The 114,134-nt window shown below is 71.0% G+C and carries 99 protein-coding genes and 2 pseudogenes (2 of these 101 only partly in view); 51 read left to right on the top strand and 50 right to left on the bottom strand.

The window, feature by feature from the left end:
- The 4 genes in view from ACIQWG_RS01790 to ACIQWG_RS01775 are tightly spaced (at most 33 nt apart) and all read right to left on the bottom strand, a layout consistent with a single transcriptional unit that may run on beyond the window.
- Positions 1–716: the 5' portion of a hypothetical protein gene (locus ACIQWG_RS01790; protein WP_404089138.1), read on the bottom strand. The gene continues 28 nt to the left of window position 1, outside the view; the window shows 716 of its 744 coding nt (coding positions 1–716); it begins with the start codon at positions 714–716; its stop codon lies beyond the left edge, outside the window.
- A complete protein-coding gene (locus ACIQWG_RS01785; protein WP_404089136.1) occupies positions 709–1,437 on the bottom strand; it encodes a hypothetical protein in 729 nt (242 codons plus the stop codon). Before ACIQWG_RS01785 ends, ACIQWG_RS01790 begins: the two co-directional genes overlap by 8 nt.
- Before the next feature lie 26 nt (positions 1,438–1,463).
- A complete protein-coding gene (locus tag ACIQWG_RS01780) occupies positions 1,464–1,988 on the bottom strand; it encodes a phage tail protein (protein WP_004003113.1) in 525 nt (174 codons plus the stop codon).
- A 33-nt stretch (positions 1,989–2,021) separates the two neighbouring features.
- Positions 2,022–3,881 carry a phage tail sheath family protein gene (locus tag ACIQWG_RS01775; protein ID WP_404089135.1) on the bottom strand — a complete coding sequence of 620 codons (1,860 nt, stop codon included), beginning with the start codon at positions 3,879–3,881 and terminating at the stop codon, positions 2,022–2,024.
- Between the two features lie 583 nt (positions 3,882–4,464).
- Here ACIQWG_RS01775 and ACIQWG_RS01770 point away from each other — a divergent pair.
- The gene (locus ACIQWG_RS01770) at positions 4,465–5,523 is read left to right on the top strand and encodes an NAD-dependent epimerase/dehydratase family protein (protein WP_404089133.1); all 1,059 of its coding nucleotides are present in this window, start codon (positions 4,465–4,467) and stop codon (positions 5,521–5,523) included.
- 336 nt (positions 5,524–5,859) lie between these two features.
- Positions 5,860–7,287 (top strand): C40 family peptidase, encoded by a 1,428-nt coding sequence (locus ACIQWG_RS01765; RefSeq protein ID WP_404089131.1) that lies wholly within the window; start codon positions 5,860–5,862, stop codon positions 7,285–7,287.
- A gap of 78 nt (positions 7,288–7,365) precedes the next feature.
- On the opposite strand, the gene tgmB is transcribed toward ACIQWG_RS01765, so the two are convergent.
- The 10 genes from tgmB to ACIQWG_RS01715 form a co-directional block, all read right to left on the bottom strand.
- Positions 7,366–8,310, bottom strand: coding sequence for an ATP-grasp ribosomal peptide maturase (gene tgmB / locus ACIQWG_RS01760; protein ID WP_404089129.1), 945 nt, complete (start codon positions 8,308–8,310; stop codon positions 7,366–7,368).
- A gap of 15 nt (positions 8,311–8,325) precedes the next feature.
- Entirely contained in the window at positions 8,326–8,517 is a 192-nt protein-coding gene (gene tgmA, locus ACIQWG_RS01755) for a putative ATP-grasp-modified RiPP (RefSeq protein ID WP_369269489.1), read from the bottom strand.
- Positions 8,518–8,675: 158 nt separating this feature from the next.
- The gene (locus tag ACIQWG_RS01750) at positions 8,676–9,869 is read right to left on the bottom strand and encodes an esterase-like activity of phytase family protein (protein ID WP_404089127.1); all 1,194 of its coding nucleotides are present in this window, start codon (positions 9,867–9,869) and stop codon (positions 8,676–8,678) included.
- A 53-nt stretch (positions 9,870–9,922) separates the two neighbouring features.
- Positions 9,923–11,401: an MFS transporter gene (locus tag ACIQWG_RS01745; RefSeq protein ID WP_404090759.1), complete on the bottom strand. Its 1,479-nt coding sequence runs from the start codon at positions 11,399–11,401 to the stop codon at positions 9,923–9,925.
- A gap of 221 nt (positions 11,402–11,622) precedes the next feature.
- The gene (locus ACIQWG_RS01740; protein ID WP_404089125.1) at positions 11,623–13,056 is read right to left on the bottom strand and encodes a cytochrome P450; all 1,434 of its coding nucleotides are present in this window, start codon (positions 13,054–13,056) and stop codon (positions 11,623–11,625) included.
- 114 nt (positions 13,057–13,170) lie between these two features.
- Positions 13,171–14,568 carry an FAD-binding oxidoreductase gene (locus ACIQWG_RS01735; protein WP_404089123.1) on the bottom strand — a complete coding sequence of 466 codons (1,398 nt, stop codon included), beginning with the start codon at positions 14,566–14,568 and terminating at the stop codon, positions 13,171–13,173.
- A 264-nt stretch (positions 14,569–14,832) separates the two neighbouring features.
- Positions 14,833–15,558, bottom strand: a complete 726-nt coding sequence (locus tag ACIQWG_RS01730; RefSeq protein WP_404089121.1) for an ankyrin repeat domain-containing protein — start codon at positions 15,556–15,558, stop codon at positions 14,833–14,835.
- Positions 15,559–15,790: 232 nt separating this feature from the next.
- Positions 15,791–16,453 carry a sigma-70 family RNA polymerase sigma factor gene (locus ACIQWG_RS01725; protein ID WP_404089119.1) on the bottom strand — a complete coding sequence of 221 codons (663 nt, stop codon included), beginning with the start codon at positions 16,451–16,453 and terminating at the stop codon, positions 15,791–15,793.
- Between the two features lie 231 nt (positions 16,454–16,684).
- Positions 16,685–17,455: a hypothetical protein gene (locus ACIQWG_RS01720; RefSeq protein WP_404089117.1), complete on the bottom strand. Its 771-nt coding sequence runs from the start codon at positions 17,453–17,455 to the stop codon at positions 16,685–16,687.
- Positions 17,456–17,614: 159 nt separating this feature from the next.
- Positions 17,615–18,229, bottom strand: a complete 615-nt coding sequence (locus ACIQWG_RS01715; RefSeq protein WP_404089115.1) for a DUF998 domain-containing protein — start codon at positions 18,227–18,229, stop codon at positions 17,615–17,617.
- Positions 18,230–18,463: 234 nt separating this feature from the next.
- On the opposite strand from ACIQWG_RS01715, the gene ACIQWG_RS01710 reads away from it, so the two are divergent.
- Positions 18,464–18,934, top strand: coding sequence for a hypothetical protein (locus ACIQWG_RS01710; protein WP_404089113.1), 471 nt, complete (start codon positions 18,464–18,466; stop codon positions 18,932–18,934).
- Here ACIQWG_RS01710 and ACIQWG_RS01705 read toward each other — a convergent pair.
- Positions 18,921–19,325 (bottom strand): hypothetical protein, encoded by a 405-nt coding sequence (locus ACIQWG_RS01705; protein WP_404089111.1) that lies wholly within the window; start codon positions 19,323–19,325, stop codon positions 18,921–18,923. The two genes, ACIQWG_RS01710 and ACIQWG_RS01705, sit on opposite strands and share 14 nt — an antisense overlap.
- Positions 19,326–19,466: 141 nt before the next feature.
- Between ACIQWG_RS01705 and ACIQWG_RS01700 the strand changes: the two genes are divergently transcribed.
- Positions 19,467–19,655 (top strand): hypothetical protein, encoded by a 189-nt coding sequence (locus ACIQWG_RS01700; protein ID WP_404089110.1) that lies wholly within the window; start codon positions 19,467–19,469, stop codon positions 19,653–19,655.
- A gap of 12 nt (positions 19,656–19,667) precedes the next feature.
- Here the strand turns inward: ACIQWG_RS01700 and ACIQWG_RS01695 are convergent, their stop codons facing one another.
- Positions 19,668–20,891, bottom strand: coding sequence for a PP2C family protein-serine/threonine phosphatase (locus tag ACIQWG_RS01695; RefSeq protein WP_404089108.1), 1,224 nt, complete (start codon positions 20,889–20,891; stop codon positions 19,668–19,670).
- A 376-nt stretch (positions 20,892–21,267) separates the two neighbouring features.
- Between ACIQWG_RS01695 and ACIQWG_RS01690 the strand changes: the two genes are divergently transcribed.
- Positions 21,268–21,831 carry a hypothetical protein gene (locus ACIQWG_RS01690; RefSeq protein WP_404089106.1) on the top strand — a complete coding sequence of 188 codons (564 nt, stop codon included), beginning with the start codon at positions 21,268–21,270 and terminating at the stop codon, positions 21,829–21,831.
- 519 nt (positions 21,832–22,350) lie between these two features.
- Here the strand turns inward: ACIQWG_RS01690 and ACIQWG_RS01685 are convergent.
- The 3 genes and pseudogenes from ACIQWG_RS01685 to ACIQWG_RS01675 all read right to left on the bottom strand — a co-directional run.
- Positions 22,351–22,593 (bottom strand): DUF5302 domain-containing protein, encoded by a 243-nt coding sequence (locus ACIQWG_RS01685; RefSeq protein ID WP_404089104.1) that lies wholly within the window; start codon positions 22,591–22,593, stop codon positions 22,351–22,353.
- 539 nt (positions 22,594–23,132) lie between these two features.
- A pseudogene (locus ACIQWG_RS01680) lies at positions 23,133–23,264 on the bottom strand (GNAT family N-acetyltransferase); the annotation flags it as partial.
- Positions 23,265–23,332: 68 nt separating this feature from the next.
- Positions 23,333–23,416, bottom strand: a pseudogene (locus tag ACIQWG_RS01675) (transposase); the annotation flags it as partial.
- A 592-nt stretch (positions 23,417–24,008) separates the two neighbouring features.
- Between ACIQWG_RS01675 and ACIQWG_RS01670 the strand changes: the two are divergent.
- The 6 genes from ACIQWG_RS01670 to ACIQWG_RS01645 all read left to right on the top strand — a co-directional run bounded on the left by ACIQWG_RS01670 (position 24,009) and on the right by ACIQWG_RS01645 (position 30,618).
- Entirely contained in the window at positions 24,009–24,578 is a 570-nt protein-coding gene (locus ACIQWG_RS01670; RefSeq protein ID WP_404089102.1) for a dihydrofolate reductase family protein, read from the top strand.
- A gap of 62 nt (positions 24,579–24,640) precedes the next feature.
- Complete coding sequence (locus ACIQWG_RS01665) at positions 24,641–25,528, top strand: GNAT family N-acetyltransferase (protein ID WP_404089100.1); 888 nt, start codon at positions 24,641–24,643, stop codon at positions 25,526–25,528.
- A gap of 124 nt (positions 25,529–25,652) precedes the next feature.
- Positions 25,653–26,306: a CatB-related O-acetyltransferase gene (locus ACIQWG_RS01660; protein ID WP_404090757.1), complete on the top strand. Its 654-nt coding sequence runs from the start codon at positions 25,653–25,655 to the stop codon at positions 26,304–26,306.
- 72 nt (positions 26,307–26,378) lie between these two features.
- Complete coding sequence (locus tag ACIQWG_RS01655) at positions 26,379–27,305, top strand: virginiamycin B lyase (protein ID WP_404090754.1); 927 nt, start codon at positions 26,379–26,381, stop codon at positions 27,303–27,305.
- Between the two features lie 43 nt (positions 27,306–27,348).
- Positions 27,349–27,696, top strand: coding sequence for a YciI family protein (locus tag ACIQWG_RS01650; protein ID WP_404089099.1), 348 nt, complete (start codon positions 27,349–27,351; stop codon positions 27,694–27,696).
- Between the two features lie 192 nt (positions 27,697–27,888).
- Complete coding sequence (locus ACIQWG_RS01645; protein ID WP_404089097.1) at positions 27,889–30,618, top strand: AAA family ATPase; 2,730 nt, start codon at positions 27,889–27,891, stop codon at positions 30,616–30,618.
- Positions 30,619–31,254: 636 nt separating this feature from the next.
- On the opposite strand, the gene ACIQWG_RS01640 is transcribed toward ACIQWG_RS01645, so the two are convergent.
- On the bottom strand, positions 31,255–31,677 hold the full coding sequence (locus ACIQWG_RS01640) for a secondary thiamine-phosphate synthase enzyme YjbQ (RefSeq protein WP_404089095.1): 423 nt from the start codon (positions 31,675–31,677) through the stop codon (positions 31,255–31,257).
- Between the two features lie 123 nt (positions 31,678–31,800).
- Between ACIQWG_RS01640 and ACIQWG_RS01635 the strand changes: the two genes are divergently transcribed.
- The 6 genes from ACIQWG_RS01635 to ACIQWG_RS01610 all read left to right on the top strand — a co-directional run bounded on the left by ACIQWG_RS01635 (position 31,801) and on the right by ACIQWG_RS01610 (position 37,067).
- On the top strand, positions 31,801–31,884 hold the full coding sequence (locus ACIQWG_RS01635) for a putative leader peptide (protein ID WP_313884353.1): 84 nt from the start codon (positions 31,801–31,803) through the stop codon (positions 31,882–31,884).
- Between the two features lie 128 nt (positions 31,885–32,012).
- Positions 32,013–32,951, top strand: coding sequence for an ABC transporter permease (locus ACIQWG_RS01630; RefSeq protein ID WP_404089093.1), 939 nt, complete (start codon positions 32,013–32,015; stop codon positions 32,949–32,951).
- Complete coding sequence (locus ACIQWG_RS01625; RefSeq protein ID WP_404089091.1) at positions 32,924–33,715, top strand: ABC transporter ATP-binding protein; 792 nt, start codon at positions 32,924–32,926, stop codon at positions 33,713–33,715. Before ACIQWG_RS01630 ends, ACIQWG_RS01625 begins: the two co-directional genes overlap by 28 nt.
- A 24-nt stretch (positions 33,716–33,739) precedes the next feature.
- Positions 33,740–34,783, top strand: coding sequence for an ABC transporter substrate-binding protein (locus ACIQWG_RS01620; protein ID WP_404089089.1), 1,044 nt, complete (start codon positions 33,740–33,742; stop codon positions 34,781–34,783).
- A gap of 1 nt (position 34,784) precedes the next feature.
- Positions 34,785–35,930, top strand: a complete 1,146-nt coding sequence (locus tag ACIQWG_RS01615) for an LLM class flavin-dependent oxidoreductase (RefSeq protein WP_404089088.1) — start codon at positions 34,785–34,787, stop codon at positions 35,928–35,930.
- A gap of 51 nt (positions 35,931–35,981) precedes the next feature.
- On the top strand, positions 35,982–37,067 hold the full coding sequence (locus ACIQWG_RS01610) for an NAD(P)-binding domain-containing protein (RefSeq protein ID WP_404089087.1): 1,086 nt from the start codon (positions 35,982–35,984) through the stop codon (positions 37,065–37,067).
- Between the two features lie 45 nt (positions 37,068–37,112).
- Here ACIQWG_RS01610 and mltG read toward each other — a convergent pair whose 3' ends face one another.
- Both mltG and ACIQWG_RS01600 read right to left on the bottom strand, forming a co-directional pair.
- Positions 37,113–37,967, bottom strand: a complete 855-nt coding sequence (gene mltG, locus ACIQWG_RS01605) for an endolytic transglycosylase MltG (protein WP_404089085.1) — start codon at positions 37,965–37,967, stop codon at positions 37,113–37,115.
- Between the two features lie 43 nt (positions 37,968–38,010).
- Positions 38,011–39,813, bottom strand: a complete 1,803-nt coding sequence (locus ACIQWG_RS01600) for an ABC transporter ATP-binding protein (RefSeq protein WP_404089083.1) — start codon at positions 39,811–39,813, stop codon at positions 38,011–38,013.
- Positions 39,814–39,906: 93 nt separating this feature from the next.
- Between ACIQWG_RS01600 and ACIQWG_RS01595 the strand changes: the two genes are divergently transcribed.
- Positions 39,907–40,365: a MarR family winged helix-turn-helix transcriptional regulator gene (locus ACIQWG_RS01595; protein ID WP_404089081.1), complete on the top strand. Its 459-nt coding sequence runs from the start codon at positions 39,907–39,909 to the stop codon at positions 40,363–40,365.
- 117 nt (positions 40,366–40,482) lie between these two features.
- Here ACIQWG_RS01595 and ACIQWG_RS01590 read toward each other — a convergent pair whose 3' ends face one another.
- Both ACIQWG_RS01590 and ACIQWG_RS01585 read right to left on the bottom strand, forming a co-directional pair.
- Complete coding sequence (locus tag ACIQWG_RS01590; RefSeq protein ID WP_404089079.1) at positions 40,483–42,078, bottom strand: peptide-N4-asparagine amidase; 1,596 nt, start codon at positions 42,076–42,078, stop codon at positions 40,483–40,485.
- 50 nt (positions 42,079–42,128) lie between these two features.
- Positions 42,129–42,875, bottom strand: coding sequence for a hypothetical protein (locus ACIQWG_RS01585; RefSeq protein WP_404089077.1), 747 nt, complete (start codon positions 42,873–42,875; stop codon positions 42,129–42,131).
- 189 nt (positions 42,876–43,064) lie between these two features.
- Here ACIQWG_RS01585 and ACIQWG_RS01580 point away from each other — a divergent pair, with 189 nt between their 5' ends.
- The 4 genes from ACIQWG_RS01580 to ACIQWG_RS01565 all read left to right on the top strand — a co-directional run bounded on the left by ACIQWG_RS01580 (position 43,065) and on the right by ACIQWG_RS01565 (position 48,307).
- A complete protein-coding gene (locus ACIQWG_RS01580; protein WP_404089075.1) occupies positions 43,065–44,960 on the top strand; it encodes an ABC transporter transmembrane domain-containing protein in 1,896 nt (631 codons plus the stop codon).
- On the top strand, positions 44,957–46,744 hold the full coding sequence (locus ACIQWG_RS01575; protein ID WP_404089073.1) for an ABC transporter ATP-binding protein: 1,788 nt from the start codon (positions 44,957–44,959) through the stop codon (positions 46,742–46,744). Before ACIQWG_RS01580 ends, ACIQWG_RS01575 begins: the two co-directional genes overlap by 4 nt.
- A gap of 687 nt (positions 46,745–47,431) precedes the next feature.
- Positions 47,432–47,902, top strand: coding sequence for a DUF5709 domain-containing protein (locus ACIQWG_RS01570; protein WP_404089071.1), 471 nt, complete (start codon positions 47,432–47,434; stop codon positions 47,900–47,902).
- A 144-nt stretch (positions 47,903–48,046) separates the two neighbouring features.
- The gene (locus ACIQWG_RS01565; RefSeq protein ID WP_404089069.1) at positions 48,047–48,307 is read left to right on the top strand and encodes a type B 50S ribosomal protein L31; all 261 of its coding nucleotides are present in this window, start codon (positions 48,047–48,049) and stop codon (positions 48,305–48,307) included.
- Between the two features lie 104 nt (positions 48,308–48,411).
- Here the strand turns inward: ACIQWG_RS01565 and ACIQWG_RS01560 are convergent, their stop codons facing one another.
- Positions 48,412–49,206 carry a metal-dependent hydrolase gene (locus ACIQWG_RS01560; protein WP_404089067.1) on the bottom strand — a complete coding sequence of 265 codons (795 nt, stop codon included), beginning with the start codon at positions 49,204–49,206 and terminating at the stop codon, positions 48,412–48,414.
- A gap of 145 nt (positions 49,207–49,351) precedes the next feature.
- Here ACIQWG_RS01560 and ACIQWG_RS01555 point away from each other — a divergent pair, with 145 nt between their 5' ends.
- Together ACIQWG_RS01555 and ACIQWG_RS01550 are read left to right on the top strand one after the other, a co-directional pair.
- A complete protein-coding gene (locus ACIQWG_RS01555) occupies positions 49,352–51,865 on the top strand; it encodes a DEAD/DEAH box helicase (protein ID WP_404089065.1) in 2,514 nt (837 codons plus the stop codon).
- 19 nt (positions 51,866–51,884) lie between these two features.
- Positions 51,885–52,754 carry an acyl-CoA thioesterase gene (locus ACIQWG_RS01550; RefSeq protein WP_404089064.1) on the top strand — a complete coding sequence of 290 codons (870 nt, stop codon included), beginning with the start codon at positions 51,885–51,887 and terminating at the stop codon, positions 52,752–52,754.
- On the opposite strand, the gene ACIQWG_RS01545 is transcribed toward ACIQWG_RS01550, so the two are convergent.
- On the bottom strand, positions 52,741–53,652 hold the full coding sequence (locus ACIQWG_RS01545; RefSeq protein WP_404089062.1) for a DUF6397 family protein: 912 nt from the start codon (positions 53,650–53,652) through the stop codon (positions 52,741–52,743). The two genes, ACIQWG_RS01550 and ACIQWG_RS01545, sit on opposite strands and share 14 nt — an antisense overlap.
- A 126-nt stretch (positions 53,653–53,778) precedes the next feature.
- Positions 53,779–54,192, bottom strand: coding sequence for a roadblock/LC7 domain-containing protein (locus ACIQWG_RS01540; RefSeq protein ID WP_404089060.1), 414 nt, complete (start codon positions 54,190–54,192; stop codon positions 53,779–53,781).
- Positions 54,193–54,288: 96 nt separating this feature from the next.
- Here ACIQWG_RS01540 and ACIQWG_RS01535 point away from each other — a divergent pair, with 96 nt between their 5' ends.
- The gene (locus tag ACIQWG_RS01535) at positions 54,289–54,717 is read left to right on the top strand and encodes a PPOX class F420-dependent oxidoreductase (protein WP_404089058.1); all 429 of its coding nucleotides are present in this window, start codon (positions 54,289–54,291) and stop codon (positions 54,715–54,717) included.
- 50 nt (positions 54,718–54,767) lie between these two features.
- On the opposite strand, the gene ACIQWG_RS01530 is transcribed toward ACIQWG_RS01535, so the two are convergent.
- The 5 genes from ACIQWG_RS01530 to ACIQWG_RS01510 form a co-directional block, all read right to left on the bottom strand.
- Complete coding sequence (locus ACIQWG_RS01530) at positions 54,768–55,373, bottom strand: GTP-binding protein (protein ID WP_404089056.1); 606 nt, start codon at positions 55,371–55,373, stop codon at positions 54,768–54,770.
- 39 nt (positions 55,374–55,412) lie between these two features.
- Complete coding sequence (locus ACIQWG_RS01525) at positions 55,413–55,826, bottom strand: DUF742 domain-containing protein (RefSeq protein WP_404089054.1); 414 nt, start codon at positions 55,824–55,826, stop codon at positions 55,413–55,415.
- A 22-nt stretch (positions 55,827–55,848) separates the two neighbouring features.
- Positions 55,849–56,322, bottom strand: coding sequence for a roadblock/LC7 domain-containing protein (locus ACIQWG_RS01520; RefSeq protein WP_404089052.1), 474 nt, complete (start codon positions 56,320–56,322; stop codon positions 55,849–55,851).
- Entirely contained in the window at positions 56,319–58,832 is a 2,514-nt protein-coding gene (locus tag ACIQWG_RS01515; RefSeq protein WP_404089050.1) for a nitrate- and nitrite sensing domain-containing protein, read from the bottom strand. The genes ACIQWG_RS01520 and ACIQWG_RS01515 overlap by 4 nt, the downstream gene beginning before the upstream one ends.
- Positions 58,833–58,893: 61 nt before the next feature.
- Entirely contained in the window at positions 58,894–59,667 is a 774-nt protein-coding gene (locus tag ACIQWG_RS01510) for an MHYT domain-containing protein (RefSeq protein ID WP_404089048.1), read from the bottom strand.
- A 151-nt stretch (positions 59,668–59,818) separates the two neighbouring features.
- Here ACIQWG_RS01510 and ACIQWG_RS01505 point away from each other — a divergent pair, with 151 nt between their 5' ends.
- Complete coding sequence (locus ACIQWG_RS01505) at positions 59,819–60,418, top strand: class I SAM-dependent methyltransferase (protein WP_404089046.1); 600 nt, start codon at positions 59,819–59,821, stop codon at positions 60,416–60,418.
- Between the two features lie 13 nt (positions 60,419–60,431).
- On the opposite strand, the gene ACIQWG_RS01500 is transcribed toward ACIQWG_RS01505, so the two are convergent.
- On the bottom strand, positions 60,432–61,187 hold the full coding sequence (locus ACIQWG_RS01500; protein ID WP_404089044.1) for an alpha/beta fold hydrolase: 756 nt from the start codon (positions 61,185–61,187) through the stop codon (positions 60,432–60,434).
- Between the two features lie 192 nt (positions 61,188–61,379).
- Here ACIQWG_RS01500 and ACIQWG_RS01495 point away from each other — a divergent pair, with 192 nt between their 5' ends.
- The 4 genes from ACIQWG_RS01495 to ACIQWG_RS01480 all read left to right on the top strand — a co-directional run bounded on the left by ACIQWG_RS01495 (position 61,380) and on the right by ACIQWG_RS01480 (position 65,041).
- Positions 61,380–61,904, top strand: coding sequence for a PadR family transcriptional regulator (locus tag ACIQWG_RS01495; protein WP_404089042.1), 525 nt, complete (start codon positions 61,380–61,382; stop codon positions 61,902–61,904).
- 132 nt (positions 61,905–62,036) lie between these two features.
- Complete coding sequence (locus ACIQWG_RS01490) at positions 62,037–62,333, top strand: hypothetical protein (RefSeq protein WP_404089040.1); 297 nt, start codon at positions 62,037–62,039, stop codon at positions 62,331–62,333.
- A 136-nt stretch (positions 62,334–62,469) separates the two neighbouring features.
- Entirely contained in the window at positions 62,470–63,366 is an 897-nt protein-coding gene (locus tag ACIQWG_RS01485) for a hypothetical protein (RefSeq protein WP_404089038.1), read from the top strand.
- A 280-nt stretch (positions 63,367–63,646) separates the two neighbouring features.
- Entirely contained in the window at positions 63,647–65,041 is a 1,395-nt protein-coding gene (locus ACIQWG_RS01480) for a tannase/feruloyl esterase family alpha/beta hydrolase (RefSeq protein WP_404089036.1), read from the top strand.
- 3 nt (positions 65,042–65,044) lie between these two features.
- On the opposite strand, the gene ACIQWG_RS01475 is transcribed toward ACIQWG_RS01480, so the two are convergent.
- The gene (locus tag ACIQWG_RS01475) at positions 65,045–65,227 is read right to left on the bottom strand and encodes a hypothetical protein (RefSeq protein ID WP_062704261.1); all 183 of its coding nucleotides are present in this window, start codon (positions 65,225–65,227) and stop codon (positions 65,045–65,047) included.
- 299 nt (positions 65,228–65,526) lie between these two features.
- On the opposite strand from ACIQWG_RS01475, the gene ACIQWG_RS01470 reads away from it, so the two are divergent.
- From ACIQWG_RS01470 to ACIQWG_RS01460, 3 genes are all read left to right on the top strand, one after another.
- Positions 65,527–68,379 (top strand): DEAD/DEAH box helicase, encoded by a 2,853-nt coding sequence (locus ACIQWG_RS01470; protein WP_404089034.1) that lies wholly within the window; start codon positions 65,527–65,529, stop codon positions 68,377–68,379.
- Entirely contained in the window at positions 68,376–69,659 is a 1,284-nt protein-coding gene (locus tag ACIQWG_RS01465) for an SWF or SNF family helicase (RefSeq protein WP_404089032.1), read from the top strand. The genes ACIQWG_RS01470 and ACIQWG_RS01465 overlap by 4 nt, the downstream gene beginning before the upstream one ends.
- A 218-nt stretch (positions 69,660–69,877) precedes the next feature.
- A complete protein-coding gene (locus ACIQWG_RS01460; RefSeq protein ID WP_404089030.1) occupies positions 69,878–71,221 on the top strand; it encodes an esterase-like activity of phytase family protein in 1,344 nt (447 codons plus the stop codon).
- Between the two features lie 81 nt (positions 71,222–71,302).
- On the opposite strand, the gene ACIQWG_RS01455 is transcribed toward ACIQWG_RS01460, so the two are convergent.
- Complete coding sequence (locus ACIQWG_RS01455; RefSeq protein ID WP_404089028.1) at positions 71,303–71,539, bottom strand: hypothetical protein; 237 nt, start codon at positions 71,537–71,539, stop codon at positions 71,303–71,305.
- A 426-nt stretch (positions 71,540–71,965) separates the two neighbouring features.
- Entirely contained in the window at positions 71,966–73,132 is a 1,167-nt protein-coding gene (gene xylA / locus ACIQWG_RS01450) for a xylose isomerase (protein WP_404089026.1), read from the bottom strand.
- A 204-nt stretch (positions 73,133–73,336) separates the two neighbouring features.
- Here xylA and xylB point away from each other — a divergent pair, with 204 nt between their 5' ends.
- The 12 genes from xylB (at position 73,337) to ACIQWG_RS01390 (ending at position 89,275) form a co-directional block, all read left to right on the top strand.
- Positions 73,337–74,782 carry a xylulokinase gene (xylB, locus tag ACIQWG_RS01445; protein ID WP_404089024.1) on the top strand — a complete coding sequence of 482 codons (1,446 nt, stop codon included), beginning with the start codon at positions 73,337–73,339 and terminating at the stop codon, positions 74,780–74,782.
- 14 nt (positions 74,783–74,796) lie between these two features.
- A complete protein-coding gene (locus ACIQWG_RS01440; RefSeq protein WP_404089022.1) occupies positions 74,797–76,005 on the top strand; it encodes an ROK family protein in 1,209 nt (402 codons plus the stop codon).
- Between the two features lie 360 nt (positions 76,006–76,365).
- A complete protein-coding gene (locus ACIQWG_RS01435) occupies positions 76,366–77,376 on the top strand; it encodes an acetamidase/formamidase family protein (RefSeq protein ID WP_404089020.1) in 1,011 nt (336 codons plus the stop codon).
- Positions 77,377–77,418: 42 nt separating this feature from the next.
- Complete coding sequence (locus ACIQWG_RS01430; RefSeq protein WP_404089018.1) at positions 77,419–78,039, top strand: N-acetylmuramoyl-L-alanine amidase; 621 nt, start codon at positions 77,419–77,421, stop codon at positions 78,037–78,039.
- Between the two features lie 117 nt (positions 78,040–78,156).
- Entirely contained in the window at positions 78,157–79,434 is a 1,278-nt protein-coding gene (locus tag ACIQWG_RS01425; RefSeq protein ID WP_404089016.1) for a GAF domain-containing protein, read from the top strand.
- Between the two features lie 120 nt (positions 79,435–79,554).
- Positions 79,555–81,078, top strand: coding sequence for an aldehyde dehydrogenase family protein (locus ACIQWG_RS01420; RefSeq protein WP_404089014.1), 1,524 nt, complete (start codon positions 79,555–79,557; stop codon positions 81,076–81,078).
- A 183-nt stretch (positions 81,079–81,261) separates the two neighbouring features.
- Positions 81,262–82,176 carry a cyclase family protein gene (locus ACIQWG_RS01415; RefSeq protein WP_404090751.1) on the top strand — a complete coding sequence of 305 codons (915 nt, stop codon included), beginning with the start codon at positions 81,262–81,264 and terminating at the stop codon, positions 82,174–82,176.
- A gap of 132 nt (positions 82,177–82,308) precedes the next feature.
- Complete coding sequence (locus tag ACIQWG_RS01410) at positions 82,309–83,889, top strand: GMC oxidoreductase (protein WP_404089012.1); 1,581 nt, start codon at positions 82,309–82,311, stop codon at positions 83,887–83,889.
- 163 nt (positions 83,890–84,052) lie between these two features.
- Positions 84,053–84,892, top strand: a complete 840-nt coding sequence (locus tag ACIQWG_RS01405; protein WP_404089010.1) for an SDR family oxidoreductase — start codon at positions 84,053–84,055, stop codon at positions 84,890–84,892.
- A gap of 40 nt (positions 84,893–84,932) precedes the next feature.
- Positions 84,933–86,408, top strand: a complete 1,476-nt coding sequence (locus ACIQWG_RS01400) for a cytochrome ubiquinol oxidase subunit I (RefSeq protein ID WP_404089008.1) — start codon at positions 84,933–84,935, stop codon at positions 86,406–86,408.
- Positions 86,405–87,445, top strand: coding sequence for a cytochrome d ubiquinol oxidase subunit II (locus tag ACIQWG_RS01395; RefSeq protein WP_404089006.1), 1,041 nt, complete (start codon positions 86,405–86,407; stop codon positions 87,443–87,445). Before ACIQWG_RS01400 ends, ACIQWG_RS01395 begins: the two co-directional genes overlap by 4 nt.
- Before the next feature lie 42 nt (positions 87,446–87,487).
- On the top strand, positions 87,488–89,275 hold the full coding sequence (locus ACIQWG_RS01390) for a cation:proton antiporter (protein WP_404089004.1): 1,788 nt from the start codon (positions 87,488–87,490) through the stop codon (positions 89,273–89,275).
- Here the strand turns inward: ACIQWG_RS01390 and ACIQWG_RS01385 are convergent, their stop codons facing one another.
- The 4 genes from ACIQWG_RS01385 to ACIQWG_RS01370 form a co-directional block, all read right to left on the bottom strand.
- Positions 89,276–91,114 (bottom strand): glycoside hydrolase family 15 protein, encoded by a 1,839-nt coding sequence (locus ACIQWG_RS01385; RefSeq protein ID WP_404089002.1) that lies wholly within the window; start codon positions 91,112–91,114, stop codon positions 89,276–89,278.
- Positions 91,115–91,239: 125 nt separating this feature from the next.
- A complete protein-coding gene (locus ACIQWG_RS01380) occupies positions 91,240–92,193 on the bottom strand; it encodes a DUF389 domain-containing protein (protein WP_404089000.1) in 954 nt (317 codons plus the stop codon).
- A 42-nt stretch (positions 92,194–92,235) separates the two neighbouring features.
- Positions 92,236–92,475: a hypothetical protein gene (locus ACIQWG_RS01375; RefSeq protein ID WP_404088998.1), complete on the bottom strand. Its 240-nt coding sequence runs from the start codon at positions 92,473–92,475 to the stop codon at positions 92,236–92,238.
- A 143-nt stretch (positions 92,476–92,618) separates the two neighbouring features.
- Positions 92,619–93,131, bottom strand: coding sequence for a gluconokinase (locus ACIQWG_RS01370; protein WP_404088996.1), 513 nt, complete (start codon positions 93,129–93,131; stop codon positions 92,619–92,621).
- Positions 93,132–93,305: 174 nt separating this feature from the next.
- Here ACIQWG_RS01370 and ACIQWG_RS01365 point away from each other — a divergent pair, with 174 nt between their 5' ends.
- A complete protein-coding gene (locus ACIQWG_RS01365; protein WP_404088994.1) occupies positions 93,306–94,259 on the top strand; it encodes a 2-hydroxyacid dehydrogenase in 954 nt (317 codons plus the stop codon).
- Position 94,260: 1 nt separating this feature from the next.
- On the opposite strand, the gene ACIQWG_RS01360 is transcribed toward ACIQWG_RS01365, so the two are convergent.
- Together ACIQWG_RS01360 and ACIQWG_RS01355 are read right to left on the bottom strand one after the other, a co-directional pair.
- The gene (locus ACIQWG_RS01360; RefSeq protein ID WP_404088992.1) at positions 94,261–95,316 is read right to left on the bottom strand and encodes a CU044_5270 family protein; all 1,056 of its coding nucleotides are present in this window, start codon (positions 95,314–95,316) and stop codon (positions 94,261–94,263) included.
- Positions 95,313–96,002 (bottom strand): RNA polymerase sigma factor, encoded by a 690-nt coding sequence (locus ACIQWG_RS01355; protein WP_404088991.1) that lies wholly within the window; start codon positions 96,000–96,002, stop codon positions 95,313–95,315. The genes ACIQWG_RS01360 and ACIQWG_RS01355 overlap by 4 nt, the downstream gene beginning before the upstream one ends.
- A 317-nt stretch (positions 96,003–96,319) precedes the next feature.
- On the opposite strand from ACIQWG_RS01355, the gene ACIQWG_RS01350 reads away from it, so the two are divergent.
- Both ACIQWG_RS01350 and ACIQWG_RS01345 read left to right on the top strand, forming a co-directional pair.
- Positions 96,320–97,219: a S1 family peptidase gene (locus ACIQWG_RS01350; protein WP_404088989.1), complete on the top strand. Its 900-nt coding sequence runs from the start codon at positions 96,320–96,322 to the stop codon at positions 97,217–97,219.
- A gap of 128 nt (positions 97,220–97,347) precedes the next feature.
- Positions 97,348–99,231 (top strand): LamG-like jellyroll fold domain-containing protein, encoded by a 1,884-nt coding sequence (locus tag ACIQWG_RS01345; RefSeq protein ID WP_404088987.1) that lies wholly within the window; start codon positions 97,348–97,350, stop codon positions 99,229–99,231.
- 82 nt (positions 99,232–99,313) lie between these two features.
- Here ACIQWG_RS01345 and ACIQWG_RS01340 read toward each other — a convergent pair whose 3' ends face one another.
- From ACIQWG_RS01340 to ACIQWG_RS01330, 3 genes are all read right to left on the bottom strand, one after another.
- Entirely contained in the window at positions 99,314–99,766 is a 453-nt protein-coding gene (locus tag ACIQWG_RS01340; RefSeq protein WP_404088985.1) for a hypothetical protein, read from the bottom strand.
- Between the two features lie 201 nt (positions 99,767–99,967).
- Positions 99,968–100,852, bottom strand: a complete 885-nt coding sequence (locus ACIQWG_RS01335; RefSeq protein WP_404088983.1) for an alpha/beta hydrolase family protein — start codon at positions 100,850–100,852, stop codon at positions 99,968–99,970.
- Between the two features lie 165 nt (positions 100,853–101,017).
- The gene (locus ACIQWG_RS01330; protein ID WP_404088981.1) at positions 101,018–102,199 is read right to left on the bottom strand and encodes a PucR family transcriptional regulator; all 1,182 of its coding nucleotides are present in this window, start codon (positions 102,197–102,199) and stop codon (positions 101,018–101,020) included.
- A 247-nt stretch (positions 102,200–102,446) separates the two neighbouring features.
- Here ACIQWG_RS01330 and ACIQWG_RS01325 point away from each other — a divergent pair, with 247 nt between their 5' ends.
- The gene (locus tag ACIQWG_RS01325; RefSeq protein ID WP_404088979.1) at positions 102,447–103,928 is read left to right on the top strand and encodes a long-chain fatty acid--CoA ligase; all 1,482 of its coding nucleotides are present in this window, start codon (positions 102,447–102,449) and stop codon (positions 103,926–103,928) included.
- Positions 103,925–105,358 (top strand): carboxylesterase/lipase family protein, encoded by a 1,434-nt coding sequence (locus tag ACIQWG_RS01320; RefSeq protein ID WP_404088977.1) that lies wholly within the window; start codon positions 103,925–103,927, stop codon positions 105,356–105,358. Before ACIQWG_RS01325 ends, ACIQWG_RS01320 begins: the two co-directional genes overlap by 4 nt.
- Positions 105,359–105,490: 132 nt before the next feature.
- On the opposite strand, the gene ACIQWG_RS01315 is transcribed toward ACIQWG_RS01320, so the two are convergent.
- The 5 genes from ACIQWG_RS01315 to ACIQWG_RS01295 all read right to left on the bottom strand — a co-directional run bounded on the left by ACIQWG_RS01315 (position 105,491) and on the right by ACIQWG_RS01295 (position 113,683).
- A complete protein-coding gene (locus tag ACIQWG_RS01315) occupies positions 105,491–107,929 on the bottom strand; it encodes an FAD-dependent oxidoreductase (RefSeq protein ID WP_404088975.1) in 2,439 nt (812 codons plus the stop codon).
- A 193-nt stretch (positions 107,930–108,122) separates the two neighbouring features.
- On the bottom strand, positions 108,123–109,088 hold the full coding sequence (locus ACIQWG_RS01310; RefSeq protein ID WP_404088973.1) for an ABC transporter substrate-binding protein: 966 nt from the start codon (positions 109,086–109,088) through the stop codon (positions 108,123–108,125).
- Positions 109,089–109,101: 13 nt separating this feature from the next.
- Positions 109,102–111,105: an ABC transporter permease gene (locus ACIQWG_RS01305; protein ID WP_404088971.1), complete on the bottom strand. Its 2,004-nt coding sequence runs from the start codon at positions 111,103–111,105 to the stop codon at positions 109,102–109,104.
- Entirely contained in the window at positions 111,102–112,193 is a 1,092-nt protein-coding gene (locus ACIQWG_RS01300) for a glycine betaine/L-proline ABC transporter ATP-binding protein (RefSeq protein WP_404088969.1), read from the bottom strand. The genes ACIQWG_RS01305 and ACIQWG_RS01300 overlap by 4 nt, the downstream gene beginning before the upstream one ends.
- A gap of 20 nt (positions 112,194–112,213) precedes the next feature.
- Complete coding sequence (locus ACIQWG_RS01295; RefSeq protein WP_404088967.1) at positions 112,214–113,683, bottom strand: aldehyde dehydrogenase family protein; 1,470 nt, start codon at positions 113,681–113,683, stop codon at positions 112,214–112,216.
- A 217-nt stretch (positions 113,684–113,900) separates the two neighbouring features.
- Between ACIQWG_RS01295 and purU the strand changes: the two genes are divergently transcribed.
- Positions 113,901–114,134, top strand: partial view of a formyltetrahydrofolate deformylase gene (gene purU, locus ACIQWG_RS01290; RefSeq protein WP_404088965.1) — the 5' end (the start) only. The gene runs 648 nt beyond the window's last position; only the first 234 of its 882 coding nucleotides appear in the window; the start codon lies at positions 113,901–113,903; its stop codon lies off the right edge, out of view.

The following is a 114,134-nucleotide window of genomic DNA, read 5'->3' as shown; positions in this document are numbered from 1 at the left end:
GCGAGGCTCAAGGTGGCCCCCGGCCGTCCCGCCGACGGGGTCCGCTGCCGGGTGCCGCCGGACGGCGATGGGCCGGCCGTCACCTCCAGCCGCCCGATCTGCACCTGCACCACCTGCTCGGGCGCCCGCGCGGGGCGCCGGGCCGCGGCCTGTCGTACGGCGTCACGTGCCGCCTTCGTGTCCGCGGCACTGGGCCGCAGACGGGTCGGCACAGGGGTGGGGGTGGCGGTGTTCGTACCCGGCTGGATGGGCACGGAGGCCGCGCTCCGGGCGGCGCCCCGCTCCGGGCGCCCTCGGCCGGTCCGCTCCACGACGTCGGGTGCCGGCCGGGGTCCGGGGGTGACCGGTGCGACGGGGCGCAGCAGCGGCACCTCGGGCACGGCGCTCGGAGTGGGCTTCGGCCAAGGGTCCACCGGGGTCCGTTCGGTGCGTACGACGGTCCGCTCCCGTTCCGTGTGCGCAGGGGTGGGCGACGTCGCCGGACGCGGCGCCGAACTCTGCCGTACGTCGGACGGCGTGGTGGTGGGCCACAGCAGGTCGGTGCCGTCCTCCGCTTCCGGCGCGGTGCTGCGTACCGCCTCGACCCGCTCGAACGGGCCGGGCAGCCGGGGCCGTACCTTCACCACGCCCGGGCGGCCGTCCACGGCGGCCGGGGTGTGCCGGGCGATCAGCCGGTCGAGGAAGTCGGGCACCGGTGCCCCGTCGGTGTCAGACATCCGCACACAGCTCCAGGTAGTAGCGGCGCCGCAGCGGGCTGAGCGCCAGGATCTCCGGCTCGCTCCAGCCGTACGACGTGGCGAGCAGATGGACGTCGAGGAGCAAGTCCCGTGCCCAGGCGTCGAGTTCGGTCCAGAGGTAGGACGCGATGTCCAGCTCGGCCCGGGTGGCCTCGCCGCACTCGGGGCAGGCGATGTTGAGCGTCACGTCGGCCCCCGGGTCGGCGGCCTCGACGGCCTCGGCGATCCGCCGCTGGACCGGGACCGGCAGATCCTCGGCGGGTACGGCCGCTCCGTCGCGCACCGCCCGCACGAGACAGCGGGCGAGCAGGGCGGCACGCGGGTCCCGGGCGCGGGCCGCCGCGGTCAGGTCCGCGACACCGGGGAGCCGGAACTCCACGTCCCAGCCGTCCTGTTCGACCCGGACCACGCAGTCGCCCGGTCCGCCGAGCGACCGCGCGAACTCCCCGGCGTCCAGGTCGAACTCCATGTCCGCCGCGCACGCCGAGCAGGCCAGCCGCACCTGCATCCGCTCCCCGAACAGGGCCCGGCGCAGCGCGAACAGGTCCGCCTCGCGCTCCCCCACCGGCAGCACCGGCAGGCTCGCGGCGTCGGCGTCCGGGCGCGCCGTGCGGTGCAGCAGCAGGGCGCGCCCCGTCGGCGCCTCGGCGAGGCCCGCCTCCCAGGTGGCCAGCAGCTCGGCCGCCCCGGTGATCGCCATCTCGTCCCCCCTCGACTACCCGCTGGTCAAGCGGGGTTGAGGAACGACGGCTCCTCGGGCTCGGGCACCTCGTAGTCCCGCTCCCAGCCCTCGCACTCCAGCTTCAGCGACTGGATGGCCACCGCGTTGGCGTTGGCGTCGAGCTCGCCCAGGACCTGGTACTCGCTCGGCCAGGTCCGGTACAGCTTGTGCGAGACGGCGACCTGACCGGCCTCGTTGAGGACCTGGATGACGATGTCCTTGCGGAAGTCGGCCAGGGACACCTCGGAGCCGAGACCCGCGCCGACCTGCCAGACCTTGTTGGCCCAGCGGTCGAACTCGGGGTCGTGCGTGACGCCGCGCTCCAGGGTGATGCCCTCGAACTCGGAGCGGCCCGGCGACTTGCGCGGCGACGACGGGTCCCCTCCGTGCCGGTGCTTGACGACTTCCGTCGTCCTCTTCAGCGGACTGATCTTGCTGATGCCCGCGACCGTCCGGCCGTCCCACAGAACCAGGAACTTGAAGTTCTTGTAGGGGTCGAAGCGATGCGCGTTGACCGTGAACTCAGCCATCGGATTCCTTCAGTTCTCCACGATTCCCCGCGCCTAGAGCGCGAACTGCCCGGACGTCTGCTGGATTTTGACGATCACGAACTCCGCCGGGCGGACCGGTGCGATCCCGACGAGGACGTTGACGATGCCGTTCTCGATGTCCTCGGTGGTCGTCGTGTCGCTGTCGCACTTGACGAAGTACGCCTCGCGCGGGGTGCCGCCCTTGAAGGCGCCCTGGCGGAACAGCGTGTGCAGATACGAGGAGGCGGCGAGCCGGATCTGCTGCCACAGGTTCTCGTCGTTGGGCTCGAACACGACCCACTGAAGGCCGCGTTGGAGGCTTTCCTCCACATGCAGGGCCAGCCGGCGCACCGGTACGTACTTCCACTCGCTGTCGAGCGCGTCCGAACCCTCCAGCGTGCGCGCGCCCCAGACGACCGGGCCGGTCACCGGGAAGGTCCGCAGGCAGTTGACGCCGAGCGGGTTCAGCAGACCGGTCTCGCGGTCGGTCAGGTTGACGGTGAGCGAGTGCACGCCCGCGAGCCGTGCCTCGGTGCCGGCCGGGGCCTTCCAGACGCCGCGCTCGGAGTCGGTGCGGGCGATGACGCCGGCGACCGCGCCGGACGGCGGGAAGGAACGCAGCCGGCCCGTGAGCGGGTCGGTGAGCTGGAGGTGCGGGAAGTACAGGCCCGCGTGGTTGCCGCGGACCGCGTCGAAGGCGGCGAGCCCGGCGCGGGCGCTGTCGACGCCGACCCAGGTGCTGGGCGCGTCGACCAGCAGGAAGATCCGGCGTTCGGCGCACAGCCGCTGGGCGGCCGAGATGACGGTGAGCGCGTCCTCGGTCTTCTCGTACGCCGCCAGCTCGGGCAGCGCCAGCAGGTTGACGTCGGCGACGCCGCGCAGCGCCTGGATGCCGGACTTGTCGCCCTCGGAGCCGATCAGGTCGCGCGGCCCGGGGGCTTCCCCGTCCTCGCCGCCCTCCAGCGGGAAGACCGGCGGGTTGACGGAGGCCTCGAGGCCGAGGTCGTTGGCGCATTCACCGACGAAGCGGACGACGTCCTCGGGGTCGGTGGAGCCGGCGACGACCTGGATACGGCGGCCGAAGGCGGTGACCTCGGCGCCGGCGAAGGCGTGCTTGCCGGGCGCGTCGGGCAGGGCACGCAGCTTGCGCTCCAGCAGCAGCGCCAACTCGGCCACGCTGCACGGGGCTTCGCCGTCGCAGTCGGGGTCGTGGAGCGTGAACTCGCGCTCCACCTCTCCGATCTTGACGGTCAGGTCGACGGCCAGGTTCGGGAGTTCGTCTCCGAACGGCTTGGAGACGGTGCCGGACGGATCGGGGCGGCCCTCGCCGACGACCTCGACGCGGATCAGCTTCGAGCCCGCGTTGATCACGGTCTGCGCGTAGCGGCCGTGCGAGGCGTCCATGGACAGGCCGGTGAAGCTCTCCCGGGCGTCGCCCTTGGCGTCGTAGACGCGCAGGTTGAAGGTTTCGTCGGGGCACGGGGTGTCGTGGTCGACGGCGACGCGCAGGCCGTTGCCCCAGACGCCGGGCTCCTTGGCGTGCACTTCGAGAACCGCGCCTTCGCTGTGGCCCTCGGTGGATTTGAGGGTGACACAGGCGGCCCTGCCACTGCCGGCCTTGGCGACTCGGACGATCACCGCGACGGTGCCGCCGTTGCCGAAGAACTGGTGGACCGCGTAGCCGACGGCGCTCTGGGCGCTCAGGCCGCCGAAGCGGCGCTCGAACTCCGTGAAGCTGGTGACGCGTACCGGCTCGTTGAGCGGACCGCGTCGGGTGTGGCCCACAAAGGCGGTCACGGACGTGGTCAGGGTCGAGATCGTACGGGTGCTGCTGGGAAGCTCTTCGACGTAGACGCCGGGATACGTCGGCTTGGCGGCGCTCACCGCGCTCATCGGCTTTCCCCCTCCTTATCCCTGTCTCGGGCACCGGGACATGGGCACCAAGAGACGGAAGGGAGAAGGGCCGGACGGGTGCGCGAACAGCCCCCATGGGTCGATGGCGGCGACCGGCACACCGCATCAGTTTCCCCCGTCAGTACCCCGGACTTGTCGGCCGTCCGGGCCAAGCGAACGCGCTTGTGACTCCTGATGCTCAAGTGCTCAATCCACCTTGCTGCGTTGGAAGTTGGCCGAGCAAGGCGCCTTCAGGCCACCCCAGGAGGGGGTTCGGTGAAGACGCCCTCCCGGCATCCGCACATCACGCCTGCACGCCCCGGCCAGCTGGTTCACACCTTCCGCACAGGGGGTGCCGCCACGGGGCGCCGTGCGGGCCGCGCCCCGCAGGAAACGCCCACGCCCCCACCGTTCGACTGGTCGTACGCACGTGCGACCTCCCCGACTCGCACACAACCTTCCGTGGCCGGTTTTCCCGGGGTGCCGCGAACCTGCCCCGCCGGGCCTCGCGACCGCCCCGTGACCCGGCCGGGGGATCGCCGCTACCGTGATCGCCGGCTTCCGCGCAGGCGAAGGAGTGAGGGTGGACCCAGACGGGACGACGGCCGTGTTGGTGACCGGCGGCAGCGGCTTCGTCGGCAGCCATCTGGTGAAACGGCTGCTGGAGCGCGGCTATCGGGTGCACGCCACCGTACGGAGCGCGGCCGCCACGGCGAAGCTGCGGCCACTGCGGGGGATGCAGGAGGCTCATCCCGGCCAACTGTCCTTGTTCGAGGCGGACTTGCTGGCCGAGGGGTCCTTCGACGAGGCGATGTCCGGGTGCCGGACGGTGTTCCATGTGGCGTCGCCGTTCCGTATGCCGGAGAAGATCAAGGACGGCCGCCGCGAGATGGTCGACCCGGCCCTGCTGGGAACGCGCAATGTGCTGGCGGCCGTCGAGCGGACACCCACGGTCGACAGGCTCGTCCTCACCTCCACCGTGGGCGCCATCTTCGGCGACTACTCCGACGTCCTGGAGATGGACGACGGGGTCCTCTCCGAGCGGTACTTCAACACCACCAGCACGGTGGACAACAATCCGTACCACTACGCGAAGACGGTCGCGGAACGCGCCGCATGGGACGCGGAGGCCGCCCAGGACCGCTGGCGCATGGTGTCGGTCAACCCCGGGCTGATCCTGGGCCCGTCCCTCACCCCCACCTCGGAGTCGGGCAGCCTGTTCCTGCTCCAGGAACTGTTCAAGGGCTACTTCTTCTACGGCGCACCGGACTTCAGCTTCACCACGGTGGATGTGCGCGAGGTGGCCACCGCACATATCGCGGCGGCCGAGAACCCGGAAGCGAGCGGCCGTTACATCGTGGCCTCGCAGACCATGACGTCGTTCCACGAGATGGCCCGCACCCTACGCACCCGCCATCCCCGTGACCTCCGCCTCCCCCGCGCCGCGCTGCCGCACTGGCCGGTACGCCTCCTTGGCCCCGCCTTCGGGCTCAGCCAGGAGTACGTCCGCAAACACCTCGGCATCCGCTTCCGCGTCGACAACAGCCGCAGCATGAGCGAACTGGGCATCACCTACCGCCCGATCGAGCAGACCCTCCTGGACCACTACGAAGCGTGGCGGCACCGGCGCACCGCGCAGTGAACTCGCCTTTCGCTCGCCACAAGCGTCGAAGGTCACAGAAACGTATCGGACATTTAACACCTCAACCTTCACGGGAGGCACACAAGTTGGCTAGGTTACGGCTCAGGCCGCACGACGATCTCCGGCGAACCCCGCCGGGACGCGCGGCCTCCGCCGAGTCCGATGTGCCCGGCCGGGGCGCACCGGAGCCGGGAACCCGACCGAGGTTGGGGTGAAACGGCCCAACTGCCCTTCGGGGCAAGGGTGCAAGGGCCGTAGGGCACACCTTCCACAAGCGTCGCCCCCTGGTGCCCGCGCCAGAACTCGGTAGGCGGATCAGGAAGGAGTACGTCGCCCATGGCGCCGGAAGGCACCGCGCGGCCGGGGGCTCTCAGCCTGCCCGGCGTGCGCAACTCCGCACTCGCGACGGCGGCCCTCACCTCGGTGGCCCTGCTCGGCCAGACGGCGGGCGCCACCCCCTCGCTCGCGGACGAGACGCCCAGCCGCGAAGAGGTCAGCCGACGCGTCGCCTCCCTCTACGACCGGGCCGAGAGCGACACGGGAACCTTCAACGCCACCCGCGCGGCATCGGCGGGACCGCGTCAGCGCGACACCCGGGCGGCCGAGGCCGGGTCCACGTCCGCCGCCCCGGCCCGTGCCGCGCGGAGCGGGGCGGACGACCCCGCGCTCGACAGCGTCACGCGCCAGTGGTTCGACGCGGCGCGTGCGAAGCTCGGTCCGACCGTGCCCGCGGCGGTGCCGGGCGACCGGACGCCGGACCGGTCCTCCTCACAACGGCCTTCGCGTGCGCCGGACGGCTTCGACCGGGCGCGGGACTCCTCCGGTCGCCCGGCGCTCGAGCTGACGGCCGGACCGGCCGCCGAATCCACAGCCGCCCCGGCCCTCGGCGCGGCTGCGACGGCGGAGCTCACCGCCGGACCGATCGCCGCGCTCCCGCCGGCCCCGGCGGACCTCGGTGCGGAGCTTCAGGCGACCCAGGTCATGCCCTCCCTCCTCGCCCTCCCGGCGGGCGCCGCCCCCGACACGGCCCGGGACATCGCACCGGCCGCCGAGCCGCCGGAGCGTTCCGCACTGCGGGCCACCAAGGAGCAGAGCCGGCGCAAGCTGGACCGGGCCCGGGAGTTGCTGTCCGCGCACACCGCGCGGCTGAGCGATCCGCTGACGGCACCGGTCGCCCTGCCGGCCGCCACCGGTACGTGGAGCGCGACGCCGGATCCGGTCGCGCCGACGCCCGAGGCCCAGTGGCAGGCACTGAGCGCGCAGTCGGCCGCGGACCTCACCACGGTCCCGCCCGGCGCGACGGCCGGGCCCACGACGTCACCCGCCCCCGCCGCGGACGCCCTCGCCCTCCCGGTCGCGGACGCCGCATTCGGTCCGAGCGCCCCGGCCGTCATGGCGACGGCGTCGTACGACACCCGGTCCGTCCGCGCCCTGGAGTTCGCCCGCGCCCAACTCGGCAAGCCCTGCGTCTGGGGCACGACCGGCCCGGAGGCGTACGACGGCCCTGGCCTCACCCGGGCCGCCTACAAGGCCGCCGGCATCACACTCCCCCGCACCGCCCAGGAGCAGGCGACGGCCGGGCAGGGCGTCGCCCTGACGCACCTGGAACCCGGTGACCTGGTCCTCTTCCACGCCGGTCACGTCGGCATCTACTCCGGTAACGGCGTGATGATCCACGCTCCGGGCCCAGGCATGGTCGTCCGTGAGGAGTCGATCCACTACGCCGGCGAGGCGGCGATCCACAGCGCGATACGCCCCGCCTGAGGGCCGCGTAGGCCGTACGCCGGTTCAGGCGGGGCCAGGGCTGCTCACCAGCGCGGCCCGGTCGGCACGGCGGCCTTCTCACCGGCTCCGGCGGTCCGCCCGGTGCTGGGCCAGCCACTGGGCGACCGCCTCGGCGATCGGCTGCCCGGTCTCCAGCTCGACGAAGCCGAACTGGCCGCCCTGGTTGCACTCCAGGAACCACCAGATGCCATCCTCGTCCTCGGCGAAGTCGAAGGCCGCGTACGCCAGTCCCGCCAGAGTGACGTACTCGTGCACCGCCTTGTCGATCCGCTCCGGCACCGGTACGGCCTCCCAGGGGTGCCCGGTGTCGCCGTAACGGCCGTCGACCTGGTCGGGTTCGGCGGTCTTGCGTGCGGCGAACAGTCTGGTGCCGACGCTCGTCAGACGGATGTCGGCCCGCTTGCGGACGTACTGCTGGAGCAGGGCCGGCCCGGCCGCGACGGCCGAGAAGTCCGCGTCCGGGCCGACGAGGGTGGTGGGCAGGGCCAGCGCCGGCTCCCCGGGCGGCGGACCCGAAGCCGACTTCACCACGACGTCCCGGTACTCCTCGGTGAACTCCCGCGCCAGCCGGGGCGAGGTGGTGAAGACCGTCGGCGGCACGGCGAAGCCGCTCAGGTGGGCGACCCGCAGCTGCCAGGGCTTCAGCCGGGCCCGGTCGGCGTTCAGCGGATGGTTCATCCACCGTGCGGCGGCCGAGTGCAGCATCCCGTACAACGCCTGCCGGGTCTCGGCGGTCAGCCACGGTGAGGGCTCGGCCGCGTGCGCGGCCGGTTCGCCGGGCCTGCGTACCCAGATGGAGCGCAGACCGCCCATGCTGAGCACATGTCCGTTGACCGAGAGATGGCCGTCGAAGTCGCCGTGGGCGAAGTCCGCGGACAGCACGGCCTTGCCCGGCAGGTCGGCGGCGTCCAGCCGCATCACCGGCGTCCCCGTCCCGTGCAGTCTGGCGACCACCATGTCGGCGGTCACGTCCTCCTCGGACGTGAGGATCAGAACCGTCATGCGCGGCGCTGGTCGTCAGTCGTCGAAGTGGGTCGCGGACCCGGCGGTGGACGTCGTCGTGCCGACCGCGAGGAGAAGGTCCGGGTCGCTGACGGCCGGGCGTCCGTCGGGCAGCACGTTCAGCTGCCGGGCCGGGTCGAACTGATACGGCGTCACCGCGAGGGAAATCCCTTTAGGGAAGGCGTACTTGAGAGTGAACGGTTGCACTTTAAACCTCCATGGCGTGTTGTTTGAATTACCGTCACTTACGCGCCGCTTGCGTAAGGAATTCATCACTTTCCGCCACATCGGCGTGAACGTGGTCACACCCTTCACAGGAAACCCAAAGGCCCCGGAGACCGTCCGGGGCCTTTGGGTCGCAGTCGTCAGCGGAACGCGCGCTTGTCCGCGTGCAGCCGCTCGGCGAGCCGGATGGTGATGAACTCGTTGTCGTCCGCCTTGCCGGCCGTACGGCCCGAGGAGAACGGGAAGTTGTTGTCGTTCAGGACGGCCAGCGTGCGGTCGTCGACGAGATTCACGTCCTCGATCGTCTGGAACGGGAAGCGGAAGGTCTTGTCGAAGCCGCCGAGCCCCTTGGGGTTGGCGATGTCGAGCAGATCGGCGACCAGGGTCTTGTCCATCAGGCCGTCGCCGTCGCGGTCCCGGGTGTCGGCCAGGTAGATCCGCTTGAACTTGGCCGTGTCGCCCTGTCCGCCGTCGCGCTCGATGACCAGGAACCGGTGCCGGTCGACGGCGATGGCGTCGCCGATGGCGTTCGCGGTCGACTCCAGGCGGTAGACGAAACGCTGGCCGGTGTAGGCGCGCTTGCGCAGGTCGAACTCGCTGAACCGCAGGTCGCCGGGGGTGTCGCCGTTCACCGTTCCTTCGAGGAGCGGGTAGAGGCGACGGCCGTCCACGGAGCGGACCAGGCCCTCGAAGCCCTTGCTGCTGCCTATGTTCGGCTGGGCGCCGTTCAGGTACGGGTTCTCCGGTGCCTTGACGCCGTCGAGGGCGATGGGCGCCTCCAGGAGGCGGCCCTTCGCGGAGAAGTGCAGCAACCAGGGGCCGAACTCGTCGCCCATCCAGTACGTCCCGTCCGGCATCCGCTGGATCGACTCGACGTCGAAGTCGGCACCGGTGAGCACCCGGTCGGCCCGCGTGAGCGCGAACGGCACGTGGTGGTAGGGGTCGCTCAGGTTGAAGCCGCCGAGCACCTTGACCTCGCCGGTGCGCGTGTCCGGCTTGATGCGGTGGACGCGGAGCAGGAAGTCGGCGCTGTTGGCCTTGTTGCCGTAGCCGTTGTCCGACAGCACCTCGAACGTGCCGTCACGCCGGTTCACCACACCGCTGAAGCCCTGCACCGGCTGGTGCGCGAAGGGCGCCGCGATCCCGTTGAAGGGGCCGGCGCCGATGGCGGAGCCCGACGGCTCGCTGCCCGGCACGAACGTCTCGGCCGGCAGCGACGCGAAGCCGGTCAGCGTGGCCCGGCCGAAGTCCTGCCCGCCACGGTCGGCCACGGCGGGCGACGCCAGGCCGACGGTCAGCGCCGCGGCACTGACCATGATCGTAATTCTTCTCATGGCGCGCACAGTAAGAGCACCGAGTGACGGAAGCGCCAACGAAAGACGTCCAGTCAGGGCGTCGGCATCCCGCCGCCCTGGAGCCGCTCCAGGTCCGACGGGCGCACCTGGATGACGAACAGGGCGATCACCGCCGCGATGGCGGTGAAGATCGCGGCCACGATGAAGGCGGCGGAGACACCCGAGGTGAGGATCTCGTCGGCGTACTGCGACGGCAGTTGTCCGGTGCGTTGGAAGCGCAATCGCTCCAGCGGGGTCGCCTGCGACAGGAACGCGGGGATCTGTTTGTCGGCCTCGTTGTTGCTGGCCGTACCGAACGTCGTGACCAGGATGGACAGTCCGAGAGAACCGCCCACCTGCTGGGTGGCGTTGAGCAGTCCCGAGGCTGCGCCGGTCTCCTGCGTCGTCACGTTGGACAGCGCCATCAACGTCAGGGACACGAACTCCATGCCCATGCCGAGACTGAAGACGAGCATCGGACCGAGGATGCTGCCGAGGTAGGTGGAGTGGACGTCGGTCAGGGTCAGCCAGCCCAGTCCCGCGGCGGCCAGGATCGCGCCCGTCACCATGAACGGCTTGGGCCCGTACTTCGGCAGCAGTTGCGAGGCGATCCCGGCGCCCACCGCGATGACGGCGCTCACCGGCAGGAAGGCCAGGCCGGCCTCCAGCGGGCTGAAGTTCAGCACGTCCTGCACGAAGAGGGTGAGGAAGAAGAACATGCCGAAGATCGCGGCGGCGAGGCTCAGCATGATGCCGTACGTGCCCGCCCGGTTGCGGTCGGCGAACATGTGCAGCGGCGTGATGGGCTGTCTGGAGCGCTGCTCGACCAGGACGAACAGCACCAGGAAGACCACGGCCGCCCCGAACGCGGCCAGCGTGAACGGGTCCCGCCAGCCGTCCTGCGCGGCCCGGATGAACCCGTACACCAGCAGCACCATGCCGATGGTGGAGGTCAGCGCGCCCGCGATGTCGAAGTGCCCCGGGTGGCGCTCGGACTCCTTGATCCAGCGCGGGGTGGCCAGCACGATGAGCAGCCCGATGGGCACGTTGACGAACAGCACCCAGCGCCAGTTGAGCCACTCGACCAGCATGCCGCCGGCCAAGAGCCCGATCGCGCCGCCGCCCGCGGAGACCGCGGCGAAGACGCCGAACGCCCGGTTGCGCTCGGGCCCTTCACGGAAGGTGGTGCTGATCAGGGCGAGCGAGGTCGGGGACGCGATGGCGCCGCCGACACCTTGCAGGGCGCGGGCGGCGAGCAGTTGCCAGGAGTTCTGCGACAGGCCGCCGAGCAACGACGCGACGACGAACAGCAGGACGCCGAAGACGAACACGCGTCGTCTGCCGAGGATGTCGCCCATCCTGCCGCCGAGCAGCAGCAGTCCGCCGAAGGTGAGCGTGTAGGCGTTGACCACCCACGACAGGCTCGTGGTGGAGAAGTCGAGCGAACTCTGGATGTCCGGCAGGGCGATGTTCACGATGGTGATGTCGAGCACCACCATCAGTTGGCAGGACGCGATGACGAACAGCGCCATACCGTTGCCCCGGGCCTGACCCCGCTCCGTGTCCTGCGGGGTGGTCCGTGCTTCGGGTGCCGGCTCGGGATTGCTCATCGCATCGCGCCGTGGCGGAGGTCGGGTGGCTGGTGCCCGCCACCATTCGACCGTACGCCGGTGCAGGACCGGCCTCCAGTCGATCACGGGCCGCCCACTGACGCGGCCCTGAGACCACCGGGCAACCGTCGGCCGCGCCGCGGTCAGCGACCGCCGCGGATCAGGCCCGTGAGGTAGCGCCACAGCGACGAGCGCTGCCGAGCGGACTGGTCCGGCAGCACCGGTTCGGTCCTCTCCGCGGCCGGTCGTACTGCCGCCGGCGGGTCGAGTGCCGCCGCCCGCTGAGGCAGCGGGGCGAGTTCGTAGCGTACGGGCAGCGAACGCAGGCCACGCATGAACGGCGAGGAACGCCACGGCAGTTGGTCGGCGGGCAGGGCGAGTTCCAGATGGGAGAACCGCTCGAAGAGCCGGCCGACGCCGACGGCCGCGACCGTGGACGCCAGCGCTCGGGCGGGGCACTGGCGGGGGCCGGCGCCCCAGGACAGGTGGGCCCGGGTGCTGATCGTGCTGCCGGCCGCGACATGGTCGGCGAAGAGCGGGTCGGCGTGCGCGGCGGCGGAGGAGACCCAGACCGGGTCGCCCGCGCGGATCGTGTAGTTGCCGAGCGGGGTGTCCTCGGCGGCGAAGCGCGGGACGAAGTTCACCAGCGGTGGCTTGCGCATCACGACCCGGTTCATGGTCTCCCGGATCATCCCGGCGGACAGGCTGGCCCGTACGCCGCCACCGTCGCCGTCGCCGTCGCCGGCGATGACCTCGACCACGGTGTTGGACATGAGGATGCCGACGTGGTCGGAGGTCATGCCGAGCAGCATGAACAGCTCACGGGCCAGTTCGTCGAGGGAGAGACCGGGATGAGCGGCGAGCAGATGGGAGGGGAAGTCGTCGCCCGGCTCCTTCAGCTTCACGGCGGCGAGTTCCGCGAGTGTCGCCAGCAGCCGTTCCAGGGCCGGCTCCGCGTCCGGGCCCGCGTCCAGCACCCGCCACATGTCCATCAGGGCGTCGTCGCCCTGCGACCCGGGGAAGCCGAGGAGGTGGCTCGCCACCATCAGCGGGAGCGGGCGGGAGAACTGCGCGGACAGGTCCGCGACGCCCGTGCCGCCGCCCTGTCCGACGAGGGTGATCAGTTCGTCGGCGTAGACGGTGACGGCCGCCTTCAGCCGCTTCGCCTGCGGGTTCCCGGGATCCTGGAACGGCTTGAGCGCCGCGTCCCACGCCGAGCGCAGCGACCCGTATCCCGGGCCCCCTTGGATCAGTACGTGGTTGACCTCCAGGGACGGCCCGAGCGGCCAGTCGGCGGGTACTTCGCCGTCGGTGCGGGCCCGCCAGTTCTCCAGTCCCTTCGGCCAGCCCTCGTCGTCCTGGAGCACCCGCAGGGACTCGCGGTAGCCGAGGACCAGCCAGGCGGGAACTCCCAGCAGGTCGACCGGGGCGACGGGTCCGTGCTGCTGTCGCAGCCGCTCGTACACGAGCGAGGGGCGCGCCTCGTAGTCGCGGGTCAGCAGCGGCTGGGGCGTCATCTCCTCCAGGCGGGTCCCGTCGACGCCCACCGATCCGCCTTCGCCCACCTGCGATTCCATCGTTCCGTCGCCCTCCGACACTCCCCGCACCGGCGCCCTACCAGTGAGTAGCCGAACACCCGTGGGGACCCTACCCCAGGCCGTGCACCCGGGTGAACGACGGGGTGAAGGGCATCATCCGGCGGCCGGCGGGATGTTCTGGTTGGCGTGGAAGAAGTTGTCCGGGTCGTAGGTGTGCTTGGTGGCGGCGAGCCGGTCGTAGTGACCGCGGTAGGTGGCCCGGACACGGTCCGTGCTCTCGCCCTCGCCGAGGAAGTTGATGTAGGAGCCGCCCATGGAATACGGGTGCAGCTCGCTCCAGTAGTCGACGCTCCACTGCCGGATCCGCTCGGCGTTCGCGGGGTCCGGGTCGACCCCGGCGATCACCCCGGACCACGTGGCGTCCCGGTACGCCCAGGCCGTGTCGTCGGCGCCGGGCTCGTGGGCCGCGGCGTCCACGGGGTACAGGTGCATCAGCGACAGCTCGGTGGGCAGGTTCTCGCCGTACTTGCGGTGTACGTCGATCGAGGCGTCGGAGATCTCGTCGAAGAAGTCCCCGCGCCAGTACCACTGGTAGCCCTTCGGGATGAGCGTGTCGAACATGCCTTGGAGGGCGGGGTAGGGCATCGGCGTGGTGAAGTGGAAGGCGGACGGCGCCGGTTCGTTCACCGGGGTCAGCGCCTGTTCCAGGCCGTCGCCCGACAGGTCGCCGGTGTAGCACCAGACGACACCGCACATCTTCTGCCCGTGGATCGGCTCGGGGAACGGCGGCCCGGGCGGGATGGTGAACAGGGCGAAGAAGCCGTTGAGTTCCGGCGGAGCGGCGGGCAGGAACTCCCGGTACCAGCGCAGCACTTCCGGGGTGCGGTCGACGGGCCACACCGTCACCGCGACGCCCACCGTGCCGACCGGGTGCAGCCGGAAGGTGAACGAGGTGACAACACCGAAGTTCCCGCCGCCGCCCCGCAGTGCCCAGAACAGCTCCGGGTGCTCGTCCTCGGACGCGGTGACGAAGGTTCCGTCGGCGAGGACGACATCGGCGGACAGCAGGCTGTCGATCGTCAGGCCGTACCTGCGAGTCAGATGACCATGGCCGCCGCCGAGGGTGAGGCCGCCCACGCCCGTCATCGAGATGATGCCGGTCGGCACGCCCAGGCCGAAGGTGTGGGCCGCGTGGTCCAGGTCGCCCAGCTGCGCACCGCCGGCCACCTGCGCGGTCGTGGTGCCCGGGTCCACACGCACCCCGCGCATCGTCGACAGGTCGAGCACGAGCGCGTCGTCCGCCAGGCACAGACCGGGTCCGCTGTGGCCGCCGCCGCGCACCGTGAACTCCGCTCCGGTGTCCCTGGCGACGGAGAGAACGGTTCGCACATCCGCCACGTCCACGCATTGCGCGATGGCCGCGGGACGCCGGTCGATCATGGCGTTGTAGATCCCCCGCGCCTCGTCGTAGCCGGGGTCGCCCGGCGTGATGACAGGTCCGCGCAGCGCCTCGCGCAGGCCTTCCAGTGCTGTTCCGTTGATGCCGCCCATGGCCGGCTCCCTGAAAGTGAGGACGGCGAGCCGCGGACGGATGACGGCGCCTTACGTCCGGGCGGGCTTGCGGGGGCGTGGTGCGCGGATCCGTTCGCACCTCGTGTCGGTCTGTCGACGTGTCGATGTCGGCAGGGCGGACCGCCCCGCCGTGACCCAGTCTTCACCCGTGCGCGGGGGGCCGCACGTCGGCGGAGCGTGCGGGTCTTCGCCGGGCCGCACGGTTTCACCGACGGGCCGACCCCGGGCCGTACGCGTCCGTCGTCAGGCCAACTCCCCTGCGGACTTCGCTCCCTGCTCGCGCAACCATGCGACCAGCGTGTGGTGATTCTCGCGGTGGGCGGCGTCCAGCGGAGTCAGCCGGTCGTGGCCGATCCAGTTGAGGTCACCGCCCGCGCGCAACAGGTAGTCGGCCGTCGAACGCTGCCCGCCGTGGCAGGCGCACCACAGCGCGGCGGTGACCTCCTCGGCGGCCGGCCGGTCGGAGTCGGAGGTGAAGCGGGCGGCGACGCGGTCCAATTCGCCGAGGGCCGCGGCCTGCCACAGGGTGGTACGGGCGCCGCGTGCCACCAGGCGCCGTGCGCACTGCCACTGTCCGAAGGCCACCGCGTCCGCCAGTGGTGTGCCGTCGCCGATCACACCGCCGTCCGCCTCGATGTCCGCGCCCAGGTCGAGCAGTGCGTCCAGCACGGGCACGTCGTCGCAGCTGGCCGCCCAGTGCAGCGGGGTCTCGCGGTGTGCGCCCGTGAACCTGGCGTTCACATCGGCGCCTGCCGCGACCAGCGCGGTCACCGTCCGAGGGCCGTCGGGCAGGTGGCCGGGCCAGTCGGTCACGATGTGCAGCAGCGTCCGCGTGGTCCTCGTGTTGCCCACCCGTGCCGTCGCCAGTCCCGGATGCGCGGTCAGCAGATCCCGCAGCGCCGCCACGTCACCGGTCCGGATCGCCTCCACGACGGCACGGGCCAGCGGGGCGGTCGTGTCGATCAGCATCCAGTCACCTCCCAGGTCCTCTCCTGGATAACACGGGACACTGACAACGCCGGTGGCGCACCGCCCTCGCCATCGTCCATGCTGCGGCCAACTCACGTGAGCAGGGCCTCAGTTGATCGACCCTCTCCGGGGGGGGACGCGAACGTCGTTCCGGCGCGCGCAATCGTGCACTGCGACCGTCGGGGCGAACCCGGTGCCGGTTCCCGGCGGGGAACCGACACCGGGTTCGTGGTCAGGCGGCCACAGCAACCGCTTCGGCCTCCGCCACGGCGTCCGCCTCGGCCTCCGTGAGCAGCTCGGCGAGGGTCGCCCGAGCGCGCGCCACGCGTGAGCGGACCGTCCCGACGGGGCAGTCGCTCATCTCGGCCGCCTCCGCGTACGGCAGACCCGCGAGCTGGGTCATGACGAACGCCTCGCGACGCTCGTCCGGCAGCGCGTCCAGCAGGTCCAGCAGCGCGATGCCGTCGTCGAAGCCGGGCAGGCCGGTCGGCTGGGCGCGTTCCGCCATGAGCGTCCAGTCGTCGGTGTCGCACAGCCGTGGCCGGGCGGCGGCGTACCGGTGGCTGTCGATCACCGCGCGACGCGCGATGGACAGCAGCCACGCGCGCGCCGAGGAGCGGCCCTCGAACCGGTGCAGACTGCCGAGCGCCCGCAGGAACGTGTCCTGCGCCAGGTCGTCGGCGGCCTGCGGATCGGCGGAGAGATGTGCCACGTACCGCACTACGTCACGGTGCAAGGAGCGGACGAAACGGTCGGCGGCGTCCGGGTCACCGCCGCCGGCGGCCAACGCCCACGCGGTCGTCGACTCGTCGCCGGCGGCCGTTCTCGACGTGTCGTCCGCCATCGTGTGCCTCACGCGCGTGGCGCGCGAGGACGGCAGAGCAGGAGTGATCACCTGAGTCCTTCTCGGGTAGACCGGACTCGGCCACGGCGGCGGACGCGACGGCGTCACCACCGGGCGCCGGGGTACGGCGGTGCGCGACGGATCGGGCACCGCCGGACCGCGCGAGTCCGGGAAGCAAGGGTTACGGCCGTACGGCAGGTACGGCCGGGGCCCGAAGGGCACGGTCGGCGTCGACGAATCGTGTCCACGTCGTGGCCGTGCGGCCTCGGGAAACCGGCTGTCTCAGACGACAGCGATCCTTGCCGGAGGCCCGCGAGAGGTGATCGTGTGAACGAGCGGCAGCAGGCGTGGTGCCCGGTCGGAGCGTCCGCGCCGTGGCCTGAGGCGGGGGCGGTGCGGCGGTTCGGGCAGGGTGAACGCCAGCCGCAGCGGCGCGGCCAGCCAGCCGGCGACAGCCCGCAGGATGCGGAACGCGGCACGCTCACCGTGGCCCAGCCATAGGCCGCACAGCAGCGCGGCCAGGGTGTGGGCGGCGAGCATGCCGAACGATGAGGTCCCGGTCATGTCGTGGCCCATGGCTGTGTGGCCGGCATCCATGTGGGCCATGCCTGTGTGCGCGGCGCCCATGTGGCCGGAGCCCATGTGGCTCATGCCCATGTGCTCCGCACCCACGTGAGCCATGTCCATATGCCCCGCACCCATGGTCCCCGTAGAACCCATGGAGTTCATGGAATTCATGGAGCTCATGGACCCCATGTGGGTCGGCATGACTCCCATGCCGACCTGCGCGGTGGCGGCGAACGACTGGGCGAACTCGAAAGCCGTGTGCAGCCCACCCTGGGCCACGACCACGACGGACACGACCAGCCCGAGTCCGCGCTCTCGGCCCGCCAGGCACCAGCCGGCACCGGCCGTCACGAGCACACCGGCCGCCAGCGTCCACCACGGGACGCTCGCGCCCGACATCAGCACGTGGCCGAGGGCGGCGAGCAGCACACAGACGGACGCGAACACCGCGGCCCGTATCGTGCGCACACCCCACCCAGCTGTCATGACGGCCCTCATCCTCGCATCCTGGGCCCACTCGTCACGGAGGGGTACGCACAACACCCCTGCACCGCACTCAAGCCCAGAAGAGTGATACAGGACACATCGGCACTAGGGAACCGGGCGCGCCCACCCACCGCCTTCCAGGGGAGTGGTTTCCGGACCTCACATGCGATTCCGTTCGGCACGAAAACCGTCGGTGTATCGATGCCGGAGACAAGAGGCGACGACCACGAAGGGCCACACGGACTGAATGGCCGTCACGAGGCGTTCGGCGACGCCGGCCGGTCCGTCCTGCTGCATCTCGAGCACGAACCAGGCAGCACTGAGCAGCATCAGGACCGTCGCCGTGACAGAGGGCACGACCCGAAGCGCCCAGGGTCCTGCGCCCCGCCGATCGGCGGCCAGCACCGGCCATACGGCGAGCAAGGTGAAGCCGACGGCCGCGACCGCACCGTGGCGCAGGGACCCCCCGCTGCTCGGCGGCGGGATCATCGCCACCACGAAGGCCGCCACTCCCCCGGCGCCGAGCGCCACCCGCCCCGGCAGCGCGGCGGCACGCAGCCCCAGAGCGGTGAACAGGTGGCAGAGACCCAGGGCGGCCAGCGCCGCGGTCATCACCCAGAAACCCGCAGCACCGTAGGACGCCAGGGCACTGATCGTCTGCCTTGCCGGGTCGTAGGCGGGCCCTTCGAGCTGCGCCGCGATCGCCCAGCCTGCGATCAGTACGACAGGCGCACATCCCGACGAGAGCAGGGCCCATCTAGGCACAAGTCGCATCAGACAACCGTAAAACGCGTGAAACGGATGCACGGTCAGCTACACGCGGCGACGTACGGAAGCGGAAGCCACGCATCCCGACACCGACACCGACAGCGACACCGAACGCACCTGCGAACATCGTACGGATCAACTGCAAACGCCACGCCGCGCCACCCCTTCCGGCGCATAGAAATATCCATCAGCATGAGGGGCCCTGAACGGGCAGGGAACCGAGATTGCTGGGGGTAGGACATGCAGCGCGCGATGGGGAAGCAGGCCGTCGAGTGGCTCGCGGCGGCCGCGGCGGATCCTCGCTGGTGCAAACGACAGTGGGACCGGGGCGCGGACGCAGTGCTGCTGGAGGCGGGGCGGCTGTGGGACGTGCTGAGCGTGCCCGAGCAGCTGGGTCTGAGCACGCTGGATCTACTGGGGCGCGCGAGACGCATCGCGCGCGGACCGGTCCTGATGAACAGCGGTGCGCGCCGGGTCGGGTTCTTCGTCCCGCCCGCCGTGAGCACCGAGTGGGCGGGCGCCGGCGTCCGTCATGTCGGCAGGGGGGCGTGGGTCGCCGCCCCGCCGCCGTACCAGGCCGGCGGCTGGCGGCTGGAGTGGCTCATGCCGCCCGACGGAACCGGAGCCTTGTACGACCCCGACGTCATGCGGCTGGCGCTGCGCGAGGCGGGTGGCGCGCTGACCGCCACGGTCGGCGTCAGTCGATCGTGAGCGGATCGGCGACGCCGACGCGTCCGCGGCTCGCGCTCCCCTCCCACACGAACATCGGCCCCGGCAGGCCCCGGGGCACGACGACGGCCGGCACATGGCCGGGTTCGTCGGCGTACAGCGCGCGGGCCGGGCCGTTGTCGACGGCCGGTGCGAGGCCGGCACAGGGGCCGACCGCCCAGGAGGTGACCGCCTGCCCCTGGCCCTCGGGCGCGGTGACGCCGTCCCACGCCGTGTCCCGGCGCCCGGGGACCGCCCGCCCCTGGGCACGCCACTCGGCGACCAGCGCCGCGTAGATCGACGGCTGACCCCGCACACCGGTGACCGGTACGACGTACGACACGGGTGCGGCTTCGCCTCTCAGGACGCGCCGCGCCGATTCAGAGCTGTCCATGCCGGGGCAACGCCGGGGTGTGCGCCGGTGGTACGCCGGCCACCCCCGCTACCACCCGGTCGAGTGAGCCGGTCCCCCGGATGGAGTCATGGCGCGCTCGAACCACACCACCCCTCCTCGAACAAGACAGGATCCGCTTGCATGGACCGGAACGACAGTGACGACCCCGCCGCCTGCCCATGGTGCGACGCACTGCGCGAGGCGAGCCTGCCACCGACGGCGCTGCCGACGGTGCCGTCAGAACGACGACGGCACGACCCCTATGTGTCGGGCGCACAGTACGACGGCGACTATGTGTCGGGCGCACATTACGGCGACGAAGCCTGGTGAGGCCGACACGGTTCACAGACTTTCGCCGGCACCACGCAGCGCTCGCTCGTGCAGTTGGGCGGCGAGGACTGCGACGTCGTCCTCCGCGTGCCGGGCGTCGAGGCGGGCCAGCACGGTGTCGATGACTTCCTCGACGTCGGCGGTGGGCTCGAAGCCGACGCCGGCCAGCCGGTTCAGGGACTGGTCGATGTCCTCCCCGCGGTGCTCGACGAGCCCGTCGGTGAACAGCACCAGCGTCTGGGCCGGGCTCAGCTGGAAGGTGGCCGGCTCGTAGCCGCCGAAGCCCGTGCCCAGGGGTGGGCCGACCGGTACCGGAAGCAGGGTGGTGGCGCCCTGCTCGTCGATCACGGCCGGCGGCAGATGGCCGGCGCTGGCCAGGGTCACCTGGCCCCGGTTGGGGTCGACACGGGCGATCAGGCAGGTGGCGGGCCGGCGGTCCGGATCCGCCGCGGCGCTGTCGTCGAGCTGGCGCAGCACGCGGTGCGGCGGCAGGTCGGCGGAGGCGATGTAGCGCAGTGAGGAGCGGTACGCGGTCATGTCGACGGCGGCTTCGATGCCGTGTCCCATGACGTCGCCGACGACGAGCAGGGTGCGGCCGAAGTGCAGGCGGACGGTCTCGCACCAGTCGCCGCCGACCAGGGCGCTCTGTCCGACGGGCATGTAGCGGATGGCGACGTCCAGGTTCGGGTGCGGTCGGCCGGGCTCGGCGAGCAGCGCTCGCTGGAGGTTGCCGACGATTCCTCTGACCTGCTGGTGTTCCCGGGCGTGCCGGATGTGGGAGGCGGCCCGTTCGGCGAGGACACAGAGGAACTCGGCGTCCGCGGGGGTGAACGCCGCCCCGTCGCGGGCGCACACCAGTCCGCCGTAGGCATGTCCGTCGGTGCTGAGCGGCACGCAGAGCGCCGGTCGGGCGCCGCGGGCGGAGACGTGGGAGATGGGGGCCGCCGCCTCCCCCAGCGCGTCGGCCTCCCGCGCGGCGGCGATGGCCCACTGGACGCCGGGCAGCAGTGCCGGGTCACCGCTGACGGCCTCGTACTCCGCTTCGGTCTCGCGGTCCAGGGGCAGTACCGCCGCGGTGCCGCCGAACTGGCGGACCACCTCGCGGGTGAGTTCGGCGCAGGTGGCGTCCTCGTCCAGTGTGGTGCCGATCCGGGTCAGCACGGTGCGCAGCGCGGCGAGCCGGGACGGCACGACGAGGTCCTGCTCGGGTACGCCGCCGGAGGCGACGGTCCCCACCGTCGACGGTCTATGAAACGACTGGAACCAGCGCACCACACCAAACACCCTAAAACGGTGACAAACCTTCACTGGTAACGCACAGGCTGGGCGGCGCCCGGCACATGCCACCGAGGCAGGCCGAGCGCAGCGCGAGCACGGACAGGGTACGGGTGGTGACACCGCGGGCAAGAGCGGCGCCGGGCGGACCCGGCGCCCGCGCCCGGCCCCGGCGTACTCCGTCAGCACGGGGGCGCACGCCCTGCTACCTGCCTGTTTGGCGCGCGGGCGCTCGCCCCATACGGGGAATTGGGCTCCCCCCGTATGGCCGCGACACCGGGCACCCGGTGCACTAGGGCATCAACCGCGCGTCAGCGCACCACAGGGAGGCTCTTTCATGGCACTCACGGAGTGGACGAAGTCGATGGAGTGGCTGGCCGCGGCTTCGGAGGACCCCGGCGCCTGCAAGCAGGAGTGGCAGAACGGCAGCACGGGCGTCGCGCTTCTGGAGGCCGGGCGGTTCTGGGACGTGCTGATCGTGCCGGAGCAGCTGGGGCTGAGGGTCGCCGATCTCCTGGAGGAGCTGCCGCTGCTGGAGCCCGGCCCGTGTCTGCTGGACACCCGGCGCCGGCATGTGGGCTTCCTGCTGCCTCCCGAGCCGCAGACCGTGTGGATCGGCACCGGCGTCCGCCTGCTGGGCTCGGGCACCTGGATCGCGGCTCCCGCGCCGCACTGCCGCTGGGGTGCGTTGCGCTGGCTGGTCCCACCGGACGGCGCCGGCAGCCTCCACATGCCGGAGGTCCTGGAGGTGGCCCTCCAGCGCTGCGCGGACGAGCTCTCCCGCCTCCAGGGACACGGTACGCCCACGGCTCACGGCCCGACCCTGCCGTCGGTCGAGGCGGCGCCCGGAGGTCCCCAGCTGGTCCGCCAGTGCGGGTCGGGGGAGCGCGTACGGCCGTGACGGACGGCGGGGCTGTGTCCGGCCCACGTCGGCGGTGAGGCACCCGCGCCTCTCCGATCGGCCCGGGAAGCTCAGCCCAGGAAGCTCAGCCGAACCTGTCGGTCGGGGTTGTCCTGGTTGGTGTCCGCCAACCTCCGTTGAGGCAACCCTCAGCGTAGACGGGCTCTTGCCCGGGAGAGAGCAACTGCCCACAGGGCCGCCCCGAAGGAGCCGGTCCCCTCCGCTCCGGCCCGCCGCACCGTGCCCAGCCCCCTGGCTCACTCCAGCAAGGGCACGCCAGGCGGGCGACACACGCCGCTTACTCTCGGACAAGGCAGTGCCCTCATCCCGGAATTCCAGTTCGGCGGCGCCACCGACCCGAGCCAACCGCATCTGGGCCATTCCTCCCAGACGAGTCCTCCGGCTACGCCCCGCCCGCGACGCGCGCACGGGCATGCGCACGTCGCGGGCCACAGCACGGGATGCGTGAGTCGATAGCGCGAGTGCCGGTGAAGCGGTCAGATCGCGGGACTCATCGACTCAGCCGCCGCTCTTGCGCCTGAACGACCGCTGGCTCGCAGCCGGGCCGTGCGCCGAACGCACCTTCGACGCACCGGACTTGGCGGCAACAGCAGCGGCATCCGCCTGCGCACCGCGCTTGCGCGCGAGGGCTTCGCGGAACTTGCGCTTGAGGTCGTAGTTGCCGTCGCTGTCCGGCTCCAGAGGGGACGTCTCGGGGGCAGCCGGCTCCGAACCTTCCGTAGATACGGGCTCTGCGGTCATGGTGACCTCCTGGGTTCGGGGGGCAAACACAGCTTGTCATGCTGGGCGCAGTTCGAGGCGCCGGCAACATCATCCTGCTCCGTTTCGGCGGGCATCCCTCTCGCGGCCAAAAGCGTTGACTTCGTAGGTGAGGCACACAGGACGGCTTCGGGCCGGGCCGAGGGTCGTCGATCCCGTGGCCAGGCTGCCAGGGCAACGACTCTCAGCCGTTGCGACGCACGAGGGCGGCCCTGCGGGCCTCGGCGAGCTTGCGGGCCTCGCCCGCCTTTCGGGACTTGCCGCCGGCGCCGCGGGAGGTGTCCCTGCTCGAGCGCTGCCGCACGAGGCCCATTGCCGACGTGACAACGGTTCGCACGCCGTGGATGTGCGGCCATGGGAGTGCCGGAGGCGAGGGAGTCGCCGGGAGAGGCCGCTCGCGCAGACGATCCCCCCGTCAGGGCAGAGGCCGACGGCACCCACGGAGCGCGCGGCGTCCAGCGGCTCCTGCATGCCGGCCACCAGGCAGGCGAAGCCGGTGCCCCGCCAACCGGCACACCGCGTCATCCCGAAGGAATGCGAAACTCGAATTCGGGACGGTCCCACGGTACGGCGGGCGGGTTCGCGAACGCGGTCCGGGTGCGCACCGCAGCGACGCGGTGGTAGAAGTCCTCGGCGGGAGGGTGCGACAGGCCGCGGACGGTGCTACCGCACGCCCTTGAGCCCGGCGGGACCGGTCACGTAGGAGGTCGTGGACCTGTTGCGTGGTGTCATCAGCCTCCCACTTCGCGTAGTAGTCGTAGACAGTCTTGTACGGCGGGAAGTCGTGTGGCAGGTACTCCCACGGGAAGCCGGTCCGGCCGTCGAGGAATCACAAGCCCTGCAACGACCCACTGACACCCTGGTCACCCGACTCCAGACAAGGGCAACGCCAACCAAGATCAGATGCCCTCTCAGAGGCGCTGCTGGCCTTGAATGAGCGGAGTTACTGCGCTTCGGGTACGAAGCCGGTCTCAGCGATGAAGCTGGTGATCTCGGCGACAGCGAAGCCAACACCGTCGATCTGCTCCCGCCCCCGCAGGCACCGCTACGCGGTGCCACAACAGCGTGGTCCGCGTATGGGCCACTGCGCCAGCGACCCAGCGAGGCTGAGGAGAACTCGCGGAATGCCGCACACACCGAAGCTGCACGCCGTCGCAGCCCGCCACACACCGAGGCTCCGCCGGCGCGCCCCGGCTACAACGAAGCGACTGCGGGTTGGGCCGGTCGGGCATCAGGGAGACTTGCCGGGGCCGGCCTGCTGGTGTCTCTACTGATGCCACGCCACATTTGTCGCCTGCGCGGTGGGTCACGTTACGTCGCGGTGACCGATGCCCTCCTGAAACAGGGTGCCTAGTGTCATCTCGTCCCTGGTAGCAACGGATCGGAATCGGACCCGCATGCGTCTGCTCACGTACTCCATCGGCTGCAGTGTTGACGGCTTCATCGCCGGTCCGGACGGACAGTGCGACTCTTCCGGCTTCGACGGCGACCTCAAGGCCGCGATCCTCGCCGAGTACCCCGAGACCATCCCGGACCACGTCCGCAGGTCGCTGGGTGTCGTCAGCACAGCCAACAGGAGGTTCGACACGGTCGTCATGGGGCGCGGTGCCTACGAATCCTTTCTGGCGACCAATGTCACCAGCCCGTATCCCTACCTGTGGCAGTACGTGTTCTCCTCATCCCTCGAACAGCCCGCTCCCGGCGTCGACGTTGTTGCCGGCGACCCGGCGGTGTTCATCCGCGGACTGAAGCAGCAACCGGGCAGGGGCATCTGGCTGTGCGGCGGCGCGGTGCTGGCCGGGCAGTTGCTGGGGGAGATCGACGAGCTGATCGTCCACCGCTACCCAGTGGTCTTCGGCAAAGGCATCCCCCTGTTCCACACCTCATTCGGCCCTGCCGTCTTCACACTGACCGGCTCCCGAATCTTCACCACCGGCGCGACCGTCACCACATACACCAAGCAGTAGGAGCACCCGTGTTGTTTCGCCCAACGACTGAGACCGATCAAGAGCGCATCGTAGAAGTGATCGTGGATGAGCCGGTGGGCTGGATCGGCGCCGACCGCTACCTTGCCGAGATGCGGCAGGGAATGTACCGCCCGGAGTGGACCTGGATCGCCGAGGACGACGGGCAGGTATGGGCCAGAGCCCTTTGGTGGGGACGGGCGGACAGCGCTCACCCCGTCGCACTGGACTGCCTGCACGTGGACCCCGCACTCCCCGACCGGGCGCAAGTGGCAGCCGAGCTGCTGAGCACCGGGCTGCGGGCCTTCGCCGACCACGGTGCGCCGAGACTTCCCCTGTACAACCTGACGCTGCCCGTCGGCTGGCGTGACAATCCAGCCGCAGCGGCTGCCGTGCGCTGGCGGCGCCAGGCCGCCGTAGCGGCCGGGCTCACCCACGAGGTGGAACGGCTGCGTCTGGAGTGGACACCCGATGCCGGCCTTGCCCGTGCCGAGGGCCGGCTGGCCTTCGCCCCGGCGTCGGACGAGGAGTTCCTCCAGCTGTTCCGGAGGGTAGCCGTCGGTAGCCTGGACGACGAGACCCGCAGAAACATCGCGGCCAAGGGCGCCGAAGCCACCGCCCGCGACGAGATGGACTTCTACCTCGGTAGCCCCGGCCGGCGCGAGTGGTGGCGACTGGCGCACACCCCCGACGGGCAGGTCGTGGGGCTTGCTCTCCCGTCCGCGACGCCGTACGCCCGCAACGTCGGCTATCTGGGCGTCGTGCCCGAGTTCCGCGGCCGCGGCTATGTGGACGATCTCCTGGCCGAGATCACCCGCGTCCACGCGGACAGCGGCGCCGAGCTCATCACCGCCACCACCGACACCGGCAATGCGCCGATGGCCGCGGCCTTCGCCCGCGCCGGCTACCGGACTTCGGAGATCCGCCTGATCTATTCAGCGCCGGTGGCGTGAAGGCCTGGGGCGACACATCCAGCGCACCGGACGATCAGCACACTGCAGAACAAGCGCCACCTCACGCGGCGACGCAGTTGCCGTCTCATACCGACCACCGGCCCCACTGATAAAGGACGTTGCGCTGTCTCCCGATCCGACCACCGTGCACCCGCTGCCGGCGCATGACCGTGTGGTGTTCCTTCGACCGTTGATCACCTCACCGAAGATCGTCGTAGGCGAGTACACCTATTACGACGATCCCGAGGGTGCGAGGGACTTCGAGCATCGCAACGTGCTCTACGCCTACGGGCCGGAGCGTCTGATCATCGGCAAGTACTGTGCCATCGCCGCGGGCACCAAGTTTCTGATGGCGGGCGCCGAACATCCGACGATGGGGGTGTCCACGTTCCCCTTCACCATGTTCGGCGGCCGGTGGGCCGAACAGACCCTGGACATCGTCACCGTCATGCCCAGCCGCGGCGACACCGTGGTCGGCAACGATGTGTGGTTCGGGCACCAGGTGACGGTGATGCCCGGCGTGCGGATCGGAGATGGTGCCATCATCGCGGCCGGCGCGGTAGTGACCGCCGACGTCGCCCCTTACACGATCGTGGGCGGCAACCCGGCCCGGCCGATCCGGCAGCGCTTCGCCGATGCCGACATCGAGCGCCTCCTGCACGCCGCATGGTGGGACTGGCCCGCCGACCTGGTCACCGAACACACCCGCACCATCTTGGCGGGGGCCCCGGCCGAGATCGAAAGTATCGGCAAACAGCTTGGACAGAGCGGCAGTTGAGGACGGACCCGCCGGACCCCAGGTCTCATGGGGTGGGAGGGCGCACATCGTATGGAGAGAAGTGAAAAGTTGATGCCAGTGTTCATCGAGGAGTTCGCCGTAACCGATCGCGCGAGCGGCCCCTATGCGCTCACCACGGTCCCGGACGGGGCGCTGTGGTTCACCCTGGTCCACTGCGGAGGGATTGGGCGGCTTGTGCCCGGAGAGGAGCCAACGATCCATCAACTCGATCCGGAGTGCGGGCCAACGATCATCACTTTGGGGCCGGACGGCGCGTTGTGGTTCACCGAGCACCGGGCACACCGCATCGCTCGGATCACGCTTGACGGCAAGGTGACGGAGTTCGCACTGCCCACGGCTGAATGCGGGCCGTTCGGGATCGCCGCCGGGCCGGATGGGGCACTGTGGTTCACCGAGACCAGTGCCGACCGGATCGGCCGGATCACCACCGACGGCCAGGTGACCGAGTTCCCGCTGCCGATATCCGGGGCCTTCCCCTCTGCGATCACCGCCGGCTCCGACGACGGGATGTGGTTCACCCTGAACCAAGCCGACGCGATTGGGCGCATCGGCATGGACGGAACCATCACGCTCCACGATCTCCCGACTGAGTCCGCCGCCCCGGTGGGCATCGCAGCCGGGCACGACGGGGCGCTCTGGTTCGTCGAGATCGGCGCCGGGCAGATCGGCCGGATCACCGCCGATGGCCTGATCACCGAGTTCCCGCTGCCCGACCGCACCTCCCGACCGCATGCCATCACCCCCGGCCACGGTGGCACATTGTGGTTCACCGAGTGGGCCGGCAACCGCGTCGGCTCCATCACCCCCGACGGCATCATCACCGTGCACGACCTGCCAACCGACGGCTCGGAGCCGCACGGCATCACCCTGGGCCCGGACGGAGCCCTGTGGACAGCACTGGAGTTCGGCACACTCGCCCGAATCACCGCGCCCCAGACTCCGGCGGCCCAACTGGGCCTCTCGGCACCTTCCGCGTAACAGCAAGTGCAGACGACGCAGCACACCACAAAGGGAGACGCCCATGAAGTACGCGCTCGTGATATTCGAGACCCACGAGTCACGCAGCGGGATCAAGTCTGATCGGGCCGCCCACCGAAAGGCATACGAAACCTGGATCGGTCAGATCGCGGCGGCAGGCAAACTGATCAGCGGCGATGCCCTCGCAACCGATCCCCCCACCGCGGTAACCGTGCGCAAGGCGACCGACAGTGCCCCCACCGTGGCCGAGGGGCCCGCGCACGCCGGTGAGGAGACCCTTGGCGGCTGGTTCGTCATCGACGTGGCTGACCGTGCGGAAGCCGTAGAACTCGCCAAGGCGCTCTCCACCCCCGAGACGGTCGAGATCTGGCCGCTCCTCGAAACCGCCTGAGCCGCACCGCCGACACGCGAGAACAGGGGGAGCACCCCGAGGGCGCACACAGGGAGGCTGATCCCTGCGTACCCGCCCGAGGGCCGGTGGCCCCTGCTCGGTTGTCCGTTGCCGACCTCACCGCCGTCCTCGCATGCGTTGCCGTGACCACCATCGCCGGGGACATCTCCCCGGACATACAGTGGTGATCATGTGCTCGGTCGCGGCGGGCACGCGGACCGGGGCGGGGAGTGTGCGGTGCAGGGACGTCAACAAGAGCGGCGACATATCGAACGGATGCTCGCCGACGCCCACCGTGGAAAGAGCAGCGCCCAACTCCTGCACGGTGAGGCCGGCATCGGCAAAACCACCCTCCTCGAGCACGCGGTCGCCCGCGCGGAAGGCATGGGCGTGCTGAGGGTCGAGGGCATCGAGTCGGAGATGGAGCTCGCCTTCGGCGGGCTCCATCAGCTTTTCCTGCCGCTGCTGGACCTCATCGACCGGCTTCCCGCACCCCAGGCCGGGGCCCTACGGGCCGTCTTCGGCTTGAGCGACGAGACCGTGCGTGATCGTCTCACCATCGGGCTCGCCACGCTCTCACTGCTCTCCGAGGCCGCAGCGGAGAGTCCCCTGCTGTGCCTTGTCGATGACCTGCAATGGATCGACCAACCGTCCGCGGACGCACTGACGTTCACCGCCCGGCGGCTACGGGCAGAAGGCATCGCCATGCTCTTCACCACCCGCGACATCGCCCCGGAGAGCGGATCAAGGGCACTGCCCCGAGTACACGTCACCGGCATCGACCGGCGGTCGGCCGTGGCGCTGCTGCCCGGCCTTGCGCCCCCCGTCGCCGAGCGGATCATCGACCAGGCCCAAGGCAACCCACTGGCGCTGCAAGAACTGGCCGCCGCCCTGACCCCGGCACAGCGGGCCGGACAACTGGGACCGCTGGCGCTGCCAGATGCGCAGCTGACGCCGCCGAGCCGGCTGCAGGCCGCGTTCGCACAGCAGCTCCGCCGCCTCCCCGAGGCCACCCAGCGCATACTCGCGGTAGCCGCCGGCGACGACACGGGGGACCTCCCCACGGTGCTGGCGGCCGCGGACCGCCTCGGCGGAGAGCTCGGGGATCTGGAGCCCGCCGAACGCGCCGGACTGATCTTCGTCTCCGCACAGAAGCTGCGATTTCGGCACCCCCTCATCCGGTTCACCGTCTACCAGCAGACCCCGCTCGCCCGGCGGCTGGCACTGCACCAAGCATTGGTGGCAGTGCTGGACGGCACGCAGCACGCGCACCGACGCGCCTGGCACCTGGCCGCCGCCACGACCGGACCGGATGAGCAGGTCGCCGCAGAGTTGGAACGGGTCGCCGTGTGGGCGGGCAGCAGGCAGGCAATGGCGTCCGCCTCCGCCGCGTACGAGCGAGCCGCCCACCTCACCGCCGATACACAGCAACGCGCCCGCCGGCTGATCAACGCCGCGCAAAAGGCGAGCGAGGCCGGCCAGGACGAACGGTGTCGCCACCTCACCGAACGGGTGCCGCTGCCACTCCAGGACCCGGGCATGGCAGCGGACTTCGCCCGCGTTCGCTCCGTGGTCGAACTGGGCTACGGCAGCCCCGGTCAAGCCGCCCGCATCCTGGCCGACTGCGCCGACACGGTCGCCGCCGACCGCCCCGACAAGATCGCCCCGTTGCTGACCGACGCGATCCACGCGGCTTTCGCCGCCGGCGACCCAGCCCTCATAGCCGAGATCAGCGTCCGTACGCCCCTCCTCCCCGTGCTGGCCGTACCCGCCCAACTGCTTGCCGGCAACATCCCTGGCGCACGTCGGACACTGGACGATCTAGTACGGGCCGGTCGGCTCGCCGACAGCGCGCTCATGGACCGGTTGATGACCGGCATCTACTGCCATCTGGTCGCCGACCACGCGGCCGCACACGAGTTGGCCGTCGCCGGGGTCACCCACTGCCGCGAGCAGGGCATCGGCGGATGGTTGCCCACCACGCTGCATCTGCGCGCCCAAGTGGAACTGGCGCTCGGCCGACACGACGACGCGCACGCACATGCAACCGAAGCACTGAGGCTGGCCGATGGCTACGACCTCGACCACCGAGCCGCCCACCTGCGCGCCCTGTTGGCGCTCCTCGCCGCCGTTCGAGGGGATGAGCCGAAGGCACAGGACTTGGCCGACCAGGCACTGGACTACACCCGTCCCCGTGATGTCGGACGAGCCACGGCGGAAGCGCTGTGGGCGCTGGGGCTCCTCGACCTCGGCCTCGGGCGAGCCCAGGCCGCGCTGGAACATTTGACCGCGGCCCGGCAGGCGGCGGGTCACCCCCTCCTGGCGCGCCCCCTGTTGCCCGATCTGATCGAGGCCGCCGTTCGCGCCGGCCACCAGGAGCGTGCGCAGGAGCCCGCGCAACAGCTCACGACATGGGCGGCCGACCTCCAGCAGCCCCACTTCGCGGCGCAAGCCCGCCGATGCGCGGCCCTGACCAGCCCGGACACACAGGCCGAGCAGCATTATCTGGCCGCCTTGGACTTGCACGACGACGGCAGCGACTTCGACCGGGGCCGCACCGAACTGCTCTACGGCGAGTGGCTACGCCGCTCGCGACGCAAGCTCGACGCCCGCGATCACCTGCGCACCGCAATGGAGCTCTTCGACGAACTAGGCACACGGCCGTGGGCCCACCGGGCACGCACAGAACTGCAGGCAGCCGGCGAAACCCACGACCCGGCCGAGGCCCCCGACTCACCCATGAGCCGCCTGAGCGCGCAGGAACGCGAAGTCGTCCGGCTTGCAGCCACCGGGGCCACCAACCGCGAAATCGCCACGCAACTGTTCCTGAGCCCGCGCACCGTCGGACACCACCTGTACCGCGCATTTCCCAAGCTGGGCATCAGCTCACGATCGGAACTCGCCGACCTGCTCGCTTCCTGACATCACGCCCACGTTGCCGGACCACGTTCAGCTCGGCATCGACGAGGACCTTGAAATACCCCCGCACGAACCGCGCTCGTGCTCAAGTCCACCGCCGACACGGCGTGCGAACCTCACCCACCGGATGTGTTGAGTCGTGAACGTGTTGCGATCCGCAGTCGCTCTGAGAAGCGACCGCCACCACCGCACAGACGACGACGCCAGCAACCGGACATATGTTGCGATCCTCAGTGGTCCCGGTTCCCCAACGGCTGCAACTTGCATGCCCGTTCAGGCTCAACCCGCGGACGCGGAGATGGGCACCCGGACACTGCGCTCACTCAGCTCACGCCGCGATGCTTCGGTGACGCCGGCACCAACCGGCGACTACTCAAGGGCCGAGCGGCGCAGCTCAACTTCGTCTCCGGGCACCGCCTCAGCGTTGTCCAGCGCAGCAAGTGCTGGGCGCAGGGCTCTCACCGCAGTGTTGTCACGGGCGCGCATCGCTCCCGGCAGTGCCTGACGCCTATGAAAACGTAGAGACGTACCTGCGACCTTATGGCGGCATCCCCGGACCCACAACGCGATGTACGTGCAGCACCAGACCTCCCGCCGGGCGCTACACCCCTGACAAGATCGCGAAGTCGGACTCGAGTACTAGCCGAGAAAGCTCAACCGAACTCGACGTTCCGTGTTGCTGGTGTTTGTATCCACCAGGCACACCGACTGCCAGGTCCCCAGCTCCAGCCGCCCGCCCACCACCGGCAGCGTCGCATGGGGCGGGACGATCGCCGGGAGGACGTGGTCGCGGCCGTGGCCGGGGCTGCCGTGGCGGTGCTGCCAGCGGTCGTCGGCGGGCAGGAGGGTGTGCAGGGTGGCCAGGAGGTCGTCGTCACTGCCGGCGCCCGTCTCGATGACCGCGACCCCGGCCGTGGCGTGCGGCACGAAGATGTTCAGCAGGCCGTCGCGGCCGGCCGCGGTCTCCCGCAGGAAGGCCTCGCAGTCACGGGTGAGGTCCACGACCCGCTCCGAGGAGCCGGAGGCGACGTTCAGAACTCGAGTGGTGAAGGTGTCTGACATGCCCTCCATCCTCGCCCATACGCCGCAGTTCACACATCAGGCGACGATCGCGGCGTGATACGCGAGGTCCACTTCGCGAGACACCGTTGACCATGACCGCGCCATCTGGCTACTTTCTGCGGCATGTTGCGTTCAGCCCTGCTCACCACGCGCGGTCACATCGACCTGCTGCGGGTGGCCTCCGCCGCGTGTCGCCGCGGCCGCTGACGCCCTTCCCCTCGCTCACCCCTTCCGCTTTCGCGGCATCGCCCTGTCCGCACGCCCGACCTCCGTGTGAGGCGAGGTGGCGCGCAGGCGCGCATCCCACCGGTCGCTGACCATTCCGTGGAGCATCCATGAGCATCAGCCATGCCCCGCCCAGCTCTCCCGAGCCGGATATTTCGGCTATATCAGGTGACGGCGACGACCTCACCAAGTCCACCCAGTCCGCCTCCGTCGCCGACCACTCCGACATCGACACCCCCTCCCCGCCCGAGCTCGAATCCCTCGTCGGCACCTCTTCCCGCCGCACTCGTGTCCCCCGCTGGCTGCGCCGCACCGCCGGCCCCGTCCTGCTTCTGATCCTGTGGCAACTGCTCAGTGCCACAGGCGTGTTGACCGCCGACGTCCTCGCCTCACCGGGTCGTATCGCCCAGGTGGCAGGTGATCTGATCACCGACGGTTCACTGCCCTCGGCCATGGGGACGTCCCTCCAGCGTGTCGCCGCCGGACTGGCGCTGGGAACCGCCGTCGGGACCGCACTCGCCCTGGTCTCCGGCCTGTTCCGGATCGGCGAGGACCTGGTGGACGCGCCCGTGCAGATGCTGCGGACCGTGCCCTTCGTCGGGCTGATCCCCCTGTTCATCATCTGGTTCGGTATCGGCGAGGCCCCCAAGGTCGCCATCATCACGCTCGGTGTGACCTTCCCGCTGTACCTCAACGTGTACGCCGGTATCCGGGGCGTGGACGCCCAGCTGATCGAGGCCGGGGAGTCGCTCGGGCTGTCCAGGTGGGGGCTGGTGCGGCACGTCGTGCTGCCCGGTGCGCTGCCGGGAGCCCTGACCGGCCTGCGCTACTCGCTCGGCATCGCCTGGCTCGCCCTGGTCTTCGCCGAGCAGGTCAATGCCGACTCCGGCATCGGCTTCCTCATGGTGCAGGCACGGGACTTCCTGCGGACCGACGTGATCGTGGTCTGCCTGATCGTCTACGCCTTCCTCGGCCTGCTCGCCGACTTCATCGTCCGCTCCCTCGAAAGGCTGCTGCTGCAATGGCGACCGACGTTCACCGGCCGGTGAACCCTCAGGCCACACAGGCCACACAGGCCACACAGGCCAACCAGTCCACGAAGGCTGTGCAGGCCGTGCACGTGGCGGGCCTGACCCGCTCCTTCGACGGACGTGCCGTGATCGACGGACTCCAACTCGACGTCCACAGCGGTGAGTTCGTCGCACTCCTCGGCCGCAGCGGCTGCGGCAAGTCCACCCTGCTGCGCGTCCTCGCCGGCCTCGACCGCGACATCGAGGGCACCGTCCTGGTGCCGCGCCGCAAGGCCGTCGCCTTCCAGGCGCCACGACTGATGCCGTGGAAGCGGGTGTGGCGCAATGTGCTGCTCGGACTGCCGGGAAAGCCGGCCCGCGCGGTCGCCGAGCGGGCGCTCAAGGAGGTCGGCCTGGACCACCGTACGAATGCCTGGCCCAAGACCCTCTCCGGTGGCGAGGCCCAACGCGCATCCCTCGCCAGGGCGTTGGTCCGTGAGCCAGATCTGCTGCTGCTCGACGAACCGTTCGGCGCGCTCGACGCGCTCACCCGGATCAAGGCACAGCGCCTGGTGGGCGAGTTGTGGCAGCGGCGCGGCTGCGCGGTCCTGCTCGTCACGCACGACGTCGAGGAGGCCGTGCTTCTGGCCGACCGCGTCCTGGTGATGGACGGCGGGGTGATCGCGCACGAGCAGCGCGTCGCACTCGACCGCCCCCGCGACATCACCGACCCCCGGTTCGCGGAACTGCGCGCCGACCTCCTGGAGCGACTCGGCGTGGGCAACGCCGCCGAAGCCGCCTGATCACCCCTCACGGAACGGAATCCCATGCGACGACGCCTCATGCCCGCCCCGCCGCTACCCCCGCTCGCACTCCTCCTCCCCCTCGCGCTCCTGGTCACCGCCTGCGCCGGGAACTCGGCGGCCGGCACCTCGACCGACATCGACGGCCACGGCAGCCTCACCCTCAACGTCGGTGACCAGAAGGGCGGTTCGGAGGCCGTCCTGCGAGCAGCCGGAGAGTTGGAGAACCTCGACTACAAGATCAAGTGGTCCACCTTCAGCTCCGGGCCACCCCTGCTGGAGGCCGTCAACGCCAAGGCCGTCGACATCGGCGGTGTCGGCAACACACCGCCGGTCTTCGCGGCCGGCGCGGGCTCGAAGATCACGGCGGTCGCCGCCTTCAAGGGCACGTCCCGGGGCGACGCGATCCTCGTGCCGAACGACTCGAAGCTGACGAAGCCCGAGCAGCTCAAGGGCAGGTCGATCGCCGTGGCACAGGGCTCCTCCGCCCACTACCAGCTGGTCGCCAGCCTCAAGAAGGTCGGGCTCAGCCTGGACGACGTCGAAGTGAAGTACCTCCAGCCCGCCGACGCCCTGGCCGCGTTCACCACCGGCAAGGTCGACGCCTGGGCCGTGTGGGACCCGTACACCTCACAGGTGCTCTTGTCCCGGCGAGGCCGGGTCCTGACGACCGGCGACGGGGTCACCAACGGCCTGAGCTTCCAGGTGGCGGCCCCCGCCGCGCTGAAGGACAAGGAGAAGGCCGCCGCCGTCGAGGACTATCTGCGGCGGCTGCGGCGCGCCACGGCGTGGGTGCACGACCACCAGGAGGAGTGGGCCAAGGTCTGGGCGAAGGACACCGGACTGCCGTACGACGTGGCGTTGGCCTCGGTGAAGCGGACCAACGCCACCCGGTTCTCGGTCGCGGTCGACAAGCCGCTCGTCGCCTCGGAGCAGGAGATCGCGGACACGTTCACCGAGCTGAAGCTCATTCCGAACAAGGTGGACTTCGGCGACTTCGTCGACACGCGCTACAACGGCGACCTGCCGCCGTCGACCACACCGGCCCGCACCTCGGAGGGTTCCTGACATGACCGTGCGTCTTCACTGGTTCCTGCCCACCGGCGGCGACGGCCGCACCCTCGTGGACCGGCACGCGTACGCGTCCAACCACGACGGGAAGCCGAGCGGCGTGCGCGCCCCCGACATCGACTACCTGGCCCAGATCGCCAAGGCCGCCGAGCGGTTGGGTTTCGAGGCGGTCCTCACGCCGACCGGCACCTGGTGCGAGGACGCCTGGCTGACCACGGTCGCGCTGGCCCAGCACACCGAACGCCTGAAGTTCCTGGTCGCGTTCCGTCCGGGGGTGATCTCCCCGACGCTCGCCGCGCAGATGGCGGCGACCTACCAGCGGCTCACCCGCGGGCGGCTGCTGCTCAACGTCGTCACCGGCGGCGACTCGGCCGAGCAACGCCGGTTCGGTGACCACCTCGACCACGATCAGCGGTATGCCCGTACCGACGAGTTCCTGTCCGTCGTACGCGGGGTGTGGCGCGGTGGGCCGTACGACTTCCACGGCGAGCACTACCAGGTGGACGGCGGGCTGGCCGCGCTGCCGCCGGATCCGGTGCCGCCGCTGTTCTTCGGCGGGTCCTCGGCGGCGGCCGGGCCGGTCGCGGCGCGGCACGCGGACGTCTATCTGACCTGGGGCGAACCGCCGGCGCAGGTGAAGGAGAAGATCGACTGGATCCGGTCGCTGGCCGAGCGGGAGGGCCGTACGGTCCGCTTCGGGATCCGGTTGCACACCATCTCCCGGGACTCGTCCGCGGATGCCTGGTCGACCGCGAACCGGCTGCTCGACGACCTCGACGCGGACACGGTGGCCGCCGCACAGGCCGCGCTCGGTCGCAGCGAGTCGGTGGGGCAGCGGCGCATGCTCGCGCTGCACGGCGGCTCCCGCGCCGACCTGGAGATCCACCCGAACCTCTGGGCGGGCGTCGGCCTGGTCCGGGGTGGTGCGGGGACCGCGCTGGTCGGCAGCCATGCCGAGGTGGCCGAGCGGATCGAGGAGTACCACGCGCTGGGGGTCGAGCACTTCGTGCTGTCGGGTTATCCGCATCTGGAGGAGGCGTACTGGTTCGGGGAGGGGGTGATTCCCGAGCTGGCGGCGCGCGGGCTGCTCGGCGGTGCTGCCACGGAGGACTCGGTTCCGCTGCTGGTCGCGGGCGGGCGCTGAGGTCCGCCGCCTCGGGGGAAGATCCGCGCCCCCGAGGCGGTTGGTAGAAGCGTGAACAATGCTGAGGCGGTCAAGGAAGTCGACGTGGTCGTCATAGGCGCTGGTCAGGCAGGCCTGTCCAGCGCCTACCACCTGCGGCGCACCGGTTTCGAGCCGGACCGCGACTTCGTCGTCCTCGACCACTCCCCCGGCCCGGGCGGCGCCTGGCAGTTCCGGTGGGGGTCGCTGACGTACGGCAAGGTGCACGGGATGCACTCGCTGCCCGGCATGGAACTGACCGACGCCGATCCCGGGCGACCCTCCTCGGAGGTCATCGCGGAGTACTTCGACTCCTACGAACGGACCTTCGACCTGCGGGTGCGGCGGCCCGTCGATGTGCGTGCCGTGCGTGAGGGGCCGGACGGGCGGCTGCTCGTCGAGAGCTCGGCGGGGACCTTCTCGACACGGGCGCTGATCAACGCGACCGGCACCTGGGACCGGCCGTTCTGGCCGCGCTACACGGGTCAGGAGACGTTCCGGGGGCGGCAGTTGCACACCGCCCAGTACCCCGGGCCCGAGGCGTTCGCGGGCCGGCGGGTCGTGGTCGTCGGCGGTGGGGCCTCGGGCACCCAGCATCTGCTGGAGATCGCCCCCTATGCCGCTGCCACCACCTGGGTCACCCGGCGCCCGCCCGTCTTCCGCGAGGGCCCCTTCAGCGAGGACGTGGGCCGGGCGGCGGTCGCGCTCGTCGAGGAGCGGGTCCGGCAAGGGCTGCCACCGAAGAGTGTGGTCTCCGTCACGGGCCTGCCCCTCAACGACGCCGTCCGGCAGGGGCTCGCGGACGGGGTCCTGGACCGGCAGCCCATGTTCGACCGGATCACACCGGACGGAGTGGAGTGGAACGACGGGCGGCATGTGGAGGCCGACATCATCCTGTGGGCCACCGGCTTCCGCGCCGCCATCGACCACTTGGCCCCGCTGCACCTGCGCGAGCCGGGCGGCGGCATCCGGGTGGAGGGGACGCGCGCGGTCGCCGATCCCCGTGTCCACCTCGTCGGCTACGGCCCGTCCGCCAGCACGATCGGCGCCAACCGGGCCGGCCGCGCGGCCGTCCGGGACATCAGGCGACTGCTGGCCGAGGAACCGGTGGCGGCGTGACCCGCCGACCCGGACGGGCCGGCCTGCGCATGACGTCCCATCGGCTCACTTGGTCGGCTTCGGGCTCGCCTTCTTCTGCCGGGCGTTGAACTCGGCGACATTGCGCTGGTGTTCCGCGTAGTCGGCCGTGAAGCGGGTGTCGCCGGGCTTGACGGTGACGAAGTACAGCCAGTCGCCGGCGGCCGGGGTGATCGCGGCACGCATCGCCTCCTCGCCCGGGTTGTCGATCGGCGTGGGCGGCAGCCCCATGCGCTGGTACGAGTTGTAGGGGCTGTCGATGCGCGTGTCCGCCTCGCTCGTCCTGAGGGTGGAGCGGTTCAGCGCGTAGTTGATGGTGGAGTCCATCTGGAGCGGCATGCCGCGTTCGAGCCGGTTGAAGACGACCCGGGCCACCTTGCCCATGTCGGCCTTGGTGGCCGCCTCGGCCTGGACGATGCTGGCGATGGTGACCGCCTGGTAGACGTTCATGGCGTTGCGCTGTGCGCCGGCGGCGATCGGGGCGCCGCTGAACTTCTTGTTGGCGGTGTCGACCATGGCCGACAGCAAGGAGTCCGGCGTCTGCCGCCGGCCGCCTCGTTCGAGCGGATACGTCGCCGGGAAGAGATAGCCCTCGGGGTTGCCGTCGGCGTCGTTCGGCAGCTTGAGGTCGAGCTTGGCGAGGGACTTCTTCGTCGTACCGGAGGGCAGGGTGAGGGCCTTGTCCACGGCGGCGTAGACCTGGCTCGCCCGCCAGCCCTCCGGGATCACCAGCGAGGTCGGCCGGGGGGCCGCCTCGTCGCCCATGACGAGCAGCGGCACCGCCACGGCGGTGCCGGCCACGACGGCGCCGGCGGCGATGAGGGCCATACGTCCCCGGCGCGTCAGTCGAATCGTGTTCCGTGGCGGAGTGTTCAAGTACATGCGGGAACGGTAACCCGCACATGGTTACAAACCCGACATATCGTCACCCTGTCGGCTCCAGTTGGGCGTCCCGGCGCACCAGCGCCGCATAACGCCCCTCCCGTTCCAACAACTCCTCGTGCGTACCCCGTTCCGCGACGTGCCCCGAGTCGAGGACCACGATCTGGTCGGCGCCCCGAATGGTGGACAGCCGGTGGGCGATGGTGACCGTGGTGCGGTTGGCCGACAGGGCGTCGATGGCTTCCTGGACCGCGTGTTCGGTGCGGGTGTCCAGGGCGCTGGTCGCCTCGTCGAGAATGAGGACGGGCGGGTCGCGCAGGATCGTGCGGGCGATGGCCAGGCGCTGCTTCTCACCGCCGGAGAAGCGGTGGCCGCGCTCGCCGACGACGGTGTCGTACCCGTCGGGCAGCGACGCGATGTGGTCGTGGATCTGGGCCGCACGCGCCGCCGCCCGGAGTTCCTCGTCGGTGGCGTCGGGCTTGGCGAAGCGCAGGTTGTCGGCGACCGAGGCGTGGAAGAGGTACGTCTCCTGCGAGACGACGCCGATCGCGCGCGCGAGGGTGTCGAAGTCGAGGTCGCGCACATCGACGCCGTCGAGGGTGACCCGGCCGCCGGTCACGTCGTAGAGCCGGGGCACGAGGTGGCCGAGCGTCGACTTGCCGGCGCCGGTCGGGCCGACGACGGCGAGGCTGCCGCCCGCCGGGACGGTGAGGTCGATGCCGTCGAGGATCGGGCCGCTCTTGCCGTCGTAGCGGAACTCCACGTCCTCGAAGCGGACCTCGCCTTTGACGCGCTCCAGGTGGACGGGTTCGTCCCGCTCGGTGATGTCGATGGGCAGGTCGAGGTACTCGAAGATGCGCTGGAAGAGGGCGAGCGAGGCCTGGATCTGGACGCCCGTGGACAGCAGGCTGACGGCCGGGCGGAACAGGCCCTGCTGGAGCGAGACGAAGGCGACGATCGTGCCGATCGAGACCTGAGGGCCCCCGAATTGCAGGGCGGTGCCCGCGGTCCAGTAGATGACGGCGGGCATGGCGGCCATGACGATGGTGATGACAGCCATCCGCCAGCGGCCGGCCATGTTCGACCTCACCTCCAGGTCGACCAGCCGCTCGGACTCGTCGGCGAAGGCGTCGGTGAGCGAGTCGGAGCGGCCCATCGTGCGGCCGAGCAGGATGCCGCTGACCGAGAGCGACTCGGTGACGGTGGCGGCCATCGCGGCCATCTGCTTCTGGCGCTGGGTGGTGATCTTCTTGCGTTCGTTGCCGACCCGGCGGCTGATCCAGACGAAGACCGGAAGCAGGAGGAGCGAGACGACGGTCAGCCGCCAGTCGAGGGCGATCATCGCCACGATCGTGGCCACCACGCTGGTCAGATTCGAGACCAGGGAGGTCGCCGTCGAGGTGACGGTGGCCTGCATGCCGCCGATGTCGTTGGCGATGCGGGACTGCACCTCGCCGGTGCGGGTGCGGGTGAAGAAGGCGAGCGACATGCGCTGGAGGCGGCCGTAGACCGCGGTGCGCAGGTCGTGCATGACGCGCTGGCCGACCGTCGTGGAGATCAGGGTCTGTAGTACGCCGAAGACGCTGGTCAGGACGGCGCTGAGGATCATGCCGAGCGCGAGCAGGCTGAGCAGGCCGGTGCGGCCCTCGGGGATCGCGACGTCGAGGATCGCCTTGAGCAGGAACGGCGTGGCCACGCCGACCAGCGACGAGGCGCCGACGAGAAGGCCGACGAGGGCGAGCCGTCCGCGGTACGGGCGGAAGAGCTTGAGGATGCGGCGGACCTGCCGGGGCTGTTCCTTCTGCCCGGCGAGTGCCGTCCAGGTGGGGTCGTTGTCGGGGTGCATGGGCTCCTACGGAGGGGTGATGACGAGGACTGACGGAGCTTAGCTCATTGTTACCTATGCTCACAATGCATATGGTCCTGATATTGTTCCCGCATGAGCTTCCCCGATCCCGACGGCCCGCTCGCCGAGCAGTTGCTGCGCTTCACCCGTCGGGTGCACCGGATCCAGAAACGGCACCTTCAGGAGTGCGGCCTGGGCGTCACGCCGGCGCAGTCCCGGCTGCTGCGCACGCTCGCGCACTACGACTCGCCGCCCCGGATGGCCGATCTCGCCGAGCGCCTGGAAGTGGTTCCGCGCGCGGTGACGACGCTGGTCGACGGGCTGGAGGCGAGCGGGAAGGTGCGGCGGGTGCCGGATCCGACCAACCGTCGGGTGATCCGGATCGAGCTCACCGAGGACGGGCGCAAGGCCTTGCGGGAGCTGCACGGGGCGCGGCGGTCGGCCGCGCAGGAGATCCTGGCGCCACTCACGGACGACCAGCGGGCGGTACTGGGGGAACTGCTGGACACGTTGATCGACGGGAGCGGGGTGCGGGGTGCGCAGGGGTGCTGACGGGAGGGGTTGCGGGGGGTGCTCGCGCCCGGCGTCTGGAGGGGCCCCGGCGCTTGCGCGTGACGTTGGGCCGCGGCCTCCGCTCGAACTGCTGGAGCGGTGGCCGCGGCCGTCGCGTCAGCAGTGGCGGCGATCCTCGGTGAGCGCTCCTTGGACGCTGGTCAGCGAGCGGTCGTAGCACCCGTGTGAGCCGTACGCCCGGTAGCGCTCGCTCGTCGCACCGACCGCGTGCCGCTGGTCACGCGGCACGTTCAAGGTCCATGAGGCGTCACCCTCGACGGTGTCGTCCAGCCGCGACCACTCGACCCGCCGTCCGTCCCGGGTCGTCACGACGGTGGCGCTGTCACCGAGGGTCAGCACGGTGCGCAGTCGGTCGCCCGTGCCGATCGTGATCGAGCCGTCCATGGTGTACGTCCGCTGCGTCCGCGTCGTTCGGGCCGGCCCACGTCCGTCCACCGTGACCGACTGGTCGTCCGTCCAGGTGGCGTCGAGGGCGTCCAGGTTCTCGCCGTCGGTCCAGCGGTGCGCGGAGTCGTTCGCCAGCGAGCGGCGCACGGTGGTCGTCACCCTGCCGTGCGAGGTGTCGACGTATCCGGAGACGGTCATACGGTGTCCGCCCTCGGTGTCGACCCGATGTTCCGAACCGGGGGTGTAGGTGGCGGAGTTGGTGAGGTCGCCGACCCGGTGTGCGGTGAGCTTTCCGGTGACCTGCGCGCTCCTCGCGTCCTGCCAGACGAGGACGTTGACGGGTGCGCTCCACCCGCTCTGCCCCTCGGGAACTCCGAGCACCGAGACCTCGACGCGGTGGGGGCGGCCGTCGTTGAGGATGCCGGCGAACGGCGTCAGGTCGTATTCGATCGGCTTGACGTCGAAGGCGCGCGGCCCAGGAACGACGTACCAGAGGAACGGGTTTGACCAGCCGCCCGTCCACACGTGCGGGAACGGCGCGGCGATACCGGCCAGTCGGCCGTCGACCTTGATCTGCACTTCGCGGTAGGGGCCGTCGGCCACCTTGCAGGAGTAGGGCGCCGGGTCGGGTGCCGACAGATACCAGAACTCCTCGCAGCCTCCGCCGGAGCCGGTGGCGTACACCTCGGCGATCAGGCGTTCGCTGTTGCGTGGGGTGGTGAGCGTGCCGTCCTGGAGGGTGAGGACCCGGTCGGGGCGCGCGGCGTCGGCGGGGCGGCCGGCGTAGAAGGTCAGCGTCACCTTGACGTCGATGACGCCGGTGTAGGTGTCGTCGACAACGTTGCCGATCAGCATCTCGACGTCCTGGCCACGGCGGAGGGTGTCGCTGTAGCGCGTGACGTCCTTCTCCACGGACCACTCGATCCCGTCCGGCGACGGCTCCGGAGTCGACGTGCGGAAGACCTCGACCCCGCCGATGTGGAGGTAGCCGAGCCGGTCGTACTGACGCCCCTTGACCTTGCCGTCCATCCGCAGCACGACCTTGCTCCAGCGGTCGCCGCAGCCGTCGGGCGGTGTGTAACTGCCCTTGTACGGCGTGAAGTCCCGGAACTGCGCCTGGGCGACGGTGACTTCGCAGGACTTGCCCGAAGGCTCGGCGACGGGCGGGGCGGCGGTGATGGGGTCGTGCCAGTCGGTACCGAACTCGGCCGGCACATCGGCGGATTGCGCGGGGAACGCTCCGAGCAGTGAGCCCGCCAGAAGGGTCGCTCCCGCGAGCATGGACATGACGATCCGTCTCTTCATGGCCGTGTTCTACGGGGAGTCGGGCATCCGCCGCAATGAGGCCTTCTTCGTCAAGGCGAGGCTTTGAGGTCGGCCCTGTCCCCCATCACCACCACCGGATGCCGATCCGGATCGAGCGTGCGCAGCAGATACGCCATCGCCGATTCGGACACACTGACGCAGGCCGACGTACCGCTGCCGTGGTCCATGTGCAACCAGATGCTGCCACCCTCGGCCTCACCGCGCGGGCGGGTGGGGTCGTTGGGCGGGGTGCCCTTGAGCCGGTTGTAGTCGATGGCGATGACGTAGTCGAAGTCGTGCCAGTACGACTTCGCCCACCAGCGCGGCGCGGCGAAGGCGGCCGACCGCGTGTACGGCAGCTTGGCGCCCGGGTCCTTGAGCACGCCCCCCGCGTCGCTGAGCGTGAACACACCCACCGGGCTACGGTCGTCACCCTCGTGGTGATCGGTCGTCCAGCCCTTCTTGCCGTTGTGCGCGGGCCAGCTGCGGACGCGGTCCCAGGTGGAGCCTTGCCTGGTGTAGAGCACGACGGTGGAATCCGGCGAGTCCTTGCCGTCGCCGTAGACCGCCACGACCTGACCGGAGTCGGCGGGGATGCGTCGCTGCCAGCGGTCACCGATGTCCGGGACGCCGGTCGGACCAACGGCGGTGACGGAACGTCGCGGTGCGGGCCTGCCGGCGTCCGCCCCGGCGTCGGACCGCGAGCCGTCACAGGCCGCCAGGGTCGTCAGGCTCGCCACCAGCGATCCGAGGGCCGCCGTCACCGCCGCCGCACGCCAAGCTCCGCCGTTGCGCATCGGTCCATGGTCGCACCGCGGGCCCGGCGGAGACCGGAACTGTGCGGCCTCCTGGAAAACCGTTTGCGTCCGGCCACACTGCGACGCGAACCTGTCACGGTTTGCTGCCGTCGTGCGTCGCCCGCTCCGCGCACCGGCTCTCGACCAACTCCCCTACCTCCCCTCAATGACACGAGCCACTGGGACGTCATGAAGATTCAAGACCTTCCGTATCCCGACCCAGGTGTGCCGGACGCACGCTCAGGTCCCCGATTCCTGTGGTGGCTCTTCAGGAACCAGCAGGGTGGCCAGCTCAAGGCCCTGGCCTGGGGACTGTTGCACTTCCTGTCCGTCTCCGCGCTGCCGTTCTGCGTCGGCGTCGCCGTGCAGGCCGTCGTCGACCGCTCCGGCGAGCGGCTCGCCCTCGCGGGCGGGCTGCTGGTGCTGTGCTGCGCCGGGAACGCCATCGGCGAGACCTTCCTGCACCGCGCCGCCGTCACCAACTGGATCACCGCCGCCGCCCGCGTCCAGCAGGTCCTGGCCCGCAAGGCCGCACAACTGGGCTCGGCCCTGACCCGGCGCGTCGCGGCCGGTGAGGTGGTCTCCGTCTCCACCGGCGACGTCGAGAAGATCGGCTGGTTCGTCGAGGCCTGGTCCAGGTTCACGGCAGCGGCCGTCACGATCGTGGTGGTCTGCGTCGGCCTGGTCGTCTACCAGCCCGCGCTGGGCGTGCTCGTCGCCGTGGGCCTGCCCGTGCTGGCCCTCGCCGTGCTGCCCCTACTGCCCCGCGCGACCCGGCGGGCCGACTTCCAGCGCGAGAAGGCGGGCCGCGCCACCGAACTGGCCTCCGACACCGTCGCCGGCCTGCGTGTGCTCCGCGGCATCGGCGGCGAGGAACTCTTCCTCGACCGCTACCGCAGCGCCTCTCAGGACGTACGCCACGCGGCCGTCCGCAGCGCCCGGATGTGGTCCCTGATCTCCGCGATCCAGGTGCTGCTGCCGGGGCTGCTGCTGATCGCGGTCGTCTGGTACGGCGTCCATCTGGCCCGGCAGGGCCGGGTGAGCGTCGGCGAACTGGTCACCGTATACAGCTCGATCATGCTGCTCACCTATCCGCTGCGGCACTTCGAGGAGATCGCGATGGCGTACTCCTTCTCGCGGCCCTCGGCTCGGCGCGCCGCACGCGTGCTCGCACTCCGGCGCGCCACCGACACCGGCGGATCACGCGACGGGGCCGAGCTGCCGTCCGGGGACCTGTACGACCCCGGCACCCGCCTGCTCGCCCCCGCCGGACAGCTCACCGCGGTGGTGTGCGGCGACCCGGACGCGGCGGGTCGGCTGGCCGAACGGCTGGGCGGGCACCCCTCGGAGGAGGGCACCTCGGTGCTCCTGGGCGGCGTCCCGCTCGACGAACTTCCCCTCGACAGCGCCCGGACGGCCGTGCTCGTGCAGGACAAGGATCCGGTGCTGCTCTCCGGCACGCTGCGCGAACTCCTCGACGTGCCGAAGTCGGGCGACATCGGTGCCGAGGAGGCGCTCGCGGCGGCGCAGTGCGCGGACGTCCTGGCCGCTCTGGTCCAGGGTTCACTCGACGCCGATGACCCGATGGACGCCCGTATCACCGAGCGCGGCCGGTCGCTGTCCGGCGGCCAGCGCCAGCGCCTCGCGCTCGCCCGGTCGCTGATCACGGACCCCGAGGTGCTCGTCCTGGACGAGCCGACCTCGGCCGTCGACTCCCACACGGAGGCGCGGATCGCCCAGGGCGTACGGGACCTGCGGGCGGGCCGCACGACGGTGGTCTTCACCTCCTCGCCCCTGCTGCTGGACCGCGCCGACCGGGTCGTGCTCGTCCACGAGGGCGAGGTCACGGCGGTCGGCGCCCACCGCGAGCTGGTGCACGGCGAACCGCGGTACCGGGCGGTGGTGACCCGGGAGACCGACGAGGAAGCGGCTTCGAACAGCGCCGCGCCGAGCAACGCGACGCTCGACAAGACAGCCCTGACCAAGGTGCGGAACGAGCAACCCGAGCTCGACGAAGGACCGGCCAAGGCCTCCGCCCTCGACGACGTACTGAAGGAACTGGAAGAGATCGAGGAGTCGGCATGATCGGCGTTGCGCCACCGGCGTACGACCCGGCGGCCCCGACGACGGCGAACACCCTGCCGGTCGGCGCCCCCACGACCGTACGCGCCTACGTCACCGAGTTGTTCCATCGGCACCGCCGTGCCTTCCTGATCCTCGTCGCCGTGAACACGGTGGCCGTGGTCGCCTCGATGGTGGGGCCCTGGCTGCTGGGCGCCCTGATCGAGCGGGTCTCGGACGCCGCGCCCGAGCGAGAACTCCATCTGGAGCTCACCCTCGGAATCTTCGTGGCCGCGCTCGTCGTCCAGGCCGTGTTCGTACGGGAGGTGCGGCTGCGCGGGGCGATGCTCGGCGAGCGGATGCTGGCCGATCTGCGCGAGGACTTCCTCGTACGGTCCGTGGGGCTGCCGCCCGGCGTCCTGGAACGGGCCGGCACGGGCGATCTGCTCTCGCGGATCACGACCGACATCGACCGGCTCGCCAACGCGATGCGTGAGGCGGTGCCCCAGCTGGCGATCGGCGTGGTGTGGGCGGCCCTGCTGCTGGGCGGGCTCATCGTCACCGCGCCGCCGCTCGCGGCAGCCGTGCTGGTCGCGGTCCCGCTGCTGGTGGCCGGCTGCCGCTGGTACTTCAAGCGGGCGCCGTCCGCCTACCGCTCGGAGGCCGCCGGGTACGCCGCGGTGGCCGCCGCGCTCGCCGAGACCGTGGACGCCGGCCGCACCGTCGAGGCGCACCGTCTCGGTGGACGCCGGGTCGAGCTGTCGGAGCTGCGGATCAAGCAGTGGACGGCGTGGGAGCGCTACACGCTCTGGCTGCGTTCGGTGCTCTTCCCGGTCATCAACGTCACCCATGTGACCGTCCTCGCCTCCGTCCTGATGATCGGCGGGGTGTTCGTCCTCCAGGGCTGGATCGGCGTCGGCCAGCTGACCACGGGCGCCCTGATCGCGCAGATGCTGGTCGACCCGGTAGGGCTGATCCTGCGCTGGTACGACGAGCTCCAGGTGGCCCAGGTGTCGCTGGCCCGGCTGGTCGGCGTCCGGGACATCGAGCCGGACGCCGGGGACGCCGGGCTCGCGCCCGACGGCCGTGACGTGCAAGCCGACCGGGTGCACTTCGGCTACGTCGAGGGCGTGGACGTGCTGCGCAAGGTCTCCCTGGAGGTCGCACCCGGCACCCGGCTGGCCCTCGTCGGCCCGTCCGGTGCCGGCAAGTCGACCCTGGGCCGACTGCTCGCCGGCATCTACGCGCCCCGCGACGGCCGGATCACCCTCGGCGGCGCCGAACTGTCCCGGATGACCGCCGAGCGGGTCCGCTCCCATGTGGCCCTGGTCAACCAGGAACACCACGTGTTCGTCGGCTCCCTGCGCGACAACCTGCTGCTGGCCCGCACGGACGCGACCGACGCCGAGCTGTGGGCGGCGCTGGGCGCGGTCGACGCGGACGCGTGGGCCCGTGCGCTCGACGACGGCCTGGCCACCGAGGTCGGCTCGGGCGGCTTCGCGCTCACTCCGGCCCAGGCCCAGCAGATCGCCCTGGCCCGCCTGGTGCTGGCCGACCCGCACACGCTGGTCCTGGACGAGGCGACGTCCCTCCTCGACCCGCGCGCCGCCCGGCATCTGGAACGCTCCCTGGCCCGTGTCCTCGACGGCCGTACGGTCGTCGCCATCGCCCACCGCCTCCACACCGCCCACGACGCGGACGTCATCGCCGTCGTCGAGGACGGCCGGATCAGCGAGCTGGGCAGCCATGAGGAACTGGTCAGGGCGGACGGCGCTTACGCGGCGCTGTGGCGGTCCTGGCATGGGTGACGGCACCGGTCGGCGGCGAGGGATACGAGCCGTCGAGGGCGGGAGCACCGTCGAGGGCGGGAGCACCGTCGGGGCCGGGAGCGCCGTCGGGGCCGGGTGGCCGTCCGCAGCGTGAAGGGCGTCCGTCCAGGGCCACCGCCTGGGCCGACCGGGTCCGTAACCCGGTCGGCCGAGGCAACAAACTCCGAGGCAACGAACTCCGGCCGGCTCCGGACCTGCGTTCGGCCCTCCGTCCCGTCGTGACCAGGGACGCGACCGTGACCAGGGATGCGACTGTGGCCGGGGACGCCACCGTGACCAGGGACGCGACCCTGACCGGGGACGCGACCCTGACCGGGGACGCTGCGGGGCGAGGCCGGTGCGGATGCTCGACGGGGTCCGCCCGGCGGGGCCGGAGCGGCGGCCCGCCGGGCCCAGTGCGGCATACGCGCGGTCGTCCCGAGTCGGGCCCGGCCGCCCCCGTCCGGCGCGACGCCAGGGAACCGGCGTCGACGGATCGGAAGCGCCCGCCCCTGCCCGTGCCGTTGCGCCGGGGGGAAAAGGGGTGGAAGGCTGGATAGCGGCACCGGTTCGGGGAGCACCCGGGAACCTCGCGGTTCGTGCCGGGTGCGGCCTGTGCCCCGCGCCACGGCGGCCTGTCGCCGGCCGTGGTGGGTTCGGGCCCGTCCGCACCACCTGGAGGTAGCCGTGAACAGCGCCGACGGATGGGGTGACGACGTCTACCAGCCCGACGCATCCGATCAACGTGAGGACACGGGTCTGCTGGACGGCGAGGACACCCTGGAGAACGACGGCGTCGACGACCCCCTGGACCGGGGCTGGTCCCCTCCCGAGCGGCCGTGGGCGGTGGAGCACTCCGGCGTCACCGCCGCCGAGCGTCACCAAGGCGAGACCCTCGACCAGCGGCTCGCCGAGGAGACGCCGGACCAGCTCGGGCCGGACGGCGACGGCATCGGCGACGCCGAGGGCACCGACGGGGAACTCCTCGACGACGAGGTCGGCGACCTGCGCTCCGGCCGCCTCGTGGCACCCGACGAAGGCGCTCACGAGGACGACGAGAACGCGCTCGTCGCGACGGACGTGGGCATCGACGGCGCCGCGGCGTCCGCCGAGGAGGCCGCCATGCACATCGTCGACGAGGACGCCACGTACGGCTGACGCCCATGATCCTCGCGCGGCTGACGTCCATGAACGCCCCACGGGCGACATCCGCAGCCGCCGTTCCGAAGTCCACACCCCGCCGGCCCCACCCGTGGGTCCCACGCCGTCGGCTTCGCCGATGCCGCCACACGAGGAGCTCGCATGCAACAGGACAAGCACCCCGACTACCACCCGGTCGTCTTCCGTGACCGCGCCGCAGGCTACGCCTTCCTGACCCGGTCCACCGCTACCAGCGGCGAGACCATCGAGTGGGACGACGGCGAGACCTACCCGGTCGTGGACGTCGAGATCTCCTCGGAGAGCCACCCCTTCTACACCGGCAAGGCCCGGACCGTGGACTCCGAGGGCCGCGTCGCCGCTTTCGAGCGGCGCTACGGCGGTGGCGCGGGAGAGGGCGGCTGACCCTGGACGGGCGGGCATGAGCGCGCCGCGGGGCCAGGGTGCGCGGCCGCGAGGTCCCGCAAGCCCCTCATCGCGCTCGTGCCGTGCCGGCGGCGCCCACCCCGTCAGATCACGTTGAGCGCCGCCGCGCAGCCCACCCCGCCGAGCAGCATGAACGCCGGCATCAGCACCTTGAGCTCGACCCAGCTGCCGGCCCGGAACCGCATGGCCTTGGGCGGACCCACCGGGTACCAGCGCTTGCGGCCCACCGGGATCGGCCACAGGATCGGGCAGCCCGACACCGTCAGCGCGTCCCCGATGTCGTGCACCAGAGCGCCCAGCACGATCGGCAGCCCCAGCCACAGGTACTCCTGGCCCGGCGCCGTGAACAGCCAGTCCGCGCCGTTGCCCGGCTTGTCCAGGACGCCAGCGAGGATCCACGCGCTGGTCGCCGCCAGCAGCCAGACGAGGACATCGGCGCTGGAGCCCCGGGTCGCGCGCCACAGCAGGCCTTCGATGGCGAGCACCATGTGCACGAACAGGAGCGCCAGCACCGCCCAGCGGCCGCCGGTGATCGCCAGGACGGAGGCGCCCCCACCGATCATGGCCGCCCACAGCCAGGTGTGGGTGAGAGTGCGGTGGCCGCCGGAGCGGCGTGGATCGCCCTGCTTCTTCGTCCCCTTGTAGACGGCGTACGACAGCTTGTCGACGATCTCGCACAGCCAGCGCGAGAGCGGACCGAAGGCTCGCGAGATCGTGGCGGCCTTGTGATCGAGGTCCGGGGCGAGTGCGGCACCGGCGCAGATCAGCGCGCCGGAGAGCAGCACGGGCCAGGGCATCCCGTGTCCGGCCGCCGTGGCGGCCGCTCCGACGCCCAGCCAGGCGGCAGCGCCCGACAGTGAGTGTGCTGGTCCCATCATGGCCGTTGCCCGCCCCATTCCTCGTGTGCCGCTGTCCAGTTGACTGGGTTCGCTGACGTGTCGTCGGCGACACAGCGTAGCGTTCGCGATCTTCGGGCCGGCAGCCGATTCCCCGATGCGGGACGAGGGCAGGCAAGATGGGTGGGTGACCCTCATCGATCAGCTCCCGCCGACCGCCGATCCCGACGCCCTCTACGAAGCCTTTGAGTCGTGGGCCGAGGATCGCGGGCTCACCCTCTATCCCCACCAGGAGGAGGCGCTGATCGAGGTGGTCTCCGGTGCGAACGTGATCGTGTCGACGCCCACCGGCTCCGGCAAGAGCATGATCGCTGCGGCCGCCCACTTCGCCGCGCTGGCCCGGGACGAGGTCACTTTCTACACCGCCCCGATCAAGGCGCTCGTCTCGGAGAAGTTCTTCGAACTGTGCAAGATCTTCGGCACCGAGAACGTGGGCATGCTGACCGGCGACGCGTCCGTCAACGCCGACGCCCCCGTCATCTGCTGCACCGCCGAGGTGCTCGCGTCGATCGCGCTGCGCGACGGCAAGCAGGCGGACGTCGGTCAGGTCGTCATGGACGAGTTCCACTTCTACGCCGAGGGCGATCGCGGCTGGGCCTGGCAGATCCCGATCCTGGAGCTGCCGCAGGCCCAGTTCGTGCTGATGTCGGCCACCCTCGGCGACGTCTCGATGTTCGAGAAGGACCTCACCAGGCGCACCGGCCGTCCGACGTCGGTGGTCCGCTCGGCGACCCGGCCCGTGCCCCTGTCCTACGAGTACAAGTTCACCCCGCTCACCGAGACCCTGACCGAGCTCCTCGACACGAAGCAGGCGCCGGTCTACATCGTGCACTTCACGCAGGCGCAGGCCGTGGAGCGGGCGCAGGCGCTGATGAGCATCAACATGTGCTCGCGCGAGGAGAAGGAGAAGATCGCCGAGCTGATCGGCAACTTCCGATTCACCACCAAGTTCGGCCGCAACCTCTCCCGTTACGTGCGGCACGGCATCGGTGTCCATCACGCGGGGATGCTGCCGAAGTACCGGCGTCTCGTGGAGAAGCTCGCGCAGGCCGGCCTATTGAAGGTCATCTGCGGCACGGACACGCTCGGTGTGGGGGTCAACGTCCCCATCCGCACCGTGCTGTTCACGGCCCTGACCAAGTACGACGGCAACCGCGTCCGCACCCTGCGGGCCCGTGAGTTCCACCAGATCGCCGGTCGCGCCGGGCGGGCCGGCTTCGACACGGCGGGCTTCGTCGTGGCCCAGGCGCCCGAGCATGTCATCGAGAACGAGAAGGCGCTCGCGAAGGCGGGCGACGACCCCAAGAAGCGCCGCAAGGTGGTCCGCAAGAAGGCGCCCGAAGGTTTCGTCGCCTGGTCGGAGACCACCTTCGACAAGCTCATCGCCTCCGAGCCGGAGCCGCTGACCTCCCGTTTCCGGGTGACGCACACCATGCTGCTGTCGGTGATCGCCCGGCCGGGCAACGCCTTCGAGGCGATGCGGCATCTGCTGGAGGACAACCACGAGCCGCGCAAACAGCAGTTGCGGCACATCAGGCGCGCCATCGCGATCTACCGTTCGCTGCTGGACGGCGGCATCGTCGAGAAGCTCGACGAACCGGACGCCACCGGCCGCATCGCCCGCCTCACGGTCGACCTCCAGCAGGACTTCGCGCTCAACCAGCCGCTGTCCACCTTCGCGCTGGCCGCGTTCGAGCTGCTGGACCCGGAGTCGCCGTCCTACGCGCTCGACATGGTGTCCGTCGTCGAGTCCACCCTGGACGACCCGCGGCAGATCCTGGTCGCCCAGCAGAACAAGGCGAAGGGCGAGGCCGTCGCCGCGATGAAGGCGGACGGCGTCGAGTACGAGGAGCGCATGGAGCGCCTCCAGGACGTCACCTACCCCAAGCCGCTGGAGGAGCTGCTCTTCCACGCGTACAACACGTACCGCAAGAGCCACCCCTGGGTCGGCGACCATCCGCTGTCGCCGAAGTCCGTGATCCGGGACATGTACGAACGGGCCATGTCCTTCACGGAGTTGGTGTCCTTCTACGAGCTGGCCCGCACCGAGGGCATCGTGCTGCGCTACCTCGCCAGCGCCTACAAGACCCTCGACCACAACATCCCGGACGACCTCAAGTCCGAAGATCTCCAGGACCTGATCGAGTGGCTCGGCGAGATGGTGCGCCAGGTCGACTCCAGCCTGCTCGACGAGTGGGAACAGCTCGCCAACCCGGAGGAGATGACCGCCGAGGAGGCGCAGGAGAAGGCCGACGAGGTCAAGCCGGTCACCACCAACGCGCGCGCCTTCCGCGTCCTCGTCCGCAACGCCATGTTCCGTCGGGTCGAGCTCGCCGCGCTCGACCAGGTCGAGGAGCTGGGCGAGATGGACGCCGACGCCGGCTGGGACGCCGACGCCTGGGGCGAGGCGATGGACAAGTACTGGGACGAGTACGACGACCTCGGCACCGGACCCGACGCCCGAGGCCCCAAGCTGCTGGTGATCGAGGAGGTGCCGGCCGACCGGCTGTGGCGGGTCCGTCAGATCTTCGACGACCCGAACGACGACCATGACTGGGGCATCAGCGCGGAGATCGACCTCACCGCCTCCGACGCGGAGGGCCGAGCCGTGGTCCGCGTCACCGACGTAGGCCAGCTCTGAGCACAGGAGAATCCCACCCATGACGACCAACCCGGCCGACCGGCTCGTCGACCTGCTCGACCTGGAGCAGATCGAGGTCAACATCTTCCGGGGCCGCAGCCCGCAGGAGTCCTTGCAGCGTGTCTTCGGTGGCCAGGTGGCCGGCCAGGCGCTGGTCGCCGCCGCGCGCACCACTGAGGGCGACCGTCCGGTGCATTCGCTGCACGCGTACTTCCTGCGCCCGGGCCGGCCGGGCGTGCCGATCGTGTACCAGGTCGAACGGGTGCGGGACGGCAGGTCGTTCACGACCCGGCGGGTCACCGCCGTGCAGCAGGGCCGCACGATCTTCAATCTCACCGCCTCCTTCCACAAGCCTGAACAGGGGAGTTTCGAGCACCAGTTGCCGCCGGCCCGCAAGGTCCCGGACCCGGAGTCGCTACCGACGGTCACCGACGAGATCCGGGAGCATCTGGGCGCGCTGCCGGAGCAGTTGGAGCGGATGGCCCGGCGCCAGCCCTTCGACATCCGCTACGTGGACCGACTGCGCTGGACGAAGGAGGACGTCAAGGACGCCGAGCCGCGCAGCGCGGTGTGGATGCGCGCGGTCGGGCCGCTGGGCGACGATCCGGTGGTGCACACCTGCGCGCTGACCTACGCCAGCGACATGACTCTCCTGGACGCGGTCCGCATCCCGGTCGAACCGCTCTGGGGCCCGCGCAGCTTCGACATCGCGTCACTGGACCACGCCATGTGGTTCCACCGGCCGTTCCGCGCGGACGAGTGGTTCCTTTACGACCAGGAGTCGCCGATCGCGACGGGCGGCCGGGGCCTGGCCCGTGGACGGATCTACGACGTGGAGGGACGCCTTCTGGTGTCCGTCGTCCAGGAGGGACTGTTCAGGGCGCTGTAGCCCGGTGCGTCCGGCGCCTGAACCGGCTCAGCAGGCCGCGCGGCGGTTCCGGCTGCACGGGCCGGGTCGGGCCGAACTGCCGTGGGTGCGGGGGCGCCGGGGGCCGTTTCGCCGTGGGGCGTGGCGCTGGCCGTGTCCGTCGGGCTTCGTCCAGAACCGCCGTCAGGTCGGCCCGCAGCAGGCCGATCTCGTCCGGATCGTCGGCCGTCATGAGCCTCTCGGCGATGAGCGCGAAGGGCGAGCCCGGCGGGCCGGAAGCCGGCGGCCCCGGTCGGAAGCGGTTCAGATGGGAGCGCTCGTAGGGGTCCGGGACGATCTCCGCGATCTGCACGGGATCGAGGAAGGCGGCCAGTGCGCCTGCGCGCTCCCACGCACCCTCGGCCGGACGCAGCAGGAATCCTCGGTGGCGTCCGCGCCAGTTACGTGGACGCAGATCCACACCCGCGTCCAGCATGGCGCGCAGCCCTTCGGGCATCCGTCGGTCGTTCAGCAGCGGGGCGTTCTGCTCGTCGGCGGCGAACCGCCCCAACTCCTCGGCGAGATACAGCCAGACGACGGCTCGATAGCGGTTCAGATAGAACGTCACCGGCACCACCAGGCCCAGCCGGGCGAGGCGGGTGAACCTCCCGGCGGGCACGTCCATGACGTCCGCGCCCTCGGTCGTGCCCACGACCTTCACACGGTCCAGCAAGGCGTCGGGGAAGCCGTCCCCCGCACGCACCCGGTCGATCTCGGACCGTGGGACACGGCGGCCCCCGCCTCCCTCGTCGGGCACGGTCCGGATGAGTCCGAGGTGAACGGCGAGCTCCAGTTCCCCCCGCTTCAGCCCCAGTTCGCGTGCCGCGCGACTCGGCGTGCAGACAGGGTGGTGCGATTTCGTGATCGTGTCAGCCGACATGGTGGAACTCCCCCGTACGGTCCGTGGCTCACGCTCTGTGCGTTCGCCGTGACAGAACCGTAGCCGGGCCGCCCGATCTTCGTGCGGGGCTGTGGATAACTTCGCGGGCGGGGGTGAATCAGCAGGTCAGAGGTCTGTGAGCGGTGCCCGTTCGGGCTGTCGGGCGTCCACGTCGAGGTGCTCGCCGACCCGGTTCACGAGCAGGGTCATCTCGTAGCCGATCTGGCCGATGTCGGCCTCCGCCCCGCTGAGGACGCACAGACAGCTGCCGGTGCCGGCCGCGGTGACGAAGAGCACGGCGTCGTCGAACTCGACCATCGTCTGACGCACTCGGCCCGCGCCGAAGTGCCGCCCCGAGCCCTTGGCCAGGCTGTGCAGTCCGGACGAGACGGCGGCCAGATGCTCGGCGTCCTCGCGTCGCAGTCCCGTACTCGCACCGGTCACCAGACCGTCGTTGGACAGCACCAGCGCGTGTCGCACGTGATCGACGCGCTCGGTCAGGTCGTCCAACAGCCAGTCGAGCCCCTGGTTCTGCGCCATGATGCGGTCTCCCCGTGTAGATGTCTCCCCCTGCACCGGAGGATCTCTTCGCCAGCCTTCCCGACGATCCGGCCCTCGGGCAAGGAGGATGGGGGCATGGCGAAGAAGATGACCGATGAGGAATGGCGGGCGTTCGTCTCGCACGGCACACGGACCGGAAAGCTCTCGACCGTGCGCGCCGACGGCAGTCCGCATGTGACGCCGATCTGGTTCGTGCTCGACGGCGACGACTTGGTGTTCAACACCGGGAAGTCGAGCGTGAAGGGCCGCAACCTGGCCCGCGACGGCCGGCTCGCACTGTGCGTGGACGACGACCGGCCGCCGTACTCCTTCGTAGTGATCCAGGGCCGGGCCCGGCTCTCGGAGGATCTGGACGAACTGCGGCACTGGGCCGGCCGGATCGGGGCGCGGTACATGGGCGAGGAGCGTGCGAAGGAGTTCGGGGAACGCAACGGCGTTCCGGGTGAACTCCTCGTCCGCGTCACGATCGACAAGGTGCTGGCGGAACAGGACGTCGCGGACTGAGGCGTGGCTGTGGGCCGGTCGGTGCCGCGAGACCCGACCGGCAGGCGCGGTCAGCCGACCGAGTCGAGCAGCCGGGCGGTGTGCACCCGCCCGGCGTACTCGACGAGCCGGATCAGCACTTCCTTTCCCGAGTCGCGGTCCCGGGCGTCACAGAGCACCACCGGGGTTCCCCCGTCCAGGTCGAGGGCGCGTGAGACGTCCTGGGCACCGTACGTCCGGGCGCCGGTGAAGCAGTTGACGGCGACGACGAACGGGATGTGCCGGTGCTCGAAGTAGTCCACGGCGGGGAAGCAGTCCTCCAGGCGCCGGGTGTCCGCGAGCACCACGGCGCCCAGGGCTCCCTGCGACAACTCGTCCCACAGGAACCAGAAGCGGTCCTGGCCCGGGGTGCCGAAGAGGTACAGGGACAGGCCGGAGCGGATGGTGATCCGTCCGAAGTCCATGGCGACGGTCGTGGTGACCTTCTGGTCGACACCGTCGGTGTCGTCCACCGACCGACCGGCCTGGCTGAGCAGTTCCTCGGTGCGCAACGGCCTGATCTCGCTGACCGCGCCCACCAGGGTGGTCTTGCCCACGCCGAACCCGCCGGCGACCAGTATCTTCAGCGCCAGGGCGGCGGCATCGCCGTCGGAGGCGTCGGAGTGCTCGGAGACCATCGATCACTTCTCTCGGGAGTACCGGTTCTGACATCTCATCTACAGCGCTCGCAATCCTTCGATCACCTCGCGCAGGATCCGTTCGTCGGGAAGCTGTGCGGGCGGCACCGGACGGCTGACGGTGACGTGCCCCCGTTCCAGTAGGTCGCCGAGCAGCACCCGGACCACGCCCACGGGCAGGTCGGCGCCTGCGGCGAGTTCGGCGACCGACTGCGTCTCCGGCCGGCACAGATCGATCAGGACCCGGTGTTCCGGCCCGAGCGCGCGGTCGTCGTCGGCTCCGGACACGGCGGCGGAGAGCGTGACCAGGGCGATCAGGTCGAAGCGGGTGCCGGTGGGGCCGGGTCTGGTGCGTCCGCCGGTCATGGCGTACGGGCGGACCAGGGGCCCGGCCTCGCTGTCGTACCACTGGCTGCCCTGCTCGCGCGGGGCGCCCGTCGTGTCGTCGGTCATGTGCGCGAGCCGCCCTTTCGGCTCATCCCGCGGCGGGCGGCCGCGCGCCTGCGCGCGTGGGCGTGTAGAGATGCTCGCCGACCCGTTTGACCAGCCGAGCCATCTCGTAGGCCACCAGTCCGATGTCGGCGGTCACGGCGGTGAGCACGGCGAGGCATGAGCCGTCGCCCGCGGCCGCGACGAACAAGAAGGCGTCGTCCATCTCGACCATGGTCTGGCGCACCCCGCCGGCCCCGAAGTGCCGGCCCGCGCCCTTGGCCAGGCTGTGGAAGCCGGAGGCGACCGCGGCCAGGTGCTCGGCGTCCTCGCGGCGAAGGTCCGTGGACGCGCCCACGGCAAGTCCGTCGTTGGACAGCACCACGGCGTGCCGTACCTCGCTCACGCGCACCACCAGGTCGTCCAGCAGCCAGTCGAGTTCGCCGGACCTCCCCCACTCTCGGCCTGGCTCGAGCGGGGGGACCCCCGCGGCGGCTCTCATACTCGGATCCTGGATCATGCGGGGTCTCCTTCGCTGCTGTCGCCGCGCGGTGGGATGTCGGGAGTGGCAGCGCGGCCGGGCTGCCTGCCGCCGCCGCGCGTCCAGCCGTCGCGGTAGGCCGCCATGCGGTCCCGGACGAGTTCGGGGGTGCGCCGGTCGTCGTCGTGGGCGGGGGTCGTTCCCGCCGGTTCCTCGCGGCGTGTCTCGCGCAGTTGGGGGGCGAGGGACGCCTGTCGCACTCGGCGTGGCAGGTCTTCGGAGTCCTCCGGTGGGCGGTGCAGTCTCAAGGTGGTGACTCCGGGGGGTGGGGTGTGGTTCGTGGGCTGCGTCGCGGCCGGTGCCGGAGCCACCAGGGCGGGCCGCTCCGCGGCCGCATGGACGGGCTCCTGCGGCCGCTCGGCGGCAGGCACGCGCGCGTGCTCGCGTTCCGCGGGCACCGGGGCGTCCGTCGCCGCGCTGGGGGAACGTTCCGCCTGAGCGCTGTGCAGCAGGGCCGTGGGCAGCAGCACGACCGCGGTCGTACCGCCGTAGGGCGAGGTGCGCAGGTGCACTTTGATGCCGTGCCGGGAGGCGAGCCTGCTGACCACGAACAGGCCCAGGCGGTCGCTGTCGAACAGGTCGAGCGCCTCGGACTGTTCGATGCGCCGGTTGGCCTCGACGAGGGTCTCCTTGCCCATGCCGAGCCCGCGGTCCTCGACCTCGACGGCGTAACCGTTGCCGACCGGCTCGCCGGTGACGCGCACGCGCGTGTGGGGAGGCGAGAACTGGGCGGCGTTCTCGACGAGTTCCGCCAGCAGGTGCGTGAGGTCGGCGACGGCCGTCCCGATGACGGACGCCTCGGGGAGCCGGCGTACCTCCACGCGCGCGTAGTCCTCCACTTCGGAGACGGCCGCGCGGACCACGTCGGTGAGGGAGACCGGCATCCGCCAGGCCCGTCCGGGAGCCGCTCCGGACAGGATGATCAGGCTCTCGGCGTGCCGTCGCATACGGGTGGTGAGGTGGTCGAGCCGGAACAGGTCGCTCAGTTCGTTCGGGTCGTCGGAACGCCGCTCCATGCTGTCCAGCAGGCTCAGTTGGCGGTGCACCAGCACTTGGCTGCGGCGGGCGAGGTTGACGAAGACGCCGGAGATGCCGCTGGCGAGCTCGGCGCGTTCCACGGCGGCGCTGAGCGCGGCGCGGTGGACGGTGCCGAGGGCCTCGCCGACCTGACCGGTCTCGTCCTCGGCGGGCGGTCCGGGCGGCGCCTCGGCCCGGATGTCGATCTCCTCGCCGGCCCGCAACCTGCGCATGGCCTCGGGGAGTTTGCGCCGGGCGATGTCGAGGGCGCTGTCGCGCAGGCTCACCAGCTCGACGACGAGGTCGCGGCCGATGCGTACGGAGATCACGAGCGAGGCGGCGACGGCGACGAGGCCGAGGAGGACCGCGGCACCGGCCGGGGTGAGCAGGCCGCGGGCGAAGGGGTCGGCGCGATCGGCGACAGCGCGCCCGGCATCCCGCTCGATCGCCCGCATGCCGTTCTGCACGCGCGCGTGCGCCTTGCTCCAGGTGCCCTCGGTCGCCGTGTCGACGGCCTGTACGCCCGGTGCGGCGGCGAGAACCCGGTCCTCCGCGGCCACCACGGCCGTGTAGTCGCCGCCGTCCGCGAGCCGCTGCCAGGCCGCGCCTTCCGGGCCGCGCAGGTCGGTCACGGCGGACTCGGTGAGGGTACGGCGGGTGTCGACGGCGCCGGTGAACAGGCGCAGCCGCACTCCGTCCAGGCGCCCGGCGAGCCGAGCGCTGCCCAGCACCGCGTCCTCCTGGGCCAACGCCTCTCCCGCGCGGGCGAATTCGAGCAGCACGCGCGCGTCGGATCCGAGCTCGGCGTCCTGGATGCCGGTGAGCGCGCCGTCCACCGAGAACGCCGTCGCGATGGTTCGCGTGTACCGCCCGTAGGCCTCGTCCCAGCCGGAGCGGCGGTCGAGGACGTCACTACGAACGGTGCTCAGCCGCGCCGCGCCGCTGACGAACGCCTCCAGGCGGCCGGCCACCCCAGCGGGGAACTCCCCGCCGTCGGCGACCGTTGTGCGGTCGTCGAGCCGGAGCCGCGCCACCATCCTGTCCGTGTCCCCCGCGCGCTTGCGCAGGTCGTCGCCGCGTCCGGCCGACGGGTCGGTCGCGAAGCGCACCGCGGCGGCGCGTTCGGCCTGGAGTGCGGCCACGGCGTCAGAGACGGGTGTCCTGATCTCGGAGTCCACGTGCTGCAACTGGCGCAGTCGGGAGACGTCCTGCGCGGTGGTGACCGTGGCGTAGCCCCACAGGGCGAGCAGCGAGACGACGGGCACCATCAGCAGACAGATGATCTTGGCGCGGACGGTGCGCGGTCGTAGGCGCCGACGCACCCCGCGCGCGGGTGGGTCGTCGGGGTTGCTCCCGTCGGGCTGGTCCGACACCTCGTCGGCCGGAGGCCCGGCATGGGCGCGGCGGCCGCGCAACGGGGGCGGGGACGGCGTTTCGGCGCCGGCTGCGGTGGTCCTACGGGGTGGGCGCATGGCCTCCTCGCTCGGAAGTCGGTCGGGGCGTGCTTCACGGGCCGCCGGTCGGGCCACGCGGCTAGCCGGGGACGCTCTGTGCCGAGTGCTCGGTCGACACGGAGGGCTCGCGCGCCCCCGTGGTGGGGGACAGTGCGACGAAGGCTGAGGTCAGGAAGAGGTAGGACCCGAGACCGACGGCGAGGGGGAAGATGAACTGCATCGCCGTGGCCCCGGGCAGGATCACATCGGAGGGCGTGACATCGACGCCGACCGCGAACATGCCGGTGTAGTGCATGCTGCTGACCGCCGCGCCCATGATGAGCGAGGCGATGGTGACGGCGACGGGCGACTTGATGTTGAGCGCCGCCCACAGGGCCGCCGTCGCCGCGACGACGGCGATCAGTACGGAGACTCCGACGAGCAGCGGATCGTAGGTGACGTCGCCGTGCAGTCGTACCGCCGCCATGCCCAGGTAGTGCATGCTCGCGACGCCGAGCCCGGTGGTGAGCCCGCCCAGGAAGAGCGCGCGGGTCCGGTCACGGCTGTAGCCGACGGCGAAGACGCCGGCACAGACGACGATCATGGCGACGAGGAGGCTCAGGATGGTGAGCGGTACGTCGTAGCGGATGTCGGTGCCGCTGACGCTGAAGCCCAGCATGGCCACGAAGTGCATGGTCCAGATGCCGGTGCCGATCGCGGACGCGGCGGTGAAGAGCCAGTTGCGGCGCGACCGGCCGGTGGCGCCCAGCGCGCGGACGGTGCAGCGCAGGCCGAGCGCGGCGCCTGTGCAGGCCATCACGTACGAGAGCGCGGGGGTCAGCCAGCCGAGGGCGGCGTGGTCCAGGTGTCCCATGGCCCCGGGACGCTAGGGGGGCAGAGGCGCACGAAGGGGGCGCATTTCGAAAGCTGTTGGAATATGACGTGGAGATGTCCCGGAACGACCGCCTCACGCTCGAACGTGTGCACAGCGGCGTCATCCGTGCCGGTGAGGGATCATGCGGAGCATGAGCGACGACCACACACATGTGCAGGAGTTCTTCACCGCCCGTGCCGCCGACTGGGACAGCAGGTTCCCCGACGACGGACCCGCCTACGCCGCCGCGGTCGCCGAGCTCGGACTGCGCGAAGGGGCTCGGGTGCTGGACGCGGGTTGCGGCACGGGGCGCGCTCTGCCGCCGCTGCGTGCCGCCGTGGGGCCCTCGGGAGTGGTCCTGGGGGCCGATCTGACCCCGGCGATGCTGGAGGCCGCCGTACGGGCCGGACGGCACACGGACGGGCGGTTGCTGCTCGCCGACGTGGCCGCACTGCCGGTGCGGTCGGAGTCGCTCGACGCCGTGTTCGCGGCCGGTCTCGTCGCGCATCTGCCGCATCCCGGCGAGAATCTGCGGGAGTTGGCCCGCGTGGTGCGCCCCGGCGGAACGCTCGCGCTGTTCCACCCGATCGGCAGGGCGGCGCTCGCGGCGCGCCAGGGGCGGCAGATCACACCGGACGACCTGCGGGCCGAGCCCAATCTCCGGCCGCTGCTGGCCGGTTCCGGCTGGCGCATGACGTCGTACGTCGACGAGGACGACCGCTTCCTCGCACTGGCCGTACGCGAATCCTGACGACTCCGGCGGCTCACCCTCGTCCGGCGACGACCTCGGCGAAGGCGTCGGGGGCGTCGAGCATGACGTTGTGACCGGCGCCCGGCACGGTCACCACGCGTACGCCCGCCTCCTCCAGGGCCTGCCTTCCGGCGAGTTCACCGCTCGCCCCGCCCTGGAGGAACACCCGGTCGATCGGCAGCCGCGCGAGGATGTCGCGCATGACCGGCACGGACCCCCGCCTCAGCCCCACGGCACTGCGGTGCAGCGCGCGCGGGTCCGCCAATCGCATGGTCGCCGCCCACACCGGCCCGACCGCGTCCAGCACGCGCGCGTAGGCCTCTTCGACGAAGGTCTCCTCGTCATGGGCGGTGATCCACGCGCTCCCCGCGGCGGGCGGGGGTGAGGCGTCGAGGTTGGCCTCGGTGAGGACCAGCCGGGAGACCAGCTCGGGCCGGCGGTGCGCGAGCACGATGGCGACCGAACCGCCCATGCTGTGCGCGATCAGCTCGGCGCCGCTCACTCCCGCCGCGTCCAGGGCCGCCGCCAGGGCGTCGGCGTGCTCCTCCAGGGTGTAGCCGAAGTCCGCGGGCCGGTCGCTGATGCCGTGCCCCGGAAGGTCGACGAACAGGCTCCGTCGCCCCGCGAGTTCGGGCCGGGCCGCGATGTGGGCGTGGTACACGGAGGAGACCGACCCCAGTCCGTGCACGTACACGCGCGCGGGCTCCTCCCCCGGCGCCTCCGTCCATCGGATACGACTGCCCCTGCCGTCGAAGTCGGCCTGCTTCATCGCGCCCCCCAGAGTCTTGTTGGCACTCGCACTATATACATCGGATACGAGGTATTGAGAGATCGATGCATGCACGAACCGATGTACATGCCATCCGATGTGCAGGCCATCCGATGTACACGCGCGCCGAAGTACATGCCTCCCGATGTACAGGACTCCCGATGTACACCGGAGCCGCGCGAGAATGTGGTCATGCTTGAGCTCGCCATCCTCGGATTCCTCTGCGACGCCCCGCTCCACGGCTATGAGCTGCGCAAACGCATCGCCGCACTCATAGGGCACGTGAAGCCGGTCGCCGAGAGCACGCTGTACCCGGCGATCAAACGGCTGGAGAAGGCGGACCTGCTCGCCCGGACCACCGAGCCCGGATCAGTGGCCGCTCCACGCCATGTGCTGACGCCGACCGAGAAGGGACGACGGGAACTGCGCCGCCGACTCGCCGAGCCGGACCCGCGGGACATCAGCGACGAGAACCGGTGGTTCGCCGTGCTCGCCTTCCTGCGCCACCTGGACGACCCGGCCGCCCAGTCCGCCGTACTGCGCCGTCGGCTGGCCTTCCTGAAGGAGCCCGCGAGCTTCTTCTACGACGGCGACCGCCCGCTGCCGGCGGAGGAGGTGGACGATCCCTTCCGACGCGGCATCCTGACCATCGCGCGGGCCACGTCCCGGGCCGAACTCAGGTGGCTGCGAGAAACGATCGCCTCACTCGACGCCTGAGCCACGGCCATCGAGTCGCCGGGAGCCCTTCACCGCGTCGCCCCTCTTCTGCCGCCCGGACTCCAACTCTACGTTGATTGGCAGGAGACGGACGATCAGCCAGGACAGCCACAGAGGGGGCAGGTGGTCATCATGTGGGGCAGGGTGCGCAAGTCGTGCGCGAGGTTCCTCCGGGCTTTTCGAGGGGAGCCGGACACCGGCGGCGACCGGCGCACACACAATTTGTTCGAGGCGGCCGCCGTGTATGTGTCCGCTTGCGCGGAGGACGACCAGGACCAGATCGACGAGGCCACGGGCTGGGTTTCCCCGGAGGCGCTGTCGTTCGGCGTGAGCGAGCTGGCGTGCCGCGCCGTCATCGCGCTCGCCCGGGAGCGCGACGAGTCGCCGCAGACCGTGGCCCGGTCCCTCCTCGGGCTCCCGGCGGCCTGACGGCGTGGGCGAAATCGCGGTCGATTCGCCCCGTCCGGCCGGAAAACAGCAGCTCGAGTGCGCCTGGGAGTCGTGACAAGCGGCTTCCGGTCGCACTAGGGTGCGCGCCGATGGACGAACCGATGGGGAGGCTGGGATGGCCGGGACGGACGAGGAGGCCGTCGCCGCCGCGGACGATGCGCTCTATGTGCTCACGGCGGTGTTGCTGACGCCGGCGAAGTTCCCGAGCGTGCTGGGCGACGACTATCCGGAGGCCTGCGCCGCGCTGGGCCTCGCGCCGCTCGCCGACGGCTACGGCCTGGTGCTCGGCCAGGACGGCGACGGCGCCCGGTGGACGGTCGTCATCGACGACGTCTCCCTGGTGGCCGTCGCCATCGCGTCCTGGGACTGTGGCATGGAGTACGACCTGTCGCCCGACGAACGCACGGTCGTCGCCGCGCTGCCCGGCTGGCCGCTGGCGGTGGCCGTCGCCGCCCCCAACGTGCCCGCACCGCACGACCCCGCCCCCGACGACGCGGACGGTCCTCCGCTGGCGCCGCCGGACACGAGCGTGTGGGGCCCGGCTCAACGGCGCCTCGGTGCCGACGAGATCGCCCTTCAGTGGGCGATGTGGCGGGAACAGATCGACGACGCGCAGTTCGCGTCGCCGGACGGCGCGCCGGAGGCCGTCGGGACTCCCGACGCGAGCGAGGGCGAGGGCGACGACGGGAGTGTCGCAAACACCGAGCCGGCCGGGAGCGCCGAGCAGGTCGAGGGGCAGGGCGGCCACAGCGGTGTCCGGCGAGTCCTCGCGGAGGCCCGCGCCTACGTGGACGCCCCGCCTCCGCTCGGCCGCGTCCGGTCCTCCTTCGCGCCGGGCGACGCACGGACCCTGCGCGCCGACGGCCCCGGCTGGTCGCTGGTCGCCCGGACCGACGACATCGCGTTCGTGCTCCTGGACGACGAGCCCGGCGAGGTGCTGCCGGTGGGCCGTGGCCCGGAGCTGCCCGGGCTGCTGGAAGCACTGGACAAGATGGCCGTCCGCCCGATCTGAATCCGGGCGGTGCGACCGCGCGCCCATAGTGAGCTCGTGACACGGCCGCTGCGCCTGGAGCGCGATGGCGGACTTGGGACGGGAAGGCATGGCAGACCTTCCCTCTCCGTGGTGACGTCGTGGGCTTTCGCCTACGGCAACCCTGTCCCGAGGCCCCATCTGACGGCGGCCTTCCATGTGGCCCCAACCCATGGCTGGCACGGACCCGAGCCCGCACGATGAGGCAGCCTTCACGGATTCACTTCCGTTTCCCCCGTCTCCCCTCTGCCAGGAGGCCTCCATGCGTCTGTCCAGGGCTGTCCCGATCGTTGCCGCCACGCTGCTGGCCACCGCCCTGAGCGGGCCGACTCCCACGACGGCCGCGGCGGTCGGCGAGGCGCACTGCGGGCGTCAGGAGCGTGTACGGATACCGGGCGCAGCCTTCCAGCAGACCGCCTGCCTGCCGGACCTGACCACGACGGGCCTGGCCGGCACGCCCTACACCGACACCACCGACCAGGCCGGCCTGACCGCACAGGGCACGCGGACGCCGTCCGGTGTGCCAGGGATTCAGGTCGACGGCTACTTCCCCGACTCCTCTCGGTTCAACAACACCCACGGTTGGGGTCATGACGCGCAGTTCGTGATCCGGCTGCCCGACCGCTGGAACGGCGGACTGGTCGTCACCGGAGCCCCGGGCACCCGCAGGCAGTACGCGACGGACAAGGCGATATCCGACCAGGTGCTCGCGCTGGGCTATGCGTACGCGGCGACCGACAAGGGCAACAGCGGCTCCGACTTCTACCGGGACGGCAAGCGGCCGGGTGACGCGGTCGCCGAGTGGAACACGCGGACCACTCAGTTGACGCGGGCCGCGCGCAGGGCGGTGACCCAGCGCTACGGCCATGGGCCCCGCCGTACCTACATGACCGGCATCTCCAACGGCGGATACCTGACACGCTGGCAGCTCGAGAACCACCCCGAGCTGTACGACGGCGGCGTCGACTGGGAGGGCGCCCTGTGGACCGCCGACGGCCCCAGCCTCCTCACCTCCTTGCCCACGGCCGTGTCCCGCATGTTCGGCTCCGCGCGGGACGAGGACCTGTACCGCGTCGGCTTCGCGCGCGGCTCCGAGTTCCTGTGGCCGTACCACGAGCGGGCCTACTGGGGAGTCACGCAGAAGATCTATCGCGCCGAGTTCGACCCGTCGTACGACCCTGGCTGTCCCGGACCGTCCGCCGGGACGACGCCGGAGCAGATCCTTGCGCCGTGCGCGTCCGACGCCCGCTACGACTACGCGTCGCGCCCCGCGTCCGTCCACCGGGCCGTGGACCGCGTCGCCCTGACCGGGCGCATCGGCCGACCGCTGATCACACTGCACGGCGATCTGGACGCGCTGTTGCCCAAGGCGGCCGACTCCGATGTGTACGCGCGGATGATCGACGCGAGCGGGCGGGGCTCACTGCACCGCTACTTCACGATCGCGGGCGGCACGCATGTCGACGGCTTGTACGACACCTATCCGGACCGGCTCCGACCCATCCTGCCCTGCTACCGGTCGGCGTTCGACGCGCTGGTCGCGTGGGTGGAGCGAGGCACGCGACCGCCCGCGGACCACACGGTCTCCAGGCCCGCGAGCGGTGACGTGCTCAACTCCTGCGCGCTGTCCACCCCTGTCGCACCGGCGGCCGGGTGAGGATCAGCGACCCAGCTCCTTGCGCGTGGCCCGGCGCAGCCTGCGCCGCTGTGACGGGTCGAGCGTGAGGTACGCGGCGGCCGGGACTCCCAGGACTATCAGGAGCGCGGCCCACCACGGCAGCCAGATCAGCAGGATGAGGCCGGCCGCCACACCTCCCGCGGCGATCTTCGCGTTCTTCGACATGTGCGTCGCCTCCTTCGCGGCCACTGCCGCTCTCTGACCTGAAAACGGGTCCGCGCCGCCGGCGGTTCCGAGCCGCGACCCTGAGACGACCCTGAGGTCCGGCCCCTACGGGTCGCGGAGGTCCGGGGACGACCGACGCCCGATCCACATCGGTCGAGCCCGGGCTCCGCACACCTGAGATACCCATACCAACCAAGGGTGACCCAGGTCACTCAGCAGGCGGACCGAATCGCTGCCGAGTGCTGTACCCTCAACCCCTCCCACTCCGGGTAGTCAAGTTTGAGGAGAGTCGCATAGCTGTGCCGAGGCTTCCCGAGGCAACACCGCCCGAGATCTCCGAACTGGCCTCTTGCCATGCCGTTTTCGTGCCCGGCGATCCCGCGCGCACCGGCCGGGTCGCCTTCTGGCACCCCGACGGCGGCGCCGTTCCGCCCGTCGCGTCCGGATCCGTCGAGGATCTGGAAGTCGTCCTGCCCGGCGACGGCGGTGTCGAGCTGGTACGCGTGCCGGCCGTGCTGCTCCCGGTGCGAGCCGCCCTGCCCGCGCTCACGCGTGCGCGTACGTCCACGCAGGCGCCCCGCGCGGCCGTCTTCTGGGGCACGGCGGCCGTGCTGGCCCTGCGACTCGTGGCACGGGGACTGATGCTGCCCGGCCTCTCCGCGGACGATCACGACGCCTGGCGCGCCGGTCCACTGCGCCCAGAGGACGTCGAGCACATCCGTGCCCTCGCCGCCGCCATGCCGCCCGAAGCGCACGCGGTGCCACTGAGCGTCCCGGGGCCGCTGCGGTTGCCGGATCCGGAGCGGCTGCTGCGGGCCTTCCTGGACGCGGTCGCCGACGTGCTTCCCCGCTCCCCCGCGGCGGCGCTCGTGACGGGCGGCCCCGCCTACGCGGCACGGGAGCCGCAGCGGGTGCCCGCGCTGCGCGCGTGGGCTGACGATGTCGCCGCGGGCCACGACGCGGGCGTACGGCTCTCCCTGCGGCTGGAGGTCCCCGGCCTCGCCGAGGCGACGGACGACGATGCGGCGCTGTCCTTCCGGGCGGCGCTCCAGGTGCACAGCGTGAGCGACCCGACGCTGGTCGCGGACGCCGCCGACGTGTGGGCCGGAGCGGAGGGCTTCGGCCCGCACGCCCGGATGGAAGCCCTGCTGGCACTGCGCCGCGCGGCCCGCGCCTGGGCTCCGCTCACGCCGCTGCTCTCGGCAGCCGTACCGGACGTGGTGGAACTCGCCGACGAGGAGGTGACCGACCTCCTTGGGGCGGGCGCGCGGCATCTCGCCGGGGCCGGAATGGACGTCCACTGGCCCAAGCACCTCGCGCGGGAGCTGACGGCCCGAGCGGTGATCGGTCCGCCCGACGAGGAGGCGGCGCCCGGCGGGAGCCCGTCGGACATGCCGTCGTTCCTGTCCGCCGACTCGCTGCTCGCCTTCAACTGGTGGTTCGCGCTGGGCGGCCAGCGGCTAACGCGCGAGGAGCTGGACCGTCTTGCGGAGGCGAACCGCCCGGTGGTGCGGCTGCGCGACCAGTGGGTCCTGGTCGATCCACATGAGGTGCGCCGCACCCGTGCGCAACAGGACCACAAGGTCACGCCCATCGACGCGCTGGGCGCCGCGCTGACGGGCTCCACGGAGGTGGACGGCCGGCGGGTCGAGGTGCGGCCCACGGGCTGGCTGGCGGCGCTGCGGGAGCGCCTCGCGGATCCCGAGGGACAGGAGCCCGTGGGCCAGCCGCCGGCGCTCGCGGCGACGCTGCGGGACTACCAGCGCCGCGGCCTGAGTTGGCTGGCCCGCATGACATCGCTGGGCCTGGGCTGCTGCCTGGCCGACGACATGGGCTTGGGCAAGACGATCACACTCATCGCACTGCACCTCCACCGGCAGTCCGACACTTCGTCCGCCGGTCCGACGCTGGTCGTGTGTCCGACGTCCCTGATGGGCAACTGGCAGCGCGAGATCGAGAAGTTCGCACCCGGCACGCGCGTACGCCGCTTCCACGGCTCCCGGCGCGACCTGGAGGCGCTCGCGGACGGAGAGTTCGTGCTCACGACCTACGGCACGATGCGCCTGGACGCGCGGCGGCTGGCCGAGGTGCCGTGGGGCATGGTCGTGGCCGACGAGGCCCAGCATGTGAAGAACCCGTACTCCGCGACCGCGCGCGCGTTGCGCTCCATCGGCGCACGCGCGCGCGTGGCGCTCACCGGCACGCCGGTCGAGAACAACCTGTCGGAGCTGTGGGCGATCCTCGACTGGACGACCCCGGGTCTGCTGGGCCGCCTCGGCACCTTCCGCGCGCGCTACGCCCAGGCCGTCGAGGGCGGCCAGGACCCGGCCGCCGCGGAGCGGCTCGCCCGGCTCGTGCGCCCGTTCCTGCTGCGCCGACGCAAGTCCGATCCCGGGATCGCCCCGGAACTCCCGCCGAAGACCGAGACGGATCGCGCGGTGTCCCTGACCACGGAACAGGCGGGCCTGTACGAGGCGGTGGTCCGCGAGACGCTGGCGGAGATCGCCGAAGCCGACAGCATGGCGCGGCGGGGCCTGATCGTGAAGCTCCTGACGGGCCTGAAGCAGATCTGCAACCACCCGGCGCAGTTCCTCAAGGAGGAGAGGCCGACGATCGCCGGACGCTCGGGGAAGCTGGAGCTGCTGGACGAACTGCTCGACACCATCCTCTCCGAGGGTGCGAGCGTCCTGGTCTTCACGCAGTACGTACGGATGGGACGTCTCATCGAAGAGCATCTGGCGGCCCGCGGAGTGCACACACAGTTCCTGCACGGCGGAACACCCGTGGCGGAGCGCGAGGCTCTGGTGGGGCGCTTCCAGGACGGTGAAGTGCCCGTCTTCCTGCTGTCGTTGAAGGCCGCGGGCACCGGTCTGAACCTGACCCGCGCCGAACATGTCGTGCACTACGACCGCTGGTGGAACCCCGCCGTCGAGGCCCAGGCCACCGACCGCGCGTACCGCATCGGCCAGACCCGGCCCGTACAGGTGCACCGGCTGATCGCCGAGGGAACCATCGAGGACCGCATCGCCGACATGCTGAACCGCAAGCGTGAGCTCGCCGACGCGGTGCTCGGCGCGGGCGAGGCAGCGCTCACGGAGCTGACGGACGCGGAGCTGGCCGATCTGGTGGAACTGCGAGGGGGCACGAGATGACTCGGCACGACGATGATCTGGAGCGCACGTTCGCGGCGCTGCCGCCCGCGCACGGGCGAGGCTTCGCGCAGACGTGGTGGGGCCAGACCTGGCTGAAGGCACTGGAGGAGACGGCGCTGGACTCGTCACAGCTCAAGGCCGGACGCAGGCTGGCGCGAGCGGGCGCGGTCGGCGCGGTCTCGGTGCGCCCGGGGCGCATCACGGCGGTGGTGCAGGGCCGCGATCACACGGCACACCGGGCGGACGTACTGCTGGAGGAGCTGACCGCGGAGGAGTGGGACCGCTTCCTCGACATGGCCGTGGAGCGGGCCGGGCATGTCGCCGCGCTACTGGACCGCGAGATGCCACCGCACCTGGTGGAGGACGCCTTGGCCACGGGCATCGAACTGCTCCCGGGCATGGGCGATCTCGAACCGAGGTGCGGCTGCGAGGCCTGGGACCACTGCGGTCACACAGCGGCCCTCTGCTACCAGGTGGCACGGTTGCTGGACCAGGACCCCTTCGTGCTGCTGCTGATGCGCGGACGGGGCGAACGCGAGCTCCTGAACGACCTCCAGGCCCGCAGCACCGCAGCCGCCGACAGCCGGCGCGAACGGTCCGAACCGTCCGAGCCCGAGGGCGTGGACGCCGCGGAGGCGTATGCGACGGGCGACATCCTGCCGCCGTTGCCCGCACCGGCCGAGGTGCCCGCCGGGCCTGGGGTGCCGCCGTCCCTGGACACCGAGACGCTGCCAGGGCCCGGTGTCGATCCGTCCGCGCTGGAGTTCCTGGCTGCCCGGACCGCCGCGGAAGCGCACCGCATGCTCATGGAGGCGCTGCGGACGGATCCGGAACAGCAAATCGTGGAAACGGAGTTGAGCCTCGAACAGGATGCCGTGCGCCTCGCCGTCGGCGGTCCGCCCGCGCACGTGGCCGAACGGCTGGCCGCCGGATCGGGGCGCGGCCGCGACGAATGGGAGGCCGCCGTGCACGCTTGGCGACTGGGCGGGGTCTCCGCGCTTTCGGTGCTCGACGAGGAGTGGTCCGTCGAGGGCGAAACGCTCGCACGCGCGCGTGCCGCCCTGGATTCGGCCTGGGACGAGGAGGAGCGGCCTGCGCTGCGGGCGCAGGGCAACCGTTGGACCATCGTCGGCGAGCCGGGGCAACTGCGCCTCGGACGGGACGGACGCTGGTGGCCGTATCGCGAGGAACGGGGCCGCTGGGTGCCGGCGGGAGGTCCGGCGCGGGATCCGGCGACGGCGCTGGCCTCGGTGCGGCACACGGACCACGAGCAAGCGTAGAGCTCAGCCTCGGCTGACTCGGTGAGGTGTGGGGCCATAGTCGGAATCGTCGGCGGTGCTCAGGCGAACAGGCTTGACAGCGAGGCCAGTTGAGCTGCCGTCGACGACTTCCGCCCGCCGAGCGCCCGTCGCCCCGCGTTCACCCTCCGGTCGTCAGGCGTTCCGCGCGGGCTCCAAATCTGGCCGCTGTCAGAGAACTTGGTCCTCAGGAGGCCCGAATGTCCCCGCACGCCACAGGCCGGCGCCGTGCTCACCGTCTCGTCGCCGGGGGTGTACCCCTCGCCGTGATCGCGGCGCTCGCGGCCGCCGGGCCCGCCGGCGCCGGGGACGGACACCACACCGCGCACGTCGAGCGCACCGCCACCCTCGGCGACGTCCCGCTCGCCGCGTTCAGCAACGCGCTGCTGCCCGGCACCGTGGGCGACGACCGGGGCGTGGACCTCGGCGGCATCGGAAGCGACATCTACCCGGCGGGCCGCAAGGGCGAGTTCTGGACGGTCACCGACCGCGGCCCCAACGGCCAGATCAAGGTGGACGGTTCGAAGCGCCGTACGTTCCCGGTGCCGGGCTTCGACCCGGCGATCGTGAAGATCCGGGTGACCGGCAGCACCGTGAAGGTGCTGGACGCGATGGCGATCACCATCGCGTCCGGCAAGGCCGTCACCGGTCTGTCGAACCAGCAGGGGCGCGACGAGGCGCCGTACACCTATGACGCGCGGACTCCGCTCACGTACAACCCGAACGGACTCGACACCGAGGGCATCGTCCGCGCCGCCGACGGGAGTTTCTGGCTCGTCGACGAGTACGGCCCCTCCCTGGTCCACGTCTCCGCGCGCGGGAAGGTCCTCACGCGGTATGTGCCCAAGGGGCTCGGCCTCACCGGCGCCGACTACCCGGTGGTGGAAGCGCTGCCCTCCGTGCTGCTGCACCGGAAGATCAACCGCGGTTTCGAAGGGCTCGCCCAACTGCCGGGCGGCGACCTGGTGATGGCCGTACAGAGCCCGCTGTCCCTGCCCGACACGGATGCCGGGGAGGCGTCGCGCACCACGCGGCTGCTGCGCTTTTCGCCGAAGAAGAAGGCGATCACCGCGGAGTACGCGTACCGCTTCGACGCGGTGAACGTCGTGGACCCCGGCGAGGACGACACCTCCGAACTGAAGATCTCCTCGGTCGTGGCCGTGGGCGGAAACCGGCTGCTGGTCGAGGAGCGCACCGACAAGGCCGCGCGCCTCCAGTTGGTCCGTCTGGACCGTGCGGCGAACATCCTCGGCAGCCGCTGGGACGACGACACGACCTCCCCGTCGCTCGAGCAGCTCGACGACCCGAAGACGTCGGGCGTTCCGGTACTGCGCAAGCGTCTGGTCGTCGACCTCGGCACCGTCGCCGGTGTGCCCGGGAAGATCGAGGGCGTCGCGCGTGTCGACCACGACACCCTGGCGCTGATCAACGACAACGACTTCGGGATGACGGACGGCGCGGAGGCGTTCGACGAGGACGGACGGCTGGTCGACAGCGGCATCGAGACGTCCGTGATCTACGTGCGCATCCCGCACGGCATCTGACGCCGGATCGGACGCGAGACGCGGACACGCGCGAGTGCCCCTCGGGGAGCGGTACGCGCGCGTGCCGCTTCCTTCCGGCGTCTACGGCAACTCGTCCGCCAGCGACGGCAGCAACGACTCCAAGCCGCTGGGCAGGCCACTGGGCAGCTCGGTCGGGAATCCCGACGGCAGTGACGTGGGCAGCTCGCTCGGCAGTCTGCTGGGGAGCTCGGTCGGGATGCTGAAGGACGGCCTGGGCGAGCCGCTCGTGCTGCTCTCGGCTGGCGTCTTCTCGTCGGGTGAGTCGTCGCTGCCCGAGGCCATCAGGACCACGGCCACAACGGCTCCTACGGCCACAATGGCGATGAGCAGGATGACGAGCGGACCGCGCCGCCGGCCCGGTCCGCCTCCGCCCCCGGGCGGCTCCGGGGGTGGCCAGGCACCGTACGAGGGCGGGCCACCGTCCCCCGGAGGCGGCCCGTACCCTCCCGGTGGCCCGTAACCCCCTGTGGTGGGTGGTCCGAAGCCGCCGCCCGGAGGCGGCGTGTCACCCGGCGGTCCTGGCGGCTGAGGCGGTACGGGCGGCATGGCCATACCGTCCAGAGTCGCCGTTGCGCGGGCCGTGGCGCGACCCCCACATGGGGGTTAATACGCGCCCATTCCACGGATCGCACGATTCCGGAACATTCCGCGGGACTTGGGCGCGGCCCGGATCCAGCCGGGCCGGTACCCCGCGCGGCGCAGGCAGGCGGCGAAGGCGTGGGTTCAGCCGCGCACGCCCAGCAGATGGTCCATCGCCAGCTGGTCGAGGTGCTCGAACGCCATCCCGCGCGCGGCGGCCTTGTCGACGTCGAACTCCTCGAAGGCCGTGCGGTCCGCGAGCAGCCCCTTCAGGCCGTCCGCCGCAGTCGGCTGGGCCAGTTCGTCGAGACGCGAGGCACGCAGGGCTGCCTGGACCTCCGGGTCGGCTCGGAAGGCCGCCGAACGCTCCTTCAGGATGAGGTAGTTGCGCATGCAGCCCGCCGCCGACGCCCACACACCGTCGAGGTCCTCGGTCCGCGGCGGCTTGAAGTCGAAGTGACGCGGGCCGGCGTAACCGGCGCTCTCCAGGAGGTCGACCAGCCAGAAGGCGGCACGCAGGTCCCCGGCACCGAAGCGCAGGTCCTGGTCGTACTTGATGCCGGACTGGCCGTTGAGGTCGATGTGGAAGAGCTTGCCCGCCCACAGCGCCTGCGCGATGCCGTGCGGGAAGTTCAGCCCGGCCATCTGCTCGTGACCGACCTCGGGGTTCACGCCGTACAGCTCGGGGCGTTCCAGGCGCTCGATGAACGCCAGCGCGTGGCCGACGGTGGGCAGCAGGATGTCGCCGCGCGGCTCGTTCGGCTTGGGCTCGATCGCGAACTTCAGGTCGTAGCCCTGGGAGGTGACGTACTCGCCGAGGAGGTCGAAGGCCTCCTTCATACGGTCGAGGGCCACGCGCACCTCCTTGGCGCCACCGGACTCCGCGCCCTCGCGGCCGCCCCAGGCCACATACGTCTTCGCACCGAGTTCGACCGCGAGGTCGATGTTGCGGATCGTCTTGCGCAGGGCGTAGCGGCGCACGTCGCGGTCGTTGGCGGTGAACGCGCCGTCCTTGAAGACGGGGTGCGTGAAGAGGTTGGTGGTGGCCATCGGCACCGTCATGCCGGTGGCGTCGAGTGCCTCACGGAAGCGCTTGACGTGCGCCTCGCGCTCGGTGTCGGAGGACCCGAACGGGATCAGGTCGTCGTCGTGGAAGGTGACGCCGTGGGCGCCGAGATCGGCCAGGCGCCGCACCGTCTCGACCGGGTCGAGGGCTCGGCGAGTGGCGTCACCGAAGGGGTCCCTTCCCTGCCAGCCGACGGTCCACAGACCGAAGGTGAACCTGTCCTCGGGGGTGGGCTGGTAGCTCATGCCACGGCTCCTCGCTTACTGACGACTGCTTGCTGCGACTGCCTGCCAGGACTATTTCGTCATGGCACTTTACAAATTAGTATGCCCACACGTCCCTGGGAAGGGACAAGATGTCCCTGAAGGGGTGAAGTCCGGGTCGCCACTCCCGGCGCACCCTCGAAACAGCAGGTCAGAGCCGCAGAACCGCAGAAAAGGGAGAGCCCGATGTCAGCAGCCGAGGGTCCGCTCGTCGTCGGCGTGGACACATCGACCCAGTCCACGAAGGCCCTGGTCGTCGACGCGTCGACCGGGCAGGTCGTCGCGAGCGGCCAGGCAGCCCACACGGTGTCCTCCGGCGCCGGCCGCGAGAGCGACCCTCGCCAGTGGTGGGACGCCCTCGGCAAGGCGCTGCGTCAGTGCGGCGAGGCCGCGCACGAGGCGGCCGCGGTGTCCATCGGCGGGCAGCAGCACGGCCTGGTCACCCTCGACGACCGGGGCGAGCCGGTCCGCCCGGCGCTGCTGTGGAACGACGTGCGCTCGGCGCCCCAGGCCCGCCGTCTGACCGAGGAACTCGGCGGCGCGAAGTTCTGGGCCGAGCGCGTCGGCTCCGTCCCGGCCGCGTCCTTCACGGTCACGAAGTGGGCCTGGCTGGCCGAGCACGAACCGGAGTCCGTCCGGGCCACCAAGGCCGTACGCCTCCCCCACGACTACCTCACCGAACGCCTGACGGGGCTGGGCACGACCGACCGGGGCGACGCGTCCGGTACGGGCTGGTGGGCGTCCGGGACGGAGTCGTACGACGACGAGATCCTCGCGCATGTGGGGCTCGACCCGGCGCTGCTGCCCCGTGTGGTCCGGCCCGGCGAGATCGCCGGCACCGTCCGCGACAGCCACGACCTGCCATTCTCCAAGGGCACCCTGGTCGCGCCGGGTACCGGCGACAATGCCGCCGCCGCGCTGGGCCTCGGCCTGCGCCCCGGCATGCCCGTACTGAGCCTCGGCACCTCCGGCACGGTGTACGCGGTCTCGAAGCGGCGCCCCGCCGACCCGACCGGCACGGTGGCGGGCTTCGCGGACGCGCACGGCGACTGGCTGCCGCTGGCCTGCACCCTGAACTGCACGCTCGCCGTCGACCGTCTGGCGGCCCTGCTGGGCCTCGACCGTGAGGCCGTCGAGCCCACCACCGGCATCACGCTTCTCCCGTACCTGGACGGCGAGCGCACACCGAACCTGCCGAACGCCTCCGGCATCCTGCACGGCCTGCGCCATGACACGACCGCGGGCCAGCTCCTCCAGGCCGCCTACGACGGCGCCGTGCACGCCCTGCTCGGCGCCCTCGACCTGGTCCTCGACGACGACGCGGACCGCTCGGCCCCGCTGCTGCTGATCGGCGGCGGCGCCCGGGGCACGGCCTGGCAGCAGACCGTACGACGGCTGTCGGGGCGCCCGGTGCAAATCCCCGAGGCGAGGGAACTGGTCGCGCTCGGCGCCGCCGCCCAGGCGGCAGGCCTGCTGACCGGCGAGGACCCGGCCGCGGTCGCCCGGCGCTGGAACACCGAGCGGGGGCCGGTGCTCGACGCCGTCGAGCGCGACGAGGAGACGCTGGCCAGGATCAGCGGGGTACTCTCCGACGCGGCCCCGCTGCTGGAGCGAGCCCCCGAAACGCACTGAGGACTGACGGAGGAATGACCGCACCGCCGCACGAGGCGCACCCGACCGGCGCCGGGCGCGCACTGCCCGACACCCAGCAGGGCATGCGCCGCCGCAACCTCGCCCGGGTGATGCACACCGTCAGCGCCGAGGGCCCGCTCTCCCGTGCGGCCGTCGCCTCCCGGATCGGGCTGACGCGTGCGGCGGTCTCCACCCTCGTCGACGAGCTGATCCGCTCCGGCCTGCTGGACGAGCTCGGTCCCGAGCGGCCCGGACGGGTGGGCCGGCCCGGCTCGGCGCTCGCCGTCAGCGGGCACGGTCCGGCCGGGATAGGCGCGGAGATCGGCGTCGACCATCTCGCCGTCTGTGCCGTCGATCTGCGCGGCGAGGTGCGTTCCAGGGCGGTTCGGCACGCCGCGAACCGGGGACGCGCGCCCGAACCGGTCATCGAGGAACTCGACGCATTGGTACGCCAGGTCGTCGCCGAGGCGGAACGCGAGGGACTGTGGCCCACCGGCCTGGCGGTCGCCGTTCCGGGTCTGGTGGCGCGCGACGCCCGCACGGTCGTACGCGCCCCGAACCTCGACTGGCACGACACCGACCTGGCCGCCCTGCTCCCCGCGCACCATCCCCTCACCGTGGGCAACGAGGCCGACTTCGGCGCACTCGCCGAACTCTGGCTCGGCGAAGGCACCCCTCGTGACTTCCTGCATGTGTCGGCGGAGATCGGCATCGGTGCGGGCATCGTGGTGGACGGCGGGCTGCTGCGTGGAACGCGCGGCTTCGCGGGCGAGTTGGGCCACGTGCCTGTCCGGCCCGACGGACCCGAGTGCCCCTGCGGGGGGCGCGGGTGCCTGGAGCAGTACGCAGGTGAGGAGGCGGTGCTGCGCGCAGCCGGACTGGAGCCCGGCGACGACCGGGTGGGGCTGCTCGCCGGGCTGGCCGCCGAGGGGGACGAAAACGTACGGCGTGCCCTGCGCGACGCGGGAACGGCGCTCGGTGTCGCGCTGACCGGCGCGGTCAATCTGCTGGACCCGGAGAGCGTGGTGCTGGGCGGTGCGCTGGCCGGGCTCGCGCCCTGGCTGCTGCCGTCGCTGGAGGCCGAATTGGCCCGGCGCACGGCGGGGCCGGCCTGTCCGGTGTCCGTGTCTCGGCTGGGTCCGGAGGGGCCGTTGCTGGGGGCCGCGCACTCCGTGGTGCGAGCGGTGCTGGACGATCCGGCCGCCGTGGCGGAACGGGCCTGATTCCAGGGCTGAAAGGCCCGACTGAAGTCAGAACAGGGTCGATTCCAGGGCCTGTTCACTCGTGTGAGTGACGGAGTTGTCCACAACCGGGCCGCCGTCCACGGAAACCCAGCGGGCCCTTCTGCCCGACCGACCAGCGCCGTACCGTGATTCACGTGAGGCGCAGCCGTCGTGTCGGCGTCATCCCGGGGTGACAGCCGACACCACGCGTCTCCGTCCTCGACGTCCCTCAGCCACCGGCCTTCCCCCGGCCTTATCGACGCCCCATCCTCGCCCACCGGAGTTCTCGACGACCCTCCCCGCCTTACGAGGACGCCCCCTCCCCCCGCCTTCCGCAGAACAGAACGGAGCTGTGCAGCCATGAGCGACCCTCGGATCCTCACCGTGCGACCCGAGCCGGGCGAATACGCCTGGACCTTCGGCGGCGCACCGCCGGTCGCACGCATCGCCCCCGGCACGGTCCTCGATCTGTACACGGAGGACTGCTTCGCGGGACGGGTGCGGTCGGAGAAGGACCTGGTCTCGGAAGTGTGCGAATTCCCTTACCTCAACCCCCAGACAGGGCCCTTCCATATCGAGGGCGCCGAGCCGGGAGACACGATCGCGGTGCACTTCGTGTCGATCGAACCGGCCCGGGACTGGGCCGCCTCGACCACGGTCCCGCTCTTCGGCGCGCTCACCTCGACGCACACCACGGCCACGCTGCAACCACCCCTGCCGGAGACCGTCTGGATCTGGCAACTGGACCGGGCCCGGCGTACGGCGCTGTTCCGGGCGCACGACAGTGACTTCGAGGCCGAGCTGCCCATGGATCCGATGCACGGCACCGTCGGGGTGGCGCCCGCCAACCTGGAGGTGCGCTCGGCGCTGGTGCCCGACGCGCACGGCGGGAACATGGACACACCGGAGATGCGGGCGGGCGTCACCTGCTATCTCGGGGTGAACGTCGAGGGCGCGCTGCTCAGCCTCGGCGATGGGCACGCCCGCCAGGGCGAGGGCGAGACCTGTGGGGTCGCGGTGGAGTGCGCGATGAACACCGTGGTGATCGTCGAGTTGCTCAAGGGGCTCGCCACCCCGTGGCCCCGGATCGAGTCGGACACGCACATCATCTCGACGGGCTCGGCACGGCCGTTGGAGGACGCGTTCCGGATATCCCAGCTCGACCTGGTGCAGTGGCTGGCGCGGGACTACGGGTTCAGCGAGTTGGACGCCTACCAGTTCGCCACGCAGGCGGTCGAGTCGCCGCTGGCCAACGTGTGCGACACCAACTACACCTGTGTGGCCAAGATCCGCAAGCAGTGGCTGCCCGCGCGCGAGACGCACCGCGGAGTGCACGCACGGCTGCGGGAGACCGCCGCGACGCTGCGCTGAGCAGGCCCGGGCCCGACTCGACGACCGAAAGGCAATCACCTCTTGGAACGCGCAACACCACGTCCCGAACAGCGAAGACCGCGTCTCAGCCGACGGAAGATCCTCCAGGGCACCGCCCTCGCCGCCGTCCCGTACGCCCTGCTGCCCGAATGGCGAGCCGGGCTCCACGTCCCCGGCCCGGACTACCCGCTCGCCGAGTGGCGGCCGGCGAGCACCGCCAACTACACGGTGGCCAACCGCCCCTTGTCCCATCCAGTCGACCGGGTGATCATCCACGTGACACAGACCCGCTACCGCAACTCCCTGTCCGTCTTTCAACGTCCGAAGCACCAGGTGTCCGCCCACTACGTCGTCCGCTCGGCCGACGGACACACCTCCCAGTGTGTTCGGGAGGCGGACATCGCGTGGCACGCCGGGGACTGGGACCTCAACACGCGCAGCGTCGGCGTCGAGCACGAGGGATGGGTGGACCAACCCGCCTGGTTCACCGACGTCATGTACGAGACGTCGGCCCGTCTCACCGCGACGATCTGCGCCAGACACGGCATACCGACGGACCGGGCGCACATCATCGGGCATTACGAGGTGCCGGGCACCGATCACACCGATCCCGGTCCGCACTGGGACTGGACGCGGTACATACGACTCGTCAACGCGGTCTGAGGCTCGCACATCTGCGCCGGTGCGCCAGTCGTTCGGGTACCCCTCGTCGAAAAGGTTGTCCGTGCGCGTACTCGGAGTGACGATGTCCCCAGCCGCATCGCTTCCGGGGAGGCCGAGTTGACCGATCCGTGGGTGGCTCTGGAACCGGGAGCCGACCCCGCCGAGCGCGTACGGGTGTTGCGTCGGGCGCATGAGACGTTCACCGAGGTGGGCACCGTGCCGAAGCCGGTGCGGGGCGTGGTGGCCGACTCATGGCGGCGCTCCGCGCGGGCCGGTGTCGGTCCGGACGGGACCGCGTCCGTGGAACTCGTGGACGGCGACCTCGGCAGCTACCGCGCGGAGCATCCGCTGGCGCGGGTGATGCCACTGTTCCGCGAGTTGCTGGGCGGTTTCGCGTCCGACGGCGAGCATCTGCTGGCGGTGTGCGACGCGCACGGCAGGCTGCTGTGGGTCGAGGGACATCCGACGACCAGGCGCAAGGCGGGAGGGATGAACTTCGTGCCGGGGGCGCGGTGGGCGGAGAGCGCGGTCGGGACGAACGCGCCGGGCACGGCGGTCGCCGTGGACCGGCCGGTGCAGGTGTTCGCGGCCGAGCACTTCATCCGCCGCGTGCAGCCCTGGACGTGTGCGGCGGCGCCGGTGCACGATCCGCGCACGGGGCGGGTGCTGGGGGCGGTGGACATCACCGGCGGTGACGGGCTGGCGCATCCGCACAGCCTGGGGTTCGTGCAGGCGGTGGCGCGGGCCGCGGAGTCGCATCTGGCGCTGCTGGCGCCGCAGACGCCCGCGGCGGACACAGTGGAACTGTCGGCGTTGGGCCGCGACGAGGCGCAGTTGCTCGTGGCCGGCCGCCGGCTCAGGCTCAGTCGGCGGCACAGCGAGATCCTGGTGCTGCTGGCGCGCCACCCGGAGGGGCTGACCGGCGACGAGTTGCTGTGCGCGCTGTACGAGGACGAGTCGGTGACGCCGGTGACCCTGCGCGCCGAACTGGCCCGACTGCGTCGTCTGCTCGGCCCCGCCCTGGTCGGTTCCCGGCCCTACCGGCTGACGGTGCCGGTGGAGTCGGACGTCACGGTCGTCGAACGCCGCCTGGAGACAGGCGCGGTCACCGCGGCGGCCACGGCGTACACGGGCCCGCTGCTGCCCGGTTCCCAGGCGCCGGCGGTGGTGCGGCTCAGGCGTCTCCTCGCCGACGGACTGCGTACCGCGCTGATCGCCGGCCACGATCCCGATCTGCTGGCGGACTGGGCGCACGCGCCCTGGGGCGGGGACGACATCGATGTATGGCGGGCACTGGCCGCGGTACGCCCGACGGCGGCGGTGCGGTCCCGGCTGGCGGCGCTGGAGTCCGAGCTCTCGGCACCGCCGGCCCGGTCTCGCCGGCCGGCGCACTGAGCGACCGGCGACCATCCCGGAACCGCCGCCTCACGCAACGTACTTGCAACCTCGCCGTCCCTAGCCTCGCGCGCAGAGCCGCCCAACGGCGGGCGGCGGTTCTTCGGGAGGCAGAGCAGTATGACCCGTTACGCGGCGCCCGGCACCGAGGGTGCGATCGTCTCCTACCAGGCACGCTACGACCACTTCATCGGCGGTGAGTACGTGCCGCCGATCCGGGGGCAGTACTTCGACAACCCGACGCCGGTGAACGGGCAGCCGTTCACCGAGATCGCGCGGGGCACCGCGGAGGACGTGGAGCGGGCGCTGGACGCGGCGCACGCGGCGGCCCCGGCGTGGGGCCGGACGTCGGTGACCGAGCGCGCCGACATCCTGCTGAAGATCGCCGACCGTATGGAGGCGAACCTGGAGAAGCTGGCCGTCGCGGAGAGCTGGGAGAACGGCAAGCCGGTCCGGGAGACCCTGGCGGCCGACATTCCACTGGCCATCGACCACTTCCGCTACTTCGCGGGGGCGATCAGGGCCCAGGAGGGGTCGCTCGGCGAGGTCGACGACGACACGGTGGCGTACCACTTCCACGAGCCGTTGGGTGTGGTCGCGCAGATCATCCCGTGGAACTTCCCGATCCTCATGGCGACCTGGAAGCTCGCCCCGGCGCTGGCGGCGGGCAACGCGGTCGTGCTGAAACCGGCCGAGCAGACGCCGGCGTCCATCCACTACTGGCTGAGCCTGGTCGCCGACCTCCTCCCGCCCGGCGTGCTCAACGTGGTCAACGGCTTCGGAGTGGAGGCGGGCAAGCCACTGGCGTCCAGCCCGCGCGTCGCCAAAGTGGCGTTCACCGGGGAGACCACGACCGGCCGGCTGATCATGCAGTACGCCTCGGAGAACATCACTCCGGTCACCCTCGAACTCGGCGGCAAGTCCCCGAACATCTTCTTCGACGACGTCTGGGCGGCGAACGACGACTTCCGGGACAAGGCGCTCGAAGGCTTCACGATGTTCGCGCTCAACCAGGGCGAGGTGTGCACCTGTCCGTCCCGGGCGCTGGTGCAGCGGGGCCGGTACGCCGAGTTCATGGAGGCGGCGATCGCGCGGACCGAGCAGATCAAGACCGGTCACCCGCTCGACACGGACACGATGATCGGCGCCCAGGCCTCCAACGACCAGTTGGAGAAGATCCTTTCCTACCTGGACATCGGCCGGCAGGAAGGCGCCCGGGTCCTCACGGGCGGCGAACGTATCGAGCACGACGGTGAGTTGAAGGGCGGCTACTACGTCCAGCCCACCGTCTTCGAGGGCGACAACCGCATGCGGATCTTCCAGGAGGAGATCTTCGGCCCGGTCGTCTCGGTGACGTCCTTCGACGACTTCGACGACGCCATCAAGATCGCCAACGACACCCTGTACGGGCTCGGCGCGGGCGTGTGGACGCGGGACATCAACACCGCGTACCGCGCGGGCCGGGCGATCCAGGCGGGCCGCGTCTGGACGAACTGCTACCACGCCTACCCGGCGCACGCGGCGTTCGGCGGCTACAAGGGGTCGGGCATCGGGCGTGAGACGCACAAGATGATGCTGGAGCACTATCAGCAGACGAAGAACCTGCTGGTGTCCTACGCGCCGAAGAAGCTCGGCTTCTTCTAGGCACCGCTTCCAGGCACCGCGCCCGGCGAAGGGCGTCTGACCGGGCGTGCCACCCGTCAGGCGTCCTCGTCGGAGAGGACGGGCGCACGTCCGGGATGCGGGGGGAACGACGGCGGCGGAGATTGGAGGTATCGACCTCGGACGGATCGGGAGGAGGTCGGCGTGACGACTCGTACGCATCCGATGTCCGAACAGGCGTTCCGGTCCCTCTACCGGCAGCTGCGTGAGCAGGCACAGACCGGTGTGGAGCGCAGCCGCGGCGCACTGGTCCATCTCACCCCCGAGCGGGTGGCGGCAGCGGCCGCCGAGGTGCGGTACGGGCGCACCGTGGGCCTGGCCGGGCCCATCGGGACGCGGGTCGGTCCGGACAACCCGGAGCCCGCCACGCACCGCATGGGGGGACCCTCGCAGCGGGAGGCGGAAACGGCCGGGCTGCACTTCGCGCACGACCATTTCGGCATGAACGTGCACGGCGACGCGGACAGCCACCTCGACGCGCTGTGCCATGTGATCTTCGACGGCGAGATCTACGGAGGCGTGCCGGCGGACACCGTGACGCCGGACGGCGCGCAGGCGCTCACGGTCGACCTGTTCCACGACGGAATCGTCGGTCGCGGTGTGCTCCTGGACATCGCACGGCTGCGCGATGTGCCCTGGCTGGAGCCCGGCGGCCATGTGACGGCCGACGACCTCGCGGCGGCCGAGGCCGCCCAAGGGGTCCGGACCGGGCCGGGCGATCTGCTCTTCGTGCGCGTCGGCCACCGGCTTCGGCGCCGCGAGGTCGGCGCGTGGGACGCGGCACGGCTGCGGACGGGTCTCCATCCGACGGCGATGGAGTTCGTGGCCGAGCGGCGCGTCTCCGTCCTGGGGTCGGACGGCAACAGCGACACCGCTCCGAGCGAGGTGGCGGGAGTCGGGTTCCCCGTGCATGTGCTGTCCGTGCAGGCCATGGGGGTGCCCTTGATGGACTACCTGGACCTGGAGGAGGTGGCATCGGCGTGCGCGGAGCTGGGCCGCTGGCACTTCCTGTGCGTGGTCGCTCCGCTGCGGCTGCCCGCGGCCACCGGCTCTCCGGTGAATCCGATCGCCGTGCTCTGACCGGGGCTGTCCTGGCGCGCCCGGCTTCCAGGTGCCGAGCCGTCGTAGGGCGTATACGTTCGAAGAGGAAGCAGGCGTGACTGCTCCCCGGGGGGAGGACGCCGGACCGCGAACCTGAGGACGGTGGTCGCTGTGGGCGACGCCCCCCACTACGACGTCATCATCATCGGAACCGGTGCCGGCGGTGGCACGCTCGCCCACCGGCTGGCTCCCTCCGGCAAACGGGTACTCGTCCTCGAACGGGGCGACTACCTCCCGCGGGAGCGGGACAACTGGGATTCCACCTCGGTGTTCGTCAAGAGCAAGTACCGGGCCCAGGAGTTCTGGTTCGACGACCGGGGCAAGGAGTTCCCGCCCGAGGTCAACTACTACGTCGGCGGCAACACCAAGTTCTACGGGGCGGCCCTGTTCCGGCTGCGGCCCGAGGACTTCGGTGAACTGCGGCACCACGACGGGATGTCGCCCGCGTGGCCGATCCGCTACGACGACCTGGAGCCGTACTACACGCAGGCCGAGCACCTCTACCTGGTGCACGGACGGCACGGCGAGGACCCCTGGGAGGGGCAGGTCAGCGCGCAGTACGCGTATCCCCCGGTCGAGCACGAGCCCCGGATCCAGCGGCTCAGCGACGACCTGGAGAAGCAGGGCCTGCACCCCTTCCATCTGCCCATCGGTGTCAACCTGACCCAGGACGAGGCGGGCCGGGCGACGCACGCCAGCGCGTGCATCCGCTGTGACCGGGTCGACGGGTTTCCGTGCCTCATCGGCGCCAAGTCCGACGCCCAGGTGATCTGCGTCGATCCCGCCCTGCGGCACCCCAACGTCGAGATGGTCACCAACGCGCACGTGGTGCGGCTGGAGACGGATCCGACGGGGCGCACCGTCGACTCGGTCGTCGCCCGGCTCGCGAACGGCGAAGAGACCCGGTACGCGGCGGACATCGTGGTCGTCTCCTGCGGGGCGGTCAACTCGGCCGCGCTGCTGCTCGCTTCGGCGAACGACCAACACCCCCGGGGTCTGGCCAACGGCTCCGACGTGGTCGGACGGCACTACATGCGGCACAACAATCTGGCGCTGGTGGCTGTGTCGTTGGAACCCAACGACACGAAGTTCCAGAAGACGCTCGCCCTGCACGACTGGTATCTCGGCGCGGACGACTGGGACTACCCTCTCGGCGGCATCCAGATGCTCGGCAAGTCGGACGCCGAGCAGATCCATGGCGAGGCCCCCCGCTGGGCCGGCTCGCTCCCCCTGGACATGCCCTTCGCCGTGCTGGCTCACCACGCCGTCGACTTCTGGCTGTGCGGAGAGGACCTCCCGCTCCCCGACAACCGGGTCACCCTGGACGGCGACGGCCGCATCCACCTCGCGCTCGACGAGAACAACAACACCGCCGGCGTCAAGCGGCTGCGGCACAAACTCCAGCACATGCTCGGGCACCTGGGCATGCACGAGCATCATCTGCTGACCCGCAGCATCTACCTGTACAAGGGCATGCCGATCGGCGCCACCGCCCACCAGGCGGGCACCGTCCGGTTCGGCGACGACCCGGCGTCCTCCGCCCTGGACGTCAACTGCAAGGCGCACGAGGTGGACAACCTCTACGTCGTCGACACGAGCTTCTTCCCGAGCATCGGCGCGGTCAATCCGTCCCTCACGGCCATCGCGAACGCCCTGCGCGTGGGCGACCACCTGCTGGAGCGGCTGGGCTGACGCCCGAGGCCGCGTCCCCGACAGGGCGAACCTCATCGGCCAGGCAGCGCAACGACCGCCCGCCGTGAGCGTTGCCCTGTGTCCAGGGTGGTTGTGTGGCGCGCGAGTTCGTCGGGACGCGGCCTGACCTGACAGGGTCGCGCGCTGGAGGAGGCAGTCGATCGTGAGTTCCGCAGGGGGCGCGCCCCAGAATGTGATCCCCGCCCATCTGCTCCGGGGCCAGAAGGCACTGGTGACCGGGGCCAACTCCGGAATCGGCATGGCCACGGCCATCGGCCTGGGCAGGGCCGGTGCCGACGTCGTCGTCAATTACGTGGCGGGTCGGGACGAGGCGGAGAAGGTCGTCGAGGAGATCACCTCGTTCGGGGTGCGGGCGGCGGCGTACGAGGCGGACGTGTCCGACGAGGACCAGGTCGTCGCCATGACGCAGCGGATGGTCGAGGAGTTCGGGACGATCGACATCCTCGTCGCCAACGCCGGACTCCAGCGGGACGCCCAGTTCACCGAGATGACCCTCGCGCAATGGCAGAAGGTGCTGGACGTCAACCTCACCGGGCAGTTCCTCTGCGCCCGGGAGGCGACCAAGGAGTTCCTGCGGCGCGGGGTCGTTCCAGAGGTGTCGAGCGCCGCGGGCAAGATCATCTGCATGAGCTCGGTGCACCAGCTCATCCCGTGGGCGGGTCACGTCAACTACGCGTCCTCCAAGGGCGGCGTGGCGATGATGATGCAGACGCTCGCGCAGGAACTCGCCCCCAAGCGGATCCGGGTGAACGCGGTCGCTCCCGGGGCCATCAAGACCCCCATCAACCGCGACGCCTGGTCGACGCCGGAGGCCGAGCAGGAGCTCCTCCAGCTGATCCCCTACGGGCGGGTCGGCGACACCCAGGACATCGCCCACGCGGTGGTCGCCCTCGCCTCCGACCTCATGGACTACGTCGTGGGAACCACCCTGTACGTCGACGGGGGCATGACCCTCTTCCCCGGATTCGCCACCGGCGGCTGACCCCGCTCACCCGCCGTCGTCCGTATCCGGGGAGACACGTATGCACACCGTGACGCACCTGCTCGCGGACGCACCGCCGCAGATGTTGCCGGCCAGATCGCTCATGGCCTTCACTCTGGCCTCGCACATCATCCTGGTGCCGTTGGGCGTGGCCCTGCCGCTGATCACCCTCATCATGCACGGGTACGGACTGCGCAAGGGTGATCCGACCGCCCTGGTCCTGGCCCGGCGCTGGTCGGCAGTGATGGCGGTCCAGTTCGCGATCGGCGTCGTCACCGGCACGGTCCTGTCCTTCGAGTTCGGGCTGTTGTGGCCCGGCCTGATGGGCAGATGGGGCGACGTGTTCGGCATCGGGTTCGGTGTCGAGGCGTGGGCCTTCTTCCTGGAGGCCGTGCTCATCGCCATCTATCTGTACGGGTGGCGGCGGCTCAAACCCCGCACCCATTTCCTGCTCGGGCTTCCGCTGCCCGCGGCGGCCCTGCTCGGCGCCTTCGGCATCCTGGCCGCCAACTCCTGGATGAACACCCCCAGGGGCTTCACCCTCGACGCCGAGGGCAACCCCACCGACGTGAACATCTGGAAGGCGATCTTCACGCCGATGTTCGGGCCGCAGTACTGGCACTTCGTCGTGGCCATGCTGGTGACGGCCGGCTATGTCGTGGCCGGTGTCTACGCCGCCGGGTGGCTGCGCGGACGCCGGGACCGCTACCACCGCCTGGGCTTCACCGTCCCGTTCACCGTCGCCGCCGTGTGCACGCCCATCCAGTTCATGCTGGGGGACTCCATCGCCCGGCAGGTGTTCCACAAGCAGCCGGTCAAGTTCGCCGCGATGGAGATCGTCTGGAAGACCGACACCCATGTGCCGGAGTATCTGTTCGGCCGCCTCCACCCGGACGGAAGCATCTCCGGCGGGATCAAGATCCCGCAGTTCGACTCCATCCTGGCCGGGTTCAGCACCGACACCAAAGTGACCGGACTGACCTCGGTACCGGCCGCCGACCGCCCCAACGCCACTCAGGCCACCATCGCCCACTGGGCCTTCGACGCCATGGTCCTCATCGGCTCCGTGCTGGTGCTGCTCGCCCTGTGGTACGCCCTGGTCTGGTGGCGCCGGCGCCGGCTGCCGGAGTCGAAGTGGTTCTACCGCGCCGCCGCGTGCGCGGGCGTCGCCTCCGTCGTCGCCGTCGAATGCGGCTGGATCACCACCGAGGTGGGACGCCAGCCGTGGATCGTCTACGAGAACATGCGGGTCGCCGAAGCGGTCACGGCCACCCACTCCACCGGACTGTGGATCACGTTCAGCCTCGTGGTCGTCGTCTACGTGTTCGTCTTCGGCTCGTTCCTGGCCGTGCTCCTGAAGATGCGGACCCGCTGGCGTCTCGCCGACGAACAGCAGGCGGCGGAGCGCCCGGTGGAGAGCCCGGAGACGGACACCCCGTACGGACCCCGGGCGACCGTTCCGGTCGGAGGCTCCCGCTCGTCTGACACCGGCCCTACCGAAGGCACCGGTTCATGATGGCCGACGTCATCGCCGTCGTGCTGCTGCTCGCGGTCGCCGCCTACAGTTGCGGCGGCGGCACCGACTACGGCGCCGGGTTCTGGGACCTGACGGCCGGCGGAGCGGAGCGCGGCAAGCGGCCGAGATGGCTCATCGACCATGCGATGGCCCCCGTCTGGGAGGTCAACAACGTCTGGCTGGTCTTCGTCCTGGTCATCATGTGGACCGGCTTCCCGGTGATGTTCCAGACGGTCTTCTCCGCCATGTGGCTGCCGCTGGCGCTGGCCGCCGTGGGCATGGTCCTGCGGGGCGCCGGCTTCGCCCTGCGCAAGCCCAGCCGACGGCTCGCCGGGCGACGGCTGTACGGCGCGGTGTTCGCCGTCTCCTCCTTGGTGACCCCGTTCTTCCTCGGCGCGGCGGCCGGCGGCATCGCCTCCGGCCGGGTGGCCCCGGGCACACCCGCGGCGGACGACGCCTGGTCCAACCCCACCTCCCTCATGTTCGGTCTGCTCGCCATCGCCACGACGGCGCTCCTCGGGGCCGTCTTCCTGGCGGCGGACGCCAGGCGCTTCGACGCTCCCGACCTCGACGGCTACTTCCGCAGGCGCGCGTTCGGCGCCCTCGCCGCCGTGGCCGTGCTCGCCGTGGTGACCCTGTTCGTCACCCACGACGACGCGCCGCACGTCTGGCACGGTCTCACGCACGGCGCCGGCCTGGTCTTCGTGATCCTGGCGGCGGTGGCCACGTTCGCCACCGCCGGGTTGCTGTCGCGGGCCTCCGGCTCCTGGTCGCGGGTCGCGGCCGTCGGCGTCGTCGCCTCGGCCGTGATCGCGTGGGGCCTGGCCCAGCGCCCGTATCTCATTCCCACCTCGCTGACCATCGCCGAGGGGGCGGGCGCCTCCACCACCCTGCGCTGGCTGGGCGTGGTCACGCTGGTGGCGGTGCTGCTGGTCCTCCCGGCGGTGGCCCTCCTGTACTGGCTGGACACCCATGGCGAACTCGACTCCCTCACCGACGCCGACCTGCGGCGCAGCGGTGCCGGGGACGAGGGCTGAACCGGGGTCCTGACCACCGCGTTCGACAGGGACGGGACCGCCGTGAGCGAAGAGCAGATCCTGCTGGGCATCGGCCTGACCGTGGTGCTCGCGGTGGGCTCCCAGATCCTGGCGAGCCGGTTGCGTGTTCCCGCCCTGATCGTGCTGCTGCCCGTCGGCTTCACCGCCGGAGCGCTCACCGACGTCATCCACCCAGACCAACTGGTGCCCGACTTCGGGCCGCTGGTCTCGCTCGCGGTGGCCGTCATCCTCTACGACGCCGGACTGGGCCTCGATCTGCGGCATCTGCGGGGTGAGACACGGCGCGTCGTGGAGCGGCTGATCGTGCTGGGGGTCTTCATCACATGGGGTGCCTGTCTGGGCCTGGTCACCGCGCTGTTCGACGTCTCACTCACGGTGGCGGTGATGGTCGGGGTGATCCTCGTGGTGTCCGGGCCGACCGTCGTCGGTCCCCTGCTCGACCATGTCGGACCGACCGACCGGGTGCGCAGGATCCTGATCTGGGAGGGGTCCCTGATCGACCCGCTCGGCGGCATCCTGGGCGCGGTCGTCTTCCACATCATCGTCCGGTCACAGGAGAAGCAGGGTTTCCGGTTCGGCACCTTCACCGGGAGCATGGCCGTGGGTCTGGCCGGTGGCGTGGTCGGCGTCGCGCTGTTGTGGCTGGCACTGCGCCGGCTGCGGCTCGGCGAGACGCTGGGCACGCTCGCGCAACTGGCGACCGTCGTCGCGGTGTCGGCCGGCTGCGACATGATCTTCGACGACACCGGGCTCATCGCGGCGATCGTCATCGGCATGGCGTTGGCGAACCTGCCCGGATTCGACATGCCGGCCCGTCGGCCGTTCTTCGAAACCGTCGTCGAACTGGTCATCGGCCTGCTGTTCATCTCGATCTCGGCCACGGTCACACCCAAGGCCGTGACGCCGGTGCTGCTTCCCTCGCTGGCACTGGTCGCCGCCCTCGTCCTGGTCGTGCGGCCGCTGGTCGCCGTCTGTGCGGCGGCAGGGTCGGACGTCGGCTCCGGGGAACGGCGTTTCATCGGCTGGATGGCGCCGCGGGGCATCGTCGCCGCCTCCACCGCCTCGACGTTCGCCGCCACCCTGGTCGACCAGGGACTCCACGGCGCCGACAAGATCCTGCCGATCACCTTCCTCGTGATCGTCGGAACCGTCCTGGTGTACGCGCTGACGGCAAGGCCGGTGGCCGCCCGGCTCGGCGTGGTCCGGTCGGCGCGGACCCGGCCCCTGCTGGTGGGCGGCGCCCCCTGGGCGATCGACGTCGCGCGGTCGCTGCGCACGGCCGGACTGGATGTGCTGATGTGGGCCGGACTCCCCCGGGAGCGGGACCGGATCACGGCGGCGGGGATCGACCTGGCCACGGGAGAACTCCTTGCCACGGCGACCGACCCCGGGGCAGGTCTGGAGGGAGTCACGGCGGTCCTCCTGCTCACCGAGAACGACGACTTCAACGCGCTCGCCTCGGTGATCGTGCAGGACAGGGTCGAAGGGCCCGTGTACCGCATCGGCCCGCCGCCCGGCGGCGGGGGCGTCGTCGCCCCGTACACGGGGGGCGGTGTCCTCTTCGGCCCCGGCCTCGCCCGGGACAGCCTGGCCGCCCGGCACGAGCGCGGGGGCCGCTTTGTCGTACGGCCGGCCGCCGAACCGGTACCGCCGGGACACGAGACGCTCTTCGTGGTGCGGGCCGACGGCCGGCTCGAACCGGTCACCGGTGCGCAGGGGGTCGAGCGGGCCGTGGGGGACACGCTCGTGCTGCTCGGACCCGCACCGCACGGTCCCGCCGAGCACTCCGCGGGGGCGCCGCCGGACTGACTAGGTTCGCCGGTTCAGTGCGGCGTCCAGGGTGATGGCCGCGTCGATGAGTGCCAGATGTGTGAACGCCTGGGGGAAGTTCCCGAGTTGACGTCCCGTCAGGGCGATCTCCTCGGAGTACAGGCCGAGGTGGTTGGCATACCCGAGCATCTTCTCCAGTACGAGCCTGGCCTGGTCGATTCGTCCGGCGCGGGCCAGTGCGTCGACGTACATGAAGGTGCACAGCGAGAAGGTGCCCTCGGAGCCGCGCAGCCCGTCGGGGGACGCATCCGGGTTGTACCGGTAGACCAGGCTGTCGGTGACCAGCTCCTGCTCCATGGCGCCCAGCGTCGACGTCCACATCGGGTCGTCGGGGGTGATGAAGCCGACCGTCGGCATGCGCAGCAGCGAGGAGTCGAGGACCTCACTGCCGTAGTGCTGGACGAAGGCCCCGCGGGAGTCGTTCCACCCCTTGGCCATGACCTGCTCGTACAGGGCGTCGCGCACCTTGCTCCACCGGGCTAGGGGTGCCGGGCGCCCGGTGCGTTCCGCGAGCCGCAGGGCGCGGTCGAAGGCGACCCAGGACATCACACGGCCGTAGGTGAAGTTCTCGGGGCCGCCTCGGGTCTCCCAGAGGCCTTCGTCGGCCTGGTCCCAGTGGTCGGCCAGCCAGTCGAGGACGGTGATCAGCCCGGTCCATCCCCGGTGTCCGGGGTGGATCCCGTGCCCCTGCGCGAAGAAGATGCTGTCCATCGCCTCGCCGTAGATGTCCAACTGCAACTGTGAGGCCGCGCCGTTCCCGATGCGCACGGGGGACGACCGCTCGTAGCCCTCCCAGTGGTCCAGGGTCTCCTCCGTCAGATCCGAGGAGCCGTCGACGGTGTACATGATGTTCAGTGGCCCGGTGCCGCCGTTGTCCTCGCCGGCCCGTTCCTTGATCCGTTCGCCGAGCCATGTGATGAACGCCGTCGCCTCGTCCGTGAATCCCATGCCCAGCAGGGCGTACACGGAGAAGGAGGCGTCCCTGATCCAGGTGAACCGGTAGTCCCAGTTGCGCTCGCCGCCGAGCTGTTCGGGCAGGCCGGCCGTGGGGGCGGCGACGACCGCGCCGCTGGGAGCGTAGGTCATGAGTTTCAGCGTGATGGCGGAGCGTTCCACCGCCTCGCGCCAGCGGCCCGAGTACCGCGACCTGCCCAGCCAGGAACGCCAGAACTGGATGGTGTCGTCAAAGACCTGCTGGTACTCGGAGACCCGGATCTCCCTGGGCGGCCCGTCGGCGGCGGACTCCAGGAGCAGCCCGCGCTGCTGGCCCGCTCGCAGACTGAGCGTGAGGTGCAGGTCGTGCTCTCCTGTGAGGGACGTCAGCAGGCGCTCGTCGTCCGGTTCGCGGATCGAGTGCAGGGTCAGGTTCATCCCGTCCGAGGTGAACACCGCCCCGTGTTCGGTGATGTGCAGCTCGTGCCGGGCCCGTCCGTAGTCGAACCGTGGCGCGACGTCGATCTCGAAGGTCATGGTGCCGCGCACACAGCGCACCATGCGGACCAGACGGTGCCGGTTCGTGGCCGTCTCGCCGGTCACCGGCATGAAGTCGACCACCTCGCCCGCGCCCGCCTCGGTCATGAACCGGGTCACCAGGATCGCCGTGTCCGGGAAGTACAACTGCTTGGTGGCGTACGTCTCCTGAGCCGGCCGAACCGTGCAGTGCCCGCCCTTGTCCTTGTCCAGCAGGGCTCCGAACACGCTGGGTGAGTCGAAGCGGGGGCAGCAGAACCAGTCGACCGTCCCGTCGGTGGTCACCAGCGCCGCGGTCTGAAGATCGCCGATCAGACCGTGGTTCTCGATCAGCGGATAGCTGTCCATCGGGGCGCCCCTTCCGGCCCGTGTCGTAACTCCACTGGCGCCCCCTCGACCAGCCTAAGCCGGGGCCCGGGCACCGGCCTGCCGAGCCGGAAGTCGTCGGCCGTCCCGGCGGTAGCCGCGCCCAGCTACTCCTCTGCCTCGGTGGCCGCCAGGCGCCTCCAGCGACGCCACAGCCGACGCTGGAGGCGAAGGGTGAGGAAGCCGACGATCACCAGGACAACCACGTTCAGCAAAAGCTGGAGCAGCGAGCCCCACGCCTCGGACCAGTCGGCGAAGGCGAGCGAGACGGCGATGTCCGAGGCGGCGGGAATCGTGGTCACGGAGATGAACACACCGAGCAGGGCGCTCGCGCGTGCCTCGGTGAGCGAGACGATGCCCACGACGCCGGCGAGACAGGCCACGGCCAGGGAGAAGAAGTCGGGTGTGTCGATGAGGTGGGAGACGGGCCGCAGACCCCGTGCGTACGCCTCGGACTCGAAATCGGCGGCCCGCGACAGCGCCGCGAACCCGAACGTGACAAGGATCGCCAGCAGGAATCCGACCGTCAGCGCGCGTGCGCCCTCGCGTACCCGGCGCCGGTTGCCGCGGTCCAGGCCCAGCGCGACGCCCGCGATCGCGTTGTACTCGGGGCCCACGACCATGGCCGCCACGATGAGGATCTGCGAGTTCGACATGATGCCGACCGAACCGATGAGCCCGGCGATGACCAGGAACAGATAGAAGGAGGGCAGATAGGTCCCCTGCGCCCGGATGTGCGCCTCGACCGCGGCCCACAGCGGGGTGTGCACGAGCGCGCTGGGCTCGTCCGCCTCGATCCGCGCCGCACGCCGCGAGAACATCATCTCGACGTCGTCGACGGCGATCGACCCCATACGGTCGACCCCGAGCTCGCGCAGGCCGCCCAGCACCGCGTTGGCGGCGCCCTTCATCACATCGCACTCCAGCGCGTCGCCGTCCGGGGCGTGCGCCGCCGACCGGACGACCACGAGGTTGAGGACGTGATCGTCCGCCGTGAGCAGGGCGATGGCCCGCTCGGTCAGGGCGGGCGGCACCACCATCCTGAAGTGGATCAGATCCATCCCGGTCTCCGGTGCTCGCGCCGGCGGCGGCCCCGGCCCGCCTCAGACCCGCATGCCCGGGAGGTGCCGAGGTTCGGCGGCCAGCCCGAAGACGACGAGCACGGACAGGGCCATGGTGGCGATCGACCACCAGGGGAACGCGGACAGGAACAGCAGTTGGCCCACCGGACAGGCGGAGGCGAGCGCGATCCCGGTGAGCCTTGCCGCCCTCGACCCCACGAGCACGCCGACGCCCGCCAGGAACTGGGCGCGGTCTTCCGGGGCGGAGTGCTCGGGCTGCATGTCTCCACCCCACCGGCGGGTCCGGGGTGCCGCAACAGATGATGGGCCGCCGAGGTGAGCGGCGGCGGCGCACCACGGCCCCGGTACGCCCGGGCTTCGTCCCGTACGACGCCGAAGGGCCGTCCGGCCGTCCGAGTGCCCCGTCAGTCGTTCGACCGGGTGAATGCCCGCAGTGCCGCCTCGACGGTCTCCTCCGGTGTGCCCGCCGCGTCCAGGGTCACGCCGGGTTCGTCGTCCCCCAGCGGCTCCAGGGCCTCGAACTGGGAGTCGAGCAGCGCCGCGGGCATGAAGTGGCCCTTCCGGTGGGCCAGCCTTGCCCGCGCCACCTCACGGTCCAGGGCCAGGTGGACGAACCACACATCGGCCGCACGCCGGAACTCGTCCCGGTACGCGCGCTTCAGGGCCGAACAGGCGACGACACCGCCCCGGTGACTGGTCGCGGCCGCCCCGATCCACTCGGTGAGAGCCGCCAGCCAGGGCCGTCGATCGGCGTCGTCGAGCGGTACCCCGGCGGCCATCTTCTTCCGGTTGGCGTCCGGATGGAGATCATCGCCTTCGAGGAACGGCACGTCGAGGCGTGCCGCCAGCTTCCCTCCCACGGTGGACTTACCGGACGCCGAGACACCGATCACGATCACCACGCGCGTTTCGCCCACGTTGCCGACCAACGCGCCTCCCAGCGGGGACAGTGGGACACTTTTGCTCGTTAGCCAGTTTCACCTGTTTTCAGGCAATGCGACAGCGGTGCGAAACGGCTGCGAGGCTCTCGAGCGACTTCCGCGACCTGGTCGACCGGTGGGAAGGCGAGAGGAAGGCAGGAGTCCGACCCCATGAGTTCTGTCCAGCCGTCCTCCGGTGCCCGGGTTCTGCTGCCCTTCCCACCGTCCGAGATCGGGGGGCTTCCGGCCGGCTGGGACACGGTCGTCTGGGACGGCACGGATCAGGAACCCCTCGGCCAGGGGCTGGAGGCCGTCGAGTTCTTCGTCATCCCGTACACCTTCACCGCGGCGGCGCTTCCCGTGCTGCCGAGGCTGCCCAGCCTCCGCGTCGTGCAGTCGCTGAGCGCCGGGGTGGACGATCTGCTTCCCCATCTGCCCGCCGGGGTCACGCTCTGTAACGCCAAAGGGGTGCACGACGCCAGCACGGCCGAGCACGCCGTGACCCTGGTTCTCGCCGCGCTCCGTGACATCCCCGCCCTCGTCCGCGCACAGGACGCGCACCGGTGGGCCCGGGGGTTCCAGACCGCGCTGGCCGACCGCACGGTCCTGCTGCTCGGTCATGGTGCCATCGGCAGTGCGGTCGAGGCCCGGCTGAGGCCGTTCGAGTGCCGCGTACTACGGCTGGCGCGCACCGCGCGGGAGACGCGGCAGGGGCCGGTGCACGCGATGACGGAGCTGCCTGCCCTGCTGCCCGAGGCCGACGTGGTGGTGGTGACCGTACCCCTCACCGACGCCACCCGCGGGCTGGTCGACGCGGACTTCCTGGCACGTCTGAAGGACGGCGCCCTGCTGGTGAACGTCTCCCGCGGCCCGGTGGTCGACACCGCGGCACTGCTCGACGAGCTGCGGACCGGGCGGCTCAAAGCGGCTCTCGACGTCACCGACCCGGAGCCACTGCCGCCCGGGCACCCCCTCTGGACCGCTCCGAACACCCTGATCACCCCGCACGCCGCCGCGACCACGTCGGCCTTCCGGCCCCGCGCCGTGGCGCTCGTCCGCGCCCAGCTGGCTCGGTACACGGCAGGCGAGCCTCTGGCCAACGTGGTCTCGGCGGGCACAGGGTGACTCAGGAACTGCGGGAGTCCGTCTCGCCCTTCCCGTCCACGACACCGACGTCCAGGAGCGCGCTCTTGGACGTGCCCAGATAGGTCAGGCTCTTCGAGTCGAAGACCCAGGTGGCGTTCGTTCCACCCGAGGAGCCCTTGGACGTGTACGTGAGGCCGACGCCGGTCCGCCCCGCCCCGTCCTTGACGTTCTCCACGACGTGTACGTCGGGGAGCTCGGCCACGGCTCGGTAGAGCGCGGCACTGAGATCGGGCAGCAGGGTGGCCTGGTCCAGGATGACGCCCACGTTCTCGAAGACCGTCTCCGTCACACGGGATTCGCTCACCCCGCTGCCGCTCCTGAGCTTCTTCAGCAGCGCGTCGGGGTCGGTGGGCAGAGCCTGGAGCTGCCGGAAGGTCAGGTACGGAACACCGCTCATGCTGATGTCGTCCTTGTGGGACGGGTCGGGTTCGCCGGAAGGGGTCAGCCCGACGAGACGCCGGAGACCGTCCCCCTTGCCGTTGACCGGCTGCCACTCCTCGCTCTGCACGTTCCCCTTGTAGACCTCCATCCGCGTGACGTCCCCGTCGGAGTTCCGCACGGGCGTGGTGGGCCCGCCCCAAATGCTGGAGTCTCCCTGGGACTTGAAGTAGACGTACTGGCCGTCGCGGACCGTGACCTCCGGGCCGTCGGCCGCCGCCAGGGCGATGCGGTCCAACAGCCGCACCGCTTCCCGGTGTTGGACCGCCGTGACTCCGGTGGAGGCCCCGTCGTCCTGGGACAGGTCGACCGCCACAGCGCCCAGGCCCACGACGGCGACGAGGGCCAGCGGCGCGGCGACGAGGGCGAGACGCCGCCCGGGACGCCGGGGTACGGGGACCGACGGCGAAGTGCTCGGTGAGGTGCGCGGCGCGTCCGACTGCTGACGTGAGGCCTCGTCGGTGATCTGTTCCATCAGATGTTCCCTCAGAACGTGGTGACGGCCCTGCGGGAGCACCGGATGTGCCGGCGCGGGCAGCAACTCGGCCAGGTCCTGGAACTCGGCCTGCCGATCACGTCGACGCGGGTTGGTGTTCATCGCTTCTCCTGCGTGGGCCGTGCCGCCGAGTGGCGGCTGCCTGGTACCTGTCCGACCGCGGCCGGGCGTTGCACTCCGGTACGCCCGAGGCCGTCATCCGTTCCGCGGCGGCCGCTCGCGCCGTCCGTGCCTTCGGTGCCGCCCGCGAGTTCCGCCTCGGTGAGCTTGCGCAGGCGTTTTCTGGCGCGCGAGAGCCGGGCCCGTACGGTGCCGACGGCCACGCCCAGCGCCTCGGCGGCCGTGGCGGCGTCCAGGCCCTCCCAGACGCAGAGGGCGAACACCTCACGTTCGCCACGGCGCATCCTGCGCAACGCCCTCTGTGCGGCGGCCAGTTCCGCGCTGTCGGCCAGGCGCTGTGTCACCTCGTCGGCGAAGTCGGGCACCGGTTCCGGGGGTGGGACCCTGGCGAGCGCGGCCTGATGTCTTCGCGCCGCCCGTGCCGTGTTGCGTGCGACGTTCGTCGCGATCCCCAGCAGCCACGGGCGCAGGCTGTCCTCCCCCGGAAGCACGCGTTCCCGGAGCCGCCACGCCTCCAGGAAGGTCAGCGACACGAGATCGTCGGCCAGCACCCAGTCGCCGGTCATCCGTATGGCATGCCGATGGACCACCGGAGCGTGTTCGTCGAACAGTTGCCTGAACGCATCCGGATCCCCGGCGCGCACGCGAGCGCGCAGTGAAATCTCCACACTCCTGTCTGTCCTCAGCCCGGACCGCGCTGCCGTGATGCGCGTCACACCTTGACCAGGCCAAGGGTGCACCGGATCCGCCCCCACCAAGTCAAGCGGACCCGGGGCCCGCACGCGGCCTACCCCCGCCAGACGCATCCGGGCACAATGAGCGCTGCCCCGTCCCCCCGCCCCGCGTCTGAGGCGCACAGCGACACCACGGGACCGGGCCCAGCGTCGAACCCGCACGACACCAGCACCACGGCATGCAAGCCCGGCACGCCCGGTGACCGTCGGGCGTGCCCGAAGCCGACCGACCGTCCTCGGGGAGATTCGGGATGACAGCACGCCGTACGACCAATGGACGCTCACCGGTGAAACGGCTCACCGCCTACGCCCTGAGCCTGCTCGCAGCGGCCGCCCTCACGGTGTCCGGCACCAGTGCCACGGCTGCGCCCGCCGCCCGGCCGACGACGCCGTCGGCGACGGGCCTGGCCTCGGCCGTCGCATCGCTGGGGATCGACGGGACGGCATGGGCCGTGGACGAGCGCGGCGGGAGGCTGCGGGTGCTCGCCGACTCGACGGTCTCGGACACCGAACTCGCCCGACTCCGCGACACCGTCGGCCGGTTCACCGGAGCTGTCACCATCGAGCGGCTCGACGGTCGGCTGCGCACGCTCCTGTCCGGCGGCGACGGCATCTACGGCGGCGGAGGGCGCTGCACCGCGGGCGTCAATGTGCGCGGCGGGTCCACGTACTACTTCGTCACCGCCGGACACTGCACGGCGGCCGTGTCCACCTGGTACACCGGTCCCGCCCTGGACACGGTCGTCGGCCCGACGACCGGCACCAGTTTCCCCGGCAACGACTTCGGGGTCGTCCGCTACTCCAACCCGGCCGTGCCGCACCCCGGCACCATCGGAACGGTCGACGTGACCGGCACCGCGACCGCCTACGTCGGCCAACGGGTCTGCACCCGGGGCGCGACCACCGGCGTCCGCTGCGGCGTGGTCACCGCCCTGAACGCGTCCGTCAACTACGGCGGCGGCGACATCGTCCAAGGGCTGATCCAGACCAACATCTGCGCCGAGCCCGGGGACAGTGGAGGCCCGCTCTACGCCGGCGACAAGGTCATCGGCGTCCTCTCCGGCGGCTCCGGCAACTGCGCCACGGGAGGGACGACGTACTACCAGCCGATCCAGGAGGTGCTGAGCGCGTACGGCCTGTCCGTCTACTGAGGGCCGTCCAGTGGGGCCGAGCGGTCATTCGTCGTTTGTGGGCCCGCCGTTCGCGCTGCTGCCATCACGTGGCCACGGCCGGTCAGCACTGTGCCCTTCACATCACCGTTCCGTGATCTGGAGGGCACATGAGCACAGGAGAGCACCGGCACCGGTTGGACAGACGCGCGCTGTTGCAGGCCGCGGTGGCGATACCCGCGGCCGGCGCGGTGGTCACGACGGCCGGCGCCGGTGAGGCGCAGGCCGATACGAGGGCGGCGAGCAGCGGTCGGTCCCGGTTCGACGTCGAGAGTCCGCGGTTCGCACTGGCCGTGCTGCCCGACACCCAGTACCTCTTCGATGCCGACAGCGCCGACCCGGCACCGCTGCGTGCCACGTTCCGCTACCTCGTGGCGGAGCGGGAGGAGGCGAACATCGCCTTCATGACGCACCTCGGCGATGTCACGGAGCACGGCACCGAGGAGGAGATCGCCCTCGCCGCCGACACCTTCAGGGGCATCCACGGCAAGGTGCCGTACAGCGTCCTGGCGGGGAACCACGACATCCGCTCGTCCACGGACGACCAGCGCGGCGACTCCGCCTATCTCGCGGCGTTCGGCCCGGAGCGGTACGCGTCGATGCCGACCTTCGGCGGTGCCTCGCCCGACGGCTACAACAGCTACCACGTGCTGCGCGCCGCCGACCGCGAGTGGCTGGTCCTCGCCCTCGACTGGCGTGTGTCGGACAAGGGGCTGCGCTGGGCGCAGGGCGTGCTCGACGCGCATCCCACGCTGCCCGCCGTGCTCACCACGCACGACATCGCCTGGTCGGACGACGAGGGCGCGGCGCAGCTCTCGGACAACGGCAAGCGGCTGTGGGACGGTCTCATTCGTGGCAACGACCAGATCTTCCTCGCGCTGGGCGGCCACTACTGGCCGCCGGGGCGCACGGTTCTGACCAACGACGCTGACAACGATGTCCACGTCCACATCACCAACTACCAGGACCGCTACTACGGCGGCGCCGGGATGATCCGTCTCTACGGCTTCGACCTGGTCCGCAAGGTCATCGACGTCGAGACGTTCTCGCCGTGGTTCCTCACCCGTGACCCCGAGCGGCGCTCACCGCTGGAGGCGGAGACCATCGAACTGACCGGCCCCACGGACCGGTTCAGCCTGGACATCGACTTCGACGAACGCTTCAAGGGCTTCGCGCCGGTCCCGGCCCCGAAGCCGCGTCCGGCGTCCGCGGTCATGCCGCGCGGCACGGTCGCCTACTGGCGCTTCGACACCTCCGGTACGACCGCGGCCGGCACCCCCGGTGCGCCCGTGGCCGACGGGGCGGTCGTGCGCGACCTCACGGGCAACGGCAACGATCTGACAGTGAGCCGGCTGCATTCCAGCGGCCCCGACGCCCTCACCTGGTCCGCCGACCACCACCCGGGCCAGCCGGCACACGCCAGCCTCCGCTTCGACGGCGGCAAGAGCCCGGACCGCGGCGCCATCCTCACGACCGCCGCGGGCGCTCCCGTCAACAGCGCGAAGTTCACCCGGGGTTACACCATCGAGACGCACATCCTGCTGCCCGAGCCCTTCGAGGGCGACCACAGCTGGATGGGCATCCTGAGCTGGGAGGGCCGTAACGGCGACGCCGGCAAGACCACCGGCTGGTCACCGCTGGAACCCACGTGCAGCCTCAACCTGTCCCCTGAGCGCTTCCTCCAGTTCGTCGTCTACCCCTACGCCCAGGACGCCGACCCGACGTCCTGGAGCCATGCCGTGCCGGTCGGCCGCTGGATGCACATCGCGCTCGTCAACGACGGCCGACGCACGGTGATGTACGTCGACGGCTCGAAGATCGCCCGCAACCCGGCACAGCCGTCGACCGGCATCACCACGCTGGGCAAGCCCTTCGTCATCGGTGCCACCCAGTTCGACGAGAAGTTCGGGCAGGGCTTCTACGGGTGGGTCGGCGACACCCGCATCGTGAACCGGGCGCTGTCCACAAGGGAGTTCATGACGCCGTTCGACTGAGCGGACGCACGCGATCACGTGACGGGGTGGGGCCGTGGGTGTCGGCCGTCCGGCCGCGCTCGGCGCCCGATGCCCCTCCCCCTCACGGGAGCCGGCCGGCGAGCCTCTGTATCGCCGATCGGACGCCCTGGCCGTAGTCGTCGTCCTTGAGTCCGTCCAAGTACTGCTGGGCCAGGGTCAGGTGGGTGCGCGCCCGCTCGGTGTCTGCGAGCTTGTGGTAGTCCGCGGCGAGGTTGAGATGCAGGGACGGGTAGAAGCCGCGGATCGCCAGTGACGGGTGGTGCCGCCCGGCGCGGTCGTCGGTCACCGATCCCGCTGCTTCCAGGGCCCGCAGATCCCAGGTCAGTTCGTCCTGTGGGTCCTGCTGGAGATCGGCCATGTAGTGGGCAAGGACGCACCGGTGGAAGGGGTCGCCGTCCGGGGCGATCTCCGCCCAGATCTCCGTGAACCGTCGCCGGGCACCGTCGGCGTCGCCCGCGTGTTGCAGCGCCATGGCCTCCTCGATGCGCTTCATCGTCTCGTCGTCGGTGCTCATGACAGTCTCCCGGCCGCTCGTCAGTGATCGCGTGGCAGCGTAGGCGCGGCCACTGACAATGGCGCCGGAGCCGACGCCTTGGTCACGCCGGTTCGGCGCCCGCCGTCACACGGCCCGACCGCTCGGCGATCTCCTCGACCGACGCCCCGGAGAAGCCCTTGCGCGGTGGAGCATCTGGGCGTGGCGGGCCGCCGGCGCAGGTCAGTTGACGGACCCCGGTATCTGCTCCGCTCTGGCGTTGCGCCTCCAGTCGGACCACAGGGCGGAGTCGACGCAGTAGCCGCAGCCCGGGCCGAAGAACATCCCGCGGGCGTTCTCGTCGCCCATCAGCCAGTAGCGGAGCCAGGCGGTGACGGGAGCACGGAACGCGCCGCCGTCGCCTATGGAGCTGAGGTGTCCGGCGCCGCGGACCTCGCCGTAGACGGCGGGTACGTGGTCGGAGTCGTTGTAGAACGCCTTGACCAGCACGGGCCAGACGATCAGGTCGTCCTCCCCGGCGAGGTAGAAGACGGGTTCGTCCATGTTGTCGGCGTCGGCGAGCGGTCCCGGCTGGATGGGGACGGCGGTGTCCACCCGCGGGTCGATCGCGGCGTTGAGAGCCGCGGCGCCGCCCTGGGAGTGCCCGGCGGAGCCGATGTGATCGAGGTCGACGTTCCCGTGGAAGACGCTGCCGCTGTCGGCGTTGCGCCGCTCCAGGACGTCGATGCCCGCGCGCATGGTGATCGCGAAGTTGGAGGTGGGGGTGTTGGCGGCGGCGACGATGAAGCCGTGACTGGCGAGGTGGCGCAGCAGGCCGCTGTAGACGCCGGGCACGGCGCCCGTGCCGTTGCCCCAGATGACCACGGGGTGCCGTTCGCCCGACCGGCCCATGTCGCTGGGGTAGTAGAAGGTGTGCACGAGATCTATGTCGACCGTCACCGCATACGGGCCGGCGCTACCGAAGTCCGTGCCGACGGAGGCTACGGAAGCCGTCGGCAGCGCGGTGGTGGGTACCGCGGGAGCGGTGGGGGCGGCGAGGGCCGTCAGGCCGGTGAGAAGTCCGGCGACCGTGAGGCCCCGGAGCGTGCGGCGGATACTGCCGGGCATCGAATCTCCTTGTGGGTCAGGCACGTTGCGGCTCGTTGAACGTGACTGAGCGCCCATGGTGAGATGCCGGGCGCGCGCTGTCTGCTGGCAGATGCCCAGGCTTGACCGCGCCCCCTTGGGCGCTCGCACACCGCACCAGGTGGGAGACCCGCGCCGGACGGCCGCTCAGCCGGCGGCCACCTGGGCCGCGCGCAGGGCCAGCGCCCAGCCGAGCCGTGCCTCGCCCGATTCCAGTGGCCAGCCGGTGAGTTGGGCGATCCGCGCGACGCGGTTCAGGATCGTGTTGCGATGGCAGTACATCTGCTTGGCCGTGTGGGCCGCCGAGCAGCCGTTGTCCAGCCAGACCCGCAGCGTCTCCCGCAGCACGGGGCCGTCCGATCCGCAGTCGTCGATGCCGTGCAGGTACCGGGTGATCAGGCGGCCGGCGATCTCAGGGTCGCTGGTGAGCACCGCTTCGACCAGCCGGTCGTCCAGTTCCGCCACCTCTTTGCTGCCCGGCGGCAAGGTGCGCAGCGAGCGCTCCGCCAGGCGCAACGCGGTGTCCGCGGCGGCCAGTTCGGGAAACGGCGGCGAGATGCCGGCGGTTCCGACGCCCGCGTCGCGCAACACCGCCACCAGCTCCGCGGGTTCGGCCGCCGCGAGGCGCACGACCCCGGCGTTGCGCTCGCCCCGGGGACGCCAGAAGGACCACATGCCCGCGGCCTGAAGTGCGGGCTCGGGGTCGGTGGGCGCCAAGGGGTCCTGGTCGACCGCGACCACCGCGTAGCGGTCCCGCAAGGGGATGCCGAGAGCGGCGGCCGCCGCCGCGGCCACGGTGGGATCACTGCCCCGGCCGTCCAGCAGGGCCTCGAACAGCGCGCCGCGGCGGGAGCCCTGCCGGTGGTGCATCTCCAGCTGGGTCAGGCGGTAGGCGTCCGCCATCAGGGTCGAGAAGCGGTCGATGGTCTCCCACAGCGCGCCGGCGACCTCCAGGACCAGGTCCTGGTCGACTGCCCGCCGGCCGCGCAGTGGTGTCGTCATCGCCTGCCACAGCACCCGGCCGCCACGGCGATATGCCATCAGTACGGTGTCCAGCGGCATCCCCTGCTTGGCCCGCCGCTGTCCGGTCTCGGTGGCCGCGGCGGCGAAGTCCCCGGCGCTCGCGGGGAGTCCGCCGAAGTCCTCCAGGGCGAGGACCAGGTTGTTGCGGCAGATCCCGCGCAGGTCGGACAGCGCGACGGGACGCCCGGAGGCGTAGGTCGGGCTGTGCGCGCAGATGTCCGCCACGACCCGGCCCGTTATCCCGTCTATGTCGCTCAGCAGGGTCTGCGCCAGGTGGCGGTGCAGCTCCTCTTGGCCCTCGTTCATGCCGCGCAGACTAGGCGGCTGCACTGGATACGGCCAGCCTCCGGGAGGCTGCTGCCCAGGTCGCGACTGATGACGCTGGGCACCTGCACATGGCCCGGGGGGACCGGCGTGCTGGATGCTGGGGCGGTCTTCCCACCCGTTCGTCGTGCGCTTCCGGCACCGCCGTCGTGCACCCCACACCGCCCGCCGTGCATCCCACACCGTCCATCGCGCATCCCACACCGTCCATCGCGCAGGAGAGCCGCCCATGCAGCTGAGCGTCGCCACGATCTTGCAGGATTCAGCCACCCACCATCCCGACCGCATCGCGGTCGTCGAGGGCGGCGACCGGATCAGCTATCGGCAGCTCTGGCACGAGGCACTCGGCTTCGCGGCCACCCTGCGCGCCCGGGGGATCGGGCCCGGTGACCGGGTCGCGGTGCTGCTGCCCAACACGGCCGACTTCCCGCGCGCGTACTACGCCGTGCTGGCGGTCGGCGCCACCGTCGTCCCGGTGCACGCCCTGCTGGTCGCCGACGAGATCGCCTATGTGCTGCGGCACAGCAAGTGCCGCGCCCTGGTGAGCGGCGGCCCGCTGCGCCCGGTCGCCGAAGCCGCCGCGGCGGCGGTCGGCATCGAGGTGATCGGCGTGGGCGCCGGGCCCGAGCCGCTTCAACGGGCCGTGTCGCGTGGGCCGGACGACACCGCCGTGATCCTCTACACCAGCGGCACCACGGGCCGCCCGAAGGGTGCCCTGCTCACCCACGTCAACCTGGTCATGAACGCCGGCATCTGCGCCCAGGACCTCATGGGACTCGGCCCCGACGACGTCGTACTGGGCTGCCTCCCGCTCTTCCACAGCTTCGGACAGTCCTGCGCGATGAACGCCGCCCTGCGTGCCGGAGCCACCCTCGTCCTCACTCCCCGCTTCTCCGGCCCGGGGGCGCTCGACCTGCTGGTCACCGAGGGCGTGACGGTCTTCATGGGAGTGCCGACCATGTATCACGCGCTCGTCGAGGCGGCGGACCATGACCCGCGTCGGCCGGCGGCGCTGCGGATGGGCATCTCCGGTGGTGCGGCGCTGCCGGGCGCGCTCCTGGAGCGCTTCGAGTCCACTTTCGGCACGGAGATCCTGGAGGGGTACGGCCTCACCGAGACCTCCCCGGTGGCGACGTTCAACCGGCGCGAACGCCGTCGCCCCGGCACGGTCGGGCAGCCCGTCTGGGGTGTGGAAGCCGCTGTCGCCGACGCCGGCACCGACCGGCGGACCGTGCTGCTGAAGGACGGCGAGGTGGGGGAAGTGGTGCTGCGCGGCCACAACGTCTTCGCCGGCTACCTGGAGGACGCGGAGGCCACGGCGGCGGCGCTGGTCGACGGCTGGTTCCGCACCGGGGACCTCGGGACGCGCGACGCGGACGGCTTTCTCACCATCGTCGACCGCAAGAAGGACCTCATCATCCGCGGCGGGTTCAACGTCTACCCGCGCGAGGTCGAGGAGGTCCTCGCCCGGCACCCCGCGATCGACCAGGTCTGTGTGCTCGGCCTGCCCGACGAGGAACGGGGTGAGGAGATCTGCGCGGCCGTGGTCCTGCGCCCGGGGGCCACGGAAACCCCCGAGGAGATCGTCGCCTGGTCGCGCGAGCGGCTCGGCAGGCACAAGTACCCTCGCGTCGTCCGGCTGCTCACCGAGCTGCCGCTCGGCCCCAGCGGCAAGGTCCTCAAGCGTGAGCTCCAGGAGGTCTGCGCATGACGGTCGTGTCCACCACCCGGGGTGCTCTGCGCGGCACCACCGAGAACGGGATCACCGTCTTCCGCGGCATCCCCTACGCCGCCTCCCCCACCGGCGCGCTGCGCTTCCGTCCGCCGGCACCCGTCACGCCCTGGCACGGCATCCGCGACGCCACCGTCTTCGGGCCCACGGCGCCCAAGAACCCGTACCCCGCGCCCCTGGACGAACTGCTTCCCGACCCCGATGTCCCCGGCGACGCCTGTCTCAACCTCAACGTCTGGACGCCCTCGCCGGGTGACGCCCGGCTCCCGGTCATGGTGTGGATCCACGGCGGCTCCCTGCGCAACGGCTCCTCCGCCGTGCCCACTTACGACGGGAGCGGCTTCGCCCGCGACGGCGTCGTCCTCGTCTCCCTCAACTACCGCCTCGGCGTCGAAGGATTCGGTGTCTTTCCCGACGCCCCGGCCAATCTCGGTCTGCGCGACCAGTTGGCGGCGCTGCGTTGGGTGCGGGAGAACATCGGCGCCTTCGGCGGCGACCCGGCGAACGTCACCGTGTTCGGCGAGTCCGCGGGCGCCATCAGTATCGCGGCGCTGCTGGCGAGCCCTCGTTCCAAGGGTCTCTTCCATCGGGCGGTCCTCCAGAGCGGTGCGCCGGCCGCCGTCGCGCCGGCCGTGGCGGGAGCCACCACCGAGGCGATGGGCCGCCACCTCGGGGTCGCCCCGACGGCCGAGGCCTTCGCCCGGGTGGGCCGGGCCGAACTCCTGGCCGCGCAGGCCGCCGTCACCCGCGGCGGCAACCCGCTCACCGGCGGGGCGGCCTTCCACATCGTCGTCGACGGCGACGTGGTGCCCGAGGATCCGGCCACCGCCCTGGCACGGGGCCGCGGAGACGGGATCGACCTGCTGCTGGGCACGAACACCGACGAATACCGCCTGTGGTTCGTCCCCTCCGGACTCGTGGACCGGATCGGCCGGGTGACGCTGCGGGCGGCCGTCCTCAAGCACCGGGCGCCGTGGCGTTCCCCCCGGGTGTACCGATCGGCACGCCCCGGCGCCTCGCCGGGAGAGATCCTGGGCTCGATCGCCACCGACAAGCTGCTGCGCGTCCCGCTCAACCGCCTCGCCGACGCGCGCGTGGGCCGGTCCGGCCGCACCTTCCTTTACGAGTTCGCCTGGCCCTCGCCGGTCCGAGCGCTCGGCGCCTGCCATGCCCTGGAACTCGGGTTCGTCTTCGACACCCTCGACGAGCCCGGCACCCGCGCGCTCACGGGCGACGCGGCGCCGAGCGCCCTGGCGGCCGCCATGCACACGGCGTGGACCGATTTCGCCGCGAAGGGCGACCCCGGCTGGGACGAGTGGAGCGAAGAGCGCCCGGTGATGACCTTCGGTGCGGAGGGTTCGCGGGTCGTACGGGCCCCGCGGGAGAGCGAGCGCCGGCTGTGGGGCTGAGCAGGCGCCCTCGGCCACTCGCCGGCACTCGACGCGCGCGCCGCGGTGCCGGCGTGCTCAGAAGGGAGCCCTCACGGGAACCGGCCGGCGCCGCCGGAAGAAGAGCGCCGCCTGATCTGCCTGTATGCAGGGCTAGCCCCGCAACCGCGACATGGCCGGGTCGAACAGCGGCTCCTCGGCTACGGTCGCCTCGATGCGTCGGTCGAAGTAGCCGATCTGCACGGTGGTCCCCGGAAGCGTCAGCGGCGTCGGCAGCCACGCGTAGGCGATGCCCTTGCCGATGGTGTAGCCATAGGCGGCGCTGGTGACGTGGCCGACGGTGCGGTCGGCGTCGTACACGGGCTCCTTGCCCATGACGACCGAGCGCGGGTCGTCGATGGTCAGGCAGGTCAGTTTGCGGCGGACGTCGGTCCTGCGGCGTTCCAGGGCCGCCTTCCCGATGAAGTCGGCCTTGTCGAGCCTGACGGCGAAGCCGACGCCGGCCTCGTAGGGGTCGTGCTCGTAGGTCATGTCGGTGCCGAAGGAGCGGTAACCCTTCTCCAGGCGGAGGCTGTTGAAGGCGCCGCGGCCCGCGATGACGCCGCCGAGCGGCTCGGCCGCCCGCCACAGGGTGTCCCACAGTTTCAGGCCCTGGTCGGCGGTGGTGTACAGCTCCCAGCCGAGCTCGCCGACGTACGACAGCCGCATCGCCGTCACCGGGACGCTGCCGACGTAGGCGCGTTTGGCGCGGAAGTACTTCAGGCCGTCGCTGGAGAAGTCCTCGTCCGTCAGGGGCTGGAGGACCTTGCGGGCGAGCGGCCCCCACAGGCCGACGCAGCAGGTGCCGGGGGTGATGTCGCGGACCTGGACCGTGCCGTCGGAGGGGAGGTGGCGGGTGAGCCAGTCGAGGTCGAGGTTGCCGTTGGCGCCGATCTGGAAGAGGTCGCGGGCCAGGCGGGCGACGGTGATGTCGCTGCGGATGCCGCCGTCGTGGTCGAGGAGGAGGGTGTACGTCACCGAGCCGACCGACTTCGCGACCTTGCCCGTGCACAGTCCCTCCAGGAAGGCGGCCGAACCGGGCCCGCTCACCTCCAGCCGCTTGAGGGCCGTCATGTCGTACATCGCGACGCTCTCGCGGGTGATCTGGGCTTCCGCGCCGACGATCGGCGACCAGTACCGCGCCGCCCAGTCCCCCGGTGTGGGGACCGAACGCCCTTCGGTCAGGGCCGCGTTGGCCTCGTACCACTGCGGGCGCTCCCAGCCGTTCGCCTCCAGGAAGAAGGCGCCGTGCTCCTGCTGGCGGGGGTGGAAGGGGCTGGTGCGGATCGGGCGCGGGTGCCCGGACGGCTGGAGGGGGTGGAGGATGTCGTAGACCTCGACGAAGTTCTGGCAGTCGCGGGCCAGGACGTACTCCGGGGCGAGTTGGTGCGGCTCGAAGCGGTTGACGTCGCACTCGTGCAGGTCGAAGGACGAGCAGTACCCGTCGACCAGCCACTCGGCCATCGCCCGGCCCACGCCCGCGGAGTGGGTGACCCAGACGGCCTCGGCGACCCAGAAGCCCGCGACGTCCGGGGACTGGCCGAGGAGCGGGAAGTTGTCGGTGGTGAAGGAGAACAGGCCGTTGATGCCCTCCTCGACCTTCGCCTCGCGTGTCGCGGGGAGGAGGGACTGGGTCTCGGTCCAGGCCGGCTCGAAGTCCTCCTCGGTGAACTTCAGCACCGACGGCATCTGGTCGGCCTCGCCCACGGAGAGGATGTCGTCGGCGGAGATCGGCATGGGGCGGTGGCCGTAGTAGCCGATGCCGATGCCGTCGAAGCGGTCGCGGTAGTACAGGTCGGCGTCCTGGTGGCGCAGGATCGGGCGGACCGCCTCCTGGGTCTGGCCGGCGAGGGCGGGGACCGGGCCGGTCCAGGCGAGTTGGTGGGCGAGCGGGGTGAGCGGGAGGTTCATGCCGGCCATACGGGCGATCCTGGGGCCCCAGATGCCGGCGCAGCACACGACGATGTCGGCGTCCAGGTCGCCCTGGTCGGTGCGGACCCCGGTGACCTCGCCGTCCGCCTGGAGGATGTCCAGGACCTCGTGGCGGGCGAGGAAGCGCACGCCGCGCTCGGTGGCCCGGCGGATCTGCGCCTCGACCGCCAGAACGGCTTTGGCGAGCCCGTCTGTTGGGACCAGGAGGCCGCCCAGGACCCTGTCGCGGTCGAGCAACGGGTGCCGCTCGGCGCATTCCTCGGGGTTCAGCAGCCGGGCCTCGATGCCCCAGGCGGTGATCCAGCCGTGGCGGCGCCGTAGTTCGGTGAGGCGCTCGGGGGTGGTGGCCACCTCCAGACCGCCGACCTGGAGGAAGCAGGGCTCTCCGTCGACGTCGAGGGAGCAGAACTTCTCCACGGTGTAGCGGGCCAGTTCGGTCATGGTCTTGGAGGAGTTGGTCTGGAAGACCAGACCCGGGGCGTGCGAGCTGGAGCCGCCGGTGGCGGGGAGCGGACCCTGGTCGACCACGGTCACTTCGGTCCAGCCTCGTGCGGAGATCTCGTCCGCGAGCGCCGCTCCGACGACACCCGCTCCGATGATGACCACTCGGGGTCCCGCCATCGCCGCACCTCCGGTTCAGTTGCTTTCTACGCAACGTGATTCAGGTTGCGCAACTCAATGTGCCTTCCGTGCAGAGGGGTGTCAAGAGGCCCGGTGACGTCGGGAAACGGCCGGAGAACGGCCCGGGAGAACAGGAATGCCCGGTGGGCGGCGCACGTCCCCGTGCGCCGCCCACCGGGCATGTCCAGCAGGGCTACTTGATCCAGGCGTCCACCTTGTCGCGGTTGGCCTCGACCCACTTCTTCGCCGCCGCCTCGGGGGCCATCTTGTCCACCGCGATGTACTTGGCCACGGTGTTCTGGTCGTCATTGGTCCAGTTGAAGTTCTTCACCAGGTCGTACGCGGGGCTGCCCGACTTGGCGAACTTCGCGCTGACGATCTTGTCCAGGTCGTACACGGGGTAGTCGCAGGCGACCTTCTCCGCGTCGGCGTCGCAACCCTCCTCGTACGCGGGCAGCTTGACCTTGACGAGCGGCACCTCGGACATGAACCACTGCGGCTCGTAGAAGTAGCCGATCACCCATTCCTTGTTCTTCTCCGCCTTGCGGAAGGCCTGGATGAGCGCGGTCTCACTGCCCGCGTACACCACCTTGTAGTCCAGCTTCAGGTTCTTCACCAGGGCCTCGTCGTTGGTGACGAACGACGGGTCGCCGTCGAGGAGTTGGCCCTTCCCGCCCGACTCGGAGGTCTTGAACTCGGCCGCGTACTTGTTGAGGTTCTTCCAGTCGGTGATGTCCGGGTGCGCCTTCGCCAGCCACGGCGGCACGTACCAGCCGATGAGACCCTTGTTGCCGGTCGAGCCCGCCTCGACGGCGGTCTTCTGGTCGGTGATGTACTTCTTCTTCAGGTCGTCGTGGCCCCAGTTCTCGATGACGGCGTCCACCTCGCCCGTCCCGAAGCCCTGCCAGGCGATCTCCTCCTTGAGGTCCTTCTGGTTGACCTCGCAGCCGAGATCGTGCTCCGCGACGTACGCGACGACCGCCGCGTCGGCCTCGTACCCCACCCAGGGGTTGACGGCCAGGTTGAAGGTGCCGCACTTGCCGGAGTCGCCCGAGCCGGATCCCGCGGAGTCGTCGCCGACCTTCGCGCCGCCGCAGGCCGTCAGGGTCAGGCCGAGGACCGCCAGGCCGGCCGCTCCCGCTCGCCAGTGTCTTGCCATCGTGTGGTGCTCCTTATGCGCTGGTGCGGCGAGCCGCTGCCTGAGTGATCCGGTCGAACATGACTCCGAGAAGGACGATGGCGAGCCCCGCGGCCAGCCCCTTCCCGTACAGCTGGCCCTGCGAGAAGCCGGCCACGACGTCGTAGCCGAGGGCGCCCGCGCCCACCAGGCCGCCGACCACGACCATCGAAAGGACGTAGATCAGGCCCTGGTTGGTAGCGAGCGTCAGGGCGCCGCGCGCCATCGGCAGCTGGACCTTGGTGATGATCTGCCAGGTGCTGCACCCGGCCGAGGTGGCCGCCTCCACGGTGGTGGCGGGCACGTTGCGCACTCCGTCCGCGACGATCTTCACGGCGACGGGTGCCGCGTAGACGACGGCGGCGACGATGGCTGTGAAGCGGGTCGCGCCGAACAGCGCGAGGAACGGCACGAGATAGACGAACGGCGGCATGACCTGGGCCGCGTCCAGGCTGGGCCGCAGCAGCCGGTCGACCAGGGCGTTGCGTCCCATCCACACGCCGAAGCCGATGCCGAACAGCATCACCAGCACCGTGGCGACGACGGTCGACGCCAGCGTGGTCATGCTGTCCGACCACACTCCGGTGCCCACCAGCAGGCCCACGCAGACGGCCGTGGTGAGGCCGGCCCGCCTTCCGCCGAGGACGGTGCCGAGCGCGATCAGGGCGGCGCCCACGAGCCACCACGGGGAGTCGGTCAGCAGGGTCTGGAACGGGTTGAGCAGGCCGTTGGTGAGGGCTTCGCGCAAGGCGTTGGTGATCCCCGACAGGTTGTCCTGCGCCCAGGTGGTCACACTGTCCGCCCCGCTGGAGACGGCACTGCCGACGCCGCCCTCGCCGGGGAACTCCGCCGCCCAGACGTAGGTGTGCGAGAGGTACACGAGGACGGCCGTGATCGCCGCGCCCGCGGCCAGCAGCGGGCGCCGCCAGGCCTGGAGACGGCTCCGGGAACCGCGGGCCGCCTCCTCGCGTGTGCTCGCCGCGGTGGTGACCCGGTCCAGCACGATGGCCATGACGACGATGGCCAGACCGGCGTTGAAGGCCGTGCCGACGTCGAGCGACTGGAGCGCCTGGACGACGGTCTTGCCCAGGCCGGGCGCGTCGATCAGGGCGGCGATGGTCACCATGGCCAGGGCGGCCATGATGGTCTGGTTGACGCCCATCACCACGGTCCGCCTGGACATCGGCAGCAGCACCTTCGTCAGGGACTGCCGGCGGGTGGCGCCGAGCGAGTCGGCCGCCTCGACCGTGGTCCTGGACACGGAACGGATGGCGTGGGCGGTGATGCGGATCGCGGGCGGTGCCGCGTAGATCAGCGTGGCGATGGTGGCGGAGGCCGGACCGATCAGGAAGAACAGCGTCAGTGGCGCCAGGTAGACGAACGTCGGCATGGTCTGCATGAAGTCCAGGAAGGGCGTCACGATCCGGTGGAACCGGTCGGACAGCCCCGCCCACACGCCCAGCGGGATCGCGAACAGCAGGGCCACGAGGACGGCGGACACGGTGAGCGCGAGGGTGTCCATGCTCTCCTGCCACAGGCCCTGAAGGCCCAGGAAGGTGAAGCCGGCCACGGCCAGCAGCGCGACCCGCCAGTTGCCCACGGCCCAGGAGACGAAGCCGGCGATGCCGACCACGCCGAGCCACCCGATCCGCGGCACCGGGCGGCCGGCGGAGGGCTGCGAGATCAGCTCCTGAACAAAGGTCACCAGGGAGTCGATGACCAGCCGGATCTCGTTGAAGAAGTAGAGGAAGAGCGGGTTGGAGTTGCGGTTCGCGCCGATCGAGTCGTTGACGTCGTTGAACCAGCGGTGCAGATCGGTCAGGTCGGCCGCAGCGAGCGACAGGGTCTGTCTGCCGCGCAGTACGGCGAAGAGCACCAGCCAGACGACGAGGATCGCGGCGACCACCATGGCGCGGGAGACCCTGAACGCGCCCTTGGCGGGGGCGGGTTGCGGCCCGGTGCCCTCGGTCCTCTCGGGTTTCTCGACGGCGACGGTCATCGTGCGTCGCCTTCCCGCCCGGCGACCACCGCGAGGATCTCCTCGTCGCCGACGATGCCGAGCAGCTTCCCGTTCTCGACGACCTTGACCGGTTTCTCGGCGGCCAGTACCGCACGGGTGGCCTCGCGCACGACGACGTCCGGACCCAACTCCGGTCCGTCCAGGGCGTCTTCGGGCTGCGCCGGGCGCATGATCCAGCGCAGGGTCAGTACGTCGCCGCGCGGCACATCCTTGACGAACTCGCGGACGTAGTCGTCCTCGGGGGCGCCCACGAGTTCGTCGCCGGTGCCGCACTGGACCGTCCTGCCGTCGCGCATGATGAGGATGCGGTCGCCCAGTTTGAGGGCCTCGGAGAGGTCGTGGGTGATGAACACCATCGTCTTGCCGACCTCGCGGTGCAGGCGGATGACCTCGTTCTGCATGTCGCGGCGGATCAACGGGTCGAGCGCCGAGAAGGGTTCGTCGAAGAAGAGCACGTCGGGATCGCCCGCCAACGCCCGTGCGAGGCCGACGCGTTGCTGCATGCCGCCGGAGAGCTGGTCGGGATAGGAGTTCTCGTAGCCGGCGAGGCCGACCAGCTCCACGACCTCCTGGGCCCGCTTGACGCGCTCGGCCCTGCCCAGGCCCCGGATCTCCAGCCCGAACGCCACGTTGTCGACGACGCGGCGGTGGGGCAGCAGACCGAAGTGCTGGAACACCATGGAGAACTTGCGGCGCCGAAGCTCGCGCAGGCGCGCCGCGTCGGCCCGGCGGATGTCCTCGCCCTCGAAGACGATCTCACCGGCGGTGGGTTCGATCAGCCGGGTCAGACAGCGCACCAAGGTGGACTTGCCGGAGCCGGACAGACCCATGACGACGAAGACCTCGCCGGGCGAGACGTCGAAGTCGACGTCGCGTACGGCGGCGGTGCACCCGGTGCGGTCCATCAGCTCGCGGCGGCCGAGCCCGCGCAACTCCTCGGATTCCGGCACCTGGCCGGCCTTCGGGCCGAACACCTTCCACAGCCTGCGCACGGAGATGACCGGGGTGGAGCCCGAGTCCTGGGGCGTGCCGCGCCGCTGCGGCACCTCGGTCTGTGTGGGGGTCACGTCGGACCTCATTTCGGCGTTCAGCCGCGGAACCAGTGCTGCGGCCGGGGTTGGATGTTCTGCCAGATGTGCTTGGGCTCTCGGTACTCGTTCAGGCCGGTCGGTCCCAGCTCCCGGCCGACGCCGGAGTGCCCGAAGCCACCCCATTCCGCCTGCGGCACATAGGGGTGGTAGTCGTTGATCCACACCGTGCCGTGGCGCAGCCGCCGGGCGACCCGCTGGGCGCGGCCGGCGTCCTGCGTCCACACGGCTCCGGCGAGTCCGTACTCGGTGTCGTTGGCGATGCGTACGGCGTCGTCCTCGTCGGTGAAGCGCTCCACGGTGAGGACGGGCCCGAAGGACTCCTCGTGCACCACGCGCATGTCCTGCCGGCACTCGTCGAGGACGGTGGGCGGGTAGTAGTGGCCGTCTCCCAGCGCGGGGTCGTCGGGCCGGGCGCCGCCGCAGCGCAGTACGGCTCCCTCGGCGAGGCCGGCGGCGACGTACGCCTCCACTTTCTCCCGGTGCCGTGCGGAGATCAGCGGCCCGGTGTCGGCCTCCGGGTCGAAGGGGCCGCCGAGGCGGATCCGCCGGGCGCGGCGCACGACCTCGTCGACGAAGCGGTCGTGCAGGCGGTCCTCGACGATCAGCCGGGCGCCGGCCGAGCAGACCTGTCCCGAGTGCAGGAAGACGGCGGTGAGGGCGAAGTCGACGGCGGTGTCGAAGTCGGCGTCGGCGAAGACCACGTTGGGGTTCTTGCCGCCGAGTTCGAGCGCCACCTTCTTCACGCTCACGGCGGCGCCGGCCATGACGCGCCTGCCGGTCTCCAGCCCTCCGGTGAAGGAGACCATGTCGACGGCGGGGTCCTCGGCCAGTGGCGCGCCCGCCTCGGGCCCGGCGCCCAGGACGAGGTTGGCGGCCCCGGCGGGGAGCCCGGCCTCCTCCAGCGCCCTCATCAGCAGGATCGAGGTGGAGGGGGTGAGTTCGCTGGGTTTGAGGACGATCGTGTTGCCCGCCAGGAGAGCGGGGGCGACCTTCCAACTGGCCTGAAGCAGTGGATAGTTCCACGGGGTGATCAGGCCGCACACCCCGACGGGCTCGTACACCACGCGACTCACCGCGTCGTCGCGTCCGGTGTCGACCACCCGCCCGGCGTCGCTGCCGGCGATGCCGCCGTAGTGGCGGAAGCAGGAGACGACGTCGGCGATGTCGTACTCGCTCTCCACCAGCCGCTTGCCGGTGTCGAGGGACTCGGCGCGGGCGAGTTCCTTGGCGGCGCGCTCGACGATGTCGGCGGTGCGCAGCAGCAGGGCGCCGCGCTCGCGTTCGGGGGTGCCCGGCCAGGGGCCGGAGTCGAAGGCGTGGCGGGCTGCGGCGATCGCCGCCTCGGTGTCGGCGCGGGTCGCTTCGGAAACGGTCGCCACGGGCGTGCCGTCGGCCGGACACCGGATCTCCCGGCGACCGCCGGCCACCGGATCCCGCCATTGCCCATCCACGTACAGGTCTGCCACGCGCCGAGCCTTTCAAAAGAAATTCGTTGCGCATCGTGCACCCGATTGCTTGTGGTGGAACACCCTGGCGAATGTCCAGACGGACGTCAAGGGGTTGGCCGATGACGATTTCACCTCGTCACCACCTACCCGACCACCCTTGACCGGGAGCCACGCCGAGCCGACCATGTTGCGTATCGCTCACCATGTTGTGCAATGCGCACCGACGGAGGCCGACGTGTCCCTCAAGTCCCCCCGATCGCGACCCGGCCGTGAGTACGTCCTCACCCTTTCCTGTCCCGACAGCGCCGGGCTGGTCCACGCCGTGAGCGGCTTTCTCGTCAGGAACTCCGGAAACATTCTGGAAAGCCGGCAGTTCGACGACCGACTTCAGGACCGCTTCTTCATGAGGGTCCATTTCGACGTCCGCGACCCGAACGCCGATCTGGAGAGCCTGCGTCACCGGTTCGGC

Source organism: Streptomyces sp. NPDC098781 (assembly GCF_044759995.1).
Lineage (GTDB): Bacteria > Actinomycetota > Actinomycetes > Streptomycetales > Streptomycetaceae > Streptomyces.
Note: the sequence above shows the minus strand (reverse complement) of the source record. Positions and strands in the feature narration are given on the sequence as shown.

Bases quoted from the DNA above. Each gene is read 5' to 3' on its own strand.
- ACIQWG_RS01550 (WP_404089064.1), top strand. From the start codon at position 51,885: ATGACGACCAACCCGGCCGACCGGCTCGTCGACCTGCTCGACCTGGAG.
- ACIQWG_RS01310 (WP_404088973.1), bottom strand. From the start codon at position 109,088: ATGGCAAGACACTGGCGAGCGGGAGCGGCCGGCCTGGCGGTCCTCGGC.
- ACIQWG_RS01560 (WP_404089067.1), bottom strand. From the start codon at position 49,206: ATGATGGGACCAGCACACTCACTGTCGGGCGCTGCCGCCTGGCTGGGC.
- xylB (WP_404089024.1), top strand. From the start codon at position 73,337: ATGTCAGCAGCCGAGGGTCCGCTCGTCGTCGGCGTGGACACATCGACC.
- ACIQWG_RS01440 (WP_404089022.1), top strand. From the start codon at position 74,797: ATGACCGCACCGCCGCACGAGGCGCACCCGACCGGCGCCGGGCGCGCA.
- ACIQWG_RS01590 (WP_404089079.1), bottom strand. From the start codon at position 42,078: ATGAAGAGACGGATCGTCATGTCCATGCTCGCGGGAGCGACCCTTCTG.
- ACIQWG_RS01515 (WP_404089050.1), bottom strand. From the start codon at position 58,832: ATGCGCCCACCCCGTAGGACCACCGCAGCCGGCGCCGAAACGCCGTCC.
- ACIQWG_RS01745 (WP_404090759.1), bottom strand. From the start codon at position 11,401: ATGGCGCTGTTCGTCATCGCGTCCTGCCAACTGATGGTGGTGCTCGAC.
- ACIQWG_RS01385 (WP_404089002.1), bottom strand. From the start codon at position 91,114: ATGGACAGCTATCCGCTGATCGAGAACCACGGTCTGATCGGCGATCTT.
- ACIQWG_RS01475 (WP_062704261.1), bottom strand. From the start codon at position 65,227: ATGTCGAAGAACGCGAAGATCGCCGCGGGAGGTGTGGCGGCCGGCCTC.
- ACIQWG_RS01780 (WP_004003113.1), bottom strand. From the start codon at position 1,988: ATGGCTGAGTTCACGGTCAACGCGCATCGCTTCGACCCCTACAAGAAC.
- ACIQWG_RS01535 (WP_404089058.1), top strand. From the start codon at position 54,289: ATGGCGAAGAAGATGACCGATGAGGAATGGCGGGCGTTCGTCTCGCAC.
- ACIQWG_RS01670 (WP_404089102.1), top strand. From the start codon at position 24,009: ATGCGTCTGCTCACGTACTCCATCGGCTGCAGTGTTGACGGCTTCATC.
- ACIQWG_RS01750 (WP_404089127.1), bottom strand. From the start codon at position 9,869: ATGAGAAGAATTACGATCATGGTCAGTGCCGCGGCGCTGACCGTCGGC.
- ACIQWG_RS01325 (WP_404088979.1), top strand. From the start codon at position 102,447: ATGCAGCTGAGCGTCGCCACGATCTTGCAGGATTCAGCCACCCACCAT.
- ACIQWG_RS01700 (WP_404089110.1), top strand. From the start codon at position 19,467: ATGGACCGGAACGACAGTGACGACCCCGCCGCCTGCCCATGGTGCGAC.
- ACIQWG_RS01580 (WP_404089075.1), top strand. From the start codon at position 43,065: ATGAAGATTCAAGACCTTCCGTATCCCGACCCAGGTGTGCCGGACGCA.
- ACIQWG_RS01320 (WP_404088977.1), top strand. From the start codon at position 103,925: ATGACGGTCGTGTCCACCACCCGGGGTGCTCTGCGCGGCACCACCGAG.
- ACIQWG_RS01495 (WP_404089042.1), top strand. From the start codon at position 61,380: ATGCTTGAGCTCGCCATCCTCGGATTCCTCTGCGACGCCCCGCTCCAC.
- xylA (WP_404089026.1), bottom strand. From the start codon at position 73,132: ATGAGCTACCAGCCCACCCCCGAGGACAGGTTCACCTTCGGTCTGTGG.
- ACIQWG_RS01520 (WP_404089052.1), bottom strand. From the start codon at position 56,322: ATGATCCAGGATCCGAGTATGAGAGCCGCCGCGGGGGTCCCCCCGCTC.
- ACIQWG_RS01375 (WP_404088998.1), bottom strand. From the start codon at position 92,475: ATGCAGCCCGAGCACTCCGCCCCGGAAGACCGCGCCCAGTTCCTGGCG.
- ACIQWG_RS01690 (WP_404089106.1), top strand. From the start codon at position 21,268: ATGGCACTCACGGAGTGGACGAAGTCGATGGAGTGGCTGGCCGCGGCT.
- ACIQWG_RS01500 (WP_404089044.1), bottom strand. From the start codon at position 61,187: ATGAAGCAGGCCGACTTCGACGGCAGGGGCAGTCGTATCCGATGGACG.
- ACIQWG_RS01640 (WP_404089095.1), bottom strand. From the start codon at position 31,677: ATGTCAGACACCTTCACCACTCGAGTTCTGAACGTCGCCTCCGGCTCC.
- ACIQWG_RS01490 (WP_404089040.1), top strand. From the start codon at position 62,037: ATGTGGGGCAGGGTGCGCAAGTCGTGCGCGAGGTTCCTCCGGGCTTTT.
- ACIQWG_RS01415 (WP_404090751.1), top strand. From the start codon at position 81,262: ATGTCCGAACAGGCGTTCCGGTCCCTCTACCGGCAGCTGCGTGAGCAG.
- ACIQWG_RS01400 (WP_404089008.1), top strand. From the start codon at position 84,933: ATGCACACCGTGACGCACCTGCTCGCGGACGCACCGCCGCAGATGTTG.
- ACIQWG_RS01625 (WP_404089091.1), top strand. From the start codon at position 32,924: ATGGCGACCGACGTTCACCGGCCGGTGAACCCTCAGGCCACACAGGCC.
- ACIQWG_RS01485 (WP_404089038.1), top strand. From the start codon at position 62,470: ATGGCCGGGACGGACGAGGAGGCCGTCGCCGCCGCGGACGATGCGCTC.
- ACIQWG_RS01315 (WP_404088975.1), bottom strand. From the start codon at position 107,929: ATGGCGGGACCCCGAGTGGTCATCATCGGAGCGGGTGTCGTCGGAGCG.
- ACIQWG_RS01545 (WP_404089062.1), bottom strand. From the start codon at position 53,652: ATGTCGGCTGACACGATCACGAAATCGCACCACCCTGTCTGCACGCCG.
- ACIQWG_RS01585 (WP_404089077.1), bottom strand. From the start codon at position 42,875: ATGCGCAACGGCGGAGCTTGGCGTGCGGCGGCGGTGACGGCGGCCCTC.
- ACIQWG_RS01600 (WP_404089083.1), bottom strand. From the start codon at position 39,813: ATGCACCCCGACAACGACCCCACCTGGACGGCACTCGCCGGGCAGAAG.
- ACIQWG_RS01525 (WP_404089054.1), bottom strand. From the start codon at position 55,826: ATGACCGACGACACGACGGGCGCCCCGCGCGAGCAGGGCAGCCAGTGG.
- ACIQWG_RS01635 (WP_313884353.1), top strand. From the start codon at position 31,801: ATGTTGCGTTCAGCCCTGCTCACCACGCGCGGTCACATCGACCTGCTG.
- ACIQWG_RS01345 (WP_404088987.1), top strand. From the start codon at position 97,348: ATGAGCACAGGAGAGCACCGGCACCGGTTGGACAGACGCGCGCTGTTG.
- ACIQWG_RS01380 (WP_404089000.1), bottom strand. From the start codon at position 92,193: ATGGATCTGATCCACTTCAGGATGGTGGTGCCGCCCGCCCTGACCGAG.
- ACIQWG_RS01630 (WP_404089093.1), top strand. From the start codon at position 32,013: ATGAGCATCAGCCATGCCCCGCCCAGCTCTCCCGAGCCGGATATTTCG.
- ACIQWG_RS01465 (WP_404089032.1), top strand. From the start codon at position 68,376: ATGACTCGGCACGACGATGATCTGGAGCGCACGTTCGCGGCGCTGCCG.
- ACIQWG_RS01330 (WP_404088981.1), bottom strand. From the start codon at position 102,199: ATGAACGAGGGCCAAGAGGAGCTGCACCGCCACCTGGCGCAGACCCTG.
- ACIQWG_RS01540 (WP_404089060.1), bottom strand. From the start codon at position 54,192: ATGGCGCAGAACCAGGGGCTCGACTGGCTGTTGGACGACCTGACCGAG.
- ACIQWG_RS01595 (WP_404089081.1), top strand. From the start codon at position 39,907: ATGAGCTTCCCCGATCCCGACGGCCCGCTCGCCGAGCAGTTGCTGCGC.
- ACIQWG_RS01775 (WP_404089135.1), bottom strand. From the start codon at position 3,881: ATGAGCGCGGTGAGCGCCGCCAAGCCGACGTATCCCGGCGTCTACGTC.
- ACIQWG_RS01505 (WP_404089046.1), top strand. From the start codon at position 59,819: ATGAGCGACGACCACACACATGTGCAGGAGTTCTTCACCGCCCGTGCC.
- ACIQWG_RS01360 (WP_404088992.1), bottom strand. From the start codon at position 95,316: ATGAACACCAACCCGCGTCGACGTGATCGGCAGGCCGAGTTCCAGGAC.
- ACIQWG_RS01435 (WP_404089020.1), top strand. From the start codon at position 76,366: ATGAGCGACCCTCGGATCCTCACCGTGCGACCCGAGCCGGGCGAATAC.
- ACIQWG_RS01655 (WP_404090754.1), top strand. From the start codon at position 26,379: ATGCCAGTGTTCATCGAGGAGTTCGCCGTAACCGATCGCGCGAGCGGC.
- ACIQWG_RS01685 (WP_404089104.1), bottom strand. From the start codon at position 22,593: ATGACCGCAGAGCCCGTATCTACGGAAGGTTCGGAGCCGGCTGCCCCC.
- ACIQWG_RS01420 (WP_404089014.1), top strand. From the start codon at position 79,555: ATGACCCGTTACGCGGCGCCCGGCACCGAGGGTGCGATCGTCTCCTAC.
- ACIQWG_RS01510 (WP_404089048.1), bottom strand. From the start codon at position 59,667: ATGGGACACCTGGACCACGCCGCCCTCGGCTGGCTGACCCCCGCGCTC.
- ACIQWG_RS01365 (WP_404088994.1), top strand. From the start codon at position 93,306: ATGAGTTCTGTCCAGCCGTCCTCCGGTGCCCGGGTTCTGCTGCCCTTC.
- ACIQWG_RS01460 (WP_404089030.1), top strand. From the start codon at position 69,878: ATGTCCCCGCACGCCACAGGCCGGCGCCGTGCTCACCGTCTCGTCGCC.
- ACIQWG_RS01765 (WP_404089131.1), top strand. From the start codon at position 5,860: ATGGCGCCGGAAGGCACCGCGCGGCCGGGGGCTCTCAGCCTGCCCGGC.
- ACIQWG_RS01730 (WP_404089121.1), bottom strand. From the start codon at position 15,558: ATGCTGATCGACACGACCGCCCCGCTGGCCCGTGCCGTCGTGGAGGCG.
- ACIQWG_RS01340 (WP_404088985.1), bottom strand. From the start codon at position 99,766: ATGAGCACCGACGACGAGACGATGAAGCGCATCGAGGAGGCCATGGCG.
- ACIQWG_RS01705 (WP_404089111.1), bottom strand. From the start codon at position 19,325: ATGGACAGCTCTGAATCGGCGCGGCGCGTCCTGAGAGGCGAAGCCGCA.
- ACIQWG_RS01740 (WP_404089125.1), bottom strand. From the start codon at position 13,056: ATGGAATCGCAGGTGGGCGAAGGCGGATCGGTGGGCGTCGACGGGACC.
- ACIQWG_RS01735 (WP_404089123.1), bottom strand. From the start codon at position 14,568: ATGGGCGGCATCAACGGAACAGCACTGGAAGGCCTGCGCGAGGCGCTG.
- tgmB (WP_404089129.1), bottom strand. From the start codon at position 8,310: ATGACGGTTCTGATCCTCACGTCCGAGGAGGACGTGACCGCCGACATG.
- ACIQWG_RS01395 (WP_404089006.1), top strand. From the start codon at position 86,405: ATGATGGCCGACGTCATCGCCGTCGTGCTGCTGCTCGCGGTCGCCGCC.
- ACIQWG_RS01480 (WP_404089036.1), top strand. From the start codon at position 63,647: ATGCGTCTGTCCAGGGCTGTCCCGATCGTTGCCGCCACGCTGCTGGCC.
- ACIQWG_RS01720 (WP_404089117.1), bottom strand. From the start codon at position 17,455: ATGACAGCTGGGTGGGGTGTGCGCACGATACGGGCCGCGGTGTTCGCG.
- ACIQWG_RS01575 (WP_404089073.1), top strand. From the start codon at position 44,957: ATGATCGGCGTTGCGCCACCGGCGTACGACCCGGCGGCCCCGACGACG.
- ACIQWG_RS01350 (WP_404088989.1), top strand. From the start codon at position 96,320: ATGACAGCACGCCGTACGACCAATGGACGCTCACCGGTGAAACGGCTC.
- ACIQWG_RS01565 (WP_404089069.1), top strand. From the start codon at position 48,047: ATGCAACAGGACAAGCACCCCGACTACCACCCGGTCGTCTTCCGTGAC.
- ACIQWG_RS01715 (WP_404089115.1), bottom strand. From the start codon at position 18,229: ATGCGACTTGTGCCTAGATGGGCCCTGCTCTCGTCGGGATGTGCGCCT.
- ACIQWG_RS01620 (WP_404089089.1), top strand. From the start codon at position 33,740: ATGCGACGACGCCTCATGCCCGCCCCGCCGCTACCCCCGCTCGCACTC.
- ACIQWG_RS01650 (WP_404089099.1), top strand. From the start codon at position 27,349: ATGAAGTACGCGCTCGTGATATTCGAGACCCACGAGTCACGCAGCGGG.
- mltG (WP_404089085.1), bottom strand. From the start codon at position 37,967: ATGTACTTGAACACTCCGCCACGGAACACGATTCGACTGACGCGCCGG.
- ACIQWG_RS01305 (WP_404088971.1), bottom strand. From the start codon at position 111,105: ATGACCGTCGCCGTCGAGAAACCCGAGAGGACCGAGGGCACCGGGCCG.
- ACIQWG_RS01335 (WP_404088983.1), bottom strand. From the start codon at position 100,852: ATGCCCGGCAGTATCCGCCGCACGCTCCGGGGCCTCACGGTCGCCGGA.
- ACIQWG_RS01785 (WP_404089136.1), bottom strand. From the start codon at position 1,437: ATGGCGATCACCGGGGCGGCCGAGCTGCTGGCCACCTGGGAGGCGGGC.
- ACIQWG_RS01615 (WP_404089088.1), top strand. From the start codon at position 34,785: ATGACCGTGCGTCTTCACTGGTTCCTGCCCACCGGCGGCGACGGCCGC.
- ACIQWG_RS01530 (WP_404089056.1), bottom strand. From the start codon at position 55,373: ATGGTCTCCGAGCACTCCGACGCCTCCGACGGCGATGCCGCCGCCCTG.
- ACIQWG_RS01710 (WP_404089113.1), top strand. From the start codon at position 18,464: ATGCAGCGCGCGATGGGGAAGCAGGCCGTCGAGTGGCTCGCGGCGGCC.